94 protein-coding genes and 1 tRNA gene (2 of these 95 running past the window's edge) are annotated in these 115,343 nt (G+C 42.1%); 47 read left to right on the top strand and 48 right to left on the bottom strand.

What is annotated here, in order from left to right; genetic code table 11:
- The 11 genes from LJ707_RS02635 to LJ707_RS02695 all read left to right on the top strand — a co-directional run.
- Positions 1-58 carry the 3' portion of a (4Fe-4S)-binding protein gene (locus LJ707_RS02635; RefSeq protein WP_228949181.1) on the top strand. 167 nt of this gene lie to the left of the window's left edge, so only the last 58 of its 225 coding nucleotides appear in the window; its start codon lies off the left edge, out of view; the stop codon is at positions 56-58.
- A gap of 7 nt (positions 59-65) precedes the next feature.
- Entirely contained in the window at positions 66-368 is a 303-nt protein-coding gene (locus tag LJ707_RS02640) for a GNAT family N-acetyltransferase (RefSeq protein WP_370632367.1), read from the top strand.
- Complete coding sequence (locus LJ707_RS02645; protein WP_228949183.1) at positions 365-832, top strand: OsmC family protein; 468 nt, start codon at positions 365-367, stop codon at positions 830-832. The genes LJ707_RS02640 and LJ707_RS02645 overlap by 4 nt, the downstream gene beginning before the upstream one ends.
- A 16-nt stretch (positions 833-848) precedes the next feature.
- Complete coding sequence (locus LJ707_RS02650; protein ID WP_228949184.1) at positions 849-2,216, top strand: alginate export family protein; 1,368 nt, start codon at positions 849-851, stop codon at positions 2,214-2,216.
- A 91-nt stretch (positions 2,217-2,307) separates the two neighbouring features.
- Positions 2,308-3,855 (top strand): Na+/H+ antiporter, encoded by a 1,548-nt coding sequence (locus LJ707_RS02655; protein ID WP_228949756.1) that lies wholly within the window; start codon positions 2,308-2,310, stop codon positions 3,853-3,855.
- A gap of 50 nt (positions 3,856-3,905) precedes the next feature.
- On the top strand, positions 3,906-4,139 hold the full coding sequence (locus LJ707_RS02660; RefSeq protein ID WP_228949185.1) for an alpha/beta fold hydrolase: 234 nt from the start codon (positions 3,906-3,908) through the stop codon (positions 4,137-4,139).
- A gap of 418 nt (positions 4,140-4,557) precedes the next feature.
- Positions 4,558-5,868, top strand: a complete 1,311-nt coding sequence (locus tag LJ707_RS02675; RefSeq protein WP_304610894.1) for a S41 family peptidase — start codon at positions 4,558-4,560, stop codon at positions 5,866-5,868.
- 77 nt (positions 5,869-5,945) lie between these two features.
- The gene (locus LJ707_RS02680) at positions 5,946-7,031 is read left to right on the top strand and encodes a FecR family protein (RefSeq protein ID WP_228949186.1); all 1,086 of its coding nucleotides are present in this window, start codon (positions 5,946-5,948) and stop codon (positions 7,029-7,031) included.
- Between the two features lie 74 nt (positions 7,032-7,105).
- Positions 7,106-10,390 carry a TonB-dependent receptor gene (locus LJ707_RS02685; protein ID WP_228949187.1) on the top strand — a complete coding sequence of 1,095 codons (3,285 nt, stop codon included), beginning with the start codon at positions 7,106-7,108 and terminating at the stop codon, positions 10,388-10,390.
- Between the two features lie 138 nt (positions 10,391-10,528).
- Positions 10,529-12,007, top strand: coding sequence for a hypothetical protein (locus tag LJ707_RS02690; protein ID WP_228949188.1), 1,479 nt, complete (start codon positions 10,529-10,531; stop codon positions 12,005-12,007).
- 74 nt (positions 12,008-12,081) lie between these two features.
- Positions 12,082-12,849, top strand: coding sequence for a hypothetical protein (locus LJ707_RS02695; protein ID WP_228949189.1), 768 nt, complete (start codon positions 12,082-12,084; stop codon positions 12,847-12,849).
- A 136-nt stretch (positions 12,850-12,985) separates the two neighbouring features.
- On the opposite strand, the gene LJ707_RS02700 is transcribed toward LJ707_RS02695, so the two are convergent.
- The 4 genes from LJ707_RS02700 to LJ707_RS02715 form a co-directional block, all read right to left on the bottom strand.
- Complete coding sequence (locus LJ707_RS02700; RefSeq protein ID WP_228949190.1) at positions 12,986-13,519, bottom strand: RNA polymerase sigma factor; 534 nt, start codon at positions 13,517-13,519, stop codon at positions 12,986-12,988.
- A 305-nt stretch (positions 13,520-13,824) separates the two neighbouring features.
- Positions 13,825-15,660, bottom strand: coding sequence for a DUF4859 domain-containing protein (locus LJ707_RS02705; RefSeq protein ID WP_228949191.1), 1,836 nt, complete (start codon positions 15,658-15,660; stop codon positions 13,825-13,827).
- Between the two features lie 449 nt (positions 15,661-16,109).
- Positions 16,110-16,739: a response regulator transcription factor gene (locus LJ707_RS02710; protein WP_228949192.1), complete on the bottom strand. Its 630-nt coding sequence runs from the start codon at positions 16,737-16,739 to the stop codon at positions 16,110-16,112.
- Positions 16,732-18,735 (bottom strand): sensor histidine kinase, encoded by a 2,004-nt coding sequence (locus LJ707_RS02715; RefSeq protein WP_228949193.1) that lies wholly within the window; start codon positions 18,733-18,735, stop codon positions 16,732-16,734. Before LJ707_RS02715 ends, LJ707_RS02710 begins: the two co-directional genes overlap by 8 nt.
- A gap of 207 nt (positions 18,736-18,942) precedes the next feature.
- On the opposite strand from LJ707_RS02715, the gene LJ707_RS02720 reads away from it, so the two are divergent.
- The 6 genes from LJ707_RS02720 (at position 18,943) to LJ707_RS02745 (ending at position 22,509) form a co-directional block, all read left to right on the top strand.
- Positions 18,943-19,422, top strand: coding sequence for a hypothetical protein (locus LJ707_RS02720; RefSeq protein WP_228949194.1), 480 nt, complete (start codon positions 18,943-18,945; stop codon positions 19,420-19,422).
- 67 nt (positions 19,423-19,489) lie between these two features.
- On the top strand, positions 19,490-19,936 hold the full coding sequence (locus LJ707_RS02725; RefSeq protein ID WP_228949195.1) for a hypothetical protein: 447 nt from the start codon (positions 19,490-19,492) through the stop codon (positions 19,934-19,936).
- An 84-nt stretch (positions 19,937-20,020) separates the two neighbouring features.
- On the top strand, positions 20,021-20,566 hold the full coding sequence (locus tag LJ707_RS02730; protein ID WP_228949196.1) for a hypothetical protein: 546 nt from the start codon (positions 20,021-20,023) through the stop codon (positions 20,564-20,566).
- Between the two features lie 31 nt (positions 20,567-20,597).
- Complete coding sequence (locus tag LJ707_RS02735) at positions 20,598-21,260, top strand: hypothetical protein (protein ID WP_228949197.1); 663 nt, start codon at positions 20,598-20,600, stop codon at positions 21,258-21,260.
- 54 nt (positions 21,261-21,314) lie between these two features.
- On the top strand, positions 21,315-21,971 hold the full coding sequence (locus tag LJ707_RS02740) for a DUF6624 domain-containing protein (protein WP_228949198.1): 657 nt from the start codon (positions 21,315-21,317) through the stop codon (positions 21,969-21,971).
- A 43-nt stretch (positions 21,972-22,014) separates the two neighbouring features.
- On the top strand, positions 22,015-22,509 hold the full coding sequence (locus LJ707_RS02745; RefSeq protein ID WP_228949199.1) for a RidA family protein: 495 nt from the start codon (positions 22,015-22,017) through the stop codon (positions 22,507-22,509).
- Between the two features lie 65 nt (positions 22,510-22,574).
- On the opposite strand, the gene LJ707_RS02750 is transcribed toward LJ707_RS02745, so the two are convergent.
- From LJ707_RS02750 to LJ707_RS02765, 4 genes are all read right to left on the bottom strand, one after another.
- The gene (locus LJ707_RS02750) at positions 22,575-25,742 is read right to left on the bottom strand and encodes a M1 family aminopeptidase (RefSeq protein ID WP_228949200.1); all 3,168 of its coding nucleotides are present in this window, start codon (positions 25,740-25,742) and stop codon (positions 22,575-22,577) included.
- A 3-nt stretch (positions 25,743-25,745) separates the two neighbouring features.
- Positions 25,746-26,621, bottom strand: coding sequence for an ABC transporter ATP-binding protein (locus LJ707_RS02755; protein WP_228949201.1), 876 nt, complete (start codon positions 26,619-26,621; stop codon positions 25,746-25,748).
- A 78-nt stretch (positions 26,622-26,699) separates the two neighbouring features.
- Positions 26,700-26,909, bottom strand: coding sequence for a helix-turn-helix transcriptional regulator (locus LJ707_RS02760; RefSeq protein WP_228949202.1), 210 nt, complete (start codon positions 26,907-26,909; stop codon positions 26,700-26,702).
- 1 nt (position 26,910) lies between these two features.
- Positions 26,911-27,423, bottom strand: a complete 513-nt coding sequence (locus LJ707_RS02765; RefSeq protein ID WP_228949203.1) for a DUF2975 domain-containing protein — start codon at positions 27,421-27,423, stop codon at positions 26,911-26,913.
- Between the two features lie 153 nt (positions 27,424-27,576).
- Between LJ707_RS02765 and LJ707_RS02770 the strand changes: the two genes are divergently transcribed.
- Both LJ707_RS02770 and LJ707_RS02775 read left to right on the top strand, forming a co-directional pair.
- Positions 27,577-28,104, top strand: coding sequence for a hypothetical protein (locus LJ707_RS02770; RefSeq protein WP_228949204.1), 528 nt, complete (start codon positions 27,577-27,579; stop codon positions 28,102-28,104).
- A gap of 202 nt (positions 28,105-28,306) precedes the next feature.
- Positions 28,307-29,167: an RNA polymerase sigma factor RpoD/SigA gene (locus LJ707_RS02775; protein WP_228949205.1), complete on the top strand. Its 861-nt coding sequence runs from the start codon at positions 28,307-28,309 to the stop codon at positions 29,165-29,167.
- A gap of 117 nt (positions 29,168-29,284) precedes the next feature.
- On the opposite strand, the gene LJ707_RS02780 is transcribed toward LJ707_RS02775, so the two are convergent.
- Both LJ707_RS02780 and LJ707_RS02785 read right to left on the bottom strand, forming a co-directional pair.
- Positions 29,285-30,199: an AraC family transcriptional regulator gene (locus LJ707_RS02780; RefSeq protein ID WP_228949206.1), complete on the bottom strand. Its 915-nt coding sequence runs from the start codon at positions 30,197-30,199 to the stop codon at positions 29,285-29,287.
- A gap of 66 nt (positions 30,200-30,265) precedes the next feature.
- The gene (locus LJ707_RS02785; RefSeq protein ID WP_228949207.1) at positions 30,266-31,267 is read right to left on the bottom strand and encodes an aldo/keto reductase; all 1,002 of its coding nucleotides are present in this window, start codon (positions 31,265-31,267) and stop codon (positions 30,266-30,268) included.
- Between the two features lie 214 nt (positions 31,268-31,481).
- Between LJ707_RS02785 and LJ707_RS02790 the strand changes: the two genes are divergently transcribed.
- Positions 31,482-32,495, top strand: a complete 1,014-nt coding sequence (locus LJ707_RS02790; protein ID WP_228949208.1) for an LLM class flavin-dependent oxidoreductase — start codon at positions 31,482-31,484, stop codon at positions 32,493-32,495.
- Between the two features lie 67 nt (positions 32,496-32,562).
- On the opposite strand, the gene LJ707_RS02795 is transcribed toward LJ707_RS02790, so the two are convergent.
- From LJ707_RS02795 to LJ707_RS02815, 5 genes are all read right to left on the bottom strand, one after another.
- Complete coding sequence (locus LJ707_RS02795; protein ID WP_228949209.1) at positions 32,563-34,014, bottom strand: TolC family protein; 1,452 nt, start codon at positions 34,012-34,014, stop codon at positions 32,563-32,565.
- Positions 34,015-34,046: 32 nt separating this feature from the next.
- A complete protein-coding gene (locus LJ707_RS02800) occupies positions 34,047-35,417 on the bottom strand; it encodes an HlyD family secretion protein (protein WP_228949210.1) in 1,371 nt (456 codons plus the stop codon).
- Positions 35,410-36,411: an ABC transporter transmembrane domain-containing protein gene (locus tag LJ707_RS02805; RefSeq protein ID WP_228949211.1), complete on the bottom strand. Its 1,002-nt coding sequence runs from the start codon at positions 36,409-36,411 to the stop codon at positions 35,410-35,412. The genes LJ707_RS02800 and LJ707_RS02805 overlap by 8 nt, the downstream gene beginning before the upstream one ends.
- A 168-nt stretch (positions 36,412-36,579) precedes the next feature.
- A complete protein-coding gene (locus LJ707_RS02810) occupies positions 36,580-36,879 on the bottom strand; it encodes a hypothetical protein (RefSeq protein ID WP_228949212.1) in 300 nt (99 codons plus the stop codon).
- 246 nt (positions 36,880-37,125) lie between these two features.
- Positions 37,126-38,673 carry a DUF6377 domain-containing protein gene (locus tag LJ707_RS02815; RefSeq protein WP_228949213.1) on the bottom strand — a complete coding sequence of 516 codons (1,548 nt, stop codon included), beginning with the start codon at positions 38,671-38,673 and terminating at the stop codon, positions 37,126-37,128.
- 484 nt (positions 38,674-39,157) lie between these two features.
- On the opposite strand from LJ707_RS02815, the gene LJ707_RS02820 reads away from it, so the two are divergent.
- Together LJ707_RS02820 and LJ707_RS02825 are read left to right on the top strand one after the other, a co-directional pair.
- Positions 39,158-42,145, top strand: a complete 2,988-nt coding sequence (locus tag LJ707_RS02820) for a SusC/RagA family TonB-linked outer membrane protein (protein ID WP_228949214.1) — start codon at positions 39,158-39,160, stop codon at positions 42,143-42,145.
- A 10-nt stretch (positions 42,146-42,155) separates the two neighbouring features.
- Positions 42,156-43,883: a RagB/SusD family nutrient uptake outer membrane protein gene (locus LJ707_RS02825; protein ID WP_228949215.1), complete on the top strand. Its 1,728-nt coding sequence runs from the start codon at positions 42,156-42,158 to the stop codon at positions 43,881-43,883.
- 57 nt (positions 43,884-43,940) lie between these two features.
- Here the strand turns inward: LJ707_RS02825 and LJ707_RS02830 are convergent, their stop codons facing one another.
- Positions 43,941-46,721: a carboxypeptidase-like regulatory domain-containing protein gene (locus tag LJ707_RS02830; protein ID WP_228949216.1), complete on the bottom strand. Its 2,781-nt coding sequence runs from the start codon at positions 46,719-46,721 to the stop codon at positions 43,941-43,943.
- A gap of 151 nt (positions 46,722-46,872) precedes the next feature.
- On the opposite strand from LJ707_RS02830, the gene LJ707_RS02835 reads away from it, so the two are divergent.
- Genes LJ707_RS02835 through LJ707_RS02845 form a run of 3 tightly spaced genes read left to right on the top strand, consistent with a single transcriptional unit; the run spans position 46,873 to position 49,689 of the window.
- Complete coding sequence (locus tag LJ707_RS02835) at positions 46,873-47,412, top strand: hypothetical protein (protein ID WP_228949217.1); 540 nt, start codon at positions 46,873-46,875, stop codon at positions 47,410-47,412.
- Positions 47,413-47,456: 44 nt separating this feature from the next.
- Positions 47,457-48,299 (top strand): hypothetical protein, encoded by an 843-nt coding sequence (locus tag LJ707_RS02840; RefSeq protein WP_228949218.1) that lies wholly within the window; start codon positions 47,457-47,459, stop codon positions 48,297-48,299.
- The gene (locus tag LJ707_RS02845; protein WP_228949219.1) at positions 48,274-49,689 is read left to right on the top strand and encodes a hypothetical protein; all 1,416 of its coding nucleotides are present in this window, start codon (positions 48,274-48,276) and stop codon (positions 49,687-49,689) included. Before LJ707_RS02840 ends, LJ707_RS02845 begins: the two co-directional genes overlap by 26 nt.
- 183 nt (positions 49,690-49,872) lie before the next feature.
- Here the strand turns inward: LJ707_RS02845 and LJ707_RS02850 are convergent, their stop codons facing one another.
- Complete coding sequence (locus LJ707_RS02850; RefSeq protein ID WP_228949220.1) at positions 49,873-50,760, bottom strand: bestrophin family protein; 888 nt, start codon at positions 50,758-50,760, stop codon at positions 49,873-49,875.
- A 272-nt stretch (positions 50,761-51,032) separates the two neighbouring features.
- Positions 51,033-52,604 (bottom strand): sigma-54 dependent transcriptional regulator, encoded by a 1,572-nt coding sequence (locus LJ707_RS02855; protein ID WP_228949221.1) that lies wholly within the window; start codon positions 52,602-52,604, stop codon positions 51,033-51,035.
- Positions 52,605-53,184: 580 nt separating this feature from the next.
- Between LJ707_RS02855 and LJ707_RS02860 the strand changes: the two genes are divergently transcribed.
- The 5 genes from LJ707_RS02860 (at position 53,185) to LJ707_RS02880 (ending at position 59,272) form a co-directional block, all read left to right on the top strand.
- Positions 53,185-53,622, top strand: coding sequence for a DoxX family protein (locus LJ707_RS02860; RefSeq protein ID WP_228949222.1), 438 nt, complete (start codon positions 53,185-53,187; stop codon positions 53,620-53,622).
- Positions 53,623-53,633: 11 nt separating this feature from the next.
- Positions 53,634-54,107: a Dps family protein gene (locus LJ707_RS02865; protein ID WP_228949223.1), complete on the top strand. Its 474-nt coding sequence runs from the start codon at positions 53,634-53,636 to the stop codon at positions 54,105-54,107.
- A gap of 7 nt (positions 54,108-54,114) precedes the next feature.
- Positions 54,115-54,798, top strand: coding sequence for a YoaK family protein (locus LJ707_RS02870; protein ID WP_228949224.1), 684 nt, complete (start codon positions 54,115-54,117; stop codon positions 54,796-54,798).
- Positions 54,799-55,070: 272 nt separating this feature from the next.
- Entirely contained in the window at positions 55,071-57,305 is a 2,235-nt protein-coding gene (locus tag LJ707_RS02875; RefSeq protein WP_228949225.1) for a histidine kinase dimerization/phosphoacceptor domain -containing protein, read from the top strand.
- Positions 57,306-57,331: 26 nt separating this feature from the next.
- Entirely contained in the window at positions 57,332-59,272 is a 1,941-nt protein-coding gene (locus LJ707_RS02880; RefSeq protein ID WP_228949226.1) for a sigma 54-interacting response regulator, read from the top strand.
- A gap of 52 nt (positions 59,273-59,324) precedes the next feature.
- Here the strand turns inward: LJ707_RS02880 and LJ707_RS02885 are convergent, their stop codons facing one another.
- A complete protein-coding gene (locus LJ707_RS02885) occupies positions 59,325-60,932 on the bottom strand; it encodes a Na+/H+ antiporter (RefSeq protein WP_228949227.1) in 1,608 nt (535 codons plus the stop codon).
- 48 nt (positions 60,933-60,980) lie between these two features.
- Entirely contained in the window at positions 60,981-61,139 is a 159-nt protein-coding gene (locus tag LJ707_RS02890; RefSeq protein ID WP_228949228.1) for a DUF1622 domain-containing protein, read from the bottom strand.
- Between the two features lie 383 nt (positions 61,140-61,522).
- Here LJ707_RS02890 and LJ707_RS02895 point away from each other — a divergent pair, with 383 nt between their 5' ends.
- Positions 61,523-64,159: a sensor histidine kinase gene (locus tag LJ707_RS02895; RefSeq protein WP_228949229.1), complete on the top strand. Its 2,637-nt coding sequence runs from the start codon at positions 61,523-61,525 to the stop codon at positions 64,157-64,159.
- Between the two features lie 103 nt (positions 64,160-64,262).
- On the opposite strand, the gene LJ707_RS02900 is transcribed toward LJ707_RS02895, so the two are convergent.
- The 15 genes from LJ707_RS02900 to LJ707_RS02970 form a co-directional block, all read right to left on the bottom strand.
- Positions 64,263-65,081, bottom strand: coding sequence for an alpha/beta fold hydrolase (locus LJ707_RS02900; protein ID WP_228949230.1), 819 nt, complete (start codon positions 65,079-65,081; stop codon positions 64,263-64,265).
- 276 nt (positions 65,082-65,357) lie between these two features.
- A tRNA-Leu gene (locus LJ707_RS02905) sits at positions 65,358-65,441 on the bottom strand.
- Positions 65,442-65,454: 13 nt separating this feature from the next.
- Entirely contained in the window at positions 65,455-65,979 is a 525-nt protein-coding gene (gene hscB, locus LJ707_RS02910) for a Fe-S protein assembly co-chaperone HscB (RefSeq protein ID WP_228949231.1), read from the bottom strand.
- 10 nt (positions 65,980-65,989) lie between these two features.
- Positions 65,990-66,547 (bottom strand): CAP domain-containing protein, encoded by a 558-nt coding sequence (locus LJ707_RS02915; RefSeq protein ID WP_228949232.1) that lies wholly within the window; start codon positions 66,545-66,547, stop codon positions 65,990-65,992.
- A gap of 43 nt (positions 66,548-66,590) precedes the next feature.
- Positions 66,591-67,313 carry a hypothetical protein gene (locus tag LJ707_RS02920; protein ID WP_228949233.1) on the bottom strand — a complete coding sequence of 241 codons (723 nt, stop codon included), beginning with the start codon at positions 67,311-67,313 and terminating at the stop codon, positions 66,591-66,593.
- A 171-nt stretch (positions 67,314-67,484) separates the two neighbouring features.
- Positions 67,485-68,423 (bottom strand): phosphatase PAP2 family protein, encoded by a 939-nt coding sequence (locus LJ707_RS02925; protein WP_228949234.1) that lies wholly within the window; start codon positions 68,421-68,423, stop codon positions 67,485-67,487.
- Between the two features lies 1 nt (position 68,424).
- The gene (locus LJ707_RS02930; RefSeq protein ID WP_228949235.1) at positions 68,425-69,045 is read right to left on the bottom strand and encodes a sterol desaturase family protein; all 621 of its coding nucleotides are present in this window, start codon (positions 69,043-69,045) and stop codon (positions 68,425-68,427) included.
- Between the two features lie 6 nt (positions 69,046-69,051).
- On the bottom strand, positions 69,052-69,618 hold the full coding sequence (locus tag LJ707_RS02935; RefSeq protein ID WP_228949236.1) for a DUF4833 domain-containing protein: 567 nt from the start codon (positions 69,616-69,618) through the stop codon (positions 69,052-69,054).
- 3 nt (positions 69,619-69,621) lie between these two features.
- Positions 69,622-70,356: a CDP-alcohol phosphatidyltransferase family protein gene (locus tag LJ707_RS02940; RefSeq protein ID WP_228949237.1), complete on the bottom strand. Its 735-nt coding sequence runs from the start codon at positions 70,354-70,356 to the stop codon at positions 69,622-69,624.
- A 17-nt stretch (positions 70,357-70,373) separates the two neighbouring features.
- A complete protein-coding gene (locus LJ707_RS02945; protein WP_228949238.1) occupies positions 70,374-72,932 on the bottom strand; it encodes a DUF5686 and carboxypeptidase-like regulatory domain-containing protein in 2,559 nt (852 codons plus the stop codon).
- A 17-nt stretch (positions 72,933-72,949) separates the two neighbouring features.
- Positions 72,950-73,321, bottom strand: a complete 372-nt coding sequence (locus LJ707_RS02950) for a GtrA family protein (protein ID WP_228949239.1) — start codon at positions 73,319-73,321, stop codon at positions 72,950-72,952.
- A 198-nt stretch (positions 73,322-73,519) separates the two neighbouring features.
- A complete protein-coding gene (locus LJ707_RS02955) occupies positions 73,520-74,845 on the bottom strand; it encodes an inositol-3-phosphate synthase (RefSeq protein ID WP_228949240.1) in 1,326 nt (441 codons plus the stop codon).
- A gap of 26 nt (positions 74,846-74,871) precedes the next feature.
- On the bottom strand, positions 74,872-75,858 hold the full coding sequence (locus tag LJ707_RS02960; RefSeq protein ID WP_228949241.1) for an NAD(P)-dependent oxidoreductase: 987 nt from the start codon (positions 75,856-75,858) through the stop codon (positions 74,872-74,874).
- Positions 75,855-76,973: a hypothetical protein gene (locus LJ707_RS02965; RefSeq protein WP_228949242.1), complete on the bottom strand. Its 1,119-nt coding sequence runs from the start codon at positions 76,971-76,973 to the stop codon at positions 75,855-75,857. Before LJ707_RS02965 ends, LJ707_RS02960 begins: the two co-directional genes overlap by 4 nt.
- Before the next feature lie 76 nt (positions 76,974-77,049).
- Complete coding sequence (locus tag LJ707_RS02970; protein ID WP_228949243.1) at positions 77,050-78,255, bottom strand: pyridoxal phosphate-dependent aminotransferase family protein; 1,206 nt, start codon at positions 78,253-78,255, stop codon at positions 77,050-77,052.
- A gap of 349 nt (positions 78,256-78,604) precedes the next feature.
- Here LJ707_RS02970 and LJ707_RS02975 point away from each other — a divergent pair, with 349 nt between their 5' ends.
- From LJ707_RS02975 to LJ707_RS02990, 4 genes are all read left to right on the top strand, one after another.
- Positions 78,605-79,945, top strand: coding sequence for a TolC family protein (locus LJ707_RS02975; protein WP_228949244.1), 1,341 nt, complete (start codon positions 78,605-78,607; stop codon positions 79,943-79,945).
- A 9-nt stretch (positions 79,946-79,954) separates the two neighbouring features.
- Entirely contained in the window at positions 79,955-81,088 is a 1,134-nt protein-coding gene (locus LJ707_RS02980; RefSeq protein ID WP_228949245.1) for an efflux RND transporter periplasmic adaptor subunit, read from the top strand.
- Positions 81,089-81,169: 81 nt separating this feature from the next.
- The gene (locus tag LJ707_RS02985) at positions 81,170-84,352 is read left to right on the top strand and encodes an efflux RND transporter permease subunit (protein ID WP_228949246.1); all 3,183 of its coding nucleotides are present in this window, start codon (positions 81,170-81,172) and stop codon (positions 84,350-84,352) included.
- 381 nt (positions 84,353-84,733) lie between these two features.
- The gene (locus LJ707_RS02990) at positions 84,734-85,267 is read left to right on the top strand and encodes a hypothetical protein (protein WP_228949247.1); all 534 of its coding nucleotides are present in this window, start codon (positions 84,734-84,736) and stop codon (positions 85,265-85,267) included.
- A 69-nt stretch (positions 85,268-85,336) separates the two neighbouring features.
- Here the strand turns inward: LJ707_RS02990 and LJ707_RS02995 are convergent, their stop codons facing one another.
- The gene (locus tag LJ707_RS02995; protein ID WP_228949248.1) at positions 85,337-86,509 is read right to left on the bottom strand and encodes a GAF domain-containing sensor histidine kinase; all 1,173 of its coding nucleotides are present in this window, start codon (positions 86,507-86,509) and stop codon (positions 85,337-85,339) included.
- A 130-nt stretch (positions 86,510-86,639) separates the two neighbouring features.
- A complete protein-coding gene (locus tag LJ707_RS03000; protein WP_228949249.1) occupies positions 86,640-87,833 on the bottom strand; it encodes a pyridoxal phosphate-dependent aminotransferase in 1,194 nt (397 codons plus the stop codon).
- Between the two features lie 91 nt (positions 87,834-87,924).
- Here LJ707_RS03000 and LJ707_RS03005 point away from each other — a divergent pair, with 91 nt between their 5' ends.
- The 3 genes from LJ707_RS03005 (at position 87,925) to LJ707_RS03015 (ending at position 90,064) form a co-directional block, all read left to right on the top strand.
- A complete protein-coding gene (locus LJ707_RS03005) occupies positions 87,925-88,899 on the top strand; it encodes a cation diffusion facilitator family transporter (RefSeq protein ID WP_228949250.1) in 975 nt (324 codons plus the stop codon).
- The gene (locus LJ707_RS03010) at positions 88,896-89,348 is read left to right on the top strand and encodes an NUDIX hydrolase (protein WP_228949251.1); all 453 of its coding nucleotides are present in this window, start codon (positions 88,896-88,898) and stop codon (positions 89,346-89,348) included. Before LJ707_RS03005 ends, LJ707_RS03010 begins: the two co-directional genes overlap by 4 nt.
- A gap of 104 nt (positions 89,349-89,452) precedes the next feature.
- Positions 89,453-90,064, top strand: a complete 612-nt coding sequence (locus LJ707_RS03015; protein WP_228949252.1) for a hypothetical protein — start codon at positions 89,453-89,455, stop codon at positions 90,062-90,064.
- Positions 90,065-90,092: 28 nt separating this feature from the next.
- On the opposite strand, the gene LJ707_RS03020 is transcribed toward LJ707_RS03015, so the two are convergent.
- The 4 genes from LJ707_RS03020 to LJ707_RS03035 all read right to left on the bottom strand — a co-directional run bounded on the left by LJ707_RS03020 (position 90,093) and on the right by LJ707_RS03035 (position 95,229).
- Positions 90,093-91,961, bottom strand: coding sequence for an LTA synthase family protein (locus tag LJ707_RS03020; RefSeq protein WP_228949253.1), 1,869 nt, complete (start codon positions 91,959-91,961; stop codon positions 90,093-90,095).
- An 81-nt stretch (positions 91,962-92,042) separates the two neighbouring features.
- Positions 92,043-92,690, bottom strand: coding sequence for a DUF4412 domain-containing protein (locus tag LJ707_RS03025; RefSeq protein WP_228949254.1), 648 nt, complete (start codon positions 92,688-92,690; stop codon positions 92,043-92,045).
- Positions 92,691-92,758: 68 nt separating this feature from the next.
- The gene (locus LJ707_RS03030; RefSeq protein ID WP_228949255.1) at positions 92,759-94,852 is read right to left on the bottom strand and encodes a ComEC/Rec2 family competence protein; all 2,094 of its coding nucleotides are present in this window, start codon (positions 94,850-94,852) and stop codon (positions 92,759-92,761) included.
- A gap of 41 nt (positions 94,853-94,893) precedes the next feature.
- On the bottom strand, positions 94,894-95,229 hold the full coding sequence (locus LJ707_RS03035; RefSeq protein WP_228949256.1) for a MerR family transcriptional regulator: 336 nt from the start codon (positions 95,227-95,229) through the stop codon (positions 94,894-94,896).
- Positions 95,230-95,392: 163 nt separating this feature from the next.
- Here LJ707_RS03035 and LJ707_RS03040 point away from each other — a divergent pair, with 163 nt between their 5' ends.
- Together LJ707_RS03040 and LJ707_RS03045 are read left to right on the top strand one after the other, a co-directional pair.
- Entirely contained in the window at positions 95,393-95,725 is a 333-nt protein-coding gene (locus tag LJ707_RS03040; protein WP_228949257.1) for a hypothetical protein, read from the top strand.
- Between the two features lie 174 nt (positions 95,726-95,899).
- On the top strand, positions 95,900-98,548 hold the full coding sequence (locus tag LJ707_RS03045; protein ID WP_228949258.1) for a carboxypeptidase-like regulatory domain-containing protein: 2,649 nt from the start codon (positions 95,900-95,902) through the stop codon (positions 98,546-98,548).
- An 89-nt stretch (positions 98,549-98,637) separates the two neighbouring features.
- Here LJ707_RS03045 and LJ707_RS03050 read toward each other — a convergent pair whose 3' ends face one another.
- The 3 genes from LJ707_RS03050 to gatB form a co-directional block, all read right to left on the bottom strand.
- Positions 98,638-99,327, bottom strand: a complete 690-nt coding sequence (locus tag LJ707_RS03050; protein WP_228949259.1) for a response regulator transcription factor — start codon at positions 99,325-99,327, stop codon at positions 98,638-98,640.
- Positions 99,328-99,422: 95 nt separating this feature from the next.
- Positions 99,423-100,544 (bottom strand): TlpA disulfide reductase family protein, encoded by a 1,122-nt coding sequence (locus LJ707_RS03055; protein ID WP_228949260.1) that lies wholly within the window; start codon positions 100,542-100,544, stop codon positions 99,423-99,425.
- Positions 100,541-102,013: an Asp-tRNA(Asn)/Glu-tRNA(Gln) amidotransferase subunit GatB gene (gatB, locus tag LJ707_RS03060; protein ID WP_228949261.1), complete on the bottom strand. Its 1,473-nt coding sequence runs from the start codon at positions 102,011-102,013 to the stop codon at positions 100,541-100,543. The genes LJ707_RS03055 and gatB overlap by 4 nt, the downstream gene beginning before the upstream one ends.
- Before the next feature lie 113 nt (positions 102,014-102,126).
- On the opposite strand from gatB, the gene coaD reads away from it, so the two are divergent.
- Positions 102,127-102,588: a pantetheine-phosphate adenylyltransferase gene (gene coaD, locus LJ707_RS03065; protein WP_228949262.1), complete on the top strand. Its 462-nt coding sequence runs from the start codon at positions 102,127-102,129 to the stop codon at positions 102,586-102,588.
- Here coaD and LJ707_RS03070 read toward each other — a convergent pair.
- Positions 102,563-103,195 (bottom strand): NUDIX hydrolase, encoded by a 633-nt coding sequence (locus LJ707_RS03070; RefSeq protein WP_228949263.1) that lies wholly within the window; start codon positions 103,193-103,195, stop codon positions 102,563-102,565. The genes coaD and LJ707_RS03070 overlap by 26 nt on opposite strands.
- Here LJ707_RS03070 and pyrE point away from each other — a divergent pair.
- Entirely contained in the window at positions 103,194-103,838 is a 645-nt protein-coding gene (pyrE, locus tag LJ707_RS03075) for an orotate phosphoribosyltransferase (RefSeq protein WP_228949264.1), read from the top strand. The genes LJ707_RS03070 and pyrE overlap by 2 nt on opposite strands.
- 10 nt (positions 103,839-103,848) lie before the next feature.
- A complete protein-coding gene (locus LJ707_RS03080; protein ID WP_228949265.1) occupies positions 103,849-104,244 on the top strand; it encodes an SRPBCC family protein in 396 nt (131 codons plus the stop codon).
- Positions 104,245-104,583: 339 nt separating this feature from the next.
- On the opposite strand, the gene LJ707_RS03085 is transcribed toward LJ707_RS03080, so the two are convergent.
- Positions 104,584-106,437, bottom strand: a complete 1,854-nt coding sequence (locus LJ707_RS03085) for a PAS domain S-box protein (RefSeq protein ID WP_228949266.1) — start codon at positions 106,435-106,437, stop codon at positions 104,584-104,586.
- 228 nt (positions 106,438-106,665) lie between these two features.
- On the opposite strand from LJ707_RS03085, the gene LJ707_RS03090 reads away from it, so the two are divergent.
- Positions 106,666-108,294 (top strand): ABC-F family ATP-binding cassette domain-containing protein, encoded by a 1,629-nt coding sequence (locus LJ707_RS03090; RefSeq protein WP_228949267.1) that lies wholly within the window; start codon positions 106,666-106,668, stop codon positions 108,292-108,294.
- Positions 108,295-108,357: 63 nt separating this feature from the next.
- On the top strand, positions 108,358-109,785 hold the full coding sequence (locus LJ707_RS03095) for an AAA family ATPase (protein ID WP_228949268.1): 1,428 nt from the start codon (positions 108,358-108,360) through the stop codon (positions 109,783-109,785).
- Here the strand turns inward: LJ707_RS03095 and LJ707_RS03100 are convergent.
- On the bottom strand, positions 109,782-111,113 hold the full coding sequence (locus LJ707_RS03100) for a sensor histidine kinase KdpD (protein WP_228949269.1): 1,332 nt from the start codon (positions 111,111-111,113) through the stop codon (positions 109,782-109,784). The two genes, LJ707_RS03095 and LJ707_RS03100, sit on opposite strands and share 4 nt — an antisense overlap.
- 200 nt (positions 111,114-111,313) lie before the next feature.
- Here LJ707_RS03100 and clpB point away from each other — a divergent pair, with 200 nt between their 5' ends.
- Positions 111,314-113,926: an ATP-dependent chaperone ClpB gene (gene clpB, locus LJ707_RS03105; RefSeq protein ID WP_228949270.1), complete on the top strand. Its 2,613-nt coding sequence runs from the start codon at positions 111,314-111,316 to the stop codon at positions 113,924-113,926.
- Between the two features lie 150 nt (positions 113,927-114,076).
- On the top strand, positions 114,077-114,802 hold the full coding sequence (locus LJ707_RS03110) for an RluA family pseudouridine synthase (RefSeq protein ID WP_228949271.1): 726 nt from the start codon (positions 114,077-114,079) through the stop codon (positions 114,800-114,802).
- Between the two features lie 481 nt (positions 114,803-115,283).
- Here the strand turns inward: LJ707_RS03110 and LJ707_RS03115 are convergent, their stop codons facing one another.
- Positions 115,284-115,343 carry the end of an SIP domain-containing protein gene (locus LJ707_RS03115; protein WP_228949272.1) on the bottom strand. Its footprint extends 651 nt past the window's final position, so 60 of the gene's 711 nt are visible here — the last part of the coding sequence; the start codon falls outside the window, past its right edge — the gene reads right to left on this strand; it ends in the stop codon at positions 115,284-115,286.

Genomic DNA, 115,343 nt, shown 5'->3' on the forward strand with positions numbered 1-115,343 from the left:
CGCCAAATGCCCTTCGGGTGCGCTGAGTATAAAAGAAGAACCGATAAAAATCCAATAATTATAGTATGGAAAATACGAAAGTTGTTTTTACAGATCATGTTCACGGAGAGGTACAGCTCTTCTCTGAAGGGATCCCTGCCGGGAAGATGAGCCTGGCCATGACACACGGAAGACTGGCGGTCTTTCATACCGAGGTCGATCCTGAATTCGAAGGACGCGGTTTTGCAAAACTGCTGCTCGCAGAGCTGGTAGGCTATGCCAGGGAGAAAAAAATAACCATCATTCCGCTTTGCCCTTATGTGAACGCGCAGTTCCAAAGGCATCCCGCGGAATATGATGATGTGTGGAATAAGGACTGGCACCAATGAGATACATCCTGGAAAAACCCGTTCACGGGGTCATCGGAAGCGCAAAATTCCTGACCTCGGTGCACTGGCGCAACGGCGTGCTGATTACCGACGAACCGGAAAGAACGGGCGGTAAGGACGTCGGCCCGGATCCGTTCACGCTGTTGCTTACCTCTCTGGTTTCCTGTACGCTGGCAACGCTGCGGATGTACAGCGACCATAAGGAGTTGGGTATTAAGGAGATCAGGGCGGAAGCGAACATGTACCAGACGCTCGGCAACGAAGGCGCGGTTACGCACATTGAACGCCGCGTCTTCATCCCTGAAGTTTCAGATCCGGAGCTGCAGCAACGGCTGATGCGTGTGGCGGAGAACTGCCCGGTATCCAAGATCCTGAAAGGAAGTATCCTTATCGGTTCAGCGTTCCTGCCTTTGAGCGCTGACGCCGGTCCGCTCGGGGATGATACAGACCCGGAAACCATTTAAAAGAATTGCCCTATCTATGAAAGTAATGATCGCCGTACTGTTGAGCCTGCTCATGTCGGGCACCTTCGTTCATGCACAGCGGATCAGACTGCTTCGTTTCGACGAAGACCATTCGGATCTGAAAGACAGTGCCCGGACCTTCTATAACACCCTGAAATACCTGCCGCTTTCCCAAGGCGGCAGCACCTATCTTTCCTTTGGCGGTGAGGCACGTTTTGAGACCGACCGCTCGCAGAATGAGGACTGGGGCAGCCGGGGTTTCGGTTCGCAGTCGTTCCTTCTGCAGCGTTACCAACTGCATGCCGATCTGCACCTGGGAAAGCGGGTACGCATCTTCGGGCAGATGCGCAGTGCGATGGAGAACGGCCGCAAGAGCGGCCCGCGACCCATTGACGAAGACCACCTGAACGTGCAGAACCTGTTCGTGGACCTGATCCCTTATGAGGCTTCCGGCAAAAAGATCACCGTCCGGCTGGGGCGGCAGGAGCTGCAATACGGCAGCGGCCGCCTGATCGACGTGCAGGAAGGCCCGAACCTGCGTCTGTATTTTGACGGGGCTAAAGTTGCTTACAGCTCGGTTAAATTCAGCATAGACGGTTTTGTGATGGGCAACGGCGGCGTAAAGACAGGCGTGTTTGATAACCCTCTTGGCCGGAAGGCCAGGTTATGGGGTGTCTACAGTACCTGGCGGACTGCCAGGCAGATCAATATCGATCTGTCCTATCTCGGGATCAGCCGCTCGAACGCCGTCTTCGATGAAGGTATCGCCAACGAAAAGCGGCATATCGTAGGCGCACGCTTCTGGAATACCGGTAACGGTTTTTTATATAACCTGGAGGCGGGATACCAGTTCGGGGCATTTGGCAATGGTAAGGTACGCGCCTGGGGCGGTTCAGCGGATATCGGTTACCGTTTCAGCCATCTGAAAGGTATGCCCTTACTTAACCTGCGCAGTGACCTGATATCCGGTGACCGGAAAAAAGGTGACGGTATACTGAACACCATGAACCCCCTTTATCCCAATGGCGGTTATTTCGGGGTGATCCCGCAGGCCGGGCCAGCCAACCTGCTGTCCTTGCATCCGAGCCTGGCCTGGAACCCCGCCCGAAAGCTTAACATCAGCCTGGGCATGGTCTTTAACTGGCGCGAGTCGCTGGAGGATGGGATCTACCGGCCCTCCGGTATCTTCAACCTGTCCTCATCAGGTTCTGATAAAAGGTATATCGGGACCAGTTATATGGGCATGCTGACCTGGAACATCAGCCCGCATCTCCTGTACATTTTCGGGGCGCAGTATTTCGATACCGGTGCATACCTCGATGATATTATTTCGCAGCCAAAGGACGGGTTCTTCCTGGCCTCTATGCTGGCATTCAAGTTCTAAATTATCCGATCGTTTATTATGAAAGACCTTGACCATGCATGAGAATCTGCTACTGATATTGGGCCTGCTGTTCGCGGTGATGCTGCTGGTCATGCTGGCGCAGAAGATCCGGGTCGCTTATCCGATCTTCCTGGTGCTGGCCGGCCTGGGTATCGGCTTTATCCCCGGCATGCCGGTGCTGAAGCTGGACCCTGAACTGATCTTCCTGATCTTTTTGCCGCCATTATTGTACGAGGCCGCCTGGTATACCTCCTGGCGGGAGTTCAAAAAGTGGAGCGGCGGTATTGCCATGCTGGCCTTTGGCCTGGTATTTTTCACCTCGTTCGTAGTGGCGCATGCCGCAAACTTCATTATTCCGGGCTTTACGCCTGCACTTGGTTTTTTGCTGGGAGGCATCGTCTCACCGCCTGATGCGGTAGCGGCCACCACCGTGCTGAAGGGGCTTAAAGTGCCGCGCCGTACCATTACCATACTGGAAGGCGAAAGCCTGGTGAACGATGCCTCCTCACTCATCGTTTTCCGTTTCGCACTGGCAGCCATCCTGACAGGGGCATTTTCTTTTCAGGTCGCCACCGGGCAGTTCTTTGTTGTTGCCGGCATGGGCATAGTAGTTGGCCTGGCCGGTGCGCATATCATGTACGCGATCCACCGTTTTATGCCCACTTCGCCGGGTATCGATGCGGCGTTGACGGTGATGACACCGTATATCCTTTTCCTGTCGGCCGAACATTTTCATTATTCAGGCGTAATGGCCGTGGTGAGCGGCGGCCTGTTCATGTCGTTCCGTTCACATGAGATGTTCCGGACGGGCAGCACACGCATGAACATGACCGGTGTTTGGCATACACTCATTTTCGTGATGAACGCGCTGGTATTTATCCTGATCGGCCTGGACCTGCCTGCCATCGTGCAGGGGCTGGGCGATGTTCCGCTCCCAACGGCCATCAGGTATGGGGTACTGATCAGTATCATCGCTATTCTCATCAGGCTGCTATGGGTTTTCGCTACCCTGTACATTCCGCGCCTGTTTAGTAAAAAACAAAGTAAATTACCATCGCCGGGCTGGAAGAACCCGCTCATTATCGGCTGGGCCGGTATGCGGGGTGTGGTTTCACTGGCGACAGCCTTATCCATACCGCTCTATATGAACGATGGAAAGGCATTCCCGCACCGCGACCTGATCATCTTCATCACCTTCGTGGTAATCTTTATTACACTGGTATTCCAGGGACTGACCCTTCCCGCCGCCATCCGGCTCACCGGTATCGGTGAGCTGGACCCGGTACTGCCCGAGCATGAACAGCATGCCGGCATCAAACTCAGGTTGGATACCCTGGCGCTGCAACGGCTCAATGCCCGGCATACTTCCGCAAGCGGCAACAGCCTGCTGAAAGCCTACGCCCGGAAACTTGAACGGGAGATCGAAGGTAACCGGGTCTACCTGGACTCGGTAGAGGTCTGTATCAACCGGAACGCGGAACGGCAGGAGTTTCAGCAGGTAATGGCAGACATACACGACCAGCAGCGCAGGGAACTTTTTAAGATGAAGAACGAACATACCTACACCGATGAAGCGATACGCAAAGCGGAGCAACTGCTGGACATTAATGACCTGAGGGTGTCAGAAACAAAGCTTTGAGCCACATCAGATGACCCGGATCCCCGAATTGAACTCTATATCTCCATATCATGAACAACCTGACCAATACTTCTGCGGTAAGCAGGAAAGAATTTATCGAGGTAGCGCCGGACGTTCGCCTGCATGTCACCGTTACAGGTGAAGGCAAACCGCTGCTGCTGATACACGGCTGGCCGCTGAGCGATGCCATGTATGAATACCAACATGGCAGAACCAAGTTCGATCATGACAGGGGCAAGTTGTTGTTTATCAAACCGCGGCAGACGGTTACCTTTTATAATTAGTATTTACAGCGTCATTCAGCGTAATTACATTAACCAAGGCAACTAACAGACACGATACAATATTTTTCATTTTTCTGGATAAAAATTTTTCTGCCCTTTCATCACTATCAGCTTTTTTAGTCCGGTATAACATTAAAATAATCGTCTATTTATCGCTCGATTGTTCAAAAAGCACTTAGAGGCTTTAACACCTTATAATGCATAGACAAGCTCAGTCCGTGCTGTAGTTTACTTCCATCCACGCTTTAAATTTATTTGATCTTTATACATTTTTTGATAGTAAATCCTGCCTGCTCAAACGTAATTATGGAAACTGATCAAAATGCAACGATCATTAAAGCTGATTTGGCCCGGTATATCAATGTTTATATCGGTTATTTTTTTAACCATATCCTGTAAAAAAAATGATAACCCGCAAATGGCATTGTCACTTTTTAACAAGTGGATGCTTGATAGTATGCGTGTATATTACTATTGGGAAGGGGGTATAAAAAACACACCGCCTGACCAGACTGATGCTCATGCCTTTTTTAATTCACTTTTGAGCAGTGATGACCGTTTTTCATACCTTGAAGATCCGGAGCATCCGGCAGTGCCTGCTTCATCATATGGCTATTACGGTTTTTTATATACCATGGCAGAAACAAATTTGCCGGGTTACCCTATGCTTGCCATTGTTACCATGGTTGTTCCGGATGGTCCGGCAGCGCGGCAGGGTTTAAAAAGGGGAGATGTTATACTTTCGGTAAACGGGATTACAATAAATACGCAAAACGCGGATAAAATAAAAGCCATACTAAGCCAGGGAGAGGTATTGAACCTGGAGTTGGCAACTATCTCGGCTAATACCCTTATCAATACAGGGCAGCTTAGTATGAATGCAGGGTATTTTGATAGCCCGCCTGTTTTTATCACCAGAGTATTTTCAAACGGTGTAAAAAAAACCGGGTATATATATTATGATGAGTTTAAGGGAATGTATGACCGCAGCACGTTGGATTCACTTGCAAAGTTTAAACAGCAGGGTATAACGGATCTTGTCATCGACCTCCGCTACAATCCTGGCGGTGATGTACCCTCTGTTGCAAAGATGGGCGCGGCCATCGCAGGGGTAGGCCGTGATCAGGTTTTCCTTATCAGCCAGGCCAACAAAAATGGTGGTAAAATAACTGATACGTTTGGGCAAAGTATAAGTAAAAGCAACTATCCGCCTGTATCCTTTAATGATATAACCGCCTTACAACTCAATATTGCTAAATTATATGTACTAACGGGTTCGGGTACGGCATCATCGGCAGAATTACTCATCAATAATTTAAAACCTTACCTGGATGTTATTCAGATAGGTGAGCAAACATTGGGTAAGGATATGGCCGGTTTCGCTATAAATGATCAGCGCCAGCCAAAGCAGGTCAACCTTATTATGCATCCCTTAATATTCAAATTATACAATGCCAGTAACCAGGGTGATTATCCGCGGGGTTTAGTGCCTGATTATTTAGTAAATGAATTAAGCTCGTTGCCTTTAAAGCCTTTTGGCGATTCGGCCGATCCTCTCATAAGCAAAGCGCTTGAACTATCGCTGGGTAGCGGAGCAATAACTTCTGCACGCAGAAAAGGCGATCTAAGCGTCCGGCCCGGCATTGCAAAAGCAATTTATAGTTCTTCAGATGAGCGCAGTAAAAACAACCGGCCTATGGTACTGGAGCGCCCTCAACACAAATTTTAAAAAAAGCAATAATCTAATAGTAAAATATTACGCGTAGTGCGTAATACTATAAAATAAGCATCCGGCATATACATACCATGACCAAACAACTCATCCATAAGTATTTTTCAGGAACATGTACACCGGAAGAGGAGGTAATGGTAAAAACCTATTTAGAGGGTAATGACCTTACCGTATTGCATGAATATATGGATGAGGTAGCAACTGCCGGTTCTCCTGATCCGCTTTCAAAAGCGGAATCAGATGAATTGCTCGGAAGTATTCATCATCAGATACAGATCGATCAGCTACTGGCAAACATGGTTGCTGAAAGCCAGAAAGCTGATGATGGAACAGTTAATAGTTTAACCCCCGAAGACGATAACAAGCCCGGCAGTAAAGTGGTTGAATTGAAGTTTAATCGTGGCCGTTTTAACTGGAGCATTGCAGCGTGTTTACTGGTTTTGTTGACCTGCGGCGGTTTGTTATTTAATTATTTGAGGCAGAAGGCCGCTGTACCAAGCACTGCTCAATATAGTGTTAACTGGAGTGTTATCGCTAACAAAACGGCAGGTATCAAAAAGATAATTCTGACCGACGGAACCAGTGTTTGGCTAAATAGTGCGTCATCTATTTCATATCAGCCTGCAAATTTTGACCGCAATACAAGGGAAGTTATTATCAGCGGCGAAGCATTTTTTGATGTTGCCCATAATGTTAAAAAGCCTTTCATTGTTCACGCCGGAAAGCTCACCACTACAGTACTTGGCACTGCCTTCAATGTAGAGGCATATCATAACGAAGGTGAAGTTAAAGTAACACTTGTTCGTGGGCGTGTTCGTGTTGAAACGGCTAATGAACGGCTGATGCTTGCACCGGGGCAGATGTTGAAATACTTAAACCTTACAAAGCATGCTGCTATAACTACTGTAAACACAACGCAGGCCAACGCCTGGACAACGGGTAAAATATCATTTACAGATGTGAGCCTGAGCGATGCACTTAAACGAATGGCAATTATTTACGGTGTTAAAATTAGCCCATTAAACTACAGGTTGTTAAACAACAGGCGTATAACCGGTGTGTTTGAACGTAAACCAATTGATAAGATATTAACCAACGTGTTGTATATACATGGGTTGAAATGGGAAAAGAAAGGAGGGGAATTTATCATTCAACAATAATGGAGAATGCCGTTTCCACCGGCACTCTCCTGGAGTTTTTTTCAAGCTGTTCAGAACTTAAAAAAAATAAATTTATGCATCTATTTACACAGTTATGTGTTTTTTCTAAAAAAAATATACTGTTTGCCGGGCTGTTGGGTATACAGTATCAATATGTACTTGCTAAAACAGCGCAAACCGGCGATGCGCCTTACATAGCTTCGCCTGTTACATTGATCATTAAAAACCCTGATCTTCACCAGGCTTTTTCACAATTGAACGGACAGGCCGGTTACAGTTATGTATACGATAATGGCCGGGCTAAAAATATAAAGCTTAAGGACCTTAACTATAAAAAAGTGGCTTTAAGCCGGGTGTTAAAATCATTACAGAATGAGGTGCCTTTTTCACTGACCGTGGACGGCGCTTCTATTATGGTAAGGATAGAAGATGTTAAACCGGCAGTGCGCGTAAAGAACGGTATTGTATCCGGAAAAATAGTTGACGAAAAAGGTGAACCGCTTCCGGGTGCTACAGTAAAGGTAATTGAAACCGGCTTAGGCACGCAAACAAACGTTGACGGGCAGTATACCCTGAGCATGTTGCCCGGGATATATACAATTGAAATAACTTATATATCGTTTCAAACGCAAAGAGTATCAGGCGTACGTGTTACTGAGGGCCAGTTAACCCCTTTAAATGTGTCGTTAAAAGCGGCGGCAGGCTCCTTGCAGGAAGTGCTTGTTACGGCAAGCTATCAGCGTGCATCAATAGAAGGACTTTATGCAAAACAGAAAAATAACGCGGCCATGTCTGATGGTATTACGGCCGAACAGATCTCGCGGACACCGGATAATAACACCGCTCAGGTATTAAAGCGGGTAAGCGGTCTGCAGGTTTCACAAAACAAATATGTTGTTGTGCGCGGTTTAAGTGATCGTTATAACAACGTGCTGCTGAATGATAACCAGTTACCAAGCAGCGAGCCCAACCGCCGAGATTTTGCATTTGATATGGTACCGAGTGCTTTGGTTGATAACATTGTGGTTAACAAAACAGCTACACCCGATCTGCCCGGTGAGTTTACCGGAGGGTTGGTTCAAATAACTACTAAGGATATTCCCGAAGAGGATTTCATAAATGTAACAATAGGGCAGGGCTTTAACAGCCAGGCCACCGGGAAGGATTTTATCGGGGGGTATCGCGGTAGCGCCAATTATTTAGGATTTACCAATAAATACCAAAAGCAGCCCGAAGGCATGTCATTTGGTGAGTATAATGTGCTGGCTAATAAAATTGCCGGTAACCAGGCAAGCGCGGCCGAGAAAAGTGCCGCCGCCAATTTTCTCGGCTCATTTCCGGATAACTGGAAAATGCAGCGGTACAAGGCACAACCTATACAAAACTACGCCTTCTCTATGGGCAAAACCATTCCGCTTAAAGATGACAGGATTGGTTTTGTAGCAGCACTTACTTACCGTAATGAACAAACAGCCGATGTGGATGATCAATATTATCCAACGGTATTGGATTATAAAGGAACGGATTACGACTTTACAACCCTGCTGGGTGGGAGCGCGAATATTGGTTACACCTCGGGCACCAATAAATGGGTGATTAAAAACACCTATAACAGGCGCTTTACTGATAAGTTGTTCCGGTTTTCGGGTATCGATTTTATGAGCAGTAATGCCCGCATGAATGGTTATACCGCTCAAACACTGCTAAATGAGCTTTTTCAAAGCAGTTTGCATGGTGAACATGCACTCGGAAAAAGGGTTGTTAAGTTAGATTACAATTTCGGCATTTCAACCATTAATCGCGATCAACCCAATAACCGCATTATGAGTATGCGCGGTTTACCGGTTACAAGCCCCGGGCCTGACAATTATTTTGAATACAACTTTAACGATTTTCAGCCCGAGTACGGTTCAGTATTTTATACCAAACTAAACGAAACACGTTTTACTTACCAGGCAAATGTGCAGGTACCCTTTAAATGGCTAAAGCGTAATCAAAGTTTTAAGATTGGCTACCAGGGAAACTACCGCAAAGCTGATTACCATGCGGATTTGTATCGTATAAAAAATGTACCCGGGGCGGATAATCAATTTAACGGGCTGGCTTATGATAGGGTTTACAACAATCAAAACCTAATTGTCCAAAAGCTGTTTTTTGTGCCCTTTATAGGCAATGGTAAGCAAAGCGAAAATGGTTCGGCTTCCGGTTATAATGGCAATCAGCATTTAAACGCATACTATGCCATGGTTGATGTGGCACCCGTTAAACATCTGCGTATTACCGGAGGTATACGCCTTGAGCAAAATACGCAGCGTGTAAACACCAATACGCTTGGAGCGGTAACTGACCCGAATGAGGTGAGGCCGATTGTTGACAGCCTGATCACGCTGAAGAAGAACGATTGGCTTCCGTCTGTAAACGTGATTTACGCGCTGACACCAAAAATGAACATCCGCTCCGCATTTTATAAAACGGTTGCCAGGCCTGATCTGCGCGAACTTTCCTTTTTCGAATATTTCGATATCGGAACCTTTCGCAATATAACCGGCAATGGTTTAAAGTCTACGGATATCAGGAATTTTGACTTACGTTACGAGTTTTTCCCCAGTCCGGATGAACTGATCTCGGTTTCAGGATTTTATAAGGAATTTAAAAATCCTATTGAACTTACCTTTGAAAACACATCATCAAAGCCGCAGTTGATCTACCGTAACTTGGCCGCGGCCAAAGATATTGGCTTTGAGGTTGACCTGCGTAAATCATTAGGCCTGGTGAACCCCGAGACCGCATTCTGGAAAAAGTTATACCTGTCCGGAAGTTTTACCTGGGTACATGCCACGGTTGAACTTGATCGTGCTGCCGCTGTTGATGGCGATGGCAACCCAATCTCAACAAAAAGAAACCGGCCGCTTTACGGGCAGTCGCCCTACATCATTAATGGTGGTATATCTTATACCGGTAAATACATCGGAGTTAATGCTACCTATAACCGCTACGGTAAGCGGATAGTTACATCAACCATATCAACTGCCGAGGACGAATATGAAAATCCGCGGGATGTGGTGGATCTGCAATTTAGCTACAGGTTTTTGAAACAGCAACGTGCGGAGTTACGCTTAAACATAAGCGATCTGCTTAATCAACAGCTAATTACTTATAAAAACCAATACGGGCCGGGTAATGCTACCTATCCTGAGCGCACGCCTTCGGTAAAGCCTTACCCCGGTGATGGAACGGCCGAATATCCTGCCGAACAGCTTGACCCTAAAGGAACTGCCTATAACGCACCTTATGACGTGGTCACGTTCAGGCGAAAGAACGGCACCAATTACGTGCTCAATTTTATTTATCGCTTTTAATTGTCCCTATGATAACCAAACCTAATGAGAAAGGAGGATCGGCTTAGCAACTATGAAAATCAACAACGGGCCAGGAGGCCAAAATGAAATTTTTCTAAGTATCAAGTATCTACAGGCAAAAGCCTAAAAACAAAAATCATGAAAAGTCAATTTAAATTTACAGGTATCTATTCTTCAAAACTGCCACTTGTGGCCTTGTTATCAGCGTCATTATTTATGGCAAGCTGCAAAAAAGACAGTGGTGTAGCCACACCCGAAGGTAACTTTAACCGTTCATCAAAAGCATTGTATCCGGATACAAGAACCCCGGGTGGCACTGTAGTAACGGTAAGCGGCGTATTAACCGGTACCATTAACTGGACCGCAGGTAACACTTACCGCCTGAATGGCCCGGTTTACATTGATAGCCTTGCTACATTGAACATTGCCGCCGGTACTTTTGTAAAAGGTTTGGATAAAACCAATACTACTACCGGTTTCCCATCTTACCTGGTAATTCGCAGAGGCGGAAAGCTGAACATTAACGGTACAGCTACCAACCCTGTAGTATTTACTTCACAATATGCTGCCGGCAGCCGTGCCGAAGGCGATTGGGGTGGTATAGTTATATTAGGCCGTGCACCGGTAAATAACGTTAACCCTAAAATTGAGGGCATACCTGCAGCACAAATACCTGCGGCATTAGCCGGTAAAGACGCTATAGGTTATGGCGGCGCTATTGAGGCTGATAATTCAGGTTCTATCCGTTACCTGCGTATTGAGTTTGCCGGTGAGGTAATTACTGAAGGTAATGAGCTGAATGGCCTTACATTGGGCGGCGTTGGTTCAGGTACTACTTTAGATCACGTACAGGTATCTTACGGTGCTGATGACGCTTTTGAGTTTTTTGGCGGATCAGTAAATGCAACCAACCTGATCTCGTACCTGAATGATGATGATGACTTTGACTTTGATCAGGGCTACCAGGGCAGTATCCAATTCGCTGTTGCTCAAAAAGATCCTCGTACCGCATTCCCAAGATCAGGTAATCCTAACGGTATCGAATCAAATAACATAACATCTCCAATTGTTACAGGTGGTGCCTTTTCAACCCGTTTAACAACTCCGGTGTTAAGTAATTTTAGCATTCTTGGTGATACTTCATCTACTACTGCTCCGAGCGTAGGCGTAGGTACTGTATTCAGAGTGGGTTCATCAGGTGTATTTAAAAACTCGGTAGTAGGTGGTTTTGCAACAGGTGCCAATGTTTCAACGGCCGATGCAACACTTATTTATACTGATAATTTAGTACATTATTTCACTACTTCAGGCGTACCATCAGGTAACACAACTTACACAGGTTCGGCATCAAATCCTTTCAGGCTGCATGCTCCATACAACATCACTACACCTGAGTGGAGGTTTAACAATGTTAGTCCATTGCTTTCACCTGCACGTAACGGCTGGAATGCTACCGGCCTTACAGTTAGTCATCCGGGTGGCGCGTTATCTGCATTTACCAACACTACTTACAGAGGTGCCTTTGGCGACAGGGCTACTACTACCAGGTGGGATGGACCAGCTTCAGGCAGCACCTCAACCTGGGCATCTTACGAGCCTACTACAAATACTTACTAAACCATATCACTTTAAGCAATTAAAAGATAATACCGGGGAATTAGCCATCCCCGGTATTATAATTAATCCGAAAAATGAAAAAAAATCGACTTGTATATATTCTGCTTATTGTAGTAGTTGCATTCCAGGCCTGTAAAAAGGAGGGGGAGCCTATTATTTATCCATCCTTTGGGCAACTCAAAATATCCGGATCAACCTCCAGCGCCCTGATCATAGCTGTTGACGGTAAGGTAACCGATACGCTTGCCTCAACTTCCGGTTCAGACCTTGTGCTTACTGTTGAAGAAGGTAAAAGAAAAATATCATTATTAGATAGTCTTAAAAAAACGGTTTTAGATACCACCATCACCATTAAAAGTGGTTCAATAACCAATTTGTCAAACTTTTTTTATACGGGCGATGGGCTATTATTCCCTGATCCGGACAGCACACGGAAACCCACACCCGGCCATGCCCTGGTCAGGATCGTTATAACGGATAAAAACCTGCCCGACGTATTGAATATCGATATTGTTAAGCTTGATTTTGCTACCGGAGAAAGTACACCTGTGGCACATATTGACGGGCTAACCAAAAGCGCTTTTTCAGGCTATATTGATTTGTCAGATCCACTATCGGCTGATGCATTTTATGTGATCGAGGGTACTGATCTGTCGGGTAACAAAGTCATGTCTATTGAAAGTGGCAACTATGGTATTATATCATATGATACTGATATTAATGTTGGTCTAACTTTTTTGCCTAACAGCATTATTTCACTTGGAATAGGGCCTATACCCAGCGATGGTAGCCTGCCTTTTCATGATCCTTTAGTGATATTTAAAAGAATAGCAACCCCCTGATCATCAAAAATAAAAGGCCTGCTGGTTAAAGCAAGCCTTTTTAAAGTCAATAGATCTACAGGTATCTAAGCTGCAGAAACCGTAAAGATAGCCATATTAGCGATATGTAAAAATTTACGGTTAGTAATTGCAGCTATTAATCAATTCCGGCCTTTATATACAGGCTAAGTTCATGTCTGATAAAATTCAGCGATTCCTGGAGGTGATTATCTACCGTGTTGGGTGATATTTTGAGCCTTTCGGCTAATTTTTTACGTGAGAGATCCTCTTCAAGATACAACTTGACCACTTCTCTGCGCCGCGATGTAAGGCGTGATATTACTGTCGCCAATACTTCTCTGTATTCTTTTCTGTTAAATTGCGCGTCAGTTGCAGGGCATAGCGCATCCTCTTTATCGGGCGTTATTGATGCTGTTGCTGCCCGTGCGCACTTATTTTTTCTTAGTTCATCAATATATTTGTTTTTTGCAAAGGTAAACAGCAAGGGCATCAAATTCTCTTTCGGCTCAATAGTATCCCATTTCTCCCATAATTTTAAATAAACTTTTTGCAGAATGTCTAATGCCATATCCTTATCCCGACAGACATTTATTACCATAGCGTACAATTTAGGCTGGGTAGTGCTGTATAGTTGGTTAAAGTGCGCTGTTTTAATTTGTAAGTCAGTCATATTACACAGGCTTAGATGTAATATTTAAAAGTCTGAAACCTATATTAAGTAGATATTAAATGCCCATTATTAACACAATTATTTTCCTGTTAATTTGATGCTGATGCGCAACAAGGTAGTGTTGGTGAAGAGGCAACGATTGGTGTATCAATCGGTATAACCGCAATCACTATGCGGAGGAAGTTATAGCGAAGGCACTACTGTAAATAAAATTATGCCCCCGTTTGGTTAAGTACCTTAATGGGGGCATAACTTTATGTATTCAGTAATAACAGCAAAGCCGCGTAATTAAAAATTAAAGATGTTTACAAAATAGTAACGTTAAATGTAAAGGTAGCCTGCGCGGTTTTGTTATTTGGTGTGGTGTAAACTAAAGCTTGCTTCAGCGTGAATTTATCGCCCGTTTTTACATGTCCGGGGTATTGCCCTACGGTAAAATTAAAGTTCTTCTCGTCGTATTCAGACCAAATCATCGCGCCGTTGCCCCAGTTTATTACGTTACCCGAAGCATCAAACCAATGCCCATATCCGTTGGCTGTGGTGTTGGCATTTAAATTTCCGTTGCTCTCAATGGCATAAAACTTTATGTTAGAACTCATTAGGCTGGTAAGTTGGGTTGGCTGCAATAAAAACGAACCGATAAGTTTTGAAACATCAACGCTTACCTGCGCCGAAGCATAATTGGTATTATCATGCGTTATAGATACGTCATAAGTAAACGATACATCCTTAGGAGATGCAGAAGTACCGGGAGTTGCGTAACCCAAAAGATTGGTATTGGCAAACTTTACCTTGTATGGCCATTGCTCATCGTTGGCATTGTTATCGTCCCATACATGGCGCGTGTAAGTTTTAGGCGCTCCGGTAACCACAAACCAAAGCCGGTCGCAATTGGCCGGTATGGCAAAGGTTGCCTTGCCCTCGTTGGCACTAAAAGAGTTGCCGTATGCCCGTGTTCCATCTTTCATCAATGCTACAAAACCATATCTCCAACCGGCATCTGCAGGGTTGGTTACCTTATTGAAACCGGCAGCGTTAACCAATCCAACAAAATCGGCACTTACAGTTGTACCTCCATCAGGCACATTTATTGGCAGTACGTTAAACCCGGTTGTTTGCGGGCAAAAACTATAATCGGGCTCAAACCATCCATCATCCAGTAAGTTCATCTTATAATCAAGTTTCCCGATGTAGGGTTTGCCATAATTTCTTAGTGCATCCATATCCCAGGTAACAGCCTTAGCAGCCTGATCGTAGATCTCATCATTAAATTTGGCGTTATCAATACCGGTTAATCTTTGATAAGCCTCAATAGGATCTTCGGGCTTAACAGATTGCCGCCATATTTTGGCTACAATGTCAATACCATGTTTTTGTGCCCAATAGGTATTAAGTATATAGCTTGCATACCGGTAATCCTCATGAATAACGTGTTTGTTATAGTTCTTTAAATAGTCGGCAAATTGCCAGTTGGTAAATATTTCTTCGGGGTAAGCCTGATAGGCTTGCCATTGCGCGGTTTGCTCCCAATAGCCGTTACCACCAGCACCGCCAGTGCCATAACCATATCTAAAACCATGTGTAAGGCCTAAATCGCACGCTACCTGGTATTGAAAGCTGTGGCCTATCTCGTGAGCTATTACTGAACTTACGGGCTGGCAGGTTGAGGGGCTAACCCATAAAGCGCCAATTGTGTCATCATAGCCCGAACCCGTTGCCAGCCAGGTATCCTGATGATAAAGGAATATCATCATTTTATATTTGCTAAGGTTGGAGGTTCCGCTGCTTATGTCCGAGAATTTGAGCTTGTTAACGTTGAGGTCATAAAATACTTCAGCTTTACTTAAAAGGTCGTCAATATCTACCCTGTAGGCATCAGGTACTGTATTTGCAGAGGGGAGATCTTTGCCGTATTCTTTTGACCAAAAAAGTATAAAATGGTCTGATTGCTTTGAACGTGCATAGCAAAATTTGCTGGTGTCTGAATCCCAGTTCATGCTTTGCATCTCTTTTGGTTTATATATTTTTAGTGGCTCAGGTTCCGGCTTTACCACAGGTTTTTCGGTATTATCAGGTTTAGCTCCCTGCTTTTTACACCCGCTGATAGGCAGGCACACCGAAAATAATAAGGCTGCTAACAAAATTTTATTTATTGTTAAAACTGAGAATTTGTACATTTTTTTTGTTTTTAATTGAGGCAATTCTTGGCACAGGTACCATCCTCATGATGCAGTTTTGGCCAATACTGCTCGTGAGCGAAATCTGAAACATCGGTGGGTTTTGTTGCTATTTTTGCTTTAATGCTTAGCGTAAATACCCCCAATCGGCCAGATTTGATACCTCTGCAATTTTCCTAAATAATTGGTTGTCAGTTTATACAGAAATTACCTGATAAGCATCAATTATTATCCATTTATGAGCAGGCAAGGTAGTAGTAGTAAAAATTTAAAGAGATCAGATCAAAAGCAGCAGATGATCTGCTAAATAAATGTATTTGTATGGTAGTGTTGATGAAGAGATAACTGGCTAAATAAGTTAGCCGGATGTAGTAGGCAATAAAAAGGCGACTGATCGCTCGTAACTGCCGGATTTAAAGTATTTGTTGCTGGTTTGCTGCCATCACCAGTTCTGCCACGTTTTTTACACCAAATTTCTGGATCAGGTTTTTGCGGTGCGTATCAATAGTAAGCGGACTAAGAAATAATTCCTGCCCGATAACCTGGCTGGTTTTACCTGCGGCAATCATCGCCAGTATCTCTTTTTCCCTGCGTGTAAGGCGGGGCGTGCCCTGCAATTCATTTTTTGAAGGGCGGCTGATAATCTCTATCACTGCTTTACTGTAACATATATTTCCCTGTACCGCTTCAGAGATGCAATGCCTGAGTTCATCAACCGAACTGTTTTTAAGCAGGTAGCCACTCGCGCCGTTTTGTATGGTTTGCATGATGATGCTGCGCTCGGTATGGTTGCTTAGTATAAGGATGATGGTTGATACTGATGCCTTTTTGATCATGAGGCATAACTCCATGCCGTTAATATCGGGCAGGGTAATATCCAGTAAAATAATATCGACTTTATGGGTGCTGATGTATGAAAGAATATCCTCGCCGCTGCAAAAGCCACCAACCACCTCAATATTCTCCTCGTTCCGGAGCAATGTTTTTAATCCTTCGATCACGATAGGATGATCATCTACTATAGCTGTTAACAATTTAGGCATCGGCATTGGTGTTAAGCTCAATATTAATGGTAGTACCCTCGTTTATTGCTGATTGTAACTCAAATTTACCGTTTAAGAACGTGATCCGGTTTTTAAGGTTTTCCAATCCCATGCCTTTCATATTTTCAAGTATGGTTATATCAAACCCGCAACCATCATCTTCTATGGTAATGTAAAATACGGCATCATTTTGACTGCATTGTAAAATAATTTGTGTTGCCCCCGCGTGTTTAATTGTATTGGATATCAGCTCCTGTACTATACGGTAAATATTAAGCTGTATGCTCAAAGCAATATCCTTGCGGATGTTGAAAGCCTGAAAATCAATATGCAGATCATCCCGCATGTAAAATTCGCACAAATCTTTTAAAGCTACTTCAAGGCCAAATTTAAGCAACGTTTCAGGCAATAAATTCCGGGCTATGCGCCTTAACTCACTTACTGAGCTATCTAATTGCCCTATAATTCGATGAAGATCCTTATCCGTTGCGGCATCTGAGTGCGTGTTAGACCATCCCGACAAACCGATCTTAACGCCGGCAAGCATTCCGCCAAGGCCATCATGCAGGTCACGGGCTACGCGCTCCCTTTCATGTTCTTCACCGTCAAGCATGGCCTTGGTTACTTTAAGCTGTTGCTTTTGCTCAAGATCCTGGAGTTGCTGCCGGTAGTTGATCTCTTTTTGAGCCGAGAGTTTCCGGCTGTTGCGTGCGTTAACAATAACCAATCCAAGCGTTATAAGCAAGGTTAAACACCCCAGTGCAAGCAACCATTTATATAAATTCTCATTTTTAACCTCTAAAGCGGCTTGTTTGTTTTGGGCTTGCAGTGCGGCAATTTTTTGTTGGTTTTGTGTTGTACGGTATTTAGTTTCCAGCTCGCTTACCTTAAGCTCGGTTTGATTATTATTGATACTGTCCTTTAGTTTTTGATACTTGCTCAGCCAATTGTAGGCTTCTTTATAATCATTAAGGTTTTGGCTGGTTTTAGCTAATTCTGAATAAATAGTGGCTTTATCATTAATGGCCGCTGTTAGTGTACCGTCTTTAACAATATCCAGCAAAATTTGCCGTGCTTTAGCATAAGCTTTCTGCTGACCGTAAACTTCATACTTCCTGAAAAAAAACTGCTGGTATATTTGCTTTTGATTATACTTTTTTGCTAACGCCATGCCCTTATCAGCACTTAGCAATGCCTGATCGAGTTTTTTGGCAGTAGAGTTATATAGCGCCTCGTTATAATAATACAAAGGATAATTAACCGACCCGGGATAGGGTATTAATAGCGCTTTAGCTTTTTGTAATAAAGGCTCTGCCTTTGCCGGTTTACCATCATAACAATAAATACTTACGCCATTTAAATAAGCGAAGAGCAGGTTAGGGGAGTCCGGGTTTTCTTTTTGCAACAAATCAATGGCCTTTTGGTTATAATTACCCGCCCTGGCAAACTGATAGTTGTTCATCAAAAGAGTAGAGAGCTGGGTGTAAAAATGCGCGAGCATAACTCTCTCGCCAGCCTTTTCGGCATTAGGCAATACTTTTTCAAGGATAATACGGGTAACAAATTCATAACCTTTTTCATCCTTATTCATCAAAGCATAATTAAACCATGCCGCAGCACGCCTGCCATAGCCTTTTGGCGTTTTAAATGCGGCAAATGCTTGTTCGGCTTTTTTAAAGCTGGCAGATGCTTTAACCGGGTTCCAGCTAAAATAATATTGCCCTTCATAAAAAAGCGACAAAGCCTTATAGTAAGGGTATTTTTCGGCAAGTTGTTTACCACGCAACAAATAGGACTTGCTTTTAACGGTATCCTTAACTTTCCAATACTCTACAAGCGAAAAATTTGCACTGGCCTTTGTACTATCAGGGTTTTTAGTACGAAGAATACTTTCCAGGCTATCCAGGTAATGTTTTTCATTAAGCGGAATTTGCTGCTGCGAGAAAGCTGTAATGGCTATTAACAGGCAGATAGAGATTAGATATATTTTTTTCATTTAAAAAACATAGGCAATTGCGCACCCAAAAGTGGTATGCGGTATTTTCAAATATCTGCCTAAAAAGTGAAAAGAACTACAATACGAATGTGTATCGTATTAAAAATACCCAAAAATCAGTAGAAAAAATCACACCATTCAAGGGATTTCATATGTGTTGGTCAGCAGATAGTTTTGCGGTCTATCTATTATTATCATTAAATAACTATGAAAAAATCTATTTGTAAAACAGTAGTCACTGCCCTTTCCTGCATCATTCTTTTCGCGGGTTTATCCTCATGTGGTAAAAAAGACAGCGATGAATCAACCCCTGCATCCGGCGATCGTACGGCAAAATTTACGGTTACTGTAACCGGCGCGCCCGAATCTGCTTACGTATCATTTGTAATGGTAGGCTTAACCAACAACCCGTCCGAATCCACAGTTTGGAAAGTAAACGGCACAGTACAAAACAATGAAAGTGCTGTTAGCCTGGGCGAAAACAATTTCAGCGGTAACACCAAAACCTATGTTATCGAATCTATTAAACCATTAAGTAATATCAGCGTGGGTATACAATGCCTAAGCCCTGGAAATGCTGCTTATAAAGTTAGCTACAAGGCCGAAATAGATGGTAAGGTTAAAGAAGACATTAAGGATTTTACGGTTACCCAAAATGCCGATTTTACTCATGATTACACTTACTAAAGTATTAATTAAAGCTTTAGTTAAAAAAGCTCTTAGGTCTATCTAATTTAACAAAAAAACATTTACTATGAAAAAGATCATGATCATTTGTGCGGGCCTGATGTTGTTCGGGTCAACACTAACCAAGGCGCAAGCCATACTTGATAAAATTGACAAAGCATCAGACAAAGCCGACCGTGCCGGTCGTACGGCAGACCGGTCAAAAAACACCGGAGATAAGATATTGGGCTTGTTCGGTAAAAAGAAAGATGGTGACTCAGAAACTAAAACCACGGTAAAGCTTAGCGGTATTGATTTCGCGACCCTTAAAACGATAAATGAAAAGCTGCAAGCGGCAAAAGGTATTGAAAGTACCAAAATGAAATACAACGCTTCAGGCTCATCTATCACGCTGAAACACGCGGGCTCTACATCGGATATTCTTAAAACCCTGCAAAAAGCCGCTCCGGATGTATTCGCGGAAAAGAATATTGACGGTATGGATGATGGTGAAATCTCAGTAAAACTGAAATAACCTAACCCTAATACATACACTAACCTTGTTGGTAAAGCAGGCTGAGGCCAGGCCGCGCCAACAAGGTTTTTAAACATATACCCTATGAAAAAAATAACATTCAAGGTGCAATTCATCTACATTGCGTTGCTAACACTGGCCATTGCGGGCTTATCCGGGTGCAGCAAAAGTGGCGGCGAAGCTAATACTGATGATTCAGAAAAATATTTTACCTGCAAAATAAACGGCAAATACCGCGAATTTAATTATATGGTAAACGCTAACGATAAGCCTGCTACCGATACTGTGCATTTTGTAGTAATAGGCGGATGGGAAAAGCAGGATATGATTACCGGCTTTGGCATTAACATGCAACTTGCCGAAGGTGCTAAAGAAGCAACCTACTATGCAGATGGCAATAGCGATTTATTACTGGCGGGTAAATACTACATCCAAAATATGAAGGACGGAAAGATTGTGGGCACCACTATTTATAATGGCGGCGATCTTGATGGAAGTAACTTTACCTTAACCATTACCAGTTTAACCAAATGGGGTGTTAAGGGCACCTTTTCGGGCAAACTCAGATTGCTTGGAAGTGATGAAGTTGTTACTGTTACTGAAGGTAAATTTTCAGCACCATACAATTGATTTGAACCGAGACTTTGATTTTCAATTAATTATGAAAAAATATGTTTTAATTACCGGGCTGCTTACATTGTTTAGCAGCCTTTTTGTTTTTCAGGCCACAGCGCAGGATCTCGATTTTAATGAGGATTTTTCAAAATACGAGATAGGGGCATCGCCGCGGAGCATTAAAACCAACGGGGCGGCTATAGTTGCGCACCCGGCCGGCCAGCAAGGTAAATGGCTTTTGCTTAAGGATAAGGCAACATATAAATTAAACAGGCCCGTTCCGCTTCCAAAAAAATTTACTCTTGAATTTGATGTGCTGGCACAGGCCGAGCAGATCAAAGACATTTCCCCCATATCCTTTGGTTTTGTAAAAGACAATGCGGTAAGGGAATACATAAGCAATGGGGGCGCTTTTGTTCAATTTCATTATCCTGACGGAAATGCCGTTAACATTGGCAATTATGAATTAAGTAAAGAAGCTAACACCACGTTTGATCTATCGTCAACCGCTAATAGCCCGGTACATGTTAAGCTGTTGGTTAAAGGCGATCAAATGACGGTGTATATAAATGATACCAAGCTGGCAGAAACGGTATTGTTTACGGCCAAAGCCGCTAAATATTTCTACATAAGCGGGCCCTGGGAATATGAGCATGATGCCCGGTTGTTTATCAGTAATTTAAAATTATCAGCAAACGCGCATTATTAATAAATTTACGCTACTGAACTAAACGATCTCCATTCTAAACATTATCTGAATTTTATGAATAAAATACTGGCATTTTTATTATTTATCATACCGGGTACACAGGCAGTAGTAGCGCAAACTATACCATGTACCGATACTGCTAAACTGAACACAAAGCTGAAGGCAATAAGAGATGTTGACCAAAACAGCCGTGCGCAGTTTATCAAGGTAATGGCTGAGAATAATCCGCAGAAAACCAAGGAGCTTGCCTTGCAGATGAAAGCCACCGACAAAGAAAATCAGCAGTTTGTTGGCGGGTTGCTGGATACCTGTGGCTGGCCCAAAGGACTTTCCGCTGAAAATAACCACACCATATTTTTAGTTATCGATCATGGAGAAATCCCTTTCATGAACAAATATTTTCCGTACGTTAAGCAGCAGGCCGACTTAGGTGTAGTGCCTAAAAGTGACCTGGCAACAATACAGGATAGGGTATTACTGAGGAATGGTAAAAAGCAGGTGTACGGAACGCAAACCTTTAAAGCCGGAGCGGTTGTTAATGTATGGCCTGTAGATAATATTGATGGGCTTGCCGAAAGGCGCAAGGCAATGGGCTTGGAACCAATGGATGAATACCTTGAAGCGGTAAAAAAAGCGTACCACGCTGAGGTTACCTGGGACAAATCATTAACGGTTGAAAATGCTCAGCAAAAAACTGGCAAAAAACTTTGATGCTTAAATCTCTTATTCTCGTTATAAAATATTATCAATTTATATGAAGATAAGCCTGATACCCCTTTGCTTTACCGTATTGCTATTTGCCGGTATGGGTTGCAAAAACAAAAGCGACTCCAATAATAATACAAGACGATCAGCATATAAAACAGCCGACACGCTTAAACAAAAGTGGCACTGGGATAATCAACATAAGCAAAATGAAAGTGCCGGTTATGCCCAGGTTGTTAAAACCGGGAATACCATTTACATTTCGGGTGTACCAACAAGCGATCTGAGCCCCAAGGGTATAGCGGGAGTTTATAAAACACTGGAGAAATGCCTGCATGCCTTTGGCGCATCACCAAAAAATGTAGTGAAAGAAACCCTGTACACTACTGACATTGAAACCATGAAAAAATACAACGAGCAACGTAAACAATTTTACAAAGGAGATTTTCCGGCGGCTACATGGGTGCAGGTAAGCCGATTGTATGAGGCTGATGCTAAATTAGAAGTTGAACTGATAGCCCGGCTAAATGAAATTGATGAATAAAGTATTGAATAAGCGCAAGCTGCGCTTATTCAATACTTATGGGTTTACAAACATGCCCTGGGGCATCAATGTGAAAACAACTCCCTGATCCTGGCTTTTTGAACGGCATCGCTTACCTGGTATAATTCTGTCAACAGATCCGTAGCTACAGGTGGCGGATTAGTATACGCATGTTTTTGTAATAAATTTTTCAGTGCCTTATTGATCTTCTCTTCTCCTAATAATTTACTCAGCTTGTACATTACTATCAATCCTTTATCATAATAAAGATGGGTGTCTTCAGGCCTGGCCTTAAATAGTGGCGGTTCTTTTGTAAAGCCACGCTCGTTTAAATATATACTTTCATGAATGGCTGCTTTTTCCTTTACTGCTTGTACACCAAGGTATTGTTTCGCTAACATCAACTCTGTATACATGGCCAAAGTTTCGGTCAGTAGTTTTGATCCTTCACGCTCATCAGGAGCTAATCGGCCGTTGCCCCACCACTGGTGCGAAAGTTCATGGGCGGCAAGTTCATTGATCACATCCTGGCCCCGGTCTGTATTAAGGTTATTGTGAAAAAGTAAGTGCTCGGTCATAAATATCGTTGCCGGATAGGCTGTACCGGCAAACCCATCTGTAAATGAAGATACCTCTGCAAACCGGATTATTTTATATGGATAAGGGCCAAAGTTAGTCCTGCAATAATCCATGGTACGGGTTGCATTTTTTATGAGGTGCGATACATTTTCAAAATGCCTGCTATCATAATACACTTCAAATTCAACGCCTTTGTATTTTAATTTTTTAATTTTATAAAAAGCAGATGAGAGCCCGAACCTGAAAGGTATAGGCGTACCGGAGAGGTATTTAAAGTAACTCCGCTTGTTTGATTGCCATTGTTTTGCGAGGTTACCTACGCCAACCACAAATTGCCCGTATGGAACAGAAACGGTCATATCCAGATCGATAAAATCACTGCTGCCCCGCGGAGCGTCAATACTTGTTAATGGCGTTATTGCTCCCAGGTGCCTTTTTCGCCTTTCGCCAGGCAAGGATATTTCTTTATCGGTTTGATAACCGAAACGCGGAAAGTAGTTACTGATACGCATAAAGGTACCGTTATGTACAATGGCATTAAATGGCTGATGCCCTGTAAAACCATTCCATTCATAAAAAAACGAGAAGGTAAAAGTTGCGCTATCTCCCGGCATTAATGGCTGTTTAAGCGGTATCAAACCTGTTTTAGTGTCCAAAATATGTTGTTTTCCGCCTGCCTGGTAAGTAACCATCCTGATCTTCAGATCATCATCAAAATTTACAAGTAGTTTTTTGACGGGGCTTGCGCCATTATTTTTTAGCGAATACTTACCCCATACCTTGTAGGCATTATCCTCAGGATACAGATCAATTTTGGTTATAACACGAGTAATTACCGGTTGGTTGATATTGATAAATTTACGGTACAATTGCTCATAGCTTTGCCGGTTATCCAACTGTTGTTGTGGGCTAAGGGGCGTTGCTTGCCTGTAAATATATACTCCGGTTAACATGCATAAGCAAAACGGAATACCTAAAAGGCATAACTTTTTTTTAGTGAGTTTTTTAAGCCCGTAATTTGCCATCATCCATGCAAGTGTGATGAATGCTGTGCCATAGAGTATTCTCCACATAAAGCTGCCGGAATAAGCATCCCAACCATTCATTTCACTGTACCTTGCAGTGTAGGCGGCGGCAAAACGCAGCAAAGGGTGCGTTATACCTATAGCCTTGCCGATGGATGTAGCTAACAAAAATAAAATTATACAAGTAACAATTAAGCCTATCCATTTACGGTTAATTAAATGCTGAATAATTAAGCTAAGGGCAGCGCAAATAATTAAAGGAAGATCAATGAAAAAATAAGCCGTTGCATAAACCTGCCAGCTTATTTGTGTATAATGATAAATGAACTGAAAAGCTATGCCGGTTGTAATGATAATACCTGTTAACAAGATGATCATCACTGTAAGAGATAACCACTTTGACAGTAAGAATATAATGTTGACAACGGGTGTACTATTCTCGATCAGGTTAAAGCGATACGTAGAACTTCGCCAGTATAATTCATGCCCGTAAAATAAAATAACCGGTAGCAGTAAGCCGGGCAGGTTGTAAATAACGCGGTTTACCAACAAGCCGGTGCTGGCATATTGCTCCGGCAAACGTATACCCTGGTCAATAGTGCCATAAAATTCCATACTCATATAAAAAATCAAGCCAAGCGAGATCAGTACGAACGGAATACTTTTTACAATGATTTTTATGTTGTGCTGTATCAGGCTTGTAAGCACAACTAAAGTGTATTTTGCCCCATGAGCAAAAACTGTTGATACGTGATAATTGCGGATAGGGCTTTCAGCTTCTGTATGTATTAATTTGTTTTTGGCATAACCATTATCCCGAATACTGAACCTGAATTTAAGGTAAACTACTGATAACAATAGTAACGGTAATACTATGTAAATCAATCTGTTAAATAAAATATTGCCTGTTAAATGTATTACAGAGGTGTTTTTTTGTGCAACCGTCCATAAATTAGTTTGCTGATAAAAAGCGGAGAGGCCAAAAGGATCAACTTTTGCCGATAGCTCAAGTGCTTCAGGCGATTGGGGTAAGCTGCCCGCCATCATAGGCGACCCGGAATAGGTTAGCATGATAAGGTAACTGATATATACAAACAGCCCGGTAATGTAAACTATCAGTTTATTGGGAGCCAGCCAGGCAACCGTGCTTACCAGGGCCGAGCATAACAGTAAATTCGGTATAGCCACTACTAACACGGGCTGTACATAGAACCAAATGTTAAAATCACGGTATTCCGCCCGGTCGCTATCAGCAATATGCCCGGTTAAATAGCCTGCTACAAGTAGTATAAAACAGGCAGCAGCAAGTATAAACAATGTGTAAAAGCGGCTTAGCAAGTACCTCGCTTTTGTAATTGGCGTAGTATACAACAAGATGGCAAAGCGTGAATCATGCTCTTTAAAAAGTATTTGGGCCGCCAATATGGTAGTTATAAAAATACAGGTGAGGCTAAGCAAACCTATCATGTTAGCAATGCTGTATGGTGCATTGCGGTAAATATCATTACCCGGACTAAATGACATTTTCAGGCCAATAAAAAAGCCGGCCGCGAATAGTAAAATCAAGGCAATATATATCCCGGGCTTCTTAAAGTAAGTGCCCAGTTCAAATTTCAGTAAAGAGGTCATGGGTTAGTTTTTGGAGGTAAGTAAATGAAAGTACACATCCTCTAAAGCAGGACTAAGGGGTTCAAATCCATTACCCGGGTCGCTCTCGGCATAAATGTGGATATGAAGTTTGCCCATACTAAGCTGAGAAGAAATGAGATTGAACTGTTGCTCATAAACGGGTTTATCAGCTTTACTAATGCTTTTTTGCCATAATTTACCACCCATGGTGGCTATAAAATCAGCAGGTTTTCCTTGGGCAATAATGCATCCTTTGTTCATTACAGCCATGTTGGTACAAAGATTTTTTACATCCTCAACCAGGTGGGTTGACAGGATGACGATCTTTTCTTCGCCTATCTCGCTAAGCAGGTTATTAAAGCGGTTGCGTTCTTCCGGGTCAAGGCCTGCGGTTGGTTCATCAACAATTATAAGTTGCGGATCGCCCAGCAATGCCTGCGCTATGCCAAAACGCTGTCGCATACCGCCCGAAAAGGTGTATACATCTTTATTACGCTGCTGGTAAAGGTTGGTTTGGGCTAATAATGCCAGCACCTGCTCTTTTCTTGAAGCAGCGTAGGTAAGGCCTTTTAATATGGCAATATGGGTAAGCAGGTCATACGCCGATACTTTGGGATACACGCCAAAATCCTGGGGTAAAAAGCCGAGTTGCTTTTTTAACGACAGGGGGGCATTGATGATGTTAATGTTGTTAAAGCATATTTCGCCTTCATCAGGTTGCTGCAACCCGGCCAGTGTTTTCATGAGGGATGATTTGCCGGCACCGTTAGGCCCCAGTAAGCCAAACATTCCATTGCTGATACTGAGCGATAAATTATCTAAAGCCTTTACGCCATTTTGATAAACTTTACTGAGGTTTTTAATGATAAGTGTGTTCATGTAGTAAAAAATTAAGGCAAAAGGGTGGCCGTCCCTTTAGTTGCCGAGGGTTAAATAACTCATAGTTTTAAGCGATTTTTATTTGCCGGTTACATATTCCAGTATATCACCGGGCTGGCAATCAAGGGCTTTACATATAGCCTCGAGCGTATCAAAACGTATACCTTTCGCTTTTCCGGTTTTTAAGATGGATAAGTTAGCCGGTGTCATATCCAGAATTTCTGCCAGTTCTTTACTTTGCATTTTTCGCCTGGCCAGCATCACATCTACGTTTACAATAATGGCCATATTAAAGTATAAGGTCGTTTTCGGTTTGTAAATGATAGCCTTCTTTAAAAATGGCTGCCATAAAATAGGTAAATACCCCCAGCAACATATGCAGCACAACCAGTATCTCAGCCGGAGATTCAATGTTATAGAACACTGAAATTATTATTACTGATAATGCAGGTAGTACCAGGTTGCCCAGGTAAAACATTTTGAGCTGACGGATGCCATAAGCCGTAAATAACCGGGGTTTTGTAAATACACTAAAAACTTTACCCACTAAAAAAAAGAATAAGGCATAAAGGCCAAGCAACAGCAGGAACATAATAATGTATCCCTCGTTATACTCACCCAACAGGTAGGGTGTACGGGTAAAGGGGTAGCATATCTCGAAACGATTATTGTGTTCGATAAGGTTTAAGCACCAACCGGTGGATAAAGCGATCACCGAAAGCAGGAAAGATAAAAAATACCCCGCTGCCAATATTTTGCTAATGGCCGAGAGTATTTTGGCAATTAAACGAACAGTTTTCATATTCTATATTTATTGCTGTAAATGTACAATTAATTATTGTTTTACAATAATTAATTAAAAAATATATTTAGTATAGTAATTTGATTTAATAACATCACACCTGCTATTTCACATTATGCTGCATGGCATCGTTTTTGAACCTGAAGCCTGTATATGAGAAAGCGGCTACATGCGTGGATCAAAAAAAAGCACAGGGGACTCATGATCCGGCGTACGGCTAATCCTTACCTGGACCATCTGATTTTTGTAGCTGAACGTGCAGGCAAGGTTATCCCTTTAGGCTACGAGATTGGTATTTGCCATGATCTGCTGGAAGAAACGCACGTAACATCTGAGAAATTGCTGAACAAAATGATGAGTTTTGGTTATATGGAAGCGCAGGCACATCACATTGTTACATGTGTGGTTGAGCTAACAGATGTTTTTACTAAAAAATCTTTTCCTGATCTACCTAAAAGGGAAAGGAAAAGGAGGGAAGCAGCACGTTTAACCGACATCAGCGCCGATGCTCAAACAGTTAAATATGCTGACCTGATATATAACATTAACTGGACTGTGATGTACGATAAGGATAATGCCGCTGATTATTTATATCGTAAACAACAACTCATCAGGTTGATGAACATGGGAGATGAAGGGTTGCGTACAGAAGCACTTTCACTAATCTCGCGCTATATTTAACTTGCTAATTTTTAAGTAAATCCTGACATACTATCGACATTGTTTTTTTATTTTGTATGTATCTTTGCAGCGTTAAAGATTTTAAAACTCCTTTCTACCGCAAGCATCAGCGTTCCGCTGCACTCTTTGACGAGTATCAATTGGCTTATCGCGCATACCAAGGCACCGGATCTTTAGCATTCACTTAAAACTATGTTTTTTTATGAGGCAACTTAAAATTAGTGAGTCGATCACCAATCGTGAAACCGCATCGTTAAGTCAATATCTGTCAGACATTGCCAAGATACCAATGGTTACCCCGCAGGAGGAAGTAACCTTAACGCAAAAGATAAGAGAAGGTGACCAGGCCGCGCTTGAAAGACTAACCACCGCGAATCTGCGCTTTGTAGTTTCTGTGGCCAAGCAATATCAAAATTCAGGACTCACCCTTGGTGACCTAATCAACGAAGGTAACCTGGGCCTGGTAAAGGCAGCAAAGAGGTTTGATGAAACAAAGGGTTTCAAATTTATATCTTACGCAGTATGGTGGATCCGTCAGTCAATTCTTTCAGCCATTGGCGAACAATCACGTATGGTGCGTTTACCGCTTAACCAGGTAGGTGATCTGTCAAAAATAGCCAAGGCGGCTTCACGGTTGGAGCAGGTATATGAAAGGCAGCCCACACCTGAAGAGCTGGCGGAAGACCTGGAATCTACCGTAGAAAAAGTAACCAGTTCGCTGGCTAATAGCGCAAGGCACCTGTCATATGATACGCCATTTTCAAGCGATGAAACCAACACCTTGCTGGATGTGCTGCAAAGCGCTGAGCCGGGAACGGATAAGGAGGTGATGAGCGAGTCGTTAAGTGTTGAAGTGTCTGACAGTATGCGTTTGCTTTCTGAAAAGGAGCGTAACATACTTGAGCTGTTTTTTGGCTTAAACCAGCAACATGCGCACAGCCTTGACGAGATAGGTGATAAATACCACCTTACCCGCGAACGCGTAAGGCAGATAAAAGATAAAGCGCTGGCACGCTTGCGTACCAGCAGCCGCACAAGCGCTTTAAGATCTTATTTAAATTAATATTGCTAACTGCCTGGTAGCTATTCAGGTATTAGTGTTCGCAAAAACGCCCTGCATTATAATGCAGGGCGCTTTTGCGTTATGCGTTCTTTGGGATAAATAATTGAGATGCTATTATCAGTTAAATGATTGCCTGTATACAAGTGGTGTTTGGTTTGTTTTGCGCCTAAACAGTTTATTGAATGATTGCGGATAATCAAATCCGAGCCGGTATGCTATCTCGGCCACAGTGAGATCGGTGCCGGTAAGCAACACCTTGGCTTTTTCTAAAAGATGATCTTGTATATGTTGCTGTGCGCTACGGCCTGACAGGTTGCGCAAAAGATCACTCAGGTACTTGGGAGATTTGTTCAACCGCTCTGATAAGTAGGAGATAGTGGGCAAACCGTTTGAAAGCAATAATTCATCGTTGTTAAAATAAGTATTCAGTAAGTTTTCTACCTCGGTAAGCAATTGGTGGTGTGCCGGTTTGCGGGTATTGAACTGCCGTAGATAGAAACGCTGGCTGTAGTGCAGCAATAATTCAAGTTGTGCGATCATTACCTCTTGTGTAAGCCCGTCAATGGCTGTTTCAAGTTCCAGGCGAATGTTATCAACTATATTATTGATAACAGTTTCTTCCTTTTCAGACAGGAATAGAGCCTCGTTAATAGCGTATGAAAAAAAATTGTAGCTCTCGATCTTTCTTGCTAACGGAAAGCCCTTTAAAAAATCGGGATGAAAGGCCACACACCATCCTTCAAGCTGATGGTTTTCAGGCACGGTGGCTACAATTTGTCCGGGTGCGAAAAACGACATCAGCCCCTCATCATAATCATAATAACCCTGCCCGTACTTTACCTTGCCGCTAACCTTTTTTTTGAGCGAAATGCAGTATACGTTCAGCATCAATGTCCGGAAACGCTTATCCGGATTATGCTTCAAATCCTCCATCCTGAAAATATCTATCAAAGGATGCTCAGGGCCGGGTAATGATAAAACCCGCCGATGTTCGCTGATAGAATTTATTGCATATGGAGTATCTCTGCTCATTGTAAATGAAAATGATTGGTGTAAAAGTAATACAGGTTAATTATCGCTTAACCTGTAACTTAAAATTTATTTATCAATGCCAGCCATTGAGTTAGCATCATACCGGTCGCCTATTGAAGTACCTAACGGAACTATCGAATCTAACAGGTTAAGTTCATCTTTGGTAAGTACGATATCGGCAGCGGCAATATTCTGTTCAATATATTTTACACGCTTGGTACCCGGAATTGGCACATGCCCTTTGGCCAGTACCCAGCTTATGGCCAATTGCGATGGTGTTACGCTTTTTTGAGAAGCTATACTGTAAACCGCGTTTACCAGTTCAAGGTTTTTGTAAAATTGATCTCCCTGAAAACGGGGGATGTTTCTACGAAAGTCATCAGCCGGAAAATCATCCGGGTTTTTCAATTCCCCGGTTAAAAAGCCGCGTCCCAGTGGCGAGTAAGCTATAAGCCCTATACCCAATTCGGCCAGCGTATCGGTAATACCCGCCGCCTCTACATCCCGCTCAAATAAGGAGTACTCTGTTTGTATCGCGGTAAGCGGATGCACGGCATGTGCCTTACGTATAGTTGCTGACGATACTTCAGACAGACCGATGTATTTAACCTTTCCTTCTTTTACCAGTTCGGCCATTGCTTCAACTGTTTCCTCGATAGGTGTGTTAGGGTCCAAGCGGTGCAGGTAATACAGGTCTATATAATCTGTCCCTAAATTTTTTAATGACCGTTCGGCGGCTTTTTTAATATATGCTGCTGATCCGTTATAGTTCCAAGTGAGTTGTTCGTTGTCATCAACCTCGTAACCAAATTTAGTGGCTATAATATACTTTTCACGCTTACCTTTTATTGCTTTTGCAATTAGCCTTTCATTAAGGCCCGGCCCGTACATATCGGCGGTGTCTAAAAAGCTGCCTCCCAGCTCCAGCGAGTGGTGCAATGTGGCTATAGCTTCCTGCTCATCAGCTTTACCATAAATATCCCAGCCATTCATGGATGTCATGCCCATGCAGCCGAGTCCAACTTGCGGAACAACCAGCCCCTGGCTGCCTAATTTTACTGTTTTCATAGTATGATTTTGTTAATGGTACAAATCTCAGCTACGGCAGGGATTATCATGTGTCCGTATGGCGGATTGTTGTATCCGTATGCGAAGAAAGCCCCCCGCCTTTGAGTTAGCGCATAGATAAAGGTAATTGTTTAGTAGTGTTTATGTAAAAAAAGCATTGACAACATGAATTAACGCACAGGGATTAGAACTTTGCCGGTATATCTTAATGAGTATGAAAAAATCAGATGTTAAATATTCAGTATTGGATTTGGCAACAGTGGTGCAGGGCGATAAGCCTGCCGATACTTTTGTTAAAAGTGTTGCGCTTGCACGCCATGTTGAAGCCGCGGGATATAATCGCTACTGGCTGGCTGAACATCATAACATGATCAGTGTAGCCAGCTCGGCTACCCCGGTGCTTATAGGGCATATTGCCGGCAATACCTCAACTATACGCGTAGGCTCAGGCGGCATAATGCTGCCTAACCATGCACCATTGATAGTGGCAGAGCAATTTGGTACACTGGCTTCTCTGTATCCTGATCGTATCGATCTGGGTTTGGGCAGGGCGCCAGGTACTGATCAACTTACCGCGCTGGCTATACGGGGTGAAAATTTTCGTATTGAACAGAATTTTCCTGATGATATAAAGCGTTTGCAGCAGTTTTTTTCAGCAGACAACAGTAACAGCCAGGTAAGGGCTATTCCGGGTGAAGGTTTGGATATACCGATATGGGTACTTGGCTCAAGCCCGGAGAGTGCTGTTGTAGCTGCCGAGATGGGCTTGCCTTACGCGTTTGCCAGTCATTTTGCGCCAACACATTTCATGACGGCTATAGCATTGTACCGCGAACGTTTTAAACCATCAGCGGTACTCAACAAGCCTTATGTATTGGCCTGTGTAAATGTAGTAGCTGCCGAAACAGACGCTGAAGCCGTAAAACTTGCCACATCATTACAGCAATTGTTTTTAGGTATTGTTACCGGCAGGCGAAAACTGCTGCAACCCCCGGTTGATGATATGGATGATATTTGGGAGTATTACGAAAAGGACGCCGCGGAAAGGATGCTGGCTTACTCGTTTATAGGGAGCCGTGAAAAGATAAGTGCCGAACTATCTGATTTTTTGAATGACACAGGTGTAGATGAGGTGATGGCAACCTCGCATATTTTTGATCAGCAGGCAAAGCTTAATTCGTACAGCATATTTGCTGATGTAGTTAATACGTTGAACAGTAAAAACTAATTTTACATTAATTATAAAAGCCCGTTAGCTTATTTATTTGCTAACGGGCTTTTTGATCAGGATACTATTAGTTAGCTTGATCCTGCCGGATACCTGCTTTATAATACAGCTCGGCAAGGGTTTTCTGGTAACCCGATATCATGCTTTCGCGCTTTATCTTCATGTCTATCAGCTTGCTTTCCCGGCTGTTGATCAGGAAAAGTGTACTTTCTCCCAGATCAAACTTTTGCAACTCACCGGTTAACAATACCTGCTGGTTGTTGATGCTTTGTATCTGTACCACTAACTGTGAGCGATAGGCGCTCAGATCATTATAGGAGGAGCGAATGTTATTACTGATCTCGCGGCCTGATTGCTGCAGGTCGTAATTCACTTCCTGTTGCTTTATCTTCACCTCGCGCAACTTGCCACGTTCCTTACGTAAAAACAGCGGAAAGGCAAATTCAATACCCACCTTGTAATTACTCCAGTTAAAATCATAATAATCGGGCACATAGGTGTTAAAATCGCGCCGGGTTGATAGGAGCGAGCCGCTGATGTTTATCTTCGGTTTCAGCAATTCCTGGCGATAGCGTCTGTCAATATCTAACTGCGCGCTTTTGGCACGTAACTTTAATAACTCCGGATGCTGTTGATCTGCCTGGCCAAGCAGGGTTTCAAGCAGCGAGTTATCAGGCAATATAATGTTTTGATTAACCGCTTGCGGAATAGCATTTTGAGGCAGCTCAAGCGGCGTGCCCTCGGCATTCCATAAATGGTTTGAGAGAATCAATGCCGAATTTTGCAGCGCGATAGTGCTTTTTGCGAGTTGTATCTGCCTGTCCTGTACGGTAATGCTGGCCTCTACCGAGTCTATCGGCGGTTTATCACCAATCAGGGTTTGCCTTCTTACCGCCTCAAAACGGCGTTGTGCAAGGTCTACACCTTCTTTAAGTAACAAATATTCACGGTAAGCATAATACCAAGCCCAGTAATCTTTGGCGGCGGTATACCATACACTGTTTATCTGTTTCACTTTTTCAGCCTCGGCATAATTTACCATGGCCTTAGCTTGTTTAAGGGTGCTGCGTCGTTCATCAATAAGCAAACCCTGCCCTAACGGAATGGTCAGGCCAACCCCGGCAAGCCCAGGTTGCGGCGTGCGTGTTTCGGGGTTGGTATAGGTGCCCACACTGCGGTCATAACCCACTTTCAGGTCGGCACCGGCAACGTATAACGGTACTTTAAGTTCGCTGTTCCAGTTATTGTAATACTCGGTATTGCCAAACAGTTTACGGTTAAATGATGCCTTTACAGCCGGGTCAAAATACCCCGATGATTGGAGTACATTGGCTTTTGCTGCCTCACTCAACAATGCTGCCTGTTTTACAATAGGGTGGCTCTTAAAAACTATCTCTTCCAAATCGTCAAGAGAAAATACTTTATTCGTATCAGCCGCGGCCCTGGTGGCTTGCGCATAAGCGCCCGCCTTAATTAATAGTATTAAAAGGCCGGCAGCTAAATAACGTTTTAATTTCATGTTGATGTTATTAACTGTATACATTGCGGCTTTTATTTCTTTTTGTCGTCTGCTTCAGCGGTTTTAGGCTCTTTCTCCAAACTTGGCGGAAAGCCATTGAGTTGTCGCCATATTTCATACCACAGTGGTACCGACCGTAAGATGATGCGGCCGTAAACACCCGATCCCTGGCGTAGCTGTATTGGCCATGGTTCATCATTTTGCGGAACAGGATCGGCCTGTTTTATCAGCAAGCGGTACTTGCCGCCATTACTGCTAACACGGTCAATAGCCCAAACTTTACCGGCAAAGGTACCTACCGCTACGGATGGCCAACCCGAAAACTGTACAGATGGCCAGCCTTCAAATTGCAGGCGTACATCACTGGTATCCAGTATCAGCGGAACATCCATCGCATCAACATAAAGTTCGGCAGCTACCTGCGGGTTTTTAGGTTGCAGTGTAGCTATGGATTCGCCTTCCTTTATATTTTCGCCAATACCGGCTTTCAATGTTTTCACCACAAAGCCATCCTGCGGGGCACGTACTACGTACAAACCACGGCGAATGCTGATATTTGATATATCATTACGCAACTTGGCAATCTCGCCGCGTACACTTGCACGGCTTGAAAGGGCCGAACTCATGTCCGACTGTGCCTTGGCCAGTGATTCCTGGTACTTGGCCCGGATGTTGTCCAGATCAATCCGGGCGTTCAGTAATGCCTGTATTGAGTTGCTCAGTTTGTTTTGCTGACCGATAACCTTAGCATTATCTTCCTGCAATTTAAGCCTGCGGGTTTCAATATCGGTTAACGAGAATAAGCCATCCTTGTAACCCCTTTCATAACGGGCAAGGCGTGCTTTAGAAGTTTCGTAATAGTTTTTAACGGCAACCAGGTCAGCGCTATCTATCTTAACATAATTTTCAGCCTGCTGTACCTTGTTTTCAGCCGCTGATAGCTGATAGCGCAAGCCATTGCTCAGCGCCTGCATCTGGGCTTTGGTAGCTGCCATTTTTTGTACGGCGGCTTCCTCGCTGCCTTTTTTAGCATCCAGTTGCTCGTCAAGCCGCTCAGGCAATTCCGGGTCAAAATAGGATTGGCTGGTTTCAGAAATTACCAGGATGGTATCACCCTTCTTTACTTCCTGTCCTTCGTTTACAGCCCAGCGTTCAATGCGCCCGCCAATTTGGTTTTGTACCGTTTGAGGCCTGTCCTGCGGCCTTAACGCGGTTACCGTACCCCTGCCGGGGATGGTTTGCCGCCAAGGCAGCATGAGTATTATTATAAACAAAACAAGGCAAACCGTCATGATGCGGCCTAACAAATGCGGCCCCTTTACGTCAATAAGCTCTTCGGCTGATTGCACCTGGAAGCCGTCAATCAATTTATGGTGCGTGTTGGTGTGTGATTTATTAGCCATGGTTTTCTTCCTCCTCCAGTTCCATATCAGTTACTACAGCAAGTTTTTCGCTTCCGGTAACCATATCAAACACCGTATTAAGGTTGGTCATAAGTTTTTCAACCGCGTAGCTTATTTGTACAATAATTACCTCGGCGGCTACAAACTGCCCAAAAGTCATTTGCCTTTCTACTACGAAGAATGAGCCTAATAACAGCAAACCGCCCATTAATACCGTGCGCAAAGCCACCGAACTCATAAAAAATTTTTTAAGAACGCTAAAATGGTCGTTCCGCGCCATCAGGTACCTGGATGTTATCTCGTCGGTAGTTTTTACTATGCCATCCATTTTATCGGGTTTGCCCCTGTACTGGTCAAGGTCGCTGGCAACATCTTCTAAATGTGCTACCAGTTCATATTTATGGCTTGACTCTTCAAGGCTTGTTTGTACACCTTGCCTGTAGTATAATAAAATAACCACCCCTATAGCTACTATAGCTAAAAAGCCGAAAACCATAAAAACCGGATGATAAAAAGAGAGTAATATGGCACTGAAAAATATTTGTACGGAGGCAGCCACAATATCAACCAGTAATTTGGTGAGCCCTTTTTGTATGGTCAATATCTCAAAAAAACGGTTAACTAATTCAGGTGGATACTCGCCTTCCAGTTCTTCCTTTTTAATGCGCGGTAAGCGGTAAGCGAATTCCATAGATGCTTTGGCGAATATTTTTTGCTCCAGGTATTCAACCAGTTTAAGCTGCCCTATTAATAACACACCGCCAATTATAACACCTATAAGCACTACGGCTATAAGCAGGTAGGTTGAGCTGTACATGGCCCCGTTTGACAGCAGGTTGAAAACGGCTGTAGTACCTAAGGGCAACGTAAGCCCAATTAAGCCGATAAGTAACGCGAAGATAAAAATGTAGTTTATGGTTGAGCGCTCATAGTGCAATAAACGCACCAGGCGTTGCCACGGGGTAGGAGCATCAACATGCTTCTTTTTTTTCATAAAAAAGGTTAAATCTTAAATAAATTAATTTTAGGGTTGGCTAAATAACGCCATTGATACGCTTATGTTTTGGTGGGTTATAATTATATTATTTAAAATAATGTTAACTATAACACCATAAGGCACACCCGTTTAATGCACCAGCCTGATGTGGTGATTTGCGTAAATTTAAATGTAGTATTGATGGAGATTTGGAGGCGGTGTGAGTACATCGCGCAGGGGCTCTTTGAATATAGAAAAGCTATATACAAAAAAATGGCTCTGCAAGCGGGTTACCCACGTAAAGGCATTAAAGTTAATGCCATACTCAAAGCATGAGTATAATTTTTTGTTGCTTTTATCAAAGCTGTTCTCACTTGGGTTGGAGTTTTCATCCTCGGCTTTTTCAACCGCGTATGATTTTAGGGTGGAGTAATAACCAATAAACATATCGCAGGACTTTAGTGCGAAAACCGCTATAAGCAGCATTCCTATTACTCCTGTTAAGGCTGATCTCCTTAAAATATTAATCACTCTCACTTCGGCAAATATAATGATTGTAGCTAACGCAATCATGGAAATAAGTCGTCAATAAGTAAAATACTACAACTTTAATATTATTTTAACATTAGTTTATGGACTTATATAAATAATTGATTAAAAAGTTATTAGAATTTGTTAAGAAAGACAGCAAGGATGTTTAAGTAAGTTATACTTTTGATTATGTGCGCAACATTACACCGTGATTTTTATATCCATTATTCGCTTTTCAAAATCATTGCCGTGTACTAACGCTTTAGATTTTACACGCACCTTGTAGCTATAAACCGTGCTTTCACTATAACCCAATATTTTTGCTACCGTGGGCAGCTCATTTATGCCTAAACGCATCAACGCGAATATCCTTAACGTTGGGTTAAGGGTTTCGCCGCGCTTTGGCCATATCTGGTCATCTTCATTTAACAGGGTATTAAATGAGCTTACAAAATTCGGAAATATCTTTACAAAGGCGCTATCAAGGGTTTGATACAAATTCTCTTTTTCCTTATCAATATGTATACCATCAAGTATCGGTTTTATTTCATTGAATTTTCCAAGCTTAATAGTGTGCAAGGTCTTTCTCTTTACCTTGTCCAGCGTATCAATATAAGCAGAGCATGTTTTTAAAAACAGACCGATCAACTCCTCTTTGATGTGGGATGCTTCCCACAATTTCTCGTTCACATTTCTAAGTTCGATGTTTTGTTCGGTAATCGTTACCTCATTTGCTTTAATGCGTGTTAACTGTTTACGGTATATAACCAGCACAAAAAATAGTACAATAACGATGATCAGGAAGATCAGAAAACCTATCAATAACTTATCTTTTTCATGTTGTTTTTCGGCCAGTAACTTGGTTGCAACTATCGGTAATATCGACTGTATTTGTACCTGACGATTACGTGCGCCATAATATTTGGCGTTTTTTGCTGCTTCCTGTATAAATTTATAAGCATCCTCAGTTCTGTTAAGCTTGTATAGCTCCTGGCTTAACAAAAAGATGGCCAAGGTTTCTTTAGTAGCCGATCGTACATCATTTATAGCCGCGAGAGCTAAAAAGAAAATTCGGTTTTGCCCGGTATAAGCAAAGCTTAGCCGTGTTGATACCATTGCGATACCACGTTCGCCCAGATTGTGATTTAAAATGTAGTTGTAATAGTAATGGGGGCTAAGGTATTTATCCCGGGTGGATGCCGGTAAAAAGGCTTTACTGATTGTTTGCTCAAAATCACTTGACGGAACGGCAACCTCCGCGCTCTTAAAATCACCCTTTGAGCATTTTGCATAAATTTTTGAAAAATAGCTATCATTATTGTATTCAGCAATGCCTGCATATAACCGCGCACGCAGTATCAAATACTCTGATCTTAAATTGGTTGGTAACTGTGTGTGCTCTAATTGCCCGGCAACGTCAAACGCTTCTTTATAAAGGCCTGAGTTGAGTAATATACTTCCAAGCAGTAAACGGCTACGTGTAAGTTTTTCAGGATCATTGAGTTTGCCTGATAAACCGATCATCTTGTTTACATATACAAAAGCCGAATCAAACTTGTATGCCCGGTACAGGTTAAATATTTTAAAACAAATATTATACTGTGCTATCGGGCTTTTATGCCCGGCATCCTGCAAATGTATTTTTAAATGTGCTATTTGTTTTTCCTTTTTAACGTCATAAACATCTTTCTTTAAAAGCTCCTTTTTTAAAACGCTGATAATACTGTCTGCATTTACATTTTGTGCCATGCAGTTAATGTTCATTACCCCGAACAGTACGAACAGAAAAAAATAAATTTTGGCCATATTGATTTTTCAAATGTAGGAAAGTAGTACTAATGATACCTATGGTTTTTTATTAAAGCATATGCCCGTTTAAGTGTGGCTTTATTTTTTTAACGACCCGCTGTTATATGATGACGCTCATGTAGTGTATACGTGTGGGATTTTTTGTGTAAAACTGACCTTATGTAGCCATAAGAAAGTGTGACTTGCCTGTTACTTAAATGGATTTTTTTTATAACACAATTTAACAACATGTTGATTTAAAGTGCATTGATGTTTTAAAAGATTGGATTTTTTTGTTTGGTGATAATGTATGTACAAATGAGGATACTATACCCTTTTAATTTGTAGGCAATATACGGGTGCGATACCCGGTATTCTATAAACCAGCTACTGCCGTTTGCAACGGCGAAGTACAAAGCCTATTAAAACCAATTTTTTAAACAACATGCAAGAAAAACTTTTACGATTGCTGAGGGTCTGTTTTATGATCCTCATCGCCGGATCGTCTGCCTATGCGCAAAGCAGATCGATCACTGGTAAGGTAACCGATGCTGCCACAGGCTCGCCATTGCCGGGTGTAAGCGTTGCGGTTACAGGTACATCAGTAGGTACTACCTCTGATGTAAATGGCGCTTACAAATTAAACGTTCCTGAAACGGCCACCAGCCTTACCTTTTCATTTATCGGTTATCAATCAAAAAAAATCGACCTGGCCGGAATCACCACCATTAATGCCGCGCTCGAACAATCAAACAGCACCCTGGAGGAAGTTGTGGTTGTGAGCGTTGGCTATGGTACCCTTGATAAAAAAGAGGTTTCAAGCGCAATTACCCATGTTTCGGGTAAAGATCTTTTGCCGGTATCAGCCAATAACCCGCTTATGTCATTACAAGGCAAGGTGGCCGGTTTAACCATTACTAATACAGCAAGCGGTGATCCTAACTCATCGCCCAATGTACAGTTAAGAGGCGCGTCATCACGTAATGCAGGACTTGGACCACTGTATGTAATCAACGGGGTGCCGGGTGGTAATATTGATAATATTAATCAAAATGATATTGAAAGCATTGACGTATTAAAGGGAGGCGCTGCTGCTGCTATTTATGGCACGCGCGGCGGTAACGGCGTAATTATTATCACCACAAAAAAGGGTACATCTCAATCGCGGTTATTTTATGATGGATATGCAAGTTTTGATTATGTAACTAACCGGCTGCAAAACCTGTCAGCCGAGCAGTTTGTAGAGCACCGTGTTAGTACAGACAGAGGCCAGGATTATGGTGCCCGCACCAATTGGCTTAAAGAGGTTACTAATTCGCCGGCGTTCAGCCAAAAACATACACTTCAACTTTCGGGTGGATCGTCCAGAACCAACTATTTTGCCTCTGCGGATTACCGTAATGCCGATGGCATTGACCTTCGTGCTCATAAGAAGGAATACGGTGCACGCATAAGCATTAACCATGCTACAGAAGATAATACTATTGTGGCTACACTGAATATTGCACCTCGTTACATGAATGTTAGTAACTCTGATCAGGGTAACTTTAATAATGCACTTACCCTTAATCCTACTTATCCTGTATTTGATTCTACCGGAAAGTATAACTACATCAATACCGGATTCTTTTCAAACAACCCGGTAGAGAATGGCAAGATGATCAAATCTGATGCTGACATTAAAGAGATGGATATTAACGGCTCGCTCAAGTTCAATATTCTTAAAAACCTGAGCACGATGGTTACAATTTCACAGATCAGTCGCTCAGCCCGCAACATGAATTTTCGCCCGTCAACATTATCAACTACTATACACGATAACAAGCCCAATAAAAATAATTTTGCATCGCAGGAGCAACAGGAAAACGATCAGAAAAACGTAGAGTGGACAGGCAATTACTCGCTTGACCTGAACAAGCACCACATTAGGGCACTGGGAGGTTATTCGTATTCGCTGTACAATTACAAACAGTTTTATGCTCAAAATTATGATTTCCCTTTTGATACGTTTTTATGGAACCATCTGAATTCAGGTTTGTACAATGGAGGAGGTGAAGGACAAGGACAAGATGCGGTAGGCTCAACACAAAACGGATCTACATTGATTGCTTTTTTTGGTAGAGTTAATTATGATTTTAATAACCGTTATATACTAACGGGCAGTTTGCGTCATGAAGGTTCGTCAAAATTTGGAGCGAATAATAAATGGGGTAATTTTCCTGCTGTATCAGCAGCATGGCGAATATCTGAAGAAAGCTTTTTAAAAGACGCATTGCCTTGGGTTGATGAGCTAAAGATACGTGCTGATTATGGCGTAACCGGTAATCAGGATTTTGGCAACTACCTTTCATTGTTGCTGTATGGCAGTGCAGGGTATTTTCCATACAATGGCAGCCAATACCAGGTGTATGGGCCTTCATCAAATGTTAATCCTGATTTGAGGTGGGAAAAAGCTGAGAACTTTAATGCCGGTTTTGATTTTTCGATACTTAATAATCGCCTAAGCGGCTCTGTTGATTATTATGTACGTACTAATAAAGATTTGCTGGGCAATTACAGGGTGCCGCTGCCACCCAATTCACAATCAGAAACCTTTACCAATGTGGGTACCATGCGCAATTATGGTATTGAGGCAACTTTAAGCGGTGCTGTTTTAAAGAAAAACGAACTGAATTATAATGTAAGCCTGGCTTTTGCATACAATCGTAATAAATTTATATCATTTTCAAACGCTTTATATAAAGGGGCCACATTTCAGGAAGTTGCCGGCTTACCGGCACCCGGCTCACCCGGAAACATTCAGCGCATTGAAGAAGGTCATAGCATAGGTGAGTTTTATACACTTCGCTCAGCAGGAGTTAATGATGAGGGTGCTTTATTAGTATATCGTAAAGATGGTAGCATTGTACCTGCTAATCAGGCTAATAATGATGACAAGCAGTATGTTGGCAATGGCCTGCCAAAAGTAACCGCTTCAATGAACCATAATTTCAGGTATAAACGTTTTGATCTGAATGTGTTTTTGCGCGGAGCTTTTGGATACAAGATATTTAATACACCGGCATTTTATCTGGGTACACCTTCAAGCCAAACCGATGCTAATGTTCTCCAGTCTGCTTATGATAGTAAAAGTAAATACTCAAAACTTACAAGCCCATCTACCACATCCATTGCTTCAGACTACTTTCTGGAATCGGGGTCTTTTGTAAAAATTGATAATGTTGCGCTGGGCTACACGCAGCCATTAAAAAACAAGTACCTGAAATCGGTTAGGTTTTACGCGGCTGGCCGTAACCTGCATACTTTTACAGGATATACCGGCGGAGATCCTGACCTGGTTCAGATTAACGGGCTTACTCCCGGCGTAAATACATCTTTAAATTATTACCCTGCTACCTTACAATTGATATTAGGTTTACAGGCAACATTTTAGAATTAAACACATGAAAAAATATCAATTTTATATAACCAGCGCGCTATTTGGGGCATTAATTACAGGCGGCTGTACTAAGCTGGATGAAACGGTATACGACAGGGTAGACGCGGGAAACTTTCTTACCCGTAGAGATGACGTGATACGTGATTTTTTACGCCCTTTTGAGCATGGATACTGGAGTATACAAGGAAATGATTATTATGCGGTAACTGAAAACAGTACTGATGAAATAGGCACTTATAATAGACAGGGCGATTGGCAGGATGGCGGGTACTATCAGCGAATGCACTATCATACCTGGACACCTCAGGATGGTTTTACCAGCGGCGTATGGACAAATTTATACCAGGGTATTGTACTTTCAACCAACTCATTGCAGGATATGGAAAGCATTACCGATCCTGCTAAATTGAGTATCACGCCCGAAGAACTTGCTGATTTTAAATCAGAGTTACGTACACTCAGGGCATGGTTTAATTTACGGGCTTTTGATTTTTATCGTAACATACAAATTGTTACTGATGTAAAGAATTCAACACAAGCCAATCCGCAAGCTACCCCGCAGGAAACATTTAATTTTATTGAAAAGGAGCTGTTGGAATCATTACCCGGTTTACCTACCCGAGATCAATTAGGGGCAAAGGGTATTGGCAGGTGGACCAAAGCGGGTGCTGCCTCTTTGCTGGTAAGGTTATACCTTAATGCTAAGGTATATATCGGTGTTGATAAATTTGCGGAGTGCGAAGCTGTTTGCCGCGACATCATATCAGGTAAATACGGCAGCTATCAGCTTGATACCCGTTGGGATGCGCCCTTTGATTATACCAATACCTCTCTTAATTCTGAGGTAATATATGGTTTTCCGGGCACACTGAACCGTACTCACTGGCAATATGATGGAGGTATGTTTTATTGGGGCATAACGTATGATGCTTTTCTGTATTTAGGATTTACAGATTTTGGCAGAGCCAACCCCCGTTTTGCACTTCAGCCGGGCCGCGATGTTGACAGCGTAGAATACACACATCAGTTAGGTAAACCTTTTGTTAAATTTCAACGTTACCCGGACGACCTGAGGCTGAAAAAGTATAAAAACCTTGGTGATAGTAAGCGTGAAGGGATGTTTTTGTACGGATACCTGCCTTATACACGTACAGTAAACGGGCAAATAGTGAATGATACGGTTAGAGGGAATAAAGGGCCCTACGCCTTGTTTATTCGCGATCAGGTGGGGATGTTTTTGGGCGCAAAACCCGGAACAAAGATAGCCGATAAGGAGTCGAACATGAACCATGCCGACCACAACTCAGGTGTGTTTATGGTAAAATACCCGATGTATCCAACGCCTGATCCAAACCGTATCACTTCAGCTTATGCCGAAGTTCGCTTGTCAGAAATTTATTATTCGCTGGCCGAATGTTTGTACCGTAAGGGTGATAAGGCAGGCGCGGCAGCTCAGCTTAACCAGGTAAGAAAACGTAATTATCCTGCTAATTCGCCAAGTTTATATACGCTTGACGGTAGCCAGCTAACAGATCAGGAGATGCTTGATGAATGGGGCAGGGAGTTTTTGGGTGAGAACAGACGACGTACGGATTTAATACGCTGGGGCGTATTTAACACCGGTACCTGGTGGGATAAAAAACCGGATGCTGATGATCATACCATTATTTTCCCTATCGGACGTGATATAATGAATGTAAATCCGCAGATGAAACAAAACCCGGGTTATTAATAATAATGCCTGCTATCTGAAAAGATAGCAGGCATTATTATTTGTTAATATGTGCTATTAAAACTGCTTTACTATAACTTTACGGCGCTCATCAACAAGGTTAAATTCCAGTTGTTTATTGTTGCCGGTATTTATATTTACCTGCTGTTTTTGGTTGGTTATCGCGTATTGGGCAGGGTCAGCTTCAATACTTACCTGGTAATTATTAACAGGTAATGGTAATTCAAATTCGCCTGCTTCATTAGTGAGCGTAGTAAAAACTAAATTTTTATCGTTTACGGCTACCACCTTAATGCCTTCAAGTACTGGTGCCGTTGATACGTAGGCTTGTTTTACAACCTTGATTTTGCCCATCAGCCAACCGCTTTTTACAAGAGGTATGGCCATTTTTTTGTTACCAGACAGATCAATGGTTACCTGTCCGGGTAGGTTCCATCCGTTTGAACGTAACAGGTTGAGCGAGTAAACGCCTTCTTTAATAGCGATGTATTCAACCATGCCTTTTTTATCACTCACCGTATTCATTCTGCCGGAGTTTTGTTGGTTTTTATCAGCAATATTTATTACAAGGCCTTCCAGTGGCTGCTCGCCGTTATCCCATTGGTTATTGTGATTTGCATCATTATAGAAACTGATCTTTAGCTTTTTAGTACCCGGGGCGCTTGTACGGTCAAACCGCTTAACCACACCAATACGTGTTTGCAGGTTATAGTTGTTGTTAACGGTGGAGTAAGCATTATAAAAACATTCGCCTGATAGTTGCCACCCGTTTGTAACACGGTATTGTACCTGTGCGTTAACCGAATGGTTGCTGCTTATTTTATATGCCGTGTAGTTAAAGTAATCGGTAATGTTAACGCTAAGCTTATTGTTAAACGCGGTAAAATGCACATCGGGCCCAAATGAGTAAGCATAGTACTTGCCGCCTGCCTGTGTAGCTATGGCTTCTTCTGATAAATAAAAGGGCGCGTTTTGTAATAAAGAATGTATGCCCCACCAACGATCATTGTAATTTGCCATGATGCGGAATGACCTGTAATTTCGTTCATTAAGCCGGGTGTTGTCGCTGTTGGTTGCTCCAAAGTCACCCAGGATAGTCACTTGGCGGCTGCCGTTAAAAGCATACATCAGATCAATCCCTAATCGTTTTGAAGATGAGCGCAATGATCCATTAACGTTTAAAACAGGAGCGTACTGATTGTTTGATCGGCTTAATGATTGATTGAGTAAATAAGGATGCACACCCAGGTTTAAACGCCCTGACGAAATGTTAACGCCTGTTTCGTACGTAGCGGTGTTATTGTAAAGGCCCGCATATAATAATAAAGTATCAGTTAAATAGCGTGGTGCATTTTTAATTAAGGCGTACCGGGAGAATATGCTGAATGTTTTATTTAAGCGGTAATTAACCCTGTTGTTAAGCGATATGCTGCCACGCTGCAAGCCGCTGTAATAATTTGTGCTGTAATAATTATTAAAATTTAAACCCACACGTTCGCCCTGGTATGAGTAATTAACCCCTGCCGCACCCCCTGTTTTATTTTCAGTTGTACCTTTAACTGTTTCATTACTTAATCCGGCTTTAATTTCAAGGGCATGGTTATTACCGGTTGCTATAGCAAAACGGCCATTCACTAAACGGGTTTGTATTCGCGTAAGCGGATTATTGTTAAATATTGCCGCAACATTACCTTCGCCTAACTTGCTGTTGTAACGATAGTTTAACGCCGCGCTTGTTGCAAATGGTAACTGCTGGTTGGTTTGAGTAAATAATAAATAGCTGTTTTGTATACCATATACATCAAAGGCGCTGTGGCTGCCGGTATTTACCGAAAGTTTGATGCCCCGGCCAAATAAAGAAAAATCGAGGTTATCCATCACATTGCCAATGCGTATGCCAATATGTTTGCCTGTATAGTTTATCCAGGTATCAAACCCGTCAGCAGCATTTATACGGGTATAGTAATTAAGGTTAAGGTTGTAATCAATACGCTCATCACTACCGGGCAGTATATTGCCGCTGGTTGATAAGGTGTAATAATTAACAGCCTGATTCATGTTAGTATAACTTATACCTGAAATATTACCCATGTCATGCTGGGCAGCGGCAATGTCGGCCCGACGGCTACCAAGGCTGGTTACCTGCACCACGCTGGTTGATAGTGGTGTGCCTGACGCGTCTGCCACTTCAGCAATAACATTAAATTCCGGCGTTAGGCCATTGTTATTCATTTTTAAATAATTCGCCTCAACTTCAATAATCTGCCTGCTGCCCGGGTCAAGCTGTATCGTGCGCAAAGGGTTCAATATCTGCAAGCCTGTGGGGTTTGCGGTTAATTTCATTACCACCCGGGTAGGTGCGTACCCCTGGTTAACACAGCGGAAACGAAGCGTTGCTTTACCATTTGTAGTGTTAATATAAACCACAGGATCAAGTGCTGTTACATGTACCTGCCCAGCCTGATCAATGCTCAATACTAACTTTGCGCTAATGGATTGGCCGTTGTTCAGGTTTTTATAAGTAACGCCAATAAATGGCGTTGGGTTGCTCAGCAATTCTGCTGATGGCAAAAACTTCACCGGGATATTTTGTATAGTACCTGGTTGTAAAATAATGGTATCGGGCATTGATAGCAGGTTGCCTTCAACAGGTGATGCAAGTTTGAGGGTTGCGGCTGAACTGCCATTGTTTTTTATAATGAGCTTTGTGCTGATCAGATCCCGCTTTGAAACCATAACTGTATCCTGCTCAAAATGGCAGTCAAGGGGTTTAACCTGAGCGCTTAGGCCGGGTAAAAACAACACATTACAAATAATAAACAGCAACAGCCTCTTCACAACAGTTACAGTATATGTACAGGTATTAATCAGGGTATATTACATATAGTTTAAAAATCGGTTTGCAAGAAAAAAATAATTTCTTGTAACCATGTTATTTTCTTTTACGTTAAACACTGAAAGAAAGTTCAATAACTCTTAATTAATTTCCATGAAAAAAATTTTAACTGTTTTATTCGTAACAGTTGTGGCAGGCCTGGGCGCTGCACACGCACAATCAACTATTGGTACAACCAATGTTCACGTACAATTAACAGATGTGTTATCACTGACAGTGAACGACCCGGATGTGTACATCAATTTTGCTAATGAGGCCGATTACAAAAATGGAGTAGAAGTACCCATGAGCAGTCACCTCACGGTAACCAGTAATCAAAACTATACTTTGAATGTTAAATGTGCTGGTAATCTGACTGGTACAGGTAGTAATGCTGATGTGCTTTCGCCTTCTGTGTTACGTGTGGAGATGCCGGCGGGTGGTAATAATACCAGTTTAGGTGTTACGCCGGCTGTAGCTAATGGTTTATCACAAAGTGATTTTTCTTTACTTACAAGTGCTTTGCCTGCTGTGCAAAAGGCTTTGGATGTTACCTATTCAGTACCTGCGGCCATATCAAATACCAGTGCAATTTTAGGTAAAAATGCCGATACCTATACAACTGTAGTTACCTATACAGTGACTGCAAACTAATAAATTCAATATTAACTTTAAAGAAACAAAGAAGTGCAATGAAAATGGCTTTTAATATAGTAAAACCGCTGTCATTGTGCTTTTTTGTTTTATTTAATATCATCACTTTATGCGGATCAGTAAGCGGGCAATCGGTATCGGTAAGCCCTTCCCGCATTTTTTTTTCAGGCAATGCCGGGCAGGAGCTAACTGAACAGGTTACGCTTAATAATTCAGGTTCCGTCCCCGTTATTTTTCGCTCCTCAATTATGGATTGGAGGCGCGATAGCGTGGGTGAAAAATATTACTCTCCGGCAAATACCCTGTCTTCATCAAACGCATCGTGGCTCGAGGTAAAACCCAACGTAGTTACCGTGCCTGCAAATGGGGTAGCTGTAATTACAGTAACTATGCACGTGCCTGCCAAGTTGCCCCAAACATCAACAGTTACCAATTCAATGCTTTTTTTTACGCAGATAAATGAACAACTGGCTAAAAGTACAATCAAAGGCAATTCACCCAGGATAGGTGTTTCGGTTAAGCTTGAGTTTGGCGTTCATGTATACTTTACGCCGCCGGGTGCATCATCAAAAGAGCTGGATATAGTAGCGTTTGACGATAGGGGCAATGTTGCTGTAAAAACCAAACAGGTAAGGCGTTTTGCTATCAGGATAAAAAGTACCGGTAATGTGGTTACTGATGGCAACCTGCGGTTTGATGTTACTAACCAGGTAACCGGTGATGAGGTTAAGGTTGAACCTCGCGCCATAAGTTTGTTACCTGGTAGCGAACAGTTGGTTTATCTTGATCTGCCTGTAACCCTAAACGGTAAATATATATTGGTTGCCTTGCTTGACAGTGGTGAAGAAACGAGCTTAAAAGTTGCAAAAAAAGAATTGGATTTTTAGGATAGGTAAGATAGTAGTTGTTTGTTTATTGACGGTTAGTGCTAATGCCTACAGCCAGGTAAACTTCAACATCACTGCCGACAATATTAAATCAGCAAACCTGTATGTTGATAATGGATCAACCACGTTTGCAACTGTGCTTAGCGTGGCCCCAACAATAAACTTATCTGCGTCATCAAGTACCTTAACGAACGGCAATGGTGCAACTGTCAACGTAAACCAGGTAACAGCGCGTATTATTGGTACCGGTGGTGGGGTTGCCAACTTACTTGATATTGCTACGGTACCTACCATCACATTATCAACCAGTCCGCAGGCTATTTATTCATCCCTTATTGGTACACTTGCCGGCGGGCGCATTACACTGCGCTATACGTTGCCCAATCTTAGTGCAACAATATGGAGAGCGGGTACATATACTACTAACCTAAATTTTGCCCTGATTGGTATTAATATAGGCACGTTAAGCCCTACAATTGTACCTTTAAATATCAATGTTGCCGCATTTGTAACTATCCCTGCATCGCTTTCGGCAGTGCAATTGGATATTAATTCGCTTAATTATTATCGCAGCCAAACTGCAAGTACCACACAAAACGTATTGTTTACGGCAACGGTTCCGGTTGGTATCAGGCTCAGGTCAAACACATCGGCTTTTACTTACAGTAACGGATATTCGGGTGCGGCTGATCCCGCGACTACCGTAAACCGTACAGGCGTGCAGATTACCTCTCCAACTGCAAGTACAATGGTTAACCCGGTAACAAGTTATACTAATCTCACATCCGCCGGTGGTTTAAGCGTGCCTGCAGGTAACCAGCAAACCAATACATTCACTTACAGTATTAGCCCGGCTAACCTGAAGCTTGGTTTTAAGCAAAAGGGTACCTACACGGCCAATCTTACGCAAGAGTATTTTGATGCCGGATCTCCGGTACAGGCTACTTCAAAAAGTATAAGTTATCCTGTTACGGTAAATGTGGCCGATATTGCGGAACTCAAAGTTAACCATACTGATGTTAACCTTGTTTTTAACAGCGTATCGCGTTATGCTAATGGCGTTAATGCTGATATGTCAAATCATCTTACATTAAGCAAAACAACGCCCTACGAGGTTTATGTAAAGGCATCAGGCACAACATTAAACAGCGCTAACGGCACATTACCAATAAGCATTATAGATATTTTACCTGTACCTGCATCAGGCAGCAATTTTAATACAGTTACGCTTTCTGCTTCATCCCAAAAGCTGTTTTCATCAGCAGTTGCCGAAATTGACAGGGTGTTGAGCGTACGCTACTCCGTGCCTGCATCAAAGGTGGCTCAACTATTAAGTAAACCGGCTACTACTTATAATACAACCATAACATATACCATGGTAGCACCCTGATTGCTGTTAACTGCGATTGTTTGTATTAGTGCCTCTTACTCCGGTAGCTAACTTACTGTATTTTGCCGCCCTGGCTCATTATCCAATTGTACTGGAGTATCACACATCGCTTCATCTTTTAAAACACGGGGTATTCTGATCAAAGAAACTGTTGAGATGATAGCTTAACAATAAACTTGTTTATCACATTATATAAAATGTTTCCGGCTTGCTTTTCTGTTCAGGTTCAGGTAGGTTGGCCATCTCCATTAAATTACGCTCTATGGTGTTTGATAGCGTGGTCATTGGTGTATCTGTAGGTTTGTTTTCAAAAGGGTCCTGCATTAATATTGCTGTGCGTTCTATAGAGATAAATAGCACAGGCACTATGGTAGCCAAGCAAATTTCAATGGCCCAGTGGTGGTCGTCCAAACCGAAGGGAAATATGGTTGTTAAAGCATATATTAAAAAATGGATCAGCACACTATATGAACGGGGGAACACTGTGTTCTTAATACGTTCGCATTTGCCCATTGAATCAGTTAACCGCTGTAGCGTACTATCCAACTGAACTTGTTTATTGTTATTAAGGTTATAGTGTTCGCTTAATTCAGCTAATTGTTCGGCATGTTGCGATAGCAATAAATTGGGCCTGTTACTGCTGTCTGAGCCTGATTTATGCATGTACTGATCAACCTTTTCTGTAGCCGGGCACTTTCTTAAACCTTCGGCCAATGCGTAGCACCATACCGACTGCCTCATAGCAAAGTCCTTAATATATCCGGATTTTTGAGCATCATTCGGCATAAATTGCAACAACTGGCGGATAAGCGTACGGCTGTCATTTACTATAGCCCCCCAAATTATTCGCGCTTCCCACCAACGTTCGTATGATTGAGCTGTACGGAAAGCCAGAAGTAGTGATAAAAGTGTTCCGATCAATGCAGAAACGCTAAGCGGGATGGTGAGGTCTTTAAAAAACGTGAAATAATCAAGCATGCCTACAAGGCAGGCGTATAAAAAAATGGCCAGCACGTCCCATTTAATCAATTTTAAAAAAAAGGTTATTGATATCTGTTTGGCTAATAGCATATTCTATATTATTAATATCCGGAAAATTCGTTAACGAAGCGAAAGTTTAAACAGTAGTTTTTTTATAAAGTTTTAATGTATTGTATAACAACCGGCATAACATCTATACAAATAATGATGTACGGGTAAAGGTTAATAATGAGGATTTGTATTTATATTATTGAAAGCCAGTATTTTGCAATAATAATAATAATAATAATAGGTTGGGCGGGAAGGATAGGTTATGGTATTAGCCCGAAATGAATACGTGGTTGAACCATAGTTACAGCGTGTTAAAAATGCTTTTTACTTAAACCTAAACGTTTCATTTTAGAGTTAAGCGTTGTAGCCGGAACACCTAATAATTTGGCTGCACCATCTGTGCCGGATACTTTTCCTTTACAAATACGCAGCACCTCAAATATATGGTCGCGTTCGTTTTCATCTATGGTTTTTATTTTTTGGGTTACACCATTATTATCAGTAATAGTTTTCTCATTAACCGGAAGATCTATCTTATTGATAATGGGCTGTTTGGCTAATAATACCTGTCGCTCTATCAGGTGCTCGAGTTCACGCACGTTGCCGGGCCAGTTATATTTAGCCATTTGTTTTATAGCACCTTTGGTAAAGCCTGTTAATTTTTTGCCGGTTTTACCGGCATATTTTGCCAGAAAGTAAGATGCCAGCAACGGCAGATCTTCGGCGCGTTCTCTGAGTGGGGGCAGGCTTATCGGAAAAACATTCAGCCTGAAATACAGATCTTGCCTGAAACGGCCTTTTGCTACTTCGGCAAGCAAGTTGCGGTTAGTGGCCGATATAACCCTTACATTGGTTTTTATCACCGTTTTACCTCCAACGCGTTCAATTTCCTTTTCTTGCAGGGCCCTCAATAGTTTTACCTGCATGTCTAACGGTAGTTCGCCTATTTCATCTAAAAATAAGGTGCTATTGTTTGCAAGTTCAAACTTGCCAATGCGTTTATCAGTAGCGCCGGTAAACGCGCCTTTCTCATGGCCAAAAAGTTCGCTCTCGATTAGGTTGGCGGGTATCGCTGCACAATTTATTTTAATCATGTCGTTACCTCGCCTTGCCGAGTTGTTGTGTATGGCGCGCGCTATTAACTCCTTACCGGTGCCTGTTTCGCCAAATATTAATACAGTCGATTCGGAATTTGCCACCTGGTCAATAAGCGCGAAAACCTTTCTCATTTCAAGGCCTGTACCTACAATTTCAGGATAGTTGTGCGCCGGCAGTGTGTAATCCTCAGCAATGTGCACACTACTGTCTTCAAGCTTTGTTTTTAAATTTTTGATCTCTTCAAGCTGTGGTTTTAATTTTCCGTAAGCTAAAGGGAATAACTTTGCAGCCCGATCTATAAATAATTCAAATACAGTTATATTATTTATTTGTGCAATTTGTTCTTTTAAACTGATAAGTTCCTGGTTTTCAATGCCAGGTTGCATGGTTGTTTTTTTAAAGTGTAGCTCTTCATTACTTGTTAACGAACCTTGTCGGCGTTGCAGGTAAATGATCTCCGAAAGCAGATCAGCCAGGTTGCTGCAAAAAGTTAAACACTCGGCTCCTAATTCGCGCGTGGCATTATGCAGCTCAAGTGTGCCAAGTACTTTATTATTTATTTCGAGCGGAATGTAGCAATGGTAATTATATGCAGATATGCTATTTACAGCGTCATGATTTATGCCTTCTTCCTCAATCCATTCTTCCATAGTTTTAATAACCGGGAATGAAAATTCAGCAATGGTTTTTTGTATCGTGGTAAGCTTTGATGGTTGCTGACCTATGCGGGTGCTTATCTGCTCCGTATCAATTAAGTAAGTGGATGTAAATACTTCACTAATCACAGTTTTTTTTTCATCATAGATCAATATAACACCACAATCAACCAAAAAAAGGGGATGTATCTTTTTAAAAAATATACTGAAAAGATCTGTCAGCAAAATTTTGCTGTTAAAACTGCCTGGTGTCAGTTGTGATAAAGAGGCTTCTGCGGGCAAATGTGTGTGTAACGCTGAAAAAGATGTGTCATGTGTTTCAATCATAATTGATCACTTAATTTGTGTTACCACTAAACTTAAAAACGGCAGATAGACTAAATCTGCAGTAAATTTGAGCAATTAAATATTGTTTTTAAAACAAAAATATTTTTTGGTGTTCAGGGCATTGTTTTAGCCAAGCCTTGATTCCTGATAAGGAATATAACAATATTACTTCGCTACAGGGTGTTATATATAAGTAACATCATTAAACTTCCAAATCTCGTAAATTCACGATATTTCATAATCGTTTACTCTTAGTTATTTATATAAATAATTTAATATCAAGTATTTATATGTATGGCATTGTTAATGGTTACTGATTATACATCATTTTGGGGAGCGCTTGGTTGTTCATGCTTTGCATTTTAAACAGAAGGGGGATGTTATGAATGATGTTATTAAACAACTCCTTTATTCGGATGTGGGTACGTCATTGGCTAATTGGGCAATGTTTGCTTTTCGCATATTGTTAGCGGTTGAGCTTTTTCGCGTGCATGGCATGAAAAACTTTAGGGGTAACGGCGGCAAGCCCGAGGTTGTACCCAATCCGCTTGGCTTGCCCCGGGGGATAAACAACCTGGTGGCTACCTTGGCTGACACGGTTGTGCCTGTTTTGGTGATACTGGGGGTGGTTACACGTTTAGCTGTTTTACCTACCATTGGTGTAACAGCGGTGGGCTACTTTGTTGTACACAAAAATGATCAGCCCGAGGTGAGGGATGTACCTTATGTTTATACCATTTGCTTTTTGCTTTTACTGGCAACCGGTCCGGGTGCCATATCAATAGACCACTACTTATTTAATCAATTTTTTAACAACTAAAATTTATAACAATGGAACCAAAGATCGGAATAACCCCGGAAAATTTGAGCAAAGTAGCTCATGCCTTAAATACAATACTGGCTGATGAGTTTGTGCTTTATACCAAAACAAGGAATGCGCATTGGAATGTTGAAGGCCCGGACTTTCATTCAAAGCATTTGTTTTTTGAAAGCCAGTATCAACAACTTGACGATATAATGGATAGCGTTGCCGAACGCATCCGCTCGCTTGGGCATTATGCTCCGGCTACATTAAAAAGCTTTTTAGAGCTTACCCATTTATCAGAAGTATTGCACAGCAGTAATACCGGTACCGGCTTTATAGCCGAGTTGCTTAACGATCATGAAAGCCTGATCATTCGTCTGAGAGCTTATGTTAACATTTTTGCTAATGACTTTAAGGACTTAGGTACGAGTGATTATGTTACCGGCCTTATGGAAACACACGAAAAAATGGCCTGGATGCTCCGGTCGCACCTAAAATAATATCGCCATGGAGAATCAAAAAAGTGTATGGGCGGTAACGCTCATACTATCAGTTGTTGCCGGCTATTGTGATACGGTGACCTTTGTATCGGCAGGTTCAATTTTTTCGGCCCATGTAACAGGTAATTTTATTGTATTCGCTTATCAAACCATCAAAGGGTCTGACGTGCAGGCATGGATAAAACTGGTAACCTTCCCGGTTTTCATCATATCAGTAATACTTGGCGGGGTAATAGCCAAAAGAGCATTCAATCATTACAAAATACTTTTATTAGAGGGGCTGTTGCTGCTGCTAAGTGGTATTATTTCTGAAGCCGCGGTACGCACACCCGGCCTCATCTGGGAAACTTACCTGGTGGTAATGATGGTGGTTTTTGCCATGGGTTTGCAAAATGCTTTCGGTAAGCTGTATGCAAAAGAAACCTTTGGGCCAACCACAATGATGACGGGCAATGTAACCCAAGCTTCGCTTGATTTGGGCGGCGCTATATTTTCAAAGTTTAAAGATGCCGTAACCATACAAAGCCTTAAAAAGCAAAGTATTACCATAGGCGGGTTTTTAATTGGCTGTTTCGCAGGTGCGCTCATGGCCAAAAGTTTTGGTCTTACGGTACTCATTTTACCGGGCGTAGGCATTATAGTTTGTTACTTTAGTACAGGCAAGCATGTATCTGCTTCTGCAAATTCATAAACAGGCAGGACATCACATGGATGGCCTGCCTGTTTTACCGGACTTTAACCTCTTTATAATGTTCAGTTAAAGTAAATTAACGAAATACAGTAAATAACAATGCTTGCGCGCTTGTGTAATTTGTTGAATAGTAATTATTTATGCATTGGTATTTTATTTGCAAAATTATGCTGATTACAAATTATAAATGCATTTTATTCAGAAGCGGGTTTAATGCGTAATTCCTAAATATTATTAAAGGGCGGTATAAAACCATGCGGCTAAGTATTTATATGTTAATTTTATTATTTGCTTCGGCATTTAATACTATCTGCGCGCAATCAGTTCCGCATTTAAAAACTCTACGGCAAAAACTTGCGGAAAATAAAGCTGATACCGTAAAGGCTGATCTGCTGCTTGAGCTTGGCCGATATTACCTGAACAAACCCGGCGAACTTACAAGTGATATGGACAGCGCGTTTCTGTTCAACAAACAAGCCCGCCAACTAAGCACAACGTTAAAATATACTGCCGGTATAAGCCAAAGCATGGTACTTGAAAGCCAGGTTTACCGCGAAAAGGGTGACAACATCAAAGCCAAAAAATTAACGCAACATGCGCTTCAATACGCGCAAAAGTACCACTTGTTAAAGCAAACGGCCGACTCCTGGCTGGCTTTAAGTGATTTTTATGGTATTGAGAATGATGAACTGGCAGAGCGGATAAAGCTTACGGAAATGGCCATTCCGCTTTACGAAAGGGCAGGATATAAAAAGGAGCAGGCTGATTCATTAAAAAGTTTAGGCGACTATTATCATTTACAGGCTGATAATGCCAAGGCATTAAAACTGCTGGAGCAGTCATTAAATATTTACACATCCATCAGGTATAAAGAGATACAGGGTGTGTATGATTTGCTTGGTTATTTAAACGCCCGGACCGGTAATGATGTACTCGCACTAAAATATGGATTGCTTGCTGTCAAAACGGCCGGGCAGGTTAAGGATACTACTATGCAGCTATGCACTATATATAACCGGTTGGCTATAACATATAACGGGTTAAAAAAAGCTGATGAGGCATATTATTATTATCAAAAGGCGCTTGGTGTGGCACAACGTTACAAAGCAGTTGATGCCATACAGCAGATCAAGTTCAATCAGATCATACTCATGATGGGTATACATAAGCCGGGGCAGTCACTCAAAGAACTTACCGAAGTAGTTACCAAATATCCTCCTAATCAAAATACCCGGCTTAAAATAACCTCGCTGTCGCTTTTTGCCAAAATATATATGGATATGAAACAGTTACCTAAAGCCAAAAGGTTTGTTGATTCACTGCTGTATTATTATACTGATTTTGGAAAGGAATTTGGTTACGCGCCTTTTGTAAATGAACCTATTATCAGATACTATTTTTTAAGCGGACAGTTAGCCGGGGCATATCCATATTTAAAAACTAATGACAGCCTTGCCCGGTTACGACACAACTTGACAACTATTGCAGCAAACGAACTGATGTGGTCAAAAGTAGATTCAGTATCGGGTAAATTAACCGGTGCATTACAGCATTACCAGCAATACAAAAAGGTAAGTGATTCTTTAAAGAATATCGATCAGAAAAAGCAAATATCAACGCTGCAATACCAGTTTGATATAGATAATAAAAACCGTGATATACTGGTATTAAAACAAAATGGCCTGTTACAAAAAAACCGCATCAACAGGGAAATGGCCATCCGTAATATTGTTTTGGGCGGCTTGGTGATTTTGATGATATTTTTGGGCCTTGTTTACAGCCGTTATAATGTTAAAAAGCGTAGCAACATTTTACTTACACAAAAGCAAAACGAGATCAACAATCAAAACCAGGTTTTGGTAAAACTTTTAAACGAGAAAGAATGGTTGTTAAAGGAGATCCATCACCGGGTAAAAAATAACCTGCAGATTGTGATAAGCCTGCTAAATACCCAATCAGCATACCTGGAAAATGAAGATGCTTTACAGGCTATTAAAAACAGTCAGCATCGTATGCATGCCATGTCGCTAATACATCAAAAACTCTATCAGTCAGACAACGTAGGTACCATTGATATGTCGGTATACATACATGAACTGGTTGAATATTTAAGCGAAAGCTTTAACCGCGATAAAAATGTGGTAATGAACATCAATGTCATCCCGGTTAAACTGGCGGTATCTCAGGCGGTACCGCTCGGCCTTATCTTGAATGAGGCCATAAGCAATGCTATAAAGTACGCTTTTAAAGAAACCGGAAAGGGCAGCATTGATATTAAATTGCAACCTCTGCAAAATGAAAAATATTTGTTGTGTATTGCCGATAATGGCCGGGGTTTGCCTGATGGTTTTGATCCATATAATATAAGCTCATTAGGCATGAGCCTTATGCTGGGTTTATGCCAGCAGCTTGATGGTGAGTTCTTTTTGGAAAATAGCAGTGGGCTTAGGGTGTGTGTTACCTTTAAAGCTATGGAATTTAATAACTTAGGTGCTGAGATTTCCTGACCAATGGTTAGGTAATGTGGAAAGAAATGAAAGAGAATATTTTAATAGTTGAGGATGAATTTATTGTAGCTAATGATCTGCGTATCATGCTTCAAAAGGCAGGATACCAGGTTTGTGGTATTGCCCCTTCAGTGGCTAAGGCTTTAGATCTGATAAAAGCCAAAAGCCCCGATTGGATACTGCTTGATATATTTTTACAGGGCACAAAAACGGGTATTGATCTGGCCGGGCAGTTAAGTGAAATTGGTATGCCCTTCATATATATATCGGCTAATACCAACCAGGCAATATTGGAGGCTGCAAAAGCCACTGAGCCGTATGGCTTTTTAGTTAAGCCATTTCGCGAAAAAGATTTGTTGGTAATGCTTGATATTGCTTTATACAGGCATGAGCAAAGCTTAAAGTTCAGCAAGCCAAAGGTGCCAGCACTATTTGAGCAGATTGACCAGATAATTGCCAAAACCGATAGCCGCGACGAAAAACTCAAACAGGTAGCCACAGTCTTACAAAGCATTATTCCGTTTAACTGTTTAAGAATAGTAAAAAATGAGCAGGTAACAGACGATCAGCAGGTTTACCTGATCAAAAATACCTTAAACCTTTTTCAGGTAATGTCGCTTAACGAGATAATTGAACAGGCTGGTGTTTCGCAAAGGGATTACCGCTCCTGGAAAACATCTCCGGCAGAGAACAAGAATCATTTTTACAACAATTTTGAATTCAGACGCTTAAAAATGGATAGCTTGTGGCTAAAGGCGTTAAGCGATCATTTCAAGTATCAGTCTACCTTAAATTTTGATGTTAAACTGGATGATGGATACTCCTGCAAATTGAGTTTTTTTAGTACGGAGTTAGAGAGTTACAATAAGTTACAGCTTGATCTGCTGCAAAAAAATGAGGACGCGCTTAAAAACCTGATCAATGGTATATTATTAAAAAAGGATGTTGAAATAAGGCAGCCACGTACTGCAAGAGTTTCAACAATACCGGTTGATGAAAACAGCAGCGCACAAACTTTTAATGGTATTGTTGGTCAAAGCCGCTTATTAAAAGCAGTTTTTGATAAAATAACCATTGTAGCTCCAGATGATTCATCAGTACTAATAACCGGCGAAAGCGGAACGGGTAAGGAGAGGATAGCGCAAACCCTCCACCAGTTATCGCTCCGAAAAAACAAAGCCATGGTTACCGTTAACTGCGCCGCGTTGCCCATTAACCTGATCGAATCTGAACTGTTTGGGCACGAAAGGGGGGCTTTTACCGGTGCTACAGAAAAACGCACGGGTAAGTTTGAACAGGCAGACGGCAGTACCATATTTTTAGATGAAATAGGAGAGTTGCCGCTTGAAGCCCAGGTAAAACTGCTGCGGGTGTTGCAGGAGCGGGAGATAGAACGTCTTGGAGGCAATTACATCAAAAAAATAAATGTGCGCATTATAGCCGCAACCAACCGTAACCTTGAAAAAGAGGTTGCCGAGGGTCGTTTCAGGCTCGATCTTTACTACAGGCTTAATGTTTTTCCGATAGATTTGCCCGCTTTAAGGCAGCGTAAAGAGGATATACCTTTGCTGGTCAACTACTTTTTAAGTCGTTTTATCAAACGATCAAATAAAAATGTGACCGGTATAACTGACGAGGCTATGAAAACCCTGATGGATTATGATTGGCCGGGCAACATACGTGAGCTGGAACATTTAATAGAGCGCAGCCTACTTATGGCTACGGATGATGTGATCACTAATATTGATATACCCCAAACACCATCTGCCGGTGTGGTTAATGGCGAAGCAGGTATACGCATACTCACAATGGAAGAGATGGAACGCGAGCACATACTCAACATATTAAAAGTTTGCAAAGGCAAAGTGTTTGGCCCGGGCGGCGCGGCCGAAATGCTTAACATTCCATCAACAACACTCAACTCAAAAATTAAGAAACTCGGTATTAAGTACGAGTTTGTAAAGTAGATGTTTAAAACAATTCTAACGGTACTCTTAAGGTCTTTGATTACAAAAACAGTTAATGTTTGGGTGTGATGCGTATTTCGGCAATATCCACCTGCATTTCTTCCTTCCGTATGGCCTCGTCAGAAAATATTTTTTCTTTACGGATATGGTAGAGTTCTTTTCGCTGTGTATGATAAATATCTTTAAGCACGTGCCTGTATACAGCTAACTCCTTTTGGTCTTTATCCACACATTCAAGGCATTCAATTCTGCGGGCATTGTGTTTAAGATGATTTTCAAACTCGAGTTTTAAAGTAGCAAGCAGGTCATTGCTTTGCAGTTCCGCCTTGTACTTACTGTCTAAACGGTTAAGCGCCGCGTTTAAAATACGTATGCGTATTTGGGCTTCTTGTTGTTCCTCCGGTATCACGGGATCTATCTCCTCTATTTTGAGTGCTTTTATTATGAACGGAAGAGTTAAACCCTGTACAACCAATGTGCTCAGTATTACCACAAAAGTTATAAATATGATTAGGTTACGCTCAGGGAAGGGTTTACCATCACTTAAAACCATAGGCAATGATAACGCTGCCGCTAACGAAACTACGCCACGCATACCCGCCCAGCCAATTATAAATGACCCCTTCCAACCGGGGTTAGGCTCTTTTTTGCGGATATTTTTAAAAAGCCAGCGTGGTATAAATGTACCAGGGTATATCCATACCATCCTGATTATAATAACCACCAAACTCACCATTAAGCCGTATTTGCACGCTTCTATAAGTGAGTAACCCTCAAGCCCGGCAACAATGGCAGGCAGTTCAAGCCCGATAAGTATAAAAACCAGTCCGTTAAGGATTATTGAAAGTGTTGACCAAACATTGATGGTTTGCAGCCTGCTTTGCCCGTCGGCAAAAACCTCATGCGATCGGTACGACAAAAATAGGCCGCCGCTTACCACCGCCATTACGCCCGAAAAATGGAACTCTTCGGCGGCAAGATACATCAGGTATGGCGAAATTATGGTAAAGGCCGAATCGATACTGGCCGTAGTAGGCAAAAAACGATGAATAAGATAAACGGCGTAAGCAATAACAAGCCCGATGCCAATACCCATCAGGGTTACCGTAACAAAGCTAATGGAGGCTTGCTGAAAAGAGAACTGGCCGGCAATAGCGGCAGCCAGTGCAAAACGGAACACTATAAGGCTGGAGGCATCGTTCACAAGGCTTTCGCCCTCTAAAATGGTTAGTATACGTTTAGGTACACGTATGGTTTTTAAAACCGATGCAGCCGCGATAGCATCAGGGGGCGATATGATACCGCCTAACAAAAAGCCCGTAGCCAATGTAAAGCCGGGTATAAAGCCGGTTACAAAGTAGGCAACAACCGTTGATGTAAAAAATACCAAACCGAAAGCCAGTAAGGAGATAGGGCGTTTCCATTTCCAAAATTCGTTCCACGATGTCCACCAGGCAGCCTCATATAACAAGGGCGGTAAAAATATCAGGAATATCAGGTCGGGTTCAATATTAATAACCGGCATACCCGGAATATTGCTGATGACAAGCCCGGCAAGTACTAAAAAAATAGGGTAGGCTATCTTTAACCGCCGGGCCAGTAATATTAACAAAAATGCGGCTGATAGTAATAGCAGGAATTGAAGTAAGGTATAGTGCATGTTGTGAAAATCAATAATCAAAATTAGATAAATAGCTCCGTTAAGCAGTTAAACGACACTTGACCTTTCTTCAGCCAGCTCTCTTGAAAGGAAGAAGTTCAACCCGGTCCTGATCACGGCTATTGCGCCCAGTTTACCTATTTCTTCCCATCCGGGCGCTACCGCGGTTGAAAGTATGTCGGCACCGAGTTGAAATTCAAGCGCCAATGTAAGGTACGTGCAAGTGTAAGCCTGATGATGTTAAAATCGGCATGTTTATTTTTTATCAGAGCTTTTAAAAACCTGAACGTAGCCAGCGCAGAACCGGCAGCAATTATTAATGCTCCCAAAATTTCTACTGAAAAACGTAACCAATGTACTAAATTCGTAATAAATTTTTCAATGTCGTATGTCATTTCAGATGTGTAATTACTAAAGCAATTCATCAAATCTGAAACCATGTTTTATTTGCCTGATCAGTAGTTTGTTAGGACATAATAGCGAATGTCGTATTAACGATATTTCGTGAAATGATGATGGGGCATATATTGTTTTCAACTTCGCAAAATTATGATATGTCGTAACTTTAAATGATTAGATTGTGTGTTAAAATGCTGATTTTCAAAGATCTGTTCAATGGATCAAAGTTTGACGTATTTTGTAAATACACGCGTCATGGCAAGTATATCTCGACCATGCTTTTTAAAAGATTCTGGATGGCCATTAGTTTAAAAAACTGTTTTTCTTATCGCTTAGTTAGCCGTTATAAAATATTACTGGTATTATCCGTTGCCATTATGCTGACAAGCCAGCAGGCTATTTGCCAGATCGACCTCAAAAACTCCCTGTATGATCTGAAAAGCGAATTTATCCGCGCAAATACCGACACCCAAAAAGTGAGGCTGGCCCTATCTATCAGCAGTTTTTATCTTACCAATAAGGTACGTACCAAAGCCATGGCCGACTCATCCCGCAAGTATATTGCCTTGGCTCAGGCTTTAAATAATACAGTTAATTTTAAAGATGCCCGCGACGCAATCAGGATGCTGCAATTTAAAATTCTTTTGCGCGATAATAGGTTTAGCGAGGCTGACAGAATGATAGCCCAAAGTACGGGGCCGCTGTATTGTCATCTGAATTTTTTGTTAGGTCGTTTCAGGTTAGAAAAACCCGGCTCAGAAAAGGAGGATATGGAACTTGCTGAGAAGTACTTTTTAGCTTCACAGCAATATGCCGTTAAAAAGGGAATGCCTAACATAGCGCTAATTAGCCAGGTATATCAATACAACCTAATGGTTGAGCGGGGTGTTGACGAAAACATATGCAATCAATATTTAAACCAGGTACTAAAAAAATGCCGGGTAACTAAAAGCAAACAAATTGAGTTAAAGTTAATGCAAACCAAAGCGGTTAATGATTTGAACCACTATAATTTAACAGGTTATATGTACAAAACAGCCACTTTGGCAAAAGCTATTGGTAACAAAGGTATTGAGATTTTTTGCCTCAAAGAAATAGCTGATTATAACCTGCGCCAGGGCAAGATAGACTCGGCAGAGCAGCAGCTTAACACGGTATTAAAAATGTATACTGATTTGGGGTTTAAAAATTTGCAGTTTACTTATGATCTTTTAGCTGCTACCGCTTTAGTTAAAGGCAATATGGAAAGCGGTATGAAATACAGCATTGCTGCTGTAAAAACAGCAGAACAAACCGGGACAGATTATGGCATAAATTCATTTTACAACAGGCTTGCCGGTCTGTGCCGTGATTTGGGTATGAAACGACAAAGCCTGATGTGGTACCGTAAATGGCAGGAAGCCGCTATGCGTTCAGAAACAAGTTTTCCGTATGCGGCTTATAGCGCTCTTGCTGCCGAATTGATATTGCAAGGGAAAGCTAAACAGGTACTAAAAACGCTTGACAGTGCCGACAAGGCCTTTAAGTTTGATCCGGATGGTATGTTTTTAATACCGCAGCTTAGGGCCAACTGCTATGCCGCATTGGGTAAAATGGATAGTGCTGAATTTTACAGTTTTAAAATTGTTAAAAACCTGGAAACCCGCGGCATAAAGGATTATTTGTATTACCAGGCTTATCAAAATCAGGCGGCTTTTTACATAAAACAAAGAAACTTTATAAAAGCATCGCCATTTGTTGACAAGGTGCTTGCCGCGGATAAAGGCTATGTTAAAGCTGCAGATATGGCTGCCTTGTTGATGTATAAGTTTAAGGTTGACTCAGCACAGGGCAATTATCTATCGGCTATTAATTATTTTAAGGCATCAAAAGCTATAAGCGATTCCATTTATAACCAGGTTAAAATAAAACAAACCGAACAACTACAGTTACAGTATGCCACAGCCGAACGTGATCATGAAAACCTGGTACTCCGCAGCAAGAACAACCTTCAGCACAGTGAACTTGAAAAGGAAGCACTTAACAGAAAGCTGGTTACTACAGCCCTGTTAGGCTCAATCCTTATTACCGGCCTTATGTGGTACCTGTACCGGGCCAAGCAAAAAAGTAATACCGGTTTAAAGCTTCAGCAGGATGAAATTAATAAGCAGAACAAGCAGTTGCAGTTGCGCCAAAATGAGATCAATAAACAAAATATACAGCTTAACCAGTTACTGCACGAAAAGGAGTGGCTAATGAAGGAGATCCATCATCGTGTAAAAAATAACTTGCAGATTATTTCGAGCCTGTTAAATACACAATCATCCTACCTGGATAATGAAGAAGCGCTAATGGCCATAAGGGATAGCCAAAACCGGATGCAGGCTATATCAATTGTGCATCAAAAGCTATATCAGTCTGATGATCTGTCAACCATTAATTTACAGGTATATATTGAAGAACTGGCACAAAGCATCCAAAATTCATTTCAAAATAAGCAAAACATAAACTTTAATATTAATATTGCCAATGCAAGGTTATCCACCGCGCAAACGGTGCCTTTGGGACTGATTTTAAACGAGGCCATAACCAATAGTGTTAAGTATGCTTTTACCGAAACACGCAAAGGGCTTATCTCGCTTTATTCATCAGTAATTGAGGGTAACAATTACAAGTTGATTATAAAGGATAACGGAAAGGGTTTACCCGAAGATTTTGATATACACCATTGCACTTCACTTGGTTTAAACCTTATATCCGGCCTTGCTGAGCAGTTGGGTGGCCAATTTGATATTCAATCCAACGGCGGAACCACAATCACTGTTATATTCCCGATAGAAACAATTTAGAACCGCTGATGATTTTTGATTCTCGTTAAGGCGGATCAATAAAAGTAATTATAGCAAAAAAGGCATCCTTCGCAGAATGCCTTTTGTATTAAAGATATGTTTCTTAGGATTGTATAAAGGCTAAAATATCAGCATTTATAGTAGCAGCTTCGGTAGTTGGCATACCGTGTGGAAAACCGGGATAAGATATCAGCTTACCATTTTTTAATAACTTAGCAGCTTTTGGGGCCGATATAGCGTAAGGTACTATCTGGTCATCCTCACCGTGTAGTACCAATACCGGTATATCAACGCTTTGCAAGTCTTCAGTAAAGTTAGTTTCCGAAAAGGCTTTGATACCGTCATGATGAGCCTTAATGCCGCCCATCATGCCCTGGCGCCACCAGTTATCCCTAACGCCTTGTGATATTTTTGCACCCTCGCGATTGTAGCCATAAAAAGGTATGGTAAAATCCTGAAAATATTGCGGCCTGTTAAACGCTGTGCCCTGACGTATCTCGTCAAAAACCGCTAATGGTACACCTTCCGGGTTGTTTTCGCTTTGTATCATGATAGGAGTTACCGCGCTTATTAATACGGCTTTGGCAACTTTACCTTTACCATACTTAGCAACATAGCTTATCACTTCACCACCGCCGGTTGAGTGGCCAACGTGAATGGCATCTTTAAGATCCAAAAAATCATATAGTTCGGCAGCATCGGCAATATAAGTTGCCATATCATGGCCTGATGATGTTTGGGTTGACCTGCCATGGCCACGGCGGTCATGCGCAATTACCCGGTATCCTTTTTGTAAAAAGAACATCATTTGCGCGTCCCAATCGTCGCTTGATAGTGGCCAGCCATGATGAAATACAATTGGTTGCCCAGTACCCCAATCTTTGTAATAAATTTCAGTTCCGTCTTTTACTGTGATTTTCATGATGATTAAATATTTGATGTGAATAGTTATTTGTAAGCTGTTTTGCTAAAACTGAACCACAACGCAAATTATTAAAATTCAATGATTTATCATTTATTGAAGGTGCTTTACATTACGCTATTTCGTTATTTTACGTTATGATGCGAACAGTAACTATAAATAACACACAATATGTTATTTATAGTTATCAATTTGTTAGTTAAGTAATAGAGCGGAAATAAAAAACCGGATCTTGAATTCCAAGATCCGGTTAATGCCTTTAAAAAGCTGTTTGTGTACCCAGAGCCGGGGTCGAACCGGCACGGCCTTGCAGCCATTGGTGTTTGAGACCAACGCGTCTACCGATTCCGCCATCTGGGCAACTATTGTTCTTTCAGAACCGGGCTGCAAATGTATCTAAACTCTCTTTAATTCGCAACAGGTATTTTTGTTTATAGTAAATATTTAGAATTTCATTCAGGCGGCTTTCTTTCGCGGTATCGTCAAGGGTAGGGTAGTCGGTAGTGAGTTTGCTTAATTGTTCATTTATATCCCCCTCAAAGGCAAGTACTTCCGCTGTAATATCACGCAGTTGGGCTGCATCATCAACTTCCATAAGACGTTCGTTAATGTCCATCATTTCCATTAAAAAATCTCCGGGGAGTTGTGGTTTTGCACCCTCCTGTAGCAGGTCGTGGCTGCGTAAAACGTATTCCAGGCGCTTTGCAGGGTCGGCAAGTGTTTGATAAGCCTTATTATTAAGTGTTGATAGTTCCAGTATTTCCTGTTGTTTTTCATCACCCTCGGTAGCGTAAAAATCGGGGTGATACTGCTTACTTAACTGGTAAAACTGTTTTTTGAGCGCGACCTCGTCAAGGTGAAATGATTCGGGTATGTTATAAAATTCAAAGTAGTTCATCTGCGCAAAATTACCCTCTTTTCTGTATAATGCGTGCACCCTTCTTTATCATTTGCTGTTGTTGCGGTGTAAAACTTTCGCGGCCACCAAAATCCTGTACCCAATAATTGTCTTTCTCGGCAACGCCAACTTCTTTGAGGTCGGGGTTCATTAGGTTTTTACAATGGCCGGGGCTTTTAAACCAACCGTTTTGCACTTCCTCAATACTGCGCTGGCCGTAAGCAATGTTCTCGGCAATGGCAAAGCTTCTGAAGCCTTTGTAAGTGTAGCCTGCATTCATAATGCGATCCTGTATGTGGCGCCCGTCACGACTTTCATGACTAAAGTATTTTCTCCTGGCCATATCCTTCGCATGGTCTTCGGCAGCATCTTCTAACTGATAGTTCCAAACCAGTGGTGGGGCCGGAGCCATGCGTTGTGTGCCGCAATTGCAGCCTTTACGCCGTATAGCGTTTATACGATCTAAAAACTCATCTTTAAAATCATCGTCGGCAGTTGTGCCTGTCATGCTTGTTAATACAAGGGCAAGTGCCACAAAAGCGGCTCCTTTCAAAATCATTCTCTTCATACCGTTAAGTATGACTGTAAACGCCAGAAGTGGTTTAAGCGTGTTATAGCACCGCTAATTTTTTAGCAGATATAGCTTTAACAGGCTTCTTTTCGGCCGATGCGGGAGTTGTAGTACTATCTGACGACGCGATTAGCGGTGCAGAAACCGGCTTAACGCGCTGCTTGCTTTTTTTGCTTTTTTGTGAAGCAATAACGGGATTACCCTTTTTACCCAGCTTTTTATTAAGCCTGGCATAATCCTTTTTTACAGATGATTTTGCTGAGGCCGATTTTTGCTGTTCAGACCAATACAGGGCTTCCTTTAAGTCTCTTTCTGCCAATTTATATTCTTTTATATCTGTTTTAATGGCCGCAAGTTGTTGTAAAGATGCTATGATGTTCGGCACATCGTTTTTAATGCGCGATAAATTATTTGATTGCAAAGCATACCATTTAGCTTGGCTATATTTTTTTTGTTTGTAAAATAACTGTGTAAGCTTATCAAAGCTGATGCGCATACCGGTAGTATCGTTAATGCCCGAATAGAGGTGTAATGCCTGAAAACAATTAATTTGAGCCTCGTTTTGATACATTGACTTTTTAAGCGGATTGCTAACCGTATCATAACGCATATAAAACGTAACCAGTTTTATATGTATAGGCGCGCGCAACGAGTCAACTGTGGTTTTTTTTAGTTGTTTTCTCAGGCTGTCCAATTCATCAGCGTGTACAAATTGCGAGGCAAAAACAATAGCAAGGGTAATAATTGTGAATAGTTTTTTCATCAGCTAATACGGTATGCTAAAAACTATTCAAACAGTGTGCCTTTGTTTATCAAATGATAATAATGAGGCCGAAAAATACAGGGATAAACGTATTTATTTTATAAACCATACAAAATAAGGCTAACCTTGTTTGCCTGCGTAGTAGCTTTTTTGGTACAGTTTGTAGCTAAATTACTTAATGGTTTGTTCGTACCTTTCTAAAAAACGGCGAAGCGGCCCAATGCGTGAAAAACCCCATTCAAACAAGCCAATGCCTAATGCAGCGGTAGCAATACCAAAGGTTACGTCGAGCACGTAATGGTGACTGGTGTAAACGGCAGCGAACCATATACCTACCATAACGGTAGCGAAGAATATGTTAATTAACCCAAGCTTATTTTTAAGGCCAAAATAAAGCACTATAAGCGGATAAGCTGAGTGCAGGGATGGCATGGCAGCAAACACGTTTGATCCTTTGGCATAAATTGTTTTAAATACGGTTACATCAAAATACTGATCAAAACGGGCAAGGCCGGCGGTATTGCCCGGTGTGGTTTGTACAAAGTTAAAACCGTAAAAGTGTACGTACCATGGCGGTGCGGCAGGGTAGGTATAGTAAACAATAAAGCCTAAAAAGTTTACTAAAAAAAAGGTAAGCAAAAAGCTTATAAACTGCCTGCGGTTAATAAAAAACAGGTATACAGCAAATGCCATTGGCACCGGTATCCAGCACAGGTAAAATATACCTGATATAATGTTTAAAAAGGTTACGTTATGTATCCACAGGTATTCATTAGGCGTGAGTATTTTACCTCCTGAATTTATACCAAACAAACTTTTCTCAAAATTATACAGCCCTTGTATGTGCACAGTGTTGTACTCATAGTTAGGAAAAGCCTTCATGTAATCGTAAATTATCCAGTATACGATGAATATCGAAAACCCGACAATGAACTTGCGGCTAAGAGGTGTGGCATAAAAAAACAGGTTGTACAGGAAGATCAGCACAAGTTGATCTGTTTTGAAACCCAGTAATAACCACGAAACAATTAAATACGCGATAGATAACAGCGAAACAGTAATGACCGATTTTGGGGTGATCGGAAAAACTGCGCCGGCAGCTTTGGTCATGTTACTTCTTTAAAAAATCTGAACGGAATATCTTATCCCACAATGGAGAACTTACACCGTAACCTCTTGAAGGATCCTGATAATGGTGAAGCATGTGGTGTTGTTTTATTTTTTTCCAGAAACTGCCTTTAAAGTTAAAGTGATGAATAGCGTAGTGCGAAATATCATACACCAGGTAACCTAATATAAAGCCGGAAAACAATCCGTTTACATACAGGGCAGGGAATATCAGTTTAAACAAAAAGTAAAAACCGGTTGCAAGCGGAATACTTGCTGATGGCGGCATCACCAGGCGTTTGGCATCACTCGGGTAATCATGATGTACACCGTGAAATATAAAGTGCAAACGTAGCGCCCAGCCTGATTTTGGTACAAAGTGGAATACAAAACGGTGCATAATGTATTCAATAAACGTCCACACAAATAAACCGCCTATAAATAAACCAAAAAAGTTGATAAACGGTTGCTCGTCAACAAACAACGAGTAATACGTGCAAACAGCAATAACAGGTAAGAAGATAATTATGGGTACATAAAAACTTACCTTTGATAAACTCTCTAAAATATCGTTCTTAAACATTCTCACCGACTCCGGTGAATTTGATATAAAGTTCCTCTTCATGGCCTTTCAGGGTTTTAAACGTTCTGCTACTTCCTTGCCGGTTGCTATATCTGTACCTTTTAGTTCCATGTATTTAACATTTGGCGACCAAACGGCCCCTCCATCAATACGTACAAAAATCCGGTTAAGTATTGCTTGCCTGTTTAAAATGGTTACGAAGATATGATATTTTCCGTCAGTTCCCTTCATCAGCGTGAGCGGAATTTTTTTGTATGACAATATTCTGATATCATATTTCTCTTTACCAAGTGGTGTGGCATCAATACCAAAGGCAAATTTACGTTGTATCATGCTTAGCTCAACACATTGCTGCTGTTTGGCATAAAGCTTCCAATATGGGTGTATTGGGTCTTCAACATCAAGCGTACCGTCCTTCTGCCAGTTAAGCTCGTAAATTATGGTATTGGTATTAGGGTCGCGTTGCAGGTAAAACAGCATTTCGATGCCTGTTGGGGTAGGCAGTTCGGCAATTTTAAGCGTATCGGCAGGGGAGGTGTAAAAATAGCTGACCTTGCTGTTTCCGGCAAGCATTAAATATGTTCCCAAAAACAACAAGGTCAACAGTATGCGCATATATTATTGCTGTTCTTTTTCCTCAAGGGCCTTTTTGGCTTCGCGAAGCCGGTTAAAAGCCGTGATGTTGGTTAATACAGCTAATATAGTGATTGGTAATGTAAAAAACGACATGGTTTCAAACACATGATACTTGATTCCAGGTACATACAACTTATAATCGCCGCCAATATAGTTTGACATTACACCGCATAAAATAGCGCAAAGGCCTATGGTTACCACACGCTCGGGGCGCTGCATTAAACCGCCCTTGCATTCAACACCCAAACCTTCGGCACGGGCACGAACGTAGCTTACCATCATAGAGCCAATAAGCGCTATAAACGCGAATATCGAACTGAAAAAATAGTGGTGCGCTACCAGGTAATAACATATGCCTAAAAACATGATAAGTTCGCTGTAACGGTCAAGTACCGAATCGTACAGGGCGCCAAAGGTTGATTTCATGTTACCCAGGCGTGCAACCTGCCCGTCCAACATATCAAAAAGGCCGGCAAATAATATTAAGCCACCCGCCCAGCCTACATAACTTAAATTGATACGTGCACCGGTTTCGGCACCGGCAATAAATATTACGGCTACGCCTATGTTAAGCATAAAGCCTATTGAGGTTACCGCGTTTGGAGTAAGCCCGAGTTTTATGAGCACCTTTACAAAAGGGTCAATCACTTTATAGATACCCAGTTGCAAACTGGTGCGCAGGTTAGGCGCTGTAGTTGTGGTGGTTTGCTGTGCCATTACTTATTATACGGTCATTAAAAATCGAATGTGATCCTTGTTCTAAGGCCCCATTCGGATACATTTGGATTGTCGAGATAGTTAAATCTCCTTACTAAATCCAAGCGGATAAATTTAAAAATATTTTCAATACCAACGCTCCCCTCAATGTAAGGTTTACTTCCTAATGAATAAGTGATGGGTTTTCCACCTTCATCAACCGGAAATTGGTACAGATCCGGGTGTAATGATGGGTTGTTTTCGTTTCTCAAGCCGCCATATAATGCCTTGAATGATACTACCTCACGCCATTTCAGCTTTTTAAACAGGGGGATCTTGTTAAAAAAGAAGCCATAAAAATGCTGATCGATGCTGATGGCCTGGTAATCATCGCTCACAAATTCCAAAAAGTTCATCAGGTTATACGAGTCTACATCATAAGCGTAGGTTTGATTTGCCCGGTGTATGTTTAGCAGCGGATAAGGCACCTTGCCAAAAATATGCCCCGCTTCAACCGATACGTCAGCATAACCGAATACTGAAAGGTAAAAATGCTTATCAATACGGCCAATAAGTTTATCATAACTGTACTGCCCGCCAAACAAATCCTTAATGCCCTTGGTGTAATATAAATTAAAGATGGGGTATTTGCTGATGATGGGTGTACGGAACATTTTACCCTGGTAAAACTGTTCGTAAGGAGCGTAACGCAGGTTTAGGTTCAGTTCACTTGTAGTTAAATAGCGGTCGCTGATAAGAGAACCGTTAACAAGTCTGTTAAAATATAGCGATCCGGCAGGCTCCTGCGTCCATTTGGTAAAGTTGAACTTATACGAAAAGTGGTTTTCAAATTCCCTAACATAATCAAACCTGTAAAAGTCGTTATAAAGGTACTTGTCATTATTGCCTCGTTTAAAGGATAGTAAAAAGTTATCCTCGCGTACAAAATCAAGGTTTAACCCCGGTATCTTGGTATCGCGCTGAAAGCTGGCCCTCACATAGTGCTGCGGAAATTTGTAAATAGATTTTGCATTGAGCGAGTATGTGGTACTTAAAAAATACTTCCAGCGTTCGTCCTTAAAACCGTAAGCGCCATAAGTTTCAAAAAATATACGCTTGCTAAAATCATAAGTGGTACGCCCGCCAAACCTTAGCCTGAAACCTTCAACGGGGTTAAAGCTGTAAAATGAGTTAGCCGGACCAACCTCAAATTTACCAAAACCTTTATATCCGAATACCAGCAACGATAGCAGATCAGCCGTACGGCGATACGATGGCATACGTGTAAGGCTGTCAATATTAGTATAAACTTTTGATTCGGCTGTGCTTAGCGTGTCTAAACGGTTTTCACGCCAAAACTGTTCATTACGCTCCTTAGCCTCATCCATGTATACTACCGCTTCGCCGGCATAAGCTGCTTCGGGCCGCGGGGTGTTGATAAAAAATTTATCCATGGTAAGCGTACGTATGCCGAATAAACCGCCCGCTTTATCTTTATTCAAACCAAAATCGGCAAGGGTGGTACTCTTGCTTAAATGATAACGACCATCTGTGTTTTTGGCAAACTCCAGGTCAACCTCCATGCTTTTTACAAAGTTAAGGTTTATGTTGCGGTTGGCTTTTAACACTGCTTTTTGTACAGCGTAATTACCGTCAAGCGTAACGTATATCATGCCTTCAAAAAGCATGTCGGCTGTGTTGCGGGGCGTAAAACTCAATTCAACCAACTTCTCATTACTATCGGTAGTTATGGTATCAGTTATAAAAAACTTATAAAAGTTTGGCGCCACGCCTGCTATCGGACTAAGCCATTGGTTCGTGAGCAACATCACGTTATTATCGTAAATGTTTATCTCCGAGTACATGTGCTTAAAGTAAGCGCCAATACCTTCGCTATCAACAAATGAACCGAAGTTGACGCTTTTTTCGCCTATAACTACTGTATGCTTTTTCTCCGGATCTTTTCGATAAAAGGTGTGCGATACCTTCTCATTTAAAAAAAAGGGGAGCAGGTTTTTTCCCGGTACGGTAGTGCTGTCCCTGTTATCTATCAGGAACTTGTATTTTTTAAAGAATTTTTTGTCGGCCAGTTTACTCGATACGTTCAGGAATGAGAACTGCATCTTATCATAAGTGCGATACTCAACATACTGGTAACTCTCGGGCTGGTTCTTTTCCTTATTCTCAATAACCTTACGGATAAGTTCAACAGCAGGGTTATTTTTATTACTGTATTTCTGCTTTTTCTGGCTTTTTACAATTACCTCGTTCAGTGCCTGTGCTGCTTCTGTTAAGCGTATGGTTACGTTTTGCTCGGCACCTGGTTTAATTTTATAATTTATAGTTTTATAACCTACAAATGATACCTGCAGGCTGCTTTGCGGATTTACCGATTGAAGGAAAAAACGGCCATCGCTATTGGTAGTTGTGCCTATAGTAGTACCGGCAAATGTCACTGATACGTAGGGTAAGGGCTTTTTGTTGGATGCATCTACAACCGTGCCGTTAACAACGGTTAGCTGGGCAAAAAGTAAAACAGGAGTGAAAAGGAGTAGGGTGAGTAAAAGAATTTTTTTTACCGGTGTGTTTATATTCATTTATGTATTTGGGTACTCTATGCAAATACAAACTTCTTTTGCATAAAATAATTGTAACTAAAGCCTACTATTAATGATACCACTGCCTTTGCTATATATTTATCAACACTTAAATAATGCACAAATAAAAATACGCCACCGTTATTCAGCAGTATGTTGCCAATCCAAACCAAAATATACTTTAAAGCCTGGCCGGGTGCTTTCTTTTCCCGTGCATGAAAAACCCATATACGCCCTAACAAAAAATTAGTAACGCCACCTGCAACTGTGCCGGTGAAATTTGAGTAAACATACCAAAGGTTTAAAAAGTGGTTGCAAACAAAAGTCGTCGAAAAATCAATTAATGTAGAAATAAAAGACGAGGCTTGCGCCTTTACAAATGTTGCCATGCCAATTTACACTATAAATAGCTATAAAACAATAATATACTTTGCTTACGCTATAATTGTGCCAGTTATTATTTAGTAAGACAGGTGTTATAAACGTTTTGTTACAATTAATAACCCTATAAATTCGAGACAAAAATGATAAAAAAAACCCGGTTGCCGTATGAGGCAAACCGGGTTTTTTAAATATCGATTCCGGTATTAGCCTTCAGCCTCTACCAGTTCTTCGTAGTAATCAAGCCCTAAGTGGGTGATAAGGTCTTCACCCATCAGGTAACGCAGGGTGTTTTCCAATTTGATCAATTGTTTAAAGATATCATTCTCAGCAGGTAAGCCTGGTGCGGTTTGCGGGCTTTTCAGGTAGAATGATAACCACTCCTGTATACCGCTCATGCCTGCGCGTTTAGCAAAATCGCCAAACAGGGCAAGGTCAAGCGCGATAGGTGCTGCAAGGATAGAGTCGCGGCACAGGAAGTTGATCTTGATCTGCATTTTGTAACCCATCCAGCCAAAGATGTCAATGTTATCCCAGCTTTCTTTGTTATCACCATGCGGAGGGTAGTAGTTGATACGGATCTTATGATACAGATCGCCATAAAGGTCAGGCTGCTCATCAGCGTTCAAAATATCTTCTAACACACCACCTTTTGATACTTCTTTAGTTTTGAAGTTTTCAGGAGCATCAAGTACCAAACCATCGCGGTTACCCAGGATGTTTGTTGAAAACCAACCGTTAACACCCAGTGAGCGGATAGCTAAACCCGGGGCAAGGATGGTTTTAACCAGTGTTTGCCCGGTTTTAAAATCTTTACCTGCAATTGGTGTATTGGTTAATTTAGCCAGTTCAACCATTGCCGGAATGTCAACAGTAAGGTTAGGAGCACCATTAGCGAAAGGCACACCTAATTTAAGCGCTGCATAAGCGTAAAGCATACTTGGAGCAATACGTTTATCATCAGCTTTAAGCGCTTCTTCAAATTTCTCTAAAGTGCTGTGGATCTCACTTGCTTCAAAGTAAACTTCGGTTGATGCGCACCATACAATAGCAATACGGTCAAGGCCGTTAGCTTCTTTAAAGTTGGTGATGTCTTCCATCAGCTCTTGAGCCATTTCCCAACGGGTACCGGTTTTTACGTGCGTACCATCAAGGTTACGGGCGTAGTCGCGGTCAAAAGCGGCTTTCATAGGCACAATTGCCTGTAATTCTTCTTTTACCGCTTCAAGGTGATGGCGCTCAAGTACCTGTGCGTGGCTTGCAGCTTCGTATACGTTATCTGAGTATACGTCCCAACCGCCCCATACAATGTCATTCAGGTCAGCCAGCGGAACAAAATCTTTGATCTTTGGCTTGCGGTTCTCAGTTCTTTTACCTAAACGTATAGTACCCATTTGTGTTAGTGAACCAATGGGTTGTGTCAATCCTTTTTTAACGGACTCAACACCCGCGATCATTGTTGTGGCTACCGCGCCTAAGCCCGGCAGGAGGATGCCCAATTTACCCTCGGCAGGTTTAATGTTGTGTTTCATTTATTGTACTATTTATTTATCAGCGGTTAAAGCCAGTTGTTGGCTTTATACCATTTTAACGTTTCAGTTAACCCCGCGTCAAGGTCATACTTTGGGTAAAAACCCAGATCATGCTTTGCTTGTTCAATTTCGCAGTTCCAGTTGGCGGCTGTTAACTCTTTTAATTTCTCAATATTTAATGCCGAAGCTTTGTTGCTCAAAGAACTTACTTTTTCGGCAATTGCTGCTATTACTTTTACTAAATTTACAGGAAGATGAAACTTTATAGCCTTCAAATTTAATACACTTTTTGTAATATTCCCTAATTCGTACCTGCTGTAAAAATTTCCGTCGCTTATAATATAGGTTTTACCGCTGCCTGCAAACAGCGCTTTTACGCTTACCTCGGCCAAATCGGTTACATATATAAAGGTTAATTTTTGTGCTTTATTGCCTATGTAAGGCTCAATACCTTTAACTACCTGTTTAAAAAAAATAAATATATCCTTATCGCGCGGGCCGTAAACAGCCGTTGGTCTGAGTATGGTGTAATTTAATCCTTCAACGGTTTTTAGCTGCTGTTCGGCAGCGAGTTTGCTGCGGCCATAAGCAGTAACCGGATTAGGTACGGTATCATTGGTAATAATGCCATTTAATGAGTTGATAGGGCCAACTGCTGCCAAACTGCTTATCAATACCAGTTTTTTAAACTGCGGGCCGGCGTTTACCGCCGCCTTAGCCAGGTTAACAGTATGGGCAGCATTAATGGTATCATACTCGTTTTGTGAACGGGCCTTGGTTGCACCAGCCGCGTGAATAATGTAATTAATACCATTATCCTTTAACAATTGGGCAAGCGATGCCTGGTCTTTAAAATCAGGATAAACATATTTAACCTCTATACCATTAAGGTGGTCAATACTGCTGCTTTTGCGTACGGCGGCATATACTTCAAGGTTGTTTTTTAAAGCTTCGTTAATTAAATGGTAACCCACAAACCCACTGGCACCGGTTATTAAAACCTTTTCTCTCATATAGCTTTTTCGTATATCCTATAGGTTTTGTATTGGTTGCCACCTATAGCTTCAATGGCACGGTTCACCATATCATTATGTTCCAATGTCCAACTGGCCTCGGCGTAATCCATGCCTTTATTGGTGTAAGCACGCATTATTTCTCCGTAGAGGCATGCTTCAATACCCATTTTTCGATACCCGTCAACAACGCCAAGCAGCATAATACGTATGCCCTTTATTTTGCTTTTATTTAGCAAAAGCTTAAATATACCGGTGGGCAGCAGCCTGCCTTTTTTAATGGTACGCAGTATCTGGTTAAGATCAGGGATGGCAACACCAAAGCCAATTATTTTACCGTCCTGTTCGGCCAGTACGGCAAAGGCAGGGTCAAGTATCATTTTTAAATCCTTAGCCGTATAATCAAACTCCTCATTCGTCATCGGGAAAAATCCAAGATTTTTATCCCATGCCTTATTGTATACCTCGCGCAGGGCTGCTGCTTCCTGCTTAAAGTTTTTAAGATTGATGTTACGTATGGTGATGTTGTTGCGCTTTAACCGGCCTTGCAGCAGATCGAGCATTTTAACCGCTTTATCATTATAGGCATTGCCTTTCCAGCTATATGCAAACAGGTCAACCTGTTTGGTGAGGCCGGCATTGGCAAGTAATTCCATATAATATTGCGGATTGTAAGGCATCATAACCAGGGGCGGAGAATCAAACCCCTTAACCAATAATCCACAGGTTTCATTAGTTGAAGGGTTGGCCGGGCCAACCAGTTTGGTAGCGCCTTTTTCTTTAAGCCATTTTGTAGCCGCCTCAAACAATGAATTCGCTACAGCCTGATCATTCACGCAATCAAAAAAACCAAAGAAACCGTCACTGGTATTATTGAATTTATTATGATTGGTGTTAAAAATGGCGGCTATGCGGCCAACCACCTTACCGCTGTCATCAAAAGCTAAAAACGTTTGTAACGACGAATGCTTTAAAAAAGGGTGGGTGGTAAGCAGATCCTTTTGTGCAATAAATAGTTCCGGAACGTAGTTCGGATCGTTTTTATGTAACTCGTGAGGGAAATCGATAAAGGCTGCGAGTTCCTTTTTTGTTTTTACCGCGGCAACGTGGCTCATGTTTTGGTGTGGTTATAATTAAAATAAGGTACACTTTTTTGTGTACCTTATATATTATGCTCGGGTAATATTTTTGTTAGATGTTTTCCTTTACGGCATTTACACCAACATCTTTAAAAGCCTTGGCTATTTTTTCAACGGCCTCGTCTATCTGATCGAACGTGTGCGTGGCCATCAGCGAGAAGCGCAATAACGATGAATCTGATGGTACCGCTGGCGATACTACGGGATTAACGAATATACCATTGCGCTGAAGCTGGTTGGTAACCAGGAACGTTTTATCGTTATCACGAATGTAGATAGGCAGGATAGGGCTTTCAGATGCACCGATATCAAAGCCTTCTTCAGTTAACAGGCGTTTCGCGTAGTTCGTATTATCCCAAAGCTTGGTGATACGTTCCGGTTCAGACTCGATGATGTCCAGGGCGGCAATAACGCTCGCCACTGATCCCGGAGTCATACTCGCGCTGAACATAAGTGAACGTGCACGATGTTTCAGGTAGTCAATAGTATCATAGTCAGCAGCTATAAAACCGCCTAATGATGCTAATGATTTACTAAAGGTGCTCATGATCAGGTCAACCTCATCTGTTAAGCCAAAGTGAGATGCCGTACCTGAACCGTTTTCGCCTATAACACCTAAGCTGTGCGCGTCGTCAACCATAATGTTAGCGCCATATTCGTCGGCCAGCCTAACAATTTCAGGTAGCTTAACAATATCGCCTTCCATACTAAAGATACCGTCAACAACAATTACTTTAACGGCCTCTTCAGGCAGTAAGCTTAATTTGCGTTGCAGGTCTCCCATATCATTATGGGCGTATTTAATAACCTTTGAGAATGAAAGACGGCTGCCATCTATTAAGGATGCGTGATCATACTCGTCTAATATTAAATAATCGTTACGGCCGGTAATGCACGACAGAACACCCAGGTTAACCTGGAAACCTGTACTGAATAAAACCGCCGCCTCTTTGCCAACATACGTTGCCAGCCTGTTCTCCAACTCGATATGAATATCAAGCGTTCCGTTCAAAAAACGTGAACCCGCACAGCCCGTACCATACTTATCGATAGCTTTTTTAGATGCTTCTTTAATTTTAGGATGGTTGGTTAAACCCAAATAAGAGTTAGACCCAAACATGAGTACACGTTGATTATTAATAATAACTTCAGTATCCTGCCCTGATTCAATGGGTCTGAAAAAAGGATACAGACCCTTCTCCCTGATCATATTCGCATCCTGGAACTGAGCAATTTTTTGATGTAGTTTTTTACCCATGCATTAAGCCTGCTTAAATTTTTTGTAAAAATAATATGAATAAGCCATATCCCAATAACTTTCAGGCGTAAATTTTTTCACACAGCTTATTCTGTTGATCTTTAAAATCTAAAAGGCAAAGTAATTAAATTTTTTATTTAATCAGTGTCAAAATTTTTCATTTGTTCGATGCCTATATAAACAAATAATTTCGATAGCTGTATTAAGTAACCGAACCTTTACGTAAAATATTTGTTATTGTCAACAAAATCGTCATTTAAATAACATATTCGCAACGCTGTTCGCCATTATCAATAATAATATAGAATTTTTGCTCAAATATTAACACATCACACCCGCTCATTTATTTATGAAGAGAGTATACCTTTTGTTATTCAGTATAATTGCTGTTTCGGGGGTGTTTGCCCAAACGCAGCCCCGAACCGATACGATATCGGGTAACGTAAGTTTACAGCAGTGTATTAATTATGCCCTGCGTAATCAGCCTTTGGCAAAGCAAGCCACCCTTGATGAAAACATTAACGAACGCGACATTCGCATTGGTTTAGCCGGATGGCTGCCGCAGGCCACAGGTACCGGCCAGTTGCAACATTACTATGAAGGCGGGCCAAACGCCAACTCGGCCAATGTACCGGGCAGCGTATTGCAAAACAATATCAGCAACCTGTCCATACTTGGCGTGCAGGTAAGCCAGGCATTATATAATAACGATGTATTGCTGGCTTCACGCGCGGCGCGTTATTCGAGGCAGTACTACAGGCAAAATACCGAAAGTGTACGAATTAACCTGGTATCTGATGTAAGCAAGGCGTTTTATGATGTACTGCTATCGCAAAGGCAGCTCAATATTACTAACGAGGATATTGTCAGGCTACAACGCAGCCTTAAAGATGCCCGTAACCGGTATGATGCCGGCGTGTCAGACAAGATCGACTACAAGCAGGCAACCATAGCGCTTAACAACTCTATGGCTACACGCAAGCAGCTAACAGAAAGCATTAAAAGCCGCGAAGCTTACCTAAAACAGCTTATGGGTGTTAGCAGCGGTAACCAGTTAAGCTTACAGTATGATTCAACCCGCTTTGAGAGCGAGGCCGCTGTGGATACCAACCAAACCCTTGATGTTACAAAACGTGTGGAATACCGTATGCTGCAAAGCCAAAAAACTTTGCAAAATCTTAACGTAAGCTATTACAAATGGGGTTTTTTGCCATCGCTCTCAGCCATTGGTACTTATAATCTGGTTTACGCCAGCAGCAGCTTATCAAACCTGTATAACAATAGTTTTCCTAACGGATACGTAGGTTTATCAATGAGTATACCGCTGTTTCAGGGTACACGCCGTATCCAAAACCTGCGCAAGGCACGCCTGCAGGAGGAGCGGGTTGATCTGGATATCATCAACACCCAAAACAGTATAAATACCGAGTACGTACAGGCTTTAGCTAATTATAAAACCAACTACACTGCCTGGCAACTCGTTAAAGAGAATGTTGACCTGGCGCGTGATGTATATAACGTAGTTAGCCTGCAATATCGTGAGGGTATTAAAACTTACCTTGACGTTATTGTATCGCAAACCGATCTGCGTACAGCACAATTAAATTATTATAACGCATTGTTCCAGGTACTGTCAAGTAAAATTGACCTTGAACGATCATTAGGAAAAATATCTGCACAACAAAACTAAACCCTGAATATGAAACACACCAGTATATACGTGTTGGCTGTAACCGCCACATTAACTTGGTCGGCTTGTGGTAACAAACAACAGCAGGCAGGCCCGCCACCGGCAACACCTGTTAACGTTGTTGAAGCCAAAAAAACACCGGCCGCTTATTATGATAATTTTCAGGGTATAGTGGTAGCCCTTAATACGGTTGAACTACGCAGCCAGGTATCGGGCTTTATAACCGGTATATTTTTTAAGGAGGGCGAAGTGGTTGAAAAGGGAAAACCTTTATACGAGATCGATCGTCGTAAATACCTGGCTGCTTACCAGCAGGCACAGGCCAATGTACTTAGCGCCAAGGCCAACCTTTTAAGGGCGCAAAAGGATATTGACCGCTATAACATGTTATTAAAAAATGATGCTGTTGCCCGTCAAACTGTTGACCAGGCGGCTGCAACTTACGAAACCGCCAAAAGCCAGCTCGCAGTGGCTAACGCGGCAGTGGAGTCGGCACGTACAGATCTTTCTTACGCTACCATTACAGCTCCGTTCACTGGTCGTATAGGTATATCACAGGTGCGTTTAGGCGCACAGGTTACGCCCGGCACAACGTTGTTAAACACCATCTCGGCCGAAAACCCGGTGGGTATTGATGTGGTTATCAATGAGCAGCAGATAGACAGGTTTTACAAGCTGATGAAAAGCAGCACCGACAGCACATTTAAACTGCAATTGCCAAATGGCCAGTTGTATGGAAGCACAGGTAAAATACTGGCTGTTGACCGCGGCGTGAACAACCAAACAGGTAGCACTATTGTAAGGATACAGTTTCCTAACCCTGACAAGGAGTTAAAGGACGGTATGAGCGGTGTGTTACAGGTGCTTAACAATGACTCGGGCGATCGTATACAAATACCTTACAAGGCAGTGGTTGAGCAAATGGGAGAGTTTTTTGTATTTACAGCGAAGGATACCATTGCCCTGCAAAATAAGGTAACCCTGGGCCCCCGTGTTAACAGCGATGTTATTGTGCTTGATGGTATTAAAGAAGGGGATAAAGTAATTACCGAAGGTATACAGCGCCTGCGCGACAGCAGCAAGATAGCTGTAGGTGCGCCCGGCCAGCAGCCGGCTGCGCAAGCTAAACCCGCGGCTAAATAATATTCGCCGAGGCGTATATCAACCTATTGAAAAAAAGACGACGCGGAAATCAAAGCCGCATCAACGAAACTTTAAAAAAGAATGATAGCAGAAACCTTTATACGACGACCGGTTACGGCCATTGTAATATCATTAGTGATACTTATTGTAGGTATATTGGCAATGAGTAATCTACCTATTGCCCAATATCCGGAGATTACGCCGCCAACGGTACAGGTAACCGGTAACTACACCGGTGCCGACGCGCTAACAGTTGAGCAAACCGTGGCAACCCCGGTTGAGGTGCAGGTAAATGGTACCCCGGGCATGACCTACCTGCAAAGTAACAGTACCGGTAACGGCCAAATGAGCATGACCGTTAACTTTGAAGTGGGTACTGACATTAATATTGCCGCGTTAGACGTGCAGAACCGTGTGGGTATTGCCCTGCCTACCTTACCGCAGGAAGTACAGCGTTTAGGTTTGGTGGTACGTAAGCGTAACCCGAGCATCCTGATGCTGGTGGCGTTGTACTCGCCAAAAGGCACACACGATGTAACTTTTACTGATAACTATGCCAACGTATTTATTAAGGATGCGTTGCTGCGTACCAAAGGCGTGGGTGACGTGTTTACACGTGCCGATGACTTTAGTATGCGTATATGGCTAAAGCCCGATAAGCTGGCCGCCCTGGGCATGACCGCCGCGGATGTTACCGCCGCTTTACAGGAGCAAAACGCGCAGGTTGCAGCGGGTACCGTAGGTGCCACTCCGCAAATGAAGGGGCAAACCTTTGAGTATACCGTACTGGTAAAAGGCCGTTTGGTTAAGCCTGAAGAATTTGAAAACATTGTGGTTAAAACACAACCAGAGAATGGTGCCATAGTGCATTTAAAGGATGTGGCACGCATTCAGTTAGGTAAGTTTAACTATGCCGGTAACTCATTTGTTGATAACAAACGCGCATCATACCTGCTTATTTACCAGGCACCGGGCAGTAACGCTATTGAAACTGCTGATAACGTTACTACAACCATGGAGCAGTTAAAAAAAACCTTCCCGAATGATATTAATTATGTGATACCATTTGAGTCGGTAACGGTAGTAAAGGTATCATTAGATGAGGTTATTGAAACATTGGTAATTGCCCTGGCGCTGGTTATTATAGTGGTATTCTTGTTTCTGCAAAGCTGGCGTACAACGCTTATCCCGGTATTGGCAATTCCGGTATCTATTGTGGGCACCTTTATCTTTTTTGTGCCGTTAGGCTTTACTATTAATACCTTAACGCTTTTCGGTTTTGTATTGGCTATTGGTATTGTGGTGGATGATGCCATTGTTGTGGTGGAGGCTGTGCAGCATTATATGGATGAAAAGGGCATGTCGCCGCAGGAAGCCACGGTACACGCCATGCGCGATATCTCGGCACCGGTAATCGCCATCGCGCTCATCCTTGCGGCGGTATTCGTTCCGGTAGGTTTTATACCGGGTATTGTGGGCAGGTTATATCAGCAGTTCGCTATTACTATCGCAATTTCGGTATTGATCTCGGCTTTCGTGGCATTATCTCTTACACCCGCGTTGTGTACCCTTATTTTACGTCCGCATAAGATTGACGAAAAATCAGGCGGTTTAAATAAATTCTTTTACAAGTTCAACCAATGGTTTGACAGGATCACCGGCAGATACAGAAATGCCGTTGATAAAGGTATCAAGCATTCAAAGTTTGTGATGTTTGTGCTAATCGCCATAATTGTTGGTACCGTGTTCCTTTTCCGCAGCAAGCCATCAGGCTTTATTCCGCTGGAGGATGAGGGGCGTATATTCGTTACTTACGATCTGCCTGAAGGTTCGGCTACCGAGCGTACAGTTGATGTTTTACATGGCATGATGAAAACGCTCGACAGTATTCCGGCTATTAAACATTATGCCGCATTGGGTGGTTTGAACGCGATCAACTTTGCAACAAAATCAAACAGTGCTACCATATTTGTGCAGCTTAAACCGTGGGATGAGCGTGAAAAGGAAGAAGATAAGCTGGAATCATTAGTAGCCATGCTGCAGCAAAAGTTATCGGCTAAATTTAAAGAAGCCAGCGTAGTTGTAATATCACCTCCGGCAATACCCGGTTTAGGTAATACCGGTGGTTTCTCCTTTATATTACAAGAGCGTGAAGCGGGCGGTGATATTAAAAACTTTGAAAAAACGCTGCAAACATTTGTAGGCGCGGTTAACGCCAGGCCCGAAATAGCCCGCGCATTCTCCTTTTTTACCGCACGTACACCGGCATACCAGTTAACTATTGACCGCGAAAAAGCTAAAAAGCTCGGCGTGCAGATAAGTGACATTAACAATGCCCTGCAAACATACATGGGTAGTACCTATATAAACGATTTTACCATATATGGCCGTAACTTTAGGGTGTTGGCCCAGGCCGATACCAACTACCGTACAAGCATTGCCAATATAGGCCAGTACTTTGTACGTAACAGGGGCGGAGAGATGGTGCCGCTAAGCACACTTACTTCATATAAGGTAATTGAGAACGCGCCGCTTATATCTCATTATAACCTTTTCCGTTCGGCGGAAATAAATGGTAGTACCAAACCAGGGTATAGTAGTGGCGACGCTATTAAAGCTTTACAGGAAGTTGCCGCTCAAACCCTGCCGCAAGGTTACGGTTACGAGTTTTCGGGCCTCAGCCGCGAGGAAATACTATCAGGATCTAAGAGTATTTACATATTTGCCCTTTCTATAGGTTTCGTGTTCCTGTTCCTTGCAGCGCTGTATGAGAGCTGGTCGGTACCATTCTCAGTACTGTTAGCGGTACCACTGGGTGCATTTGGCGCAATATTATTCTTGTTTTTTAAACCGGAACTTACCAACAACGTTTACGCGCAGATAGGTTTGATCACGCTGATTGGTTTAGCTGCCAAGAATGCTATCCTGATTGTTGAGTTTGCCAAAGAGCGTGTTGACAGGGGTATGGAACTTGAAAAAGCTACACTCGAAGCGGTACGCCTTCGTTTACGCCCAATTATAATGACATCTATGGCATTCATTCTTGGTATTTTGCCGCTGTTGTTCGCATCTGGCGCAGGTGCCGTATCTCGTCGTACCATAGGTTACACAGTTTTTGGCGGTATGCTTTCTGCTACAGCCCTTGCCATATTTATAGTGCCGGTGTTGTACTATGTAATAACCAAACTGGCGTACGGTAAAGAAAAGCTTGCCGAACTTGAAGCCAACTACAAACCCGACCCGGAAGTTGACCCGGAGGTTTAATAAAGCTATATAGAGTTGAGCGCCATGCGAATATTTGCATGGCGCTTTTTTTATTTATTATTGTTTTATACTGTTAAATAATATTATTAAATAATGCAATAATGTTGTAATTGATGAAAATTATATGAAATTGTCAGGTTAAACATACATATTGTATAATAATTAATACTTTAAAAGGATACTTTTATTAAACTTCGCTTTGTGATAAAAAACGATAATGACAATGTTAAGGCTGTTATTAATCTCATTTATTATCAGACTATTTAACATTGTAAGTGCTGTGTCATGTAACCTTGTTATATCTGTTTTGGCATGCTTTGGCCGCATATTTGTAAAACCCCTGTTGTGAAATCTAAAATTTATTTACAAAACATCACAACAATGAGAAAGTCAACAAAACTGATAGCTGCCGCAGTAACTGCAGTAGCACTATTTTTAGGAACTAACGTTAAAGCACAAACCAATGAGAAAAGCGCATGGCGTTTAGGTTTTGGTATTGAAGGCGGTATACCAACAGGTGACCTGCACGATGTAAGAAGCTTCCAGTTAGGTGGTACAGCACGTTTGCAATACGGCCTTTCTGATAACCTGGCTGCTACTTTAACTTCAGGTTTTTACAATTTCTTTGGTAAAGAGATTGGTGATACAGGTGTAGATTTTCCTGATGGTCACGTAATCCCGGTTAAATTGGGTATCAAATCATTTTTTACTGACAACCTTTACTTTGGTGCAGAAGCCGGTGCCGGTTTTGAAACAGGTGATGGTGTATCGGGTGATACCAAATTGATTTTAGCTCCTGCTTTAGGTTGGGCTGATAAACACTGGGATGTTGGTGTTAAATACGAAAACTTCTCAGGCCAGGGCAATAACTACGGTACTGTAGGTTTGCGCTTAGCTTACGGTTTTGGTTTGTAACATCATCTAAATTAAAAACAAAGGGCTTATGGAAATTTTCCATAAGCCCTTTGTTTTATGCGGCAATTGCTATTTAACAGGCATTGTAAAAGTAAAACTGGTGTGTTTATCGTCAGAACGGATGGTTATTTTTCCATTATGCGCACGGGCAATCTCTGATGCTATGTAGAGGCCTAAACCCAATCCCTGCTGACCATTTTTAACCTCGCCGCGGGTAAAAGGCTGAAACAGTTTACTGATGATAATTTCGGGTATTTTGTCGCATTTGTTTGTTACTGATAATGTAAAAGTATCATCATCACAATTAACGCTAACATTTACTGCATATTCAGGGTCGCCATAAGTAAGTGCATTACCCAGTAAATTTGAAAATAGCTGCGCTATACGCTTACCATCACCATATACCGGTTGTGTTAAGCATATGTTAACATCTATCTCCCTGTCAGGCCATATTATTCTGAGTTCATTTATTATTTGAAGCAATGTGTTCTCAAGCGGCTCGTCAATCGTATAATTTAGCTTAATTCCATCGCCAAGCCTTCCGCTGGCAAAATCAAGTATATTATCAATAAGCGAACGCATCCTGAAAGTGGAATCCTGTATAATAACTGCCAGGCGCTTCATCCTGTCATCAAGCGGCATCCTCATCATTAGCTGAGCTACGTTGGATACTGCGGTAACAGGATTACGAAGATCATGACCTAATATGGCTATGAATTGTTCACGTAATTCAGATATTTCGCGCTCCTCCATTAATTGATTGTTACTGTAGGTTACTTGTTCAACGGCACTTAAATGAAAGGCTATCAGATCAGCAAACAAACTGAACATATCCGTTATCTCTTTTTTGCTCAATTGGTTAGGCCTTGGATCAATAGCGCATAATGTGCCAAAAAACTGACCATTCTGAAGCATTATTGGTACCGAAATATAACTTTGAAAACCATACATCAGCGGAGTATGGTGATTTGCATAAAGCGGATCTGAATCAACATGATCAATAACAACCATTTTTTGATGATCGCGTATCTCATTACAAATGGTTGTTTCAAGCTTTAACTCGCCGCCAGGTATGAGTCCGAATTGTATATCATCACGCACCGCACAGGCAATCCATCGGTGATCTGTTACACGGGCTACAGCCGCAAACCCCATCCCGGTGGTGCCGCAAATAACATCAAGTATAGACCGCACAGCCGGAATGTTGTTGATATTCTCAACACAACTTTCAATATTGTTCAATTAATAGGGGGTATTAATGTGAGTGTTAATTAGATAAATAAATATAGAATTAAATACTATACTATCATGTTATTATAAAATAAAAAAAGCTCCGGTGGTTTCCGGAGCTTTTAAGCTATGATTGAGTTGCTTATTGCAATTTGCCAAGTGCAGCTTTTATTCTGCTTAAAGCTTCTACCAGCTTATCTTCAGCCGCGGCGTATGACATGCGGATGGATCTTCTATCACCAAATGAATCACCGCCAACGGTTGAAACATGGGCTTCCTCTAATATATAAATGCTTAGTTCGTCAGCATCATTTATGGTGCGGCCATTATAGCTTTTACCAAAAAATGAGGTAACATCAGGGAAGAAATAGAATGCACCCTCCGGTAAGTTAACCTTAACACCGTCAATATCTTTAAGCAGGTTATACACTATATCCCTACGTTTTTGGAATTCATCACGCATTTGGTGTACGCTTTCCAAACCACCTTCGTAAGCGGCAGTGCCGGCGCGTTGGGTTATTGAGCAGGTACCAGAGGTGATTTGTCCTTGTATTTTATCGCAGGCGGCTGCAAGCTCTTTGCTTGAGGCAGTGTAGCCTATGCGCCAGCCGGTCATGGCGTATGATTTTGAAAAGCCGTTAATGATCACCACACGATCTTTAACACTCTCAAACTGCGCGATAGACTCATGGCCGCCAACAAAGTTAATGTGCTCGTATATCTCGTCAGACAGGATGTAAACGTGCGGATATTTTTCAAACACCTTGACCAATGAAGCTAATTCATCTTTGCTGTAAACGCTACCGGTAGGGTTACATGGCGATGAAAACATGAACAGCTTGCTGTTTGGGGTAATGGCCGCTTCTAACTGTTCGGCAGTTATCTTAAAGTTTTGCTCGGCAGTGGCTTCAATAAATACGCTTTTGCCTTCGGCAAGTTTTACTACCTCAGAGTATGATACCCAGTAAGGAGTAGGGATGATCACTTCTTCGCCCGGATTAACAAGGCAAAGTACCGCGTTGGCAATAGCTTGTTTAGCACCGGTTGATACCACAATTTGGCTCATATCATAATCCAAACCATTCTCGTTCTTTAGTTTGGCAGCTATAGCCTTGCGCAGGTCAGGGTAGCCTGATACCGGGGTATAGTATGTAAAGTTATCGTCCATCGCCTTTTTGGCGGCATCCTTTATATATTCAGGGGTATGAAAGTCGGGCTCGCCAAAGCTAAGGTTGATCACATCAACACCTTTGGCAGCTAATTCACGGCCCAGTTTGGCCATTTTAATGGTTGCTGATTCTGACAGGTTCTGTATCCTGTTACTTAATGTAGTCATATTGTTTATGTTAACGCGGCAAATATAGAAAATAAGTTTACTGCTGATTGCGCTTGTTATTCATTAAATTTGCACGCTAACAGAATTTATTTTGGGCGAGCAAAAAAGGATAATACTCATCTCACTAATTACAGGCGTAGTGCTGATGCTGGCCAAACTCAGCGCCTACTTTATTACATCCTCAAATTTTATTTTGACCGATGCTGCCGAAAGCATTGTTAATGTGGTAGCCAGTTCGTTCGCCTTCTTCAGTATCTATCTTTCGGCATTGCCCCGCGATGAGAATCATCCTTACGGGCATGGTAAGGTAGAATACTTCTCGGTTTTCTTGGAAGGCGGCCTTATTGTTATTACGGGCGGCATCATTGTAGTTAAATCAGCCTATGGTTTAATAAACCCCGAGCCTGTGCGCGAGCTGTTAACCGGTACTATTATTATTGGCGCTACAGGCATAGTAAACGGGGCGTTAGGCTATTACCTGATTAATAAAGGAAAAGAGCTACGGTCTATAACCATTGAAGCTGATGGCCGGCATTTACTTACTGATATGGTTACCAGCGGCGCGCTTGTTGCAGGGTTATTGATCATTTATTTTACAGGTATTTTATGGCTCGATAGCGCATTATCTATTTTGGTAGGGCTATATATCATATTTGCCGGTTATAAACTGGTGCGAAAATCAGTTGCGGGATTGATGGACGAAACTGATTTTGGTATTGTTACCAATGTACTGAAAGTGCTTAACGAAAAACGCAAGGAAGAATGGATAGACATTCACAACCTTCGCGCGCAAAAATACGGCAGCGAACTGCACATTGATTGCCACCTGACATTACCCAACTACTTTGATTTGAACAGGGTGCACGAGGAGGTATCACTTGTTGATAAGATGATCAACCTTGAGGCTGGGGTAAAAACAGAACTTTTTATTCATTCTGATCCTTGTTTACCTGAGTGTTGCCATTATTGCAGTATGCCTAATTGCCCCATACGCTCGGAGCCTAAACGTATAGAGATAGAATGGACCCTGGATAAAGTAATGCCTAATAAAAAACATTTTGAATGACATATATCAACGTACGTGTTTACGGGTTATTAATTAATGATGATAACCAGGTGCTGTTAAGTGATGAGCGAGAATACGGCATGGAATTTATCAAGTTTCCGGGTGGAGGGCTGGAGTATGGCGAGGGGCTTATAGATGGGTTAAAGCGTGAATTTATGGAAGAATGTGCTATGGATATTGAAGTGCTCAGCCATTTTTATACTACGGATTTTTTCATAAAATCGGCATTTAATGATAGCCAGATATTGAGTGTTTATTACCTGGTTAAAAATACACATCCAATTAACCTCACTATAAAAACAAAAGCCTTTGATTTTGATGGTGATGGCAATGTTGAAATATTGCAGGCATTTCGCTGGGTGGCGATCAGTGAGTTGCAGCCTGAGGATGTTACCTTCCCTACAGACCAGCGGGTTGTTGCGCTTTTAAGGCAGCAATTGGCTGTTTAATGTACTGCACATCATCAGTACATTTTACCACAATATTGCATAAGCAATGCTTTGCACCGGTATATTTACCGCAAATTTTGTATCGACCTGTTATATTTTGATATATGGAATTAACCACACTACTACCAAAAATTGTTGCCGATAATAAGTTGCATGCCAAATGGCTGAATACGCTATCGCTGATGGAAAATACCGGCGCTCGTAAAATATCAGCCAGCGAAGATCCGGTTACGGTAACTTACATTATACTAAAGCACGCTGCCGAGGAGCATCGCCATGCTTTTTATCTTAAAAAACAAATTGAAAAAACGGGTGATAACCAATGCCCAACTTATGCTAACGAATACCTTGTAGCACCGGCCAGCAGTAAATATTATTTAAATGTGCTTGATGTTGAGGTGAGCCGTTATCTCAAAAAAAAGCTTAACCTGTCAGGCGCTGAGTTGCGTTTTGCCGCCTATCTGCTGGTTACCTATGCTATTGAGGTACGTGCCGACGAACTTTACCCGATCTATCAGCAAGCGCTTGACAATGCTGGAAGCAAGGTGAATGTGAAATCGATCATACTGGAAGAGGAGGGTCACCTGGAAGAAATGATCAACCAGTTGCACCACTTTTCGCCAGACTGGCAAACACATGCCGATAAAGCTGTAGAAATAGAGAGCCGCCTGTTTAACGAATGGGTGAACGCGCTTGCAACAGAGTTTGCCGCTTAAAGTTTATTTACAATACAATATAAAGCCTTTATAGCTTCATGTATTCGGCGAATACCTGTTGCATAAAGGCTTTGCCATATTGCAGCATTTCGTCTGTTTGTTTTTGAGGCTGATTAGGATCACCTACGTAAATAATTCGTTTACCGGCATTATCATATGATACTACCTTACCAGGCAACATAAAACCGAATCCATTATCCCAATCAAAAAAAGCAAACTCCTTGCTATAAGGGTTCAGCAGGTTTTTTGACCATTTAAATTGCTTGTTTGGCATATCAAGCTGTGCCAGCAGGGTTGCGGCAATATCAGTTTGGCCGCCCAATTTATGTATACGTTGGCCACGATATTCGGGCTTTATGGCATCGCCAAAAAACAGTAGCGGAATGTGGTATTTTTGCGGTTCAAACGGGTCGGCATTATTTAATGGCAGCCTGTGCCCGTGGTCGGCAACGAGGATGAACAACGTGTTTTTATACCAGCTTTGCTTCTTAGCCAGATCAAAGTATTCTTTCAAACTCGCATCGGTATAATAAGCGGTACTCCTGAATTTGTTGCTCAGATCTTCACCCGGAAAATGCGCCGGTACCGGCAGGTCAAATGGTTCGTGGTTACTTAGCGTTTGCAGGTAGCTAAAAAAAGGTTGCTCTTCTTTGTTCAGATATTTTACATGCCTTTTCACCACAACATCATCATGCGCCCCCCATTTGGAGTTCATATCCCGGGCGTCAAAATTCTTTTTGTCGATGATCTCGTTAGTACGGTGGCTTAGCATGTAGGCCTTAAAGTTCATAAACTCGCTTTCGCCGCCGTACATGTACGATGTTGCATAGTGCTCATTGTAAAATACCTTTGTAAGCGATGGCAAGCGTTCCTGCTTCACGTTATCAACAATAACAGTACGTATGGCCTGCGATGGGAATGCACTCAATATGCCGATGATACCCTTGTCAGTACGATCGCTGGTGGAGTAAATGCTGTCAAACAAAACACCATGCTTAATAAAATCCTCAAAGTTGGGGGCATCGCCTTTTTCGCCGCCTAATGATTCGATCAGGTCAGCCGTAAAACCTTCAATCTGGATAATCACCACATTTGGTTTAGCAGTGTTTAGTATCTTTACAGTAGTGTCTTTCTGTACCGTGTACATACTGTCAACCAAACTTTCAGCCTCATGGGCAGACATGTAGAGGTAGGGGTTATATGGCGTTTTAAAATTCTCTACAGTGTTGTGCAGTAAGTTCCATTCCGTATTAAGCGCGCATTGGTTTAGTATCTGCCTGTCGCTAAAATAGGCCATACTTTGGTTCATGGGCGATAGCTGCAGACCGCCACGTATAATTAGCACATTTAACCCGGCTAATAATATAATAGCAAAAGGCTTTACATACCACTTGAGTTCAGGCTTCTTAAAGTTAAAATCAATTATATAGTTAGATAATACAATACCCGCTACTAACAAAAATGTACCTATAGCCAAACTTAAACCAATAGGCGAGGAGCCGGTAGAGGCAATAGCTTCGGAAGGGGAATGGTAAAGCGTATCAAATACCCTGAAGTTGATTTTGGTGCCCCACTCCCTGAATATGTTAAGATTTAAAATGGCGACAAAAGAAATAATGAAGATGCAGAAGTATACATATACCCGCAGCCAAATACCTTTTATATTTAATTTAGGAAAGAACCAACCTATAAAAAAAACCAACAGCGGTAGTATAGAAATATAACCCGCGGCCGAGGCATCAATACGTACGCCGTAAAAAAAGGTCTGGAATATTTCGCTAAAGGAGGCTTTTTTTAGTTTATCAATAAAATAAAGCTCAAAAATAGCCCGGGTTATTACCGAGAATACTAACCAGAAAAAGATGAAACGGATAAAACTAATTAGGCTTCTTAACATCAGGCGGCAAAAATACTTATTTGCCTGAATGTTAAGAAGCCTTTAATTAAATGTTTATAATACAATGACGGCGGGCTGCAATTAATTGCCGCCGCCACCTAATGATTTCAGATCAGTAAGGGTGATCTTCTCAAAATCGCCGGGGATGCCAAAAAAGCCCGCAGGAACTTTTTGATCGGTAACGCTTTTTAAGGTTACATTAACAGCCTGGCCTTGTTGCAAAGCTGTAAATTGTACAGGCACGCCACCAATTTCTTTAAAAGTATGGCTGAAAGATGTTGCCGGTATCTTGATATCGTTAGTAACCCATGCCTCGTAGCTGCTGCCGCTTTTTGCATCTTTTACAGTTACTTTTTTGCAGTTAAAACCGCTGATAACTTTAGTTTCAGTACCGGGGGTAAAGCTGAACTTAGGCTCTTGTGCTTTGCCTTCTTCAATTTCGGCAGGGGTTGCAATAGCTGCTTTTTTTATGCTGGCCACAGGTACATCAACCAAAACGGCAAGGTAATCGCCATTTTTAGCGGTGATGATCTTAATATCAGCAGGACCTTGCTGCATAGATGTAAGGCTGCTATCGCCTTTAAAGTAGCTTTTGGTATCAACCGCACCGCCAGGTGTTTGAATGGTATAGGTAGCAAAACCTTCGATGTAGTTTTTTTGAGCGCTGGCACCTAATGCGGTAGCTGATAAAGCAACAAGCAACGCTGCTCTTAAAAATTTAATGTTCATTGGGTCGTTTTTAGTTAGCACAAGTTAAGTTTTAATTGCAAGCTATGCAATTAAGTTAAATAATTAATTCATCGGTTAGACGGAGTAAGCATTGCTTTGTTACTGCCCGATACCATATATTTTATATGCTTCCGCTCCAGGCGGCCAATTAATTGTTGTCTGTAAAAACCCGTGCTTTTACCCGCTATTATAACTGTTTGATGTTTAGTGATCTTGTTGAGTTGATCGTTATCTAATTCTATTTTCCCTTTCAGATAAAGGTAGTCGTATTTTTTATTGATGGATAGATTATCGTTTGCATCGATAATTATCATTCGCTTATTAGCAAAATTAACCAGCTTATTCTTTCCTGTAATTTTATTAGCATTAATTGCTGATTTAAAACCTATTATGTTTATTTTATCAATTTCGCAACTATCAATGTAAGGTTTTATTGAGTAACTGTATGTTTTGCTGCCGGTGTCAACATCTGTAATAAGTATCAGGTTGTTTCCGCTGCGCAAACCTATAGCGGCATTATTACGCAGGCTAAAGAAAACGATCTGTTTATTGTGTACGATATGATAATTATTCCACATCCTGAATGTGGTTAAGGTTACTATCATAGCACATAAAGCAATAATCAGCGTTTTTTTCGGCTTATTTAACCAATAACTTATCAGCAATACAATTACAACAGCCAACAAAAATTCAATGCTATTGAGCCAAACCCTGTTAATGGCAGACCATGGGGCATGTTCAATAATTGATAATGTGCGGTTGGTGAACAGTATCAGTTTTTCAACCAGCAGGCCTAACCACTTACCCGGCAGCCAGCCTTGTGGTATAAGCAGGTATAATATTCCTCCATACATTATCAGGGCAGAAGGGATGAGTATTACCAGGTTACTCACTAAAAAATAAACCGGCACCTGGTGAAAATAGTAAGTACTTAAAGGCAGTGTAACTAACTGCGCGGCTATGGATGCAGAACTTACGAGCCAAATTTTATCAGCAAGTTTATTATTAAATGTGAACTTTTGATAGATGATGGGCTGCAGAATAATGAGCCCGGCAACGGCAATATACGATAGCTGAAAACCCACATCGGTTATCAGTAATGGGTCAGCAAGTAAGGTAATGAATGCGGATACCGCGAGTATATTCAACTGACTGATACGGCGTGCAAAGCATCTGCCCAAAAGTATAAATGAAAGCATGATACCTGCCCTGCAAACAGGCGGCGAAAAACCGGTAAGCAGCGCATAGCCCCAAATACACGCAATTACAATTAGAGTAACAAATATTTTGCCCCTTGTGCCCTTATTAAGTGGCGCAAGTATAAAAACCAATACCAGGTAAATAAGCCCAACGTGCGCGCCGGACACCGATAAAATATGAATGGTGCCTGTTTTTGAATAAGCCTGCAATACATCGTTACTCAATTCGGCGCTGTAACCCAGTATTAGGGTAGAGGCCACTGCGGATGCATCCGCATCGGTAATAACAATTTTAAATTTGTTTACAAGTCGTTTTCGCAGGTTTTGCGCATAAGCCATCAACGGGTTACCGGCATCTGTTTCAACAATACTGAAATGTGCGGGTGAAATATAAGCCTGATGATAAATGTTTTTATGTGCCAGGTAACGGCGATAATTAAATTCAGCCGGGTTAAGCGGCAGATCTACCGGTTTATAATTGACAGGTATCAGCAATACATCGCCATAACTGATCCTCTTTACAGCCTTTTTACTTAAAGTGATCAATATCTTTCCATTAACATTCAGTAACTTACCTGAACTTATGGCGTTTGTAACGCCCGCTGTAAAACGCATGTTATCATTCTTTGATACAGGCTCATTAATAACGGTTACCAGCAGGTTACTTGCATTTATTTTTGAGAAATGTTTGGGGTTATTTATCTCAATGGCATTACCTGTGATAACGATGCCCGCTGTAAAAAGGAATACTATGGCTACAATACCACCCAGCCAGGTATGCCTGAATATTTTAAGCGGTTTATGAAGCAAATTAAGTAGCACAAACAGTGTGGCTAACACCAAAAGCGACCATAACGGAAAGCTATTAAGCAGGTCGGGGTTGTATACACGCAGAAGTATCCCCGCTGCAAACGGTGCAAGCAATACTACAAACGGAAAAGCATCCTTATGGCTTGCCCTCATGCAATGTAAATGGAACGGTTTAGGTTGATAAGGATTAACTGCTATAGCTGATCGCGAACCTCAAGCAAAAATTTTTTAAGGTTTTCGAGCGCATGCAAAACCCTTTGCTGATCTTTGCTTTCGCCCATATTGTTTTTCATATGCTCTTTAGCGCCATTAATAGTATAGCCTTTATCCCTTATTAAATGAAATATGATCTTCAGGTTCTCAATATCTTCGGGCGTAAAGTAGCGGTTGCCCTTCTTGTTTTTCTTGGGTTGGAGTATATCAAACTCCTTCTCGTAAAAACGCAGCAGCGATTGGTTAACATCAAACATGGTCGAAACTTCGCCCATGGTGTAATACATCTTACTTATTTCGTGCTCTTTATAGGGCATGTTAAATAATTATGGTAATACCTCAAATATAATAGGTTTTAGTATTTATATAAACATTTTATATAACTCCTTTAACCTGTATGTTGAACATTACACGCAAATGTTTGTTAAATATTATCATTGAGTAATTATTAAAATAGCAAATGTAAATAAGGAGCGTGTAATGGGTTCAAGATCAGCAAAACCGGTAAAGGATGAAAAGGGATTTTTTGGAAAGGTTAAAGAAACCATTGAGGATATTTTAACCGGCCCCCAGGGCGACCTGGTAAGCAACCAACCTGATCAGGCAAAAAAAGCAACTGCGAAAAAAACCGGCAGGGTGGTAACTAATAAAGTGCCTCCGGCAAAAACAACCGTTAAGCGTAAAGCTAAAAAAGCCACAGCCGAAGCTAAAACATTAAAGGGGCGTGCCGAAAAACAGGTAATAGCCGCCAAAGCCAAAGCGGTTAACAATATTAATATTGAGCCTGTAAAAGCGAGTAAACTTGATAAATAAGTTTGATCATGTAATTGTGAAAATATGTTAAAACCGCAATTTTGGCCGGTGCTTTAACGCTTGTTTTCTATATTAGCCTCTGATTAAACTTCAATGTTGATGAGAGCAAGGCGATATTTACTTTTACTTTTACTGATAATTTTTTACCTACCAGTTTTTGCACAGCGCGATAGTGTGGCTTTAAAGGATCTTGTAGGTAAATACGGCCAGGTGGCCGAAGCGTATCCGATAGAAAAAGTTTACCTGCATTTTGATAAGCCTTATTATGCCGTAGGCGATACGGTGTGGTTTAAAGCCTATCTTACCTACACGCTTAATATGCCATCGCCCTACAGCAAAATAATTTATGTGGATGTGCTTAATGGTAATGATGGCATGGTACAATCGCTAACATTGCCTGTAAAGGATGGTACCGCGACGGGTATGTTCAAACTCACCAAAGAACTTTACGGCCAGGATAATTATCATATTAAAGCCTACACCAAATGGATGGCTAATTTTGATGCTGATTATTTTTTCAGCAAAACCATTCCTGTTGGTAACGCCATTAAGCCGGTTGAGGCGCAAGTTAGCTTAAAGCGTGAGATCAAAAATCAGATACCTGAAATAACCGCGAACGTTGCTTTTACAGATCAGAATGGCAGCCCTTACGGTGATAAAAAAATAAGCTGGGTAGTAACATCAGGCGATGATGAACTGGCTAAAGGCAAAGGTAATATTGAAAAGAACGGCCAACTGAACGTAGTTTTCGCAAACACAAAAAATACCGACCTGACCAATGCACAGCTTAAAATAACTTATGATGGTGCCGACCGGCAGGAGCAAACCAAAAGTATACCCCTTAGCACAGTAGCAGGGCCGGTTGATGTACAGTTCTTTCCGGAAGGAGGGAACCTGTTGGCTGGTGTGGCTACCAAAATTGCCGTAAAGGCAGTGCAGCCAAATGGTTTGGGTATAGGTTTTAAGGCAACTGTTACCGATAATGCCGGAACGGCTATTGCCACCTGCGAATCGCAGCACGCGGGTATGGGGGCTTTTATTATAACGCCCCAACCCGGTAAAAGCTACAAGGCCGATGTAACGCTGGCTGATGGCTCTCGCCAGAGTTATGACCTGCCGCGCCCGCAAATGAGTGGCGTAAACTTAAACGTTAACCCGGTTGACACCGGCAGGATGCTCATTGTTATATCAGCAGATTCATCTTATCTTAAAAAAAATCAGAACAAGGCGTTTTATATAGTGGGTAGAGCCGGCCAGGTTATATGTTATGCCGCGCAAACAACACTTGTTAAGGCATCATATTCGGCATTTATTCCAACCAATAAATTTCCGACAGGCGTAATACAACTAACGCTGCTTAACTCATACGGTCAGCCGCTTAGCGAGAGGCTGGTATTTGTAAAGCATAACGACCAATTGGCGCTGACTGTTAGCGGCGATAAGCCATCATATAATAACCGGTCAAAAGTGAGGCTTAATGTTTCGGCTAAAAATAATGCTTTACCTGCCGAGGGCGAACTATCATTAGCTGTAATTGATGAGGGCAAAGTAAAAAGCAATGAAAATGCTGAAACTACCATACTAAGCAGTTTACTGCTTACATCAGAGTTAAAAGGTTATATTGAAGATCCGAATTACTATTTCAGGCCGGCAAATAAAAATGCTTTAGCCCAATTAGATGTGTTGATGCTTACGCAAGGTTATCGCAGATTTACTTATCGTGAAGTGGTTAGCAGCAAATTGCCGCAGTTGTTTTTTTTACCTGAGCAGGGTATGGAGATCACAGGCACATTGCGTAATAACACAGGTATGCCTATGAAAGGTGGCAGTGTTACTTTGCAGATACCGAGTAAATTTTACACCACCCGTACGATAACCGATGCCGAAGGCCGGTTTAAATTCAGTAACCTGGTGTTTACCGATTCATCGCAGGTTATAGTTAGTGCCAAAAGCAACTATAACTCTAAAAACCTGATGGTAATGGTTGATCCGATTACCTATCCAAATTCGGGTAAGGTAACATCACATGCCAATGATGTGCTTAATATTGATACCATGATGACAGCTTATCTGCAAAACAGTAAGAAATTCATCAATAGCTCAACCACCCTGCAGGAGGTAGTCATCAAGGCAAAGGCCAAGCCTAAACTAACAGATCATAGCCAGTTTCCGTCATTATCGGGTTTAAGTTCAATTGATGCGCGGGTAGTTACCGGCGAACAGTTAAAGGGATGCCCCGACGTGCTGAGTTGTTTGCAGAGTATGGCTCCTGGTGTAACGTATGATGCACAGGCACAGGCTTTTTATGTATCGCGCGATTATAATCAGGGTAAGCGTGTGCCAATGGCTATATTTGCACAGGGCGGGCCTGTGGATATTAATTACCTGCGAGGATTGAACGGTAATGATGTAGAATCAGTAGAAGTGTTTTTGCGCGATGATCTGGGTTTGGTAAACCGTACTTATCAAACAAATGGCGTACTGTCTGTATATACAAAAAAGGCGCCGCAGGGTCAAAAAATATCTGTTCAGGAATTACAGGATCTGCTGCCTCAACCAAGCGTGGCTAAGCTATCCCCAAAAGGATATGATGTGGCCAAAACATTTTATTCGCCTAAGTATTTACCGGGTAACAAGGCATTCGGTGCCGATCTGCGGAGCACCATCTACTGGAACCCGCGCGTACAAACTGATAAAGCCACAGGCAAAACCTTTGTTGAGTTTTATACAGCTGATAGCGCGGGCAGTTATAAGGTAGTAGTGGAAGGAACTGATAACAACGGGCACCTCGGCCGTGCTGTTTATCAGTTTAAAGTTCAGTAATTACTGGCATGTAGCTATACAAAACAAAACAGGCGGTCAAAAATTTGACCGCCTGTTTTGTTTTGTATGTTTATTACTAAGATATTTTATCAGGCCCCGAATTTGTAACCTACGCCCTTTACGGTTGAGATATACTCTTCGCCCAGTTTTTCGCGAAGTTTACGTATATGCACATCAATGGTACGGTTGGTAACGATAACTGAGTCTTCCCAAATGTTTTTAAGGATAACTTCGCGGGTGTAAACCTTGCCGGGTTTTGATGCCAGCAGGTAAAGCAGCTCAAACTCTTTTTTAGCGAGTACTACCTTTTCGCCGCTTTTAAATACCAGGTAAGCCTCGCGGTCAATAACCAGGTCTTCAATTTCAAGCTTATTGTCAACCACCTCTTCGGCAGGTGCGTTACGCCTTAAAATGGCATTAATGCGGCTTACAAGGGCTCGCGGTTTAATAGGCTTGGCAATGTAATCATCGGCACCTACATTAAAGCCTGCAATCTCTGAGTACTCCTCACTGCGGGCGGTTAAAAACACCATAAAGGTATTTTTGAACTCCGGCATGGTGCGCATAATGCGGCATGCCTCAATGCCATCCATTTTAGGCATCATTATATCAAGTACTATCAGGTCGGGCAGGGTTCTTTTTGCCTCAGTTACAGCCTCCTGGCCATTGTGCGCCAAAAATACCTGGTAACCTTCTTTCTTTAAGTTGTATTCGATCAGTTCTAATATATCGGGTTCGTCATCAACAATAAGAATTTTCTGTTTTGTAGCGTAGCTCATCAGGTTAAATTTTTGGTATAAAAGTATACGCTTAATTGAAGTAAATAGTTAAACTAATATTAATTAATTGTTAAGCGTTACTTTGGTTTAACAATTTATTGAGGCTTGCTAAAAGTTTTCTTTAAAAATTCTTCAAGTTGAGGGCCGGTAATGTTTTTGGCGATTATAACGCCTTGTGGATCAATTATAAAGTTTGATGGTATGGCGGTTATTTGGTACATGCGTTCAACAGGGCCTTCAAAGCCCTTTAAATTCGACGCATGGCTCCAAGCTAATCCGTCAGCCTTAATAGCGGCCTGCCATTTAGCTTTGTCATCATCAAGCGAGATTCCCAGTATATTCAGTCCTTTTGATTTATACAGGTTGTATTGTTTAACCACATTAGGGTTTTCCTGGCGGCAAGGCACACACCACGAGGCCCAAAAATCTATCATCAGGTATCTGCCTTTGTAGTTGGCCAGGCTGATGTTTTTTCCATCAATGCCAGGTATGGTAAAGTCCTGCGCTTTTTGCCCGACGGATACCGGCTTAATTGCGATCATCTGGGTTACAAAGCGCTGAATTATCGGGTTGTCCTTAAACTTATCCTTAATATCCTCGGCATAAGCAATCAGTTGCTGCTCGTAAGTGCGCGGGTCAACCGATGTGGCCGCGTAAAAACCGGCTAATGAGCTTTTATTGTCATTAGCGAAAGCCATGGCTGCTTTATTATATTCAGCAAGGTTTTTAAGAAATGCAGGACGGTAAATGTTCAACAGCGAATCAGACTGTTTACCCAACGCCTGCGATTTGGCTTCAAACTCCTCGGAGAGTTTAGTATTACGTTCAGCAAATATGCCTGTTTTTTGATGGAACTCCTTCAGCTTTTCTGACTCATCGGACCCATTAATCTCATAACCGTTTTTAGTATCGGCTGCTTTAAAGGTAATTTCCTCACCATTTTTAGCGATAAGGTCATACTCGTTCTCGCCAACTTTTAAGCGATAGAACGCGGCATAAGGCGAAACGCCCTTTAATTCGAATTTACCATCCTGTATAGTGGCCGAATCAATGGGGCGAAGTTCGGTGCTATCCATTTGCAATAGCTGCACTTGTTTCGCGTCGCCGGGGTTTTTGATCTCACCGGTTACGGTGAATGATGATGAATCCTTATTACTACAGGCAAACATGAATAAGGTGCCTGCCAGTAAGGTATATTGTTTTAGACGGAATTTCATTTACTTGCTTCTAATTGTTTTATTAATAACTGGTTGGTTTTCTGAGGGTCTATCTTACCCTTTGAGCGTTTCATTACCTCGCCCATAAATAAACCTAACACGCCTTTTTTACCCTTATGGTATTCTTTCACCTTATCCGGGAATTTTGCCAACGCTTCACGAATGAATTCATCTACTTCATTACTATCCGCGGTAATAAGCAGGTTAAGCTCCTGAGCCAGTTGTAATGCGGTTTTTTCGGGCTGCTCAAGCAGGGCAGGGAATAGCTTATGCGCAGCTACGGTATTATTTATTTTGCCTTGCTCAATTAATTCAATAATACCTGCCAAATGCTCCGGGGTTACCGTTAAGGTGGCTATTGAATGGCCGCCCTCGTTCAGGTATGATTTTACAGGGCCCATCAGCCAGTGCGCGGCGGCTTTATAATTATGCGTCTTTTTAATCAGCTCTTCAAAAAACAAGGCCACATCATGATCGGCAGTAAGTACACCGGCATCATAATCACTTAAATTAAGCTCATTAATATATTTATTATAAAGCTGTTGTGGCAGCGAGGGGAGTTGGGCGCGTATTTGTTCAACATAATCCTCTGTTAAAACCAGCGGTTGCAGATCGGGCTCCGGAAAATACCGGTAATCATTAGCCATTTCCTTGCTTCGCAGTATTGATGTTTCGCCGGTATCGGCATCAAAGTTCAAAGTATTTTGCTCAATATGCCCGCCAGCTTCAATTAAATGTACCTGGCGTGCAAACTCATGCTCGATGGCGCGCTGAACATTGCGTATTGAGTTAAGGTTTTTCACCTCGCAACGGTTGCCATATTCTGTTTGGCCATGCAACCGTACTGATATATTGGCATCGCAGCGCATGCTGCCTTCTTCCATATTGCCGTCGCATATATTGAGGTAACGTAACAAGCGGCGTACTTCGGTTAAAAACTGACCAGCCTCTTCCGCGCTGCGAATATCGGGCTGTGTTACAATCTCCAACAGGGGCACACCCGCGCGGTTCAAATCAATAAGCGAGTCGGTATGGTGTCCGTCGTGCGAGCTTTTACCGGCATCCTCTTCCATATGTATATGGTGAAGGGATACATTCTTCGCTGATCCGTTTGCAAGTTTAACAGGTACATGGCCGCCTATACATATAGGTGCCTGATCCTGCGATATTTGATAGCCTTTGGGCAGATCGGCGTAAAAGTAATTTTTACGTGCAAAAGAATTATTGCGGTTAATGGCGCAATTGCAGGCCAGCCCTAATTTTACAGCATATTCAACCGCTGTTTTATTAGTAAAGGGCAATGTACCAGGGTGGCCTAATGATACCATACTAATGTGGTGGTTAGGCTCGGCACCAAAGGCAGCAGAGTCGGCGGAAAACATTTTGCTTTGGGTAGATAGCTGGGCATGTACTTCCAAACCTACTACCAGCTCATACTTGTCGCTCAGGCCGTCTGTAAAACTCGTCATATATATTTTAGTATACCGGTGGCAAAAAGCCAAATATATAAAGTTAATATCATACTTGGCCTTAAATGCAATTTCAATAACCCGTTTCGCATTTTTTTATCATCTTTACTACCATGAATATCGCCCTGTTTCCCGGTTCATTTGATCCTGTAACCAAAGCCCACGTTGATATTGTAAAGCGTTCGGTAGGCTTGTTTGATAAGGTTTACATCGGTATAGGTGTAAACAGCAGCAAGCAAAGCTTTTTAAGTATCGAAAAAAGGCAGGAAATGTTAAGAGCTGTTTTTGCTGATGAACCTAAAATACATATTATTGCATACGAGGGGCTTACGGTTGACTTTTGCCGCAGCATTGATGCCAATTACATGATCAGGGGTATACGTACTGTATCAGACTTTGAGTACGAAAAAGCCATAGCGCAAATGAACCACACACTGGCGCCGGATATTGAAAGTATTTTTATTGTGAGTAAGCCCGGGCACTCGGCCATCAGCTCAACCATAGTGCGCGATGTTTTGCGCCATGGGGGAGATATAAGCCAGTTTATCCCTAAGGAAGCACTGGCCTTTCTTTAATCAGCTTTGTTTTTACCAGTACATCAACAATTGATGGAAAGGTGTTTTGCAATATGGTATCAACCTGGCCTTTTTTAAACCAGCGAACATCGGTAATGCCTTCTTCTTTTTGAGGTTTAAGTTTTTCGTTACCCTTATGTTTCATGGCATACCAATGGGTTTTCTTTAAAACCACCTGGCGTTTAATGGTGTAAACATGGTAAGTTTTGCAAATCTTGTCGCCAAGTTTACTAACGGTAATGCCGCATTCTTCTTCCACCTCGCGCACGGCACCCTCTTTACGGCTTTCATCTTTTTCGAGCTTGCCTTTTGGCAGATCCCATTTATCATTACGGTAAATGAAAAGGTAGTTGCCTTCCTCGTTTTTTACCAGTCCGCCCGCGGCCTCTATCAGTGTAATGCTCTTCTCAACATTCCTGATAAATTCCTTAGCATCCTCACATATCACATAAAACTGGTTTATGTTGTATTTGAGTATCTTTGGATAGATTGTTTTAAGATTAAAGGTTTGACCGTCAATTAATTGATGGTTCTCTGCGTTCTCCGGGGCTTTTTCTGTTATCAGAATAACCTTTTCGTTAATATAAATTCTGTATTTTTGGGCCATGTTTAATTATACTGAGACGGAACAGCAGGTAGCCGAATTCCTGTTGCAAATTAAAGCAATTAAATTACAACCTAACAATCCTTTTACATGGGCGTCAGGCTGGAGATCGCCAATTTATTGTGATAATCGTATAACATTGTCACATCCGTCAATTCGTACCTACATCCGGCAAAAACTTTCAGCATTAATTCAGGAAGAATTTGGCGCTGTTGGTTGCATAGCCGGTGTTGCTACTGCGGGCATTCCGCAAGGTGCATTGGTAGCGCAGGAGTTGGGTTTGCCGTTTGTGTACGTAAGGGCTAAAGCTAAAGAGCATGGCCGCGGTAACCTGATAGAAGGCGATGTGCATACAGGTAAAAGGGTAGTGGTGATTGAAGATCTGATTTCAACCGGCAAAAGCAGCCTGCAGGCTGTTGAGGCGCTACGAGATGCTGAGTATGATGTAGCCGGCCTTGCCGCTATATTTAGTTATGGATTTGATATAGCTACCGAGAATTTTAAAGAGGCGCGCTGCCCTTTCTTTACATTATCAAACTACGGCGCGCTGATAAAATACGCCGAAGAGCATCAGTACATATTACCATCAGATGTTGAGTTGTTAAAACAATGGCGCAGCAATCCTGAAACCTGGGGGCAGGATTAAGCGAATTCATATGACCGTTTTTGAAAGCATAGTACATATTGAAAAGCCGGTTGCTGAGATATACGCATTTTTAAGCGACCTGAACAACCATCAGCAGTTAATGCCACCGCATGTGCAGGATTGGCGCTCAACTGCTGATGAAATAAGTTTCAGTATACAAAATATGGCTAAACTGAGGATTGTTGTTGAACAACGCACAGATGGGGCCGGCATAAGCATAATTGCTGTTGACGAGCCACCATTTAAAGTTAGCTTTAGATGGCTGCTTGCGCAGGAGGCCGGGTATACCAGTGTGCAGTATACCATTACGGCCGAGCTTAATATGATGATGAAAATGTTTGCTTCGGGGCCATTGCAAAAACTGGCTGATCACGAAACTGCCGCGTTAACGGCCCTATTTTCATAATTGGTTTATATTAATACATTTCCCTATGGGAAGCTGATTTACGTGACAGCACCAACACTATGTTGACAACTATCAAACCTACAATTAGAGTTACCATAACCTTATGTGTTAAATCTGTTTTAAACTAATTTACTTTAATAGGTCAAAGCTTGTTCCAAATCTTTTTGTGTGAGTTAAATTGGCTTATAATTTTTATTACAACGTTAAAAAATAAAGATTAGTTTTGTAGAATGTTGATTTTTAGTCATAAAATAAAGGCTTCAAAACTATTGGTTGTGAAATATTTTCCCAATTTGAGGAAATATGGGGTTCTGCTCTTTCTGTAAAATTCCCCACTTTTTAATTTTTAGGCAAATAGATCTTAAAACTTGTACCAACGCCGGTCTGGCTTTCTACCTCTATCTTTCCATCCATAGCCTCAATCTGATTTTTTGTGATAAAAAGCCCGATGCCGCGAGCATCATGATTGCCGTGAAATGTTTTATACATTCCAAACAAGTCATTGCCGTATTTACTCAAATCTATACCACTGCCATTATCGCTTACAGTAAGCAGTTTTTTGTTATTTAGTATGTTGAAGTTAATAACAATAACCGGTTGCCTTTCAATACTGCGATACTTGATGCTATTGGTAAAAAGGTTAAGTAATATACTTTCGAGGTATGCCGGATGGAAATCTATCTCCGCATCCGCTGTAACTTCATTCTTAATTAAAACCTGGTGTTTATGTATATCAGGTTTAAGCGCATCTATTGTTTTAGTGATATACTCAAAAATATTAACAGGCACCTTTTGCAAATGCCTGTTTGCCTGTATTGATACTACATCATTAAGGTTGAGTATGGTTTCATTAAGCTGTATTGATACGTTTTCTAAAAATGTTAAGTACAACTGGCGTTCTTCGGCATCTGTATTAGGATCATTTACCAATTCAATTAGCGATTGAAAATTGCCCGAATGGGTACGCAGGTTATGTGATACGATATAGGCGAAGTTGAGTAGCCTGTTGTTTTGCTCGCCTACAATAGCAAGGGTTTGCTTTATATGCTCGTCTTGTAATTTCTTTTCGGTAATATCATATACGTGTGACACGAAGTGCAAAGGCTTTCCGTCATTATCACGTACCAGTGATACACTAAGCAATGCCCATATTATGTTGCCATTTTTATGGTAATATCGCTTTTCCATTTCGTAGTTGGATATTTCGCCATTTACCAGTTTTTCGAGCAATTCAAGATCGGTGTTCAGATCATCAGGGTGCGTGATCTCCTGAAAGGTCAAAGCTGCAAATTCTTCAGCATTATAACCCAGGCTGTTAGCCAATATCCTGTTAACCTTTAGCCATTTACCCTCCGGAGATACCAGGGCCATACCGATAGGAGAGTTTTCAAAAGCGCTTTCAAACCTGTCTTCACTATTTTTCAGGTAGTGTCTTATTGATACCTGATCATCAATATCCTGCAGGGTACCGTAAATTTTTGAGCACCGGCCATTCTCAAACTCGGCATGTGCAATAATACGTACCCATTTTTCATCATTCTGCGCGGTCATCATGATGGTTTCCACATCAAATGGTTCACCGGTTTCAGTAATATCTGTTAAAGCCTTATCCATCATTTGCTGATGTTTGCCGGATTTATAGAAACGGTCTATGATATTAAATGATGGTACAAAATCAACATCAACGCCATATAACTGCTTGGTTACCTGTGTCCACGCCAGCTTCTTGTTGATCATGTCAATTTCCCAGCCGCCGAGTTTAATGCTAAGGTTTGTTTTGTTAAGTAATTCCTTGTTATTGGTAAGCTCCTGCTCGGCAAGTATATGCCGTGTAACGTCAACGTTTATACCTACTAAACGTACGGGCTTATACTGTTCGTCCCATTCAACAACGTTGCCCTTGCAGTTTATCCAGCGTATACTGCCATTGCGGTGTTTAAAGCGCGGAGTAATATCAAATGGTTGGCGACTGCTGTTTTCAATATTGAGGCTAATACTCCGCCGAACCATTTCCCAGTCCTCATCCAATACCAGTTTTTGCCAGGTGTCGGGCAAGTTCTCGGTTTGTTCTGAGCCGTAACCCAGCATTTTTTTAAATGATTCGCTTACATGCCATACAACATTGCGAATATCAAATTCCCAAAATCCGGCTAAGTCCTGATCTGATACAATTTTGTAAACATCATTATTCATATACAATGCAATGTGGTGGCGGCTGTTTGTAATCAACAATTATTGATAATCAATAACAATATCAATAAAGTTGTTTAATCATACTCTTAAATACTATACGAATATTATCAATAAAACGATTTTGCGGAGTAACTCCTGATAACAAAAGCCAATTATTATGCCATGTTGAGCAATAACTTTTAACTTGAATTAATTAACCGTATTTTTGCGCCAAATAAAGGTGCATAAATGATCACAGTATCAAATTTAACTTTACGGTACGGTAAACGTACATTATTTGAGGATGTAAACCTGAAGTTTACCCGCGGCAACTGTTACGGTATAATAGGGGCAAATGGTGCAGGTAAATCAACATTCTTAAAAATTCTTTCAAAAGAGGTTGATCCAACAACCGGCTCGGTAAGCTTTACCCCCGGCGAACGTATGGCTGTTTTAAAGCAGAATCACTACGAGTTTGACGAGTATTCAGTAATTGAAACGGTGCTGATGGGCCATAAGGAAATGTATGCCGTGATGAAGGAAAAAGATGCCATTTACCTTAAAGAGGATTTTACAGACGCTGACGGCGAACGTGCCGGCGAACTGGAAAACCTTTTTGCCGAAATGGATGGCTGGAATGCAGAAAGCAACGCTGCTACCTTACTCAGCAACCTCGGCATCAGGGAGGACCTGCATTACAAACTGGTTAAAGAGCTTGACGGTAAGCAAAAAGTACGTGTGCTATTAGCGCAGGCGCTTTTTGGTAACCCTGATATACTGTTACTGGATGAGCCTACCAATGATCTGGATATAAATACCGTGAGCTGGCTGGAAGATTTCTTGGCAGGGTATGAGGCTACCGTACTGGTAGTATCGCACGACAGGCACTTCCTGGATTCAGTATGTACCCATGTGGTAGATATTGATTACAGCAAGATGACCATCTATACCGGTAACTACACCTTCTGGTATGAGTCGAGCCAGTTAGCGGCCAAGCAACGTGCCGATCAGAACAAAAAGATGGAAGACCGTGTGAAAGAGTTACAGGAATTCATCCGTCGCTTTAGTGCCAACGCCTCAAAATCAAAACAGGCAACCAGCCGTAAAAAGGCATTGGATAAAATTAATCTGGACGAGATTCAACCATCAACCCGTAAATACCCCGGTATAATTTTCAATAACCTTGGCCGTGAAGCTGGCGACCAAATATTACAGGTTGAAAAACTGGGCAAAACGGTTAACGGCGAAGTGTTATTTAACGATGTATCTTTCATGGTTAATAAAGGCGATAAAATAGCTATCCTATCGCAAAATAGCTTGGCTACAAGCGCGTTTTACGAGGTGCTCACAGGTAGAGATACCGCCTTTACAGGCGACTTTAAATGGGGTGTGACCATTAGTATAGCCGATATTCCGATTGAAAATGCTGAGTATTTTGAAGGTAAGAACGATAATCTGATCGACTGGCTGCGTGAATATTCTCCGGGCGAAAAGGATGATCAGTTTATCCGTGGGTTTTTAGGCAGGATGCTTTTTAGCGGAGAAGAAGTATTGAAAAAAAGCAGTGTACTGTCTGGTGGTGAAAAAATGCGCTGCATGTTTAGCCGTATGATGCTGCAACATGCCAACGTATTATTGTTTGATGAGCCTACTAATCACCTTGACCTGGAATCAATAACCGCGCTAAATAACGGCATGAGAGATTTTAGGGGTACCATTTTATTTACCTCACGAGATCACGAACTGTTAGAAACGGTTGCCAACCGCATAATTGAAATTACCCCGGCAGGTATTATTGATAAGCTTATGACCTATGACGAATATATTAATAGCGAAGCCGTAAAAAAACAACGCGAAGAGTTATACGCTACAGCGTAATTAAATAAGTCCATTACATGTAAACCCTGCCGGTAACCCGCGCAGGGTTTTTATATTTGTTCCGTGTCGTCAGCAGATAATATCCGTAAAGCATTTCCGCATGAGCCTACCGGGCAACAGTATGAGTTGTTTGGCATGTTGCATCGCTTTTTATTGAGCGATGATGGCGATGAATGTTTCATTCTGAAAGGGTATGCCGGTACCGGTAAAACCACCATTTTAGGCGCGCTGGTAAAAGCGTTGCGTAGCTATAACTATAAATTTGTGCTGCTTGCGCCTACCGGGCGTGCCGCTAAAGTAATAACAGGCTATTCAGGCCGTAAGGCGTTTACCATACATAAACGTATCTACCGCAAAAAGTCGGCTCTAAATGTAGACGAAAGCTTTAGCCTGGCTGAGAATTTGGCGACTAATACCATATTTATTGTTGATGAAGCATCCATGATATCTGATGAGTTAAGCGGCAATAATCGTGAAACGCTGCTGAACGATCTGGTGAGGTACGTTTACAACACCAACAATTGCAAACTGATGCTGGTAGGCGATACGGCCCAGCTTCCGCCTGTTGGCTCCATGGAGAGCCCTGCATTGGATATTGAGTTAATGCGAGGACAGTATGGGCTTACTATATTTAGCTATGAGCTTACGGATGTATTGCGTCAACAAAAAAACTCGGGTATATTATATAATGTTACCAATGTGCGTAACCAGATACGACTGGAAGACACGCGTATGCCCCATATTGTTACCCGGGGTTATAAGGATGTGTTCAGGATGGTGAGCGATAAGCTGGAGGATGGGCTTAACTATGCTTACAGCAAATATGGGCACGAGAGCACGCTGATCATCTGCCGCTCAAACAAAAATGCAAACCTTTATAACCGGCAGATACGCGGCCGCATACTTTGGCGGGAGGAAGAACTAACCGGTGGCGACCAAGTAATGGTAGTAAAGAACAACTACTTTTGGCTGAACGATAAGGAGGAGGGAAGTACCGGTTTTATTGCCAATGGCGATATTGCCCGCATACGCAAAGTGCGTGGTATTGAGGAGATGTATGGCTTTCGCTTTGCCAACGTGCAACTGGAGTTTATTGATTATGCCGAAGACCCTGTGGTTGATTGCAAGGTATTGCTTGATACGCTGTACGCTGAATCTCCGGCGCTGCAATCTATTGATCAAAAGCGCTTTTACCTGGAGGTGATGAAGGATTATATTCACATTCATGGCAAACGTGCCCAGCACGAAGAATTAAAGCTCAACCCGTATTACAATGCCTTGCAAATTAAGTTTGCCTACGCCATAACCTGCCACAAGGCACAGGGAGGCCAGTGGCCCGCCGTATTTGTTGACCAGGGTTTTTTGACTGAAGAAATGGTTAATATGGATTTTCTACGATGGTTTTACACAGCATGTACACGGGCGACTGATGAATTATACCTGGTAAATTTTAATGATAAGTTTTTTGGCGGCGAACCTGTAACCGATTAAGTGCTAACCGGTAATTTTATAGCAAAAGTTGATCCTTCGCCAACTATACTCTCCACACTTATTTTTCCACCATGCTTTTCAACTATCTGCTTAACAATACTTAACCCTAAACCGGTTGATTTTTCACCGCGTAATCCGCTGCGGCCGGCTTTTGAAAAGCGTTCAAAAATAATTGGCAATATATCTTTCGGAATGCCAACGCCTTGATCTTTTACTTCAATAAGCAAAAGTTTGCCGGTAGCTTGCAAGCTGATGTTTATGGTGTCCGTTTCTTTCGAGAATTTGGCAGCGTTGCTAATCAGGTTATCTATCACCCGTTGAAATTTTTCTGTGTTGATGTCAGCGTAGATACTACCGGTAATTGAATTGCACACAACGCGGTTTGGTATGCTTGCCGAATTATTCCAGCCGTCAGCCAAACGCTTTAAAAAGCTGCTCATTTCTGTGCGCGATAGCGCAAGCTCATCAGTATTCTCGTTACGTGCGGTTTCTAACAAATCATTGATAATGCTACGTGCCTTTTCGCATGATTGCTTTACCATACTAAGGTTCTCCATTGTATCTTCATCAGGCTCATCAAGTTCCATCAGCATCGCTACCGATTCAATGGCAGCTATTGGGTTGCGCAGATCATGTGCCACCATGCCTAACACTTCTGTTTTAAAATTGCTTGCCTGCTCAATCTCGCGGTTCTTTTTATTGATATCAACCAATTGCAAATAATGGTTGGCTTTATACGTGTAATTATACCTCGAGATCAGGAAAAAGCCAAGCAGCAATATACAGCATATCAATTCATTATATAGTATTTCAGTAGCGCTGTGTGAAAGGGCGGTAAGTACAAGCGTAAAAATAATACCCGTAACCAGGGTAATAAACATGGTTTGGCCATGCTCAAACACGCAAATTATGGCTATAACCGTTAACGCGATCATAAAACCGATCAGGTTATCGCTGGGTACATAGGTTACAATAAAACTCGAAACCATGCCGCTGAAAATTATATACAATGCAAACAATACCGTACAGGCCGACATTACACCTGTGGCTTTGCGCGTGGCAGTTATGTTTTTATGGAACGAACTTATTATCCAATAAAACAGCGGTGTTAAAGCAAGATGCACCCAAACACTAATGTTAAACTCAGGAAAGTTATGAATGCGGGTAATACTACTTGGAAAAGCTGATAAGAAGATCCTGAAAAGCAGGTTAAGGGTAAAGTATATAGCGCAAAGCTTTTTAATACTTTTAAGGTTTTGCTGCATGTAATAATTGCGGAATTCTGCACGGCTTTTCACAGCTACCGCGCTGGCAAAATCAAGATCCAATGTTGTATAATTTTTGGTCAGTAGCCCAAATGTAACAAAAATATTGCACAAGCTGCAAGTACAAAAAAACCTGAAGTAATGGCGGTATGTTATATAACCTAAGAATCGGTTTTCAGCCAAAAAGTCGGCTTATGTAAGTCTAAACCGACAATTTTTCATATAATATAATTTGGTAGGTGTTTTGAACAGATGTAATCGCTATGAATTTTAACAACTTTACAATCAAAGCTCAGGAGGCCGTACAAAAGGCCTCAGAAATTACCGCCGGTAACCAGCAGCAAGCCATTGAGAATGCGCACTTGCTGAAAGCGTTACTGCTGGTTGATGAGAACGTTATCAGTTACTTATTAAAAAAGCTGAACGTTAACCTTAACAGGCTTGGCGATGTGCTTGACCAGCAGATCGCATCGTACCCAAAGGTGAGCGGCAGCAATATATATTTATCATCAGATGCTAACAGCGCTTTGCAAAAGGCGCAGGGATACCTGAAGGAGTTTAAGGATGAATTTGTATCGGTTGAGCATATTTTGCTTGGTATCCTTGCATCTAATGATAAAACATCGGGCGCGCTAAAGGATGCCGGTGTTAACGAAAAGGATCTTAAAAAAGCCATTGTTAGTTTACGTGGCGACAGCAAGGTTACTGATCAAAATGCCGAAGCTACCTATAATGCGCTTAATAAATACGCCCGTAACCTGAATGAGTATGCCGAATCGGGCAAACTTGACCCTGTTATTGGCAGGGATGAAGAGATACGCCGTGTGATACAAATATTATCGCGTCGTACCAAAAATAACCCGGTACTGGTGGGTGAACCCGGCGTTGGTAAAACCGCTATTGCCGAGGGTATCGCCTTCCGTATCATCAAGGGTGACGTGCCCGAAAGCTTGAAAACAAAAACCGTTTACTCGCTGGATATGGGTGCGCTGGTTGCCGGTGCAAAATATAAAGGTGAGTTTGAGGAACGCCTTAAAGCCGTGGTGAAAGAGGTAGTACAAAGCGATGGTGAGATCATCCTGTTTATTGATGAGATACACACGTTGGTTGGTGCGGGCGGCGGCGAAGGCGCTATGGACGCGGCCAATATATTGAAACCGGCCCTCGCCCGTGGCGAATTGATGGCCATTGGCGCAACCACGCTTAACGAATACCAAAAATATGTAGAGAAGGACAAAGCCCTTGAGCGCCGTTTCCAGAAAGTGAATGTTGATGAGCCTGATCCGCAGGATGCGATCTCGATACTTCGTGGATTAAAGGAGCGTTATGAGCAGCACCATAAAGTGCACATTAAGGACGAGGCAATTATTGCCGCGGTTGAAATGTCGCAACGTTATATATCCGACAGGTTTTTACCCGATAAGGCGATTGACCTGATGGACGAGGCTGCGAGTAAACTGCGCCTCGAAATGGATTCGGTACCGGAAGCGGTGGACGAGTTGGAACGCCGCATTATGCAGTTGGAGATCGAGCGCGAAGCCATCAAACGTGAAAAAGATGAGCGGAAAGTAGCCGAACTGAGCGAAGAGATCGCTAACCTAAGTGCCGATCGCGACTCTATCCGTGCCAAATGGCAAAGCGAGAAGGATTTGGTGGATAGCATCAACCAAAAGGTTGAGCAGATTGAAAACTTTAAGCTGGAAGCCGACCAGGCCGAACGTGCCGGAGATTATGGTAAGGTAGCTGAGTTACGCTACGGCCGCATTCGCGAAACACAGGATGAGGTTGAAAAACTTAAATTGGATTTGCAAAAGCAGCAGGTAGATAGCCGTATGCTGAAAGAGGAAGTTACTGCCGACGATATTGCCGGTGTGGTTTCCCGCTGGACAGGCATCCCGGTTTCAAAAATGATACAAAGCGAGCGCGAAAAGCTGCTGCACCTGGAAGAAGAACTACACAAACGTGTAGCAGGGCAGGAGGAAGCCATAGAGGCCATCAGCGATGCCATACGCCGCAGCCGAGCCGGTTTGCAGGATAAGCGTAAGCCTATCGGGTCGTTCATATTTTTGGGTACCACCGGTGTTGGTAAAACCGAATTGGCTAAGGCATTGGCCGAATTCCTTTTCAATGATGAAAGCGCGCTGGTACGTATTGATATGAGCGAATACCAGGAACGCCATGCGGTTTCAAGATTGATAGGCGCGCCTCCGGGCTATGTAGGTTATGATGAAGGCGGACAGTTGACTGAAGCCGTACGCCGCAAACCATACAGCGTGGTATTGCTGGATGAGATAGAGAAAGCGCACCCGGATGTATTCAACATACTGTTACAAGTGCTGGATGATGGCCGTTTAACGGATAACAAAGGCCGTGTGGTGAACTTTAAGAACACCATCATCATCATGACCTCGAATATCGGCTCAAACATTATCCAGGAAAACTTTACCGACCTGGATGACGACCGCGAAGAGATCATCGCAAAAACCAAGAATCAATTGTTTGAGTTGCTGCGCGTAACCATCAGGCCGGAGTTTTTGAACCGGATAGACGAGATCATTATGTTTACCCCGCTAACCCGCGATGAAATTGGCGACATTGTTAAACTGCAATTCAGGCAGGTACAGCAAACGCTGGCCGAAATGGGAATTACCATTGATGCTACCGATGAAGCGCTCGACTGGCTGGCACAACTGGGTTACGATCCGCAATTTGGCGCAAGGCCGCTTAAACGTGTTATTCAAAAACGTATACTTAATGAGCTATCAAAACAGATACTCGGCGGTAAGGTAGATAAGGATAGCGCCATCAAGCTGGATATGTTTGATAATCAATTTGTTTTCCTTAATTCAAAGGACGACGGTGAGGCTGCACGGTAAGTATCGGCGCGGTTAAATGTTAAATAATGTTAAGGCATTAAACCGTTTACCAGCCGAATGCTCAAACAAACATAATAACTCCATCATATAGCAAAAGAGCTGCCTTCGGGCGGCTCTTTTGCATTTAAAACCGTACTTTTGCACCCTGTTATGAAGATACCCAAGTTTGCCGACCAGATACTTTTTGAAAACGATGATATAATTGTGGTAAATAAGCCGCCCTTTATCAGTTCGCTTGACGAGCGTGGAGAGGGTAGCAGTGAGATCAGTATGCTGCGCCTGGCCAAGGCTTACAGTGAGGATGCACAGATATGCCACCGTTTAGATAAAGAAACATCCGGCGCGCTGATATTCGCCAAGCACCCTGAAGCCTACCGTTGGGTATCTATGCAGTTTGAGCGCCGTAAGGTAAAAAAGGTATATCATGCCGTTATTGATGGTACGCATGTGTTTGAAGACCTGCAGATCGATCTGCCGATATTGAATGTTGGCAAAGGCAGCGTTACCATCAGCAGGCAGGAGGGTAAACAAGCCGAAACCTGGTTCAATTCGTTAAAATACTACAAGCATTATACATTGGTTGAATGCCGCCCTGTAACCGGCCGTATGCACCAGATACGTATACACCTGGCTACCCAGCGTGCCTCAATAGCAGGAGACGAAATGTACAAAGGCCAGCCGGTATTTCTCTCAAAACTTAAACGCAAGTATCATTTAGGTAAGGAGCAAGAGGAGCTACCCATCATGAAACGCTTTGCCCTGCACGCTTATGAGGTTACCTTTAAGTTGATGAATGGCGAAGATATCACCATACATGCCCCATATCCTAAAGACTTTGAAACGCTTTTAAAATTGTTGGATAAGTTTGATAGTTAGAAATAGTAATGCAACTATATCTGCAGATCAATGATAAGTACGAAAGAGCGTAGGCCTGCCGGAAAACCGGGTCAGGGATATGGCCTTGTGGGTGAAAGGTTTTTTCTGCCTTGATGTTTGGTTACCTTGCATCTAAGGTAAAGTAGCTGTGGAATAAAGTACAAACTTGTTCATAAAGCACAGTATCTTCATTACCTGTCCTCAACTTCTTTTGTGCAGACAAAAGAAGCAAAAACTGCCGGCTACGCCCTGCCCGGTGAAGGTTTCTACTTTGGCAAGGCTTGTGCTACTCCGGGCATTTCTGATGCCGGTAATGTTGGTTATTTACAGTTCTTGCTTGGGTTGAAGTTTCGATGAGATAGCGAGAAATCTATCCGCGTTCTTAATAAAACGGCAGATTTCCCCTCATACCTCGGTCGAAATGACATTTTTTAAATTGTCTCATTAACTCCCTCTCCTTTGGAGAGGGTTGGGGAGAGGTTTACTGCCAAAACCCATGTGCCTTGATCTGGCTTGAACCATAACCCTGGCTGCGCAGCGT

This window comes from Mucilaginibacter sp. UR6-1 (assembly GCF_020880975.1).
In the GTDB taxonomy this organism is placed as follows: domain Bacteria; phylum Bacteroidota; class Bacteroidia; order Sphingobacteriales; family Sphingobacteriaceae; genus Mucilaginibacter.

Coding starts and splice junctions, on each gene's coding strand:
- LJ707_RS02990 (WP_228949247.1), top strand. CDS start 84,734: ATGAGAAAGTCAACAAAACTGATAGCTGCCGCAGTAACTGCAGTAGCA.
- LJ707_RS02750 (WP_228949200.1), bottom strand. CDS start 25,742: ATGACCTCTTTACTGAAATTTGAACTGGGCACTTACTTTAAGAAGCCC.
- LJ707_RS02835 (WP_228949217.1), top strand. CDS start 46,873: ATGAAAAAAATTTTAACTGTTTTATTCGTAACAGTTGTGGCAGGCCTG.
- LJ707_RS02730 (WP_228949196.1), top strand. CDS start 20,021: ATGAAAAAAATAACATTCAAGGTGCAATTCATCTACATTGCGTTGCTA.
- LJ707_RS02810 (WP_228949212.1), bottom strand. CDS start 36,879: ATGCTGCTTATAGCGGTTTTCGCACTAAAGTCCTGCGATATGTTTATT.
- LJ707_RS02860 (WP_228949222.1), top strand. CDS start 53,185: ATGAATGATGTTATTAAACAACTCCTTTATTCGGATGTGGGTACGTCA.
- LJ707_RS03085 (WP_228949266.1), bottom strand. CDS start 106,437: ATGAATAATGATGTTTACAAAATTGTATCAGATCAGGACTTAGCCGGA.
- LJ707_RS03070 (WP_228949263.1), bottom strand. CDS start 103,195: ATGGCCCAAAAATACAGAATTTATATTAACGAAAAGGTTATTCTGATA.
- LJ707_RS03025 (WP_228949254.1), bottom strand. CDS start 92,690: ATGAACATTAAATTTTTAAGAGCAGCGTTGCTTGTTGCTTTATCAGCT.
- LJ707_RS02685 (WP_228949187.1), top strand. CDS start 7,106: ATGCATCTATTTACACAGTTATGTGTTTTTTCTAAAAAAAATATACTG.
- LJ707_RS02900 (WP_228949230.1), bottom strand. CDS start 65,081: ATGAAAATCACAGTAAAAGACGGAACTGAAATTTATTACAAAGATTGG.
- LJ707_RS02725 (WP_228949195.1), top strand. CDS start 19,490: ATGAAAAAGATCATGATCATTTGTGCGGGCCTGATGTTGTTCGGGTCA.
- LJ707_RS02715 (WP_228949193.1), bottom strand. CDS start 18,735: ATGAAAAAAATATATCTAATCTCTATCTGCCTGTTAATAGCCATTACA.
- LJ707_RS02700 (WP_228949190.1), bottom strand. CDS start 13,519: ATGACTGACTTACAAATTAAAACAGCGCACTTTAACCAACTATACAGC.
- LJ707_RS02865 (WP_228949223.1), top strand. CDS start 53,634: ATGGAACCAAAGATCGGAATAACCCCGGAAAATTTGAGCAAAGTAGCT.
- LJ707_RS03010 (WP_228949251.1), top strand. CDS start 88,896: ATGACATATATCAACGTACGTGTTTACGGGTTATTAATTAATGATGAT.
- LJ707_RS02675 (WP_304610894.1), top strand. CDS start 4,558: ATGGCATTGTCACTTTTTAACAAGTGGATGCTTGATAGTATGCGTGTA.
- LJ707_RS02770 (WP_228949204.1), top strand. CDS start 27,577: ATGAGAAAGCGGCTACATGCGTGGATCAAAAAAAAGCACAGGGGACTC.
- LJ707_RS02935 (WP_228949236.1), bottom strand. CDS start 69,618: ATGCGCATACTGTTGACCTTGTTGTTTTTGGGAACATATTTAATGCTT.
- LJ707_RS02850 (WP_228949220.1), bottom strand. CDS start 50,760: ATGCTATTAGCCAAACAGATATCAATAACCTTTTTTTTAAAATTGATT.
- LJ707_RS02885 (WP_228949227.1), bottom strand. CDS start 60,932: ATGCACTATACCTTACTTCAATTCCTGCTATTACTATCAGCCGCATTT.
- LJ707_RS03040 (WP_228949257.1), top strand. CDS start 95,393: ATGGGTTCAAGATCAGCAAAACCGGTAAAGGATGAAAAGGGATTTTTT.
- LJ707_RS02840 (WP_228949218.1), top strand. CDS start 47,457: ATGGCTTTTAATATAGTAAAACCGCTGTCATTGTGCTTTTTTGTTTTA.
- LJ707_RS03110 (WP_228949271.1), top strand. CDS start 114,077: ATGAAGATACCCAAGTTTGCCGACCAGATACTTTTTGAAAACGATGAT.
- LJ707_RS02805 (WP_228949211.1), bottom strand. CDS start 36,411: ATGAAAAAAAAGAAGCATGTTGATGCTCCTACCCCGTGGCAACGCCTG.
- LJ707_RS02970 (WP_228949243.1), bottom strand. CDS start 78,255: ATGGGTAAAAAACTACATCAAAAAATTGCTCAGTTCCAGGATGCGAAT.
- LJ707_RS03035 (WP_228949256.1), bottom strand. CDS start 95,229: ATGCCCTATAAAGAGCACGAAATAAGTAAGATGTATTACACCATGGGC.
- LJ707_RS02980 (WP_228949245.1), top strand. CDS start 79,955: ATGAAACACACCAGTATATACGTGTTGGCTGTAACCGCCACATTAACT.
- LJ707_RS02950 (WP_228949239.1), bottom strand. CDS start 73,321: ATGGCAACATTTGTAAAGGCGCAAGCCTCGTCTTTTATTTCTACATTA.
- LJ707_RS02955 (WP_228949240.1), bottom strand. CDS start 74,845: ATGAAACACAACATTAAACCTGCCGAGGGTAAATTGGGCATCCTCCTG.
- LJ707_RS02735 (WP_228949197.1), top strand. CDS start 20,598: ATGAAAAAATATGTTTTAATTACCGGGCTGCTTACATTGTTTAGCAGC.
- LJ707_RS02765 (WP_228949203.1), bottom strand. CDS start 27,423: ATGAAAACTGTTCGTTTAATTGCCAAAATACTCTCGGCCATTAGCAAA.
- LJ707_RS02915 (WP_228949232.1), bottom strand. CDS start 66,547: ATGAAGAGAATGATTTTGAAAGGAGCCGCTTTTGTGGCACTTGCCCTT.
- LJ707_RS02880 (WP_228949226.1), top strand. CDS start 57,332: ATGAAAGAGAATATTTTAATAGTTGAGGATGAATTTATTGTAGCTAAT.
- LJ707_RS02945 (WP_228949238.1), bottom strand. CDS start 72,932: ATGAATATAAACACACCGGTAAAAAAAATTCTTTTACTCACCCTACTC.
- LJ707_RS02760 (WP_228949202.1), bottom strand. CDS start 26,909: ATGGCCATTATTGTAAACGTAGATGTGATGCTGGCCAGGCGAAAAATG.
- LJ707_RS02690 (WP_228949188.1), top strand. CDS start 10,529: ATGAAAAGTCAATTTAAATTTACAGGTATCTATTCTTCAAAACTGCCA.
- LJ707_RS02790 (WP_228949208.1), top strand. CDS start 31,482: ATGAAAAAATCAGATGTTAAATATTCAGTATTGGATTTGGCAACAGTG.
- gatB (WP_228949261.1), bottom strand. CDS start 102,013: ATGACGAGTTTTACAGACGGCCTGAGCGACAAGTATGAGCTGGTAGTA.
- LJ707_RS02695 (WP_228949189.1), top strand. CDS start 12,082: ATGAAAAAAAATCGACTTGTATATATTCTGCTTATTGTAGTAGTTGCA.
- LJ707_RS02740 (WP_228949198.1), top strand. CDS start 21,315: ATGAATAAAATACTGGCATTTTTATTATTTATCATACCGGGTACACAG.
- coaD (WP_228949262.1), top strand. CDS start 102,127: ATGAATATCGCCCTGTTTCCCGGTTCATTTGATCCTGTAACCAAAGCC.
- LJ707_RS03080 (WP_228949265.1), top strand. CDS start 103,849: ATGACCGTTTTTGAAAGCATAGTACATATTGAAAAGCCGGTTGCTGAG.
- LJ707_RS02800 (WP_228949210.1), bottom strand. CDS start 35,417: ATGGCTAATAAATCACACACCAACACGCACCATAAATTGATTGACGGC.
- LJ707_RS02755 (WP_228949201.1), bottom strand. CDS start 26,621: ATGAACACACTTATCATTAAAAACCTCAGTAAAGTTTATCAAAATGGC.
- LJ707_RS02795 (WP_228949209.1), bottom strand. CDS start 34,014: ATGAAATTAAAACGTTATTTAGCTGCCGGCCTTTTAATACTATTAATT.
- LJ707_RS02895 (WP_228949229.1), top strand. CDS start 61,523: ATGCTGATTTTCAAAGATCTGTTCAATGGATCAAAGTTTGACGTATTT.
- LJ707_RS02640 (WP_370632367.1), top strand. CDS start 66: ATGGAAAATACGAAAGTTGTTTTTACAGATCATGTTCACGGAGAGGTA.
- LJ707_RS02745 (WP_228949199.1), top strand. CDS start 22,015: ATGAAGATAAGCCTGATACCCCTTTGCTTTACCGTATTGCTATTTGCC.
- LJ707_RS02710 (WP_228949192.1), bottom strand. CDS start 16,739: ATGCCTAAATTGTTAACAGCTATAGTAGATGATCATCCTATCGTGATC.
- LJ707_RS03055 (WP_228949260.1), bottom strand. CDS start 100,544: ATGAAATTCCGTCTAAAACAATATACCTTACTGGCAGGCACCTTATTC.
- LJ707_RS02650 (WP_228949184.1), top strand. CDS start 849: ATGAAAGTAATGATCGCCGTACTGTTGAGCCTGCTCATGTCGGGCACC.
- LJ707_RS03030 (WP_228949255.1), bottom strand. CDS start 94,852: ATGAGGGCAAGCCATAAGGATGCTTTTCCGTTTGTAGTATTGCTTGCA.
- LJ707_RS03090 (WP_228949267.1), top strand. CDS start 106,666: ATGATCACAGTATCAAATTTAACTTTACGGTACGGTAAACGTACATTA.
- LJ707_RS02930 (WP_228949235.1), bottom strand. CDS start 69,045: ATGAAGAGGAACTTTATATCAAATTCACCGGAGTCGGTGAGAATGTTT.
- LJ707_RS02660 (WP_228949185.1), top strand. CDS start 3,906: ATGAACAACCTGACCAATACTTCTGCGGTAAGCAGGAAAGAATTTATC.
- LJ707_RS02680 (WP_228949186.1), top strand. CDS start 5,946: ATGACCAAACAACTCATCCATAAGTATTTTTCAGGAACATGTACACCG.
- LJ707_RS02815 (WP_228949213.1), bottom strand. CDS start 38,673: ATGGCACAAAATGTAAATGCAGACAGTATTATCAGCGTTTTAAAAAAG.
- LJ707_RS02645 (WP_228949183.1), top strand. CDS start 365: ATGAGATACATCCTGGAAAAACCCGTTCACGGGGTCATCGGAAGCGCA.
- LJ707_RS02775 (WP_228949205.1), top strand. CDS start 28,307: ATGAGGCAACTTAAAATTAGTGAGTCGATCACCAATCGTGAAACCGCA.
- hscB (WP_228949231.1), bottom strand. CDS start 65,979: ATGAACTACTTTGAATTTTATAACATACCCGAATCATTTCACCTTGAC.
- pyrE (WP_228949264.1), top strand. CDS start 103,194: ATGTTTAATTATACTGAGACGGAACAGCAGGTAGCCGAATTCCTGTTG.
- LJ707_RS02785 (WP_228949207.1), bottom strand. CDS start 31,267: ATGAAAACAGTAAAATTAGGCAGCCAGGGGCTGGTTGTTCCGCAAGTT.
- LJ707_RS02720 (WP_228949194.1), top strand. CDS start 18,943: ATGAAAAAATCTATTTGTAAAACAGTAGTCACTGCCCTTTCCTGCATC.
- LJ707_RS02655 (WP_228949756.1), top strand. CDS start 2,308: ATGCTGGCGCAGAAGATCCGGGTCGCTTATCCGATCTTCCTGGTGCTG.
- LJ707_RS02940 (WP_228949237.1), bottom strand. CDS start 70,356: ATGGCACAGCAAACCACCACAACTACAGCGCCTAACCTGCGCACCAGT.
- LJ707_RS03050 (WP_228949259.1), bottom strand. CDS start 99,327: ATGAGCTACGCTACAAAACAGAAAATTCTTATTGTTGATGACGAACCC.
- LJ707_RS03000 (WP_228949249.1), bottom strand. CDS start 87,833: ATGACTACATTAAGTAACAGGATACAGAACCTGTCAGAATCAGCAACC.
- LJ707_RS02985 (WP_228949246.1), top strand. CDS start 81,170: ATGATAGCAGAAACCTTTATACGACGACCGGTTACGGCCATTGTAATA.
- LJ707_RS02960 (WP_228949241.1), bottom strand. CDS start 75,858: ATGAGAGAAAAGGTTTTAATAACCGGTGCCAGTGGGTTTGTGGGTTAC.
- LJ707_RS02870 (WP_228949224.1), top strand. CDS start 54,115: ATGGAGAATCAAAAAAGTGTATGGGCGGTAACGCTCATACTATCAGTT.
- LJ707_RS02780 (WP_228949206.1), bottom strand. CDS start 30,199: ATGAGCAGAGATACTCCATATGCAATAAATTCTATCAGCGAACATCGG.
- LJ707_RS02965 (WP_228949242.1), bottom strand. CDS start 76,973: ATGAGCCACGTTGCCGCGGTAAAAACAAAAAAGGAACTCGCAGCCTTT.
- LJ707_RS02820 (WP_228949214.1), top strand. CDS start 39,158: ATGCAAGAAAAACTTTTACGATTGCTGAGGGTCTGTTTTATGATCCTC.
- LJ707_RS02920 (WP_228949233.1), bottom strand. CDS start 67,313: ATGAAAAAACTATTCACAATTATTACCCTTGCTATTGTTTTTGCCTCG.
- clpB (WP_228949270.1), top strand. CDS start 111,314: ATGAATTTTAACAACTTTACAATCAAAGCTCAGGAGGCCGTACAAAAG.
- LJ707_RS02875 (WP_228949225.1), top strand. CDS start 55,071: ATGTTAATTTTATTATTTGCTTCGGCATTTAATACTATCTGCGCGCAA.
- LJ707_RS02925 (WP_228949234.1), bottom strand. CDS start 68,423: ATGACCAAAGCTGCCGGCGCAGTTTTTCCGATCACCCCAAAATCGGTC.
- LJ707_RS03020 (WP_228949253.1), bottom strand. CDS start 91,961: ATGTTAAGAAGCCTAATTAGTTTTATCCGTTTCATCTTTTTCTGGTTA.
- LJ707_RS02825 (WP_228949215.1), top strand. CDS start 42,156: ATGAAAAAATATCAATTTTATATAACCAGCGCGCTATTTGGGGCATTA.
- LJ707_RS03015 (WP_228949252.1), top strand. CDS start 89,453: ATGGAATTAACCACACTACTACCAAAAATTGTTGCCGATAATAAGTTG.
- LJ707_RS02975 (WP_228949244.1), top strand. CDS start 78,605: ATGAAGAGAGTATACCTTTTGTTATTCAGTATAATTGCTGTTTCGGGG.